Origin of the sequence: Pseudoalteromonas sp. S3776 (genome assembly GCF_005886915.1) — a bacterium.
In the GTDB taxonomy this organism is placed as follows: domain Bacteria; phylum Pseudomonadota; class Gammaproteobacteria; order Enterobacterales; family Alteromonadaceae; genus Pseudoalteromonas.
The window spans coordinates 1-115,343 of record NZ_PNCU01000007.1 but is presented as its reverse complement, the minus strand read 5'-3'; the positions used below and the strand labels follow the sequence as shown (position 1 = coordinate 115,343).

Genomic DNA, 115,343 nt, shown 5'->3' with positions numbered 1-115,343 from the left:
TGAGCCACTCGGTACCGTTAACCTAAGCGGTAACAGTGTTTTTAGGGCTGTTTGCTGAGTCCAGTCAAAACAATTTTGCAGTGCTTCAAAGTAGTTAAACTTTTTAAGCTGATCGAGTGTTTTTATGTCCTGTAAGTACACGCCCAACCAATCTTCAGCTGTTTCGATAAGTTGCTGCTCGCTTATTGCCGGGAACGTATCGGGCATAAACTGACTGGCTAAACTCATGCGTATCAATAATTGTTGTGCATCGGGTTGTTCATTAAATAATGCAAAGCCATGTTTAGTAAATAAATTAAGCCACGCTTTAGCGCGCTCTGTTTTATCAAGCTTTTGCTTACTTGGTTGGCTTGTAAGCGTAATAGCGCCAAGCTTTACTTCATCTTGATGGATAAAGCGTGCGGTTTTTTCATCAAACTCACAGCGGGTAAGCGTAGTAAATAAGTGCGGTAAGTAATCTTGTAGCTCAAATGGGCTAAGCGCAGTGGCTGCAAAAATACGCGTGCCTTTATGGCCGCCCATGCTAGCAATAGCCAGGTAGTCATCGTTATGCCAGTAATCGGTGTTTAAATCAGCGCCCGCTCCATTTGCAAGTAAGTAACCATTGCCACGTTTTTTTGCAATGCGATCGGGGTAAGCTAATGCCACCAGCAAACCTAAATACTCGGTGTTTAGCTCGCTGTTACTTTCGGTTACTTTTAAGCGGCTTTGCCAGTATTTTAACTGCTGCTTAAATACCGGGTGTGGCCTTTGCTGCTGGCTATGTAGCGCTAAGCTTAGCTCGTTGGCGCTGTTTATTCGGCTTTCAAGCAGCGCCACCAAATAAAGTGCTAAGCGATAAATACCCGGGAGTTCTGCCTTAAGCGCTTGTGCTTTTAAAAGCATATGCGCTAAGCGTATATCCGCTCCAAAATCCAGCATATTACTGCCCAACTTTGTTAGCTTACCTTTGTCGTCGATGGCATCAAGCATAGTTAGTAAGCTCATTGCTTGTGTGCATTGCTGCGCTGTTGGCGTATCAAGCAAGGTGAGTTCGCTAATATTTGCGCCCCACTGCTTTGCTTCAAGCATAAGTTGGCTTATGTCTGAGGTGAGTATTTCGGGACTATCGTGGCTATTGCGCCGCTCAAAGGTTTGTTTTGAACCAAGCCTGTACACCACACCTGGCTCTATTCGCCCTGCACGCCCTGCACGCTGCTCGGCAGAGGAACGCGATATACTTTGTGTTGTAAGCTCCGTTACACCTGTTTTTAAGTTATAACTGGCCGCGCGGCGTTTACCGCTATCAATAACAATGCGAATGCCTTCAATAGTTAAGCTGGTTTCAGCTACATTGGTGGTAAGCACCACTTTTCGCATGCCCTCAGGCGCAGGGGCAATCGCCGCTTGCTGATTGGCTTTATCTTGTTCGCCAAATAACGTTGTAACTAAGCAATCACTTGGTAAATCATTAAGGGCCTGTTGTACGCGTAATATTTCAAATTGCCCAGGTAAAAACACCAGCGCACTGCCGCTTTGCTCGTTTAGTGCTTGTTTTATTAAAGCGGGAATAGCATCAAGCCAGCGGCTTTCATCTTTTATGGGTATGTATACTTCGTTTATGGGGTAGCTTCGCCCACTTGATTGAATAACTGGGCAGTCAAAAAATTGCGTATAGCGCTCGGTATCAAGGGTGGCCGACATAAGCAGTATGGTTAAATCGTCACGCAGTGCACTTTGGGTCTCTAAAGCAAAGGCCAGTGAGGTATCGGCTGCAATTGAACGTTCATGAAACTCATCAAATATCAGTAAATCAATATCGCTAAGTTCTGGATCGTTTTGTAGCATGCGAGTAAGCATGCCCTCAGTCACTATTTCAAGGCTCGTATTACTACTTACTTTACTCTCGCCCTTAATTCGCAAGCCCACACTTTGCCCAACATTCTCGTTTTGGCACTTTGCTAAATAACTGGCAATATTACGTGCAGCTAAGCGACGAGGCTCTAGCATTACAATACGTTTAAAATGGCCATCGCGCATAAGCTGTAGCGGCAGCCATGTTGACTTACCTGCACCAGGCGGTGCTTGTAATAACGTTATAGGATTACTTTGTAATGTAGTTACTAGTTGTTGATATATGTTTTGAACCGGCAGCACTGCTATTTACCCAAAATTGCTTTGTGGGCATTGTAACAAAAACCAAAAATAAACGCGTCGCTAAAGCTGAGTGGTTATAAAAAGCATCATAATCAGAAATAATTACAAACCGCTCTGTACATTTTTTAAGAACATGCGCGCTATATTAACTTCTACTGCCCCAATAAAAACATAACACCCTGATTATAATTATAAAATTTAAATTTAACTTATTGGTACACGCCTTGCTCCTTTTATAGTGAACGTTAAATAAATCTAAGTAAGGAGATACTTATGAACAGCGATCGTATGAAAGGTAATTGGAACGAACTTAAAGGTAAGGCGCAACAAAAATGGGGCGATCTTACTGACGACGATTTAGACAAAATTGAAGGTAGCCGTACAGAGCTAGTGGGTAAAATCCAGCAGCAGTACGGTAAATCTAAAGAAGAAGCAGAGCGTGAAGTAGATGAGTTTGAAAAAACTCACTAATCGCTAACTTCTAAAAAAACCGCCATTTGGCGGTTTTTTTGTTTAACGGCTAAAAAAGGACGTTTATTTACGCTTTTAATTGGTTACCTATAGGCAATTGCCTAATACGTTTACCACAAGCGGCAAAAATAGCGTTACACAATGCGGGGGCGTAAACCGGTGTTGCGGGCTCGCCTACGCCTGCTGGTGGTGCATCGCTTTGTATTATTTCTACTTCTACCTCTAGAGGTGAATCGCTCATACGCGGTACGCGGTAATCATGAAAGTTACTTTGCTGTACTCGGCCTTTATCAAAGGTAATACCATCGCTAATTGCAGTGGTAATACCGTAAATAGAGCCACCTTGCGTTTGGTTTTTAACGGTATCGGTGTTTACTACCGTACCTGCATCAATAGCCACCCACGATTTAATCACGTTTAAATCACCAGCGTCTGATACTTCTACCTCAACCACCGTTGCCACATAGGTTAAAAAGCTGCGGTGCGCTGCAATACCTAACCCGCGGCCTTTTGGCAGCTTTCGGCCCCATTTACTTATATCAGCCACTTTTTCAATAACATGGCGTAATTTACCAATATCTAAAGGGTAAACGTCCTTATCGGCGCCATAGTTATCGTAAGACGCATTTTGCTCGGTTACATCTAAAATACGATCAGGGCCTATGGTTTCGAGTAAATAGTCTTTTTGGTCACGCCCTGCTTTGTGCGCAGCTTCAGCAATAAATGACTGAATAGCAAAAGCATGAAAAATATTTGATACCGAGCGCATCCAGCCAACTCTTGTTTTAGCGGGTGCTTCGCCATTTTCTAACTTTAAGTTAGGTGAGTTTATAGGGTTATCGGTAAAGCCTAAACGCAGTTCAAAACCTGCAGGCGATGTTGCCCCTTCTTGAAAGGTCGACATAATTGGCGAAAACGCCGTGCGATGTAAGTAAGCTTCAATATTACCTTTCTCATTGAGTGACGCTTCAATATGTTGAGCCGATACCGCATGATAAAAACTGTGTTGTATATCATCCTCTCGCGTCCATTGAACGCGAATAGGTTGTCCTACTTTCATTGAAATGTAAGCAGCTTCTGCCGAAAAATCAGGTTTTGATTTACGCCCAAATCCGCCACCTAACATGGTGACATGCACGTTAATTTTACTCTCATCCATACCCAGTAGTGCGGCCACAGTTTTCATATCGGCTTGCGGGTTTTGCGTTGCAGCCCAAATATCTACACTGTCTTTATTGTACATTGCCGTGGCGCAAGGTGGCTCCATAGGTGCTTGAGTTAAGTGCGGCGCGTAATAGTCGGCAACTAATTTATTGCTCGATTTAGCCAATACGCTGGTGGTATCGCCTTTTTCGCGCACATGCGCTTGCGGCTCACTTACTGTTTGTAATAACGACTTTTTAAAGTTCTCTGAATTATAATCACCGTTTTTACCATCATCCCACACTACTTTTAGTGCTTTACGCGCCTGCCATGCAGCCCACGTATTTTTAGCAACAATAGCAATACCGCCTTTTGGCTGAAATTGCGGCGCACCTTTTGGTACAGGCATTTCAATAACATCAACTACGCCATTAATTGCTTTAGCGGCGCTGGCATCAAACGATTTAACCACACCACCTACTACCGGCGGGCGCTCAATAATAGCCACCAGCGCTTTTGGTTCGCGTACATCGGCAGCAAACGTGGCTTTACCGGTTACTAAATCAGTTAAATCTATGTGCGCCATACCGGTATTTATATAGCGCCATTCTTTGCGTGTTTTAAGTGTTAGCTTGTCAGGCTCTGGCGGTGTAATACCAAGCGCGAGGTCGATTAAATCTTTATAGCCAAGCGTTTTTCCTGAGCTGTGGGTAACCACGTGCTGATTAGCTGTACAGGTTTGTGGCTCAACTTTCCAATATTTAGCGGCTGCGTGCTGCATCATATAACGTACGCTTGCGCCCATTTCGCGCAGGCGCTGCATGTTGTAGCGAATACTGCGCGAGCCATCGGTATTTTGATCCCCATATTTAGGGTCGCCCTTACCTTGAATAACAACTACTTTGTCCCACGCGGCTTCCATTTCGTCTGCCACAATTTGAGCAATGGCCGTACGAATTTGCTGACCCATTTCAGAGCGGTGACAAGTTATTTCAACCATGCCATCGGGGCGCAGAGCTATAAATAAGTTAGCACGCTTTGCTTGCTCAGAGGGTTGCTCTAATACGCCGGCAAACGCTTTCGGTGCACTGCCGACAAAATAAGTGCCTAATACTAATGCGCCTATTGCGCTGGTTTTTAAAAATTGGCGACGGTTTAGGTCAAAGTACGTATTGTCATTTTTCATACCTCTTCCCCTTGATCATTTGGGTCAAAATATTCAACACCCGCTATGGTTTTAGCTGCAGACTTAATCGCTTTATGAATACGTGGGTATGTACCACAACGACAAATATTGCCCGACATATTGCTCACTATTTCTTCATCAGTTGGATTGGGGTTAGCTGCTAATAAGCTTGCCGCTTGCATTATTTGCCCGCACTGACAAAACCCACACTGCGGCACTTTATGCTCAACCCACGCTTTTTGCACTGGATGATCGCCCTGCTCGCTTAGCCCTTCAATAGAGGTAATATTGCGCCCAACTACAGCCGATACAGGTAATACACACGAACGCTGCGCTACGCCATCAATATGTATGGTGCATGCACCACACTGCGCCATACCACAGCCAAACTTAGGCCCAGTTAAATTTAATTCATCTCGCAGGTACCACAAAACGGGCGTAGACGGGTCGCCAGAAAACTCATGCTTGTTACCATTAATGGTAAGGGTGATCATATTAGACTCCTTGCAAAGCGCTTTACAGGAGGACTCCCTACAGCGCGTGGACGGTTTTAATTTACTTACTACTTTTTAGCCTACCACTTAGAACTATTTTATTAAAATACTAATTACTAGAACGTTTGGTACTAAAAAACATTACTCATTATTAAGTAAGTTGCTAATACTAAATTAAATAGCGCTTATAACATCTTCAGATAAAACCCGTTGATCGTCTTTGTAAACTTCAAGCCAGCCTGGCGGTGATGTATCGCAACCAATAATAGTTACTTGTAACACATAACTGTAACGTCCATTTTTAAACGTATAGTGATGATTCCCGCCGCTACCCTCATAGGTAATATCACCGTTTAGTAAAATCATATCGGGCTTATCACTAATCTTTTTATCAATACTCCACACAACATAACGGTAATTTCCATCACCTAAATCATCAACGCGAATATGGTAGTTAGCCGTTTTCCAATCGAGTATTGGTTTTTTAAAAGTATTAACACTTGAATGCAGAGATTGCTTATCGTGTTCAATTAATCGTTCAGCAAGTACTTGCTCTTTAACATTTTGAGTATTTACAGTTATGATTTTGCCGTCTGTATCAACCCACAAAACGCCGTTATTTAGCATAATGCCGCGCCAACCAACTTTATCCCAATCGGTATTGATATTAGAGCTGCCAATAACAGCAACAAGTTCATCATCAAACACTTCATCAAAGCGGTTTATAAACTCGGCTTCATTTTTAATGTCAGGCAATGGATATCGCCTTTTTAAAGGGTAGCGAATATGTGCAGCAATTGCAGATTTATCATGCGTTTTGAAAGCAGCAATAACAGGTAAAACGCTCTCGTGATACTTTTGCTCAAGCGCAAATGTGTTCGTTGTATAAAGTATCGATATGCAAAGTAATATGTGATTTAGATATTTCATGAATAGTCCTTTAATTGAAATTAATAGAGCTAATATTTCGAGGGTTTCAAAGCAAAAGCCTTTAGCTTAAATGTATTAGATAGTGCACGGAAAAGTTAGTACTGTAATTTTCTTTTGAGCTCAACTTTCACTACTTTTTAAAAACTCGGCGAATTCATTAGGTGAACTTTCATAAAATTTACGTATTATATTTTCTGTTCCACCTTCATTTTTATCTATAAAAACTTTAAATGTATTACGCTTTAAAAAGGGCCCTAGAAAGCGCCTTCGGATGGAAACACTGGTAGAAATGCACCATAATTTTTTTTCTAAGCAACTTATTTGCAATGAAGCCTCATTGTCCCCTAAAGCTTGAAGAAATAAAATTTTCATGGCGGATTCTGAATTTTTATTCTCCCAAATAAAGTCTTTGAAAAAGGTTATAGCTTCACTAATGTTTGGTTGTAATGGAACATCCTGCTCCATTTCCTCATCATAATACCCGCAAAAAATATTTTCCATTAGATATTTTTTCCTTTTAAGTTATAAATTTTCCGCTTAAAAAAGCTAAAAATCACATTAAATAAACCTTATAAACTATACAGCTTATTAATAAATACATAGATTATTAATCCGCATATAAACGAAGCCAGTACATTTGAGTAAATTCGAACGTCATAGTTTTTCATAAAGCACTCTTTCATTATAGTTATTGGGATCAAAACTAAGCACAAATAAGCAAACCAGGGAGATACAAATATATCTGCTAATTTAGATTGCATTAAGGGAGCGCTATTGCCATATTTTGCGTTACTTATCGCCTCAAAACTCTCACGATCGAATGCGGTGGCAGCTATACCAAATAAAAAAATTATATGAGTAAATAATAAAGCTAAATTTAGCGCTCTTTTAAACAAGCTGATTTCTTGAGTTTTAATAATACGCGATCCATGCATTTTAGCTTCCTGTTCCTAAAAATTAATTTGAGAGGCTAATCTGACTTTTTTAACCTCAAAGCGAAAATTAAATAACGTTCCTGCGAATAAAACAAGTTTGCTTTTACTTTTTTTGGCTAACCAAGTTTGGGTGCCATGGGTTGAAGTATCATAAAAAAGCACAACGCGAGATCCTATGATAATATTTAATATAAACCAAACTTACTTGATGCTTTTTAAAATCAATCTAAGACACTTTACTTTTTTAACCTAACCTAACCTAAACAAAGCCTGCTACTTCGTTTTTCATTGTAAAAGATTTGAAGTGAAATCTAGCTTATTTTTTCTTATAGGGGCTTTTGCAGCAGGAGTAGCTATGTGTTTAGTTTATACTAGATTAGATAACTAAAAAATTGTAGTTAGTCTAAGAGTTGCCAATAGTGCATATGTCGAAGCCGTATAAAGTGTAACCGCGACGTCTTTTTTTACCTTGTTTAAATGATGATTAAAGGGAATTTAATGAAACACGACAGAGTAACGTTAAGTGAAAATATAAAGGGTGTTTTTTTATTTGTTTTATTCTTTATCATCACCTTAGTTTTACCGATTGCATCATATAATGAAGTGGCATTTGTCTTTGAGGCGTTAAATAATCACCCGATGATTTTTAAGGAAAAGAGTGTTGCTCCGAGCTTAATTTTAGGTACGCCAGCATTTGCTATGCTCACTCGACTAATAGTATTAAAAGTAAGAAACACTGAAGTAGAGCCAGAGCTTCTAATTAAATGGTATAAGCTCTGTGGGATTACTTTAATTTTACTATTAGTTTCAGTTCCTACTTATACTTACTTTATTGAAAGTAAAATTAAAAGTGAAGGCTACATTATTTGTAACTCTTACAGTGGCAGCACTAGAGGAGCCCCAGATGTATGGGTTACCTCTCAACACTACTGCATTAAAAAAGGTTACAGAGTCAGCGAAGAAATAACAGATTGGTTAAAACAACAAACGACTGAGCCAACACCAGAAGATGTTATAAAGAAAGTAGATGAGCTACTCGCCAATAGCCCTTGATGATTTTTTAAAATACACACTAAAAACGAGCCTCTCTGGGCTCGTTTTCGTTTTAACTGATAGCTGACAGCTAAAAACTGATCGCTGCTCTTTTATTCCGGCTCATACCCCAAGTTAGGCGATAGCCAACGTTCTGCCTCTTCGAGCGTCATATTAGTTCGCTTGGCATAATCTTCTACCTGATCCTTTTGAATAGCTGCTACGGCGTAGTATTTTGCCTCTGGGTGTGAGAAATACCAGCCCGAAACAGCAGCCCCTGGCCACATGGCGTAGGAGCTAGTGAGCTGCATACCAATGCGTTTTTCGGTATCGAGCAGCTGCCAAATTTTCTTTTTCTCGGTGTGCTCTGGGCACGCAGGGTAACCTGGCGCAGGGCGAATACCTTGGTAGTTTTCGCGGATTAGCTCATCGTTACTTAAGTTTTCATCGACTGCGTAACCCCAATACTCTTTGCGCACTTGTTCGTGCAGGTATTCTGCAAAGGCTTCTGCGAGCCTGTCGGCAACCGCTTTTACCATTATTTTATTGTAGTCGTCTTGCTTGGCATCGAACGCGTCGGCTAAGTCGTCTTCTTCTAAACCGCCCGTTACTGCAAACGCACCAAAGTAATCAGGTGTGCCTTTTGGCGCAATGTAGTCGGCCAAACAATAGTTAGCAAAGTCGGTTTTTTCGGTTTGCTGACGTAAATGGCACGAGATGTTTAACAGCTCTTTGCGAGTTTCGTCGGTGTAAATTTCTATATCATCACCCACGCGGTTTGCAGAGAATAAACCAATAACACCTAAAGGTTGCAAAGCACCTGACTTTTCAAGGTCGTCGAGCATGTCGTTAGCGTCTTTAAATAAGCTACGTGCTTGCTCGCCAACGACTTCATCGTCCATTATGCGTGGGTATTTGCCAGCGATTGACCACGTCATAAAGTACGGGGTCCAATCTATGTATTTACGCAACGTGGCAATTGATACATTTTTAAACTCAGTCACGCCCAGTTTTTTAGGCACAGGTGGCGTGTAGTTATCCCAATCAAGCTTGGCGGCGTTATCGCGGGCACGCTGTATGGTAACCGGTTTTGAACGTGGCTTTTTGCGCGCTTGCTGCTCGCGTACTTTGTCGTACTCGGCTTTGGTTTTTTCTAAAAAGGCGGGTTTTAGATCGTTTGATAACAAGCTGGATACTACGCCCACTGCTCGGCTGGCGTTATTTACGTACACTACGCCTTTGTCGTACTGTGGCTCTATTTTTACTGCAGTATGCGCTTTAGAGGTCGTTGCCCCGCCAATCATAAGTGGTAACTCAAAGCCTCGGCGGGTCATTTCTTTGGCTACGTGTACCATTTCATCAAGCGATGGGGTAATTAAACCCGAAAGGCCGATTATGTCGGCTTTTTCGTCAATCGCGGTTTGCAGTATTTTTTCGGCAGGTACCATTACGCCTAAATCGATTACTTCGTAGTTATTACATTGCAGTACTACGCCTACAATGTTTTTACCAATGTCGTGCACGTCGCCTTTTACGGTGGCCATAACTACTTTACCGTTAGTGGCGCCTTCTTCTTTTTCAGCTTCTATGAATGGGTCTAAGTAGGCCACTGCGCGCTTCATTACGCGGGCAGATTTAACAACCTGCGGTAAAAACATTTTACCTGCACCAAATAAATCCCCTACCACGTTCATGCCATCCATGAGCGGCCCTTCAATCACGTGAATAGGTTTATCGGCAGCTGCGCGGCACTCTTCAGTGTCTTCATCTATGAAGGTGGTAATGCCTTTGACAAGGGCGTGCTCTAGGCGTTTTTCAACAGGCCATGTGCGCCATTCTAAATCTTCTACGCGTTCGGCTTGTGCCATACCCGAAAACTTAGGGGCTATTTCTACAAGGCGCTCACCTGCACCGGGGTCGGTATTGAGGATTACGTCTTCTACGGCTTTACGAAGTTCCTCGGGGATGTCGTCGTAAACCGCAAGTTGACCTGCGTTTACAATGCCCATATCCATACCCGCTTTTATCGCGTGGTATAAAAACACCGAGTGAATGGCTTCACGTACGGGGTTATTACCTCTGAATGAGAACGATACATTTGACACCCCACCCGACACTTTACAGTGCGGTAAGTTTTGTTTAATGCGGCGTGTGCCTTCAATAAATTCTACGGCGTAGTTGTCGTGCTCTTCTATACCGGTGGCTACAGCAAATATATTAGGGTCGAATATAATATCCTCCGGCGGAAAACCTATTTCATCGACTAATATTTTGTAGCTGCGCTCACATATTTCGTACTTTCTATCTGCGGTGTCAGCTTGGCCTTCGGTATCAAACGCCATAACAACAGCGGCTGCGCCAAATCGTTTAATAATTTTAGCTTGGCGTTTAAACGGCTCTTCGCCCTCTTTAAGCGATATTGAGTTAACAATAGCTTTGCCTTGAATACATTTAAGGCCTGCCTCTATTACATCCCATTTTGAGGAGTCGACCATAATAGGCACTTTAGATATATCGGGCTCTGAGGCAATTAAGTTTAAAAACTTAACCATGGCTGCTTTTGAGTCCAACATGGCTTCGTCCATGTTTATATCAATAACTTGGGCGCCATTTTCTACTTGCTCGCGGGCAACGTTAAGCGCTGTCTCGTAATCTTCTTCCATGATTAAGCGTTTAAACATGGCAGAGCCAGTTACGTTGGTACGCTCGCCAACATTGGTAAATACTGCAATTTGCTGTGTCATATTGGCTCCTAGTTTAAGTTACAGGCTTCAAGGCCTGATAAACGCATGCGAACATCAAGCTCTGGTAAAGGGCGAGGTGTAACCCCTTCAAGCCCTTTAGCAAAGGCGCGAATATGCGCAGGCGTGGTGCCACAGCACCCACCCACAATATTTATAAAGCCCGATTTACCCCAATCGATAATCTCGGCGGCCATGTCCTCTGCTTCTAGGTCGTACTCACCAAACTCATTTGGTAAACCCGCATTTGGGTGCACTGAGGTAAAGGTTTCGCATACGCGCGAAAGCTCTTCTACGTATTGGCGCAGTAAGTCGGGGCCAAGGGCGCAGTTAAGGCCAATTGAAATAGGTTTAATATGACGAATAGAGTTATAAAATGCCTCGGTTGTTTGCCCTGAAAGCGTACGGCCTGAGGCATCGGTAATGGTGCCCGAGATCATCACTGGTAATGTGCGCCCGGCTTGCTCAAACGCTTCTTCTACTGCAAATGAGGCTGCTTTTGCATTGAGGGTGTCGAAAATGGTTTCGATAAGTATTAAATCAGCACCGCCTTCCATTAATGCAAGAGTAGACTCAACATACGCAGTTACCAGCTTATCAAAGGTAATATTACGATAGCCTGGGTCGTTTACATCTGGCGAGATAGAGCAGGTTTTAGATGTTGGCCCTAACACACCGGCTACATAGCGTGGTTTTTTTGGGTTTTGGGCTGTGAACTCGTCACACATAGCGCGCGCAAGCTTGGCCGACTCTAGGTTTACCTCACGACTTATGCTGGCCATGTCGTAATCTTCCATCGAAATGGTGGTTGAGTTAAAGGTATTGGTTTCAATAATATCTGCACCGGCGGCTAAAAAGCTACGGTGTATATCGGTTATTAGCTCGGGTTTTGTAAGGCTTAATAAATCGTTATTGCCTTTAATTAGTACGTGCCAGTTTTTAAAACGCTCGCCTCGGTAGTCTTCTTCTTCAAGCTTGTGAGTTTGGATCATGGTACCCATTGCACCATCTAAAATTAAAATACGCTGTTTTAGCGCAGCGCTTAATTCGCTTTGCTTATTTTTGTTTGGCACGTTATTCGGCATAGTTGTTAGTCCTCACATCTTGGCTAACTAAATTAATATCATAAGGTGTAGTTTGGTACACGTAGTAGTTTAACCAGTTCGAAAACAGCAAAAAGGCATGGCTTTGCCACGTTTTTGAGGGCTTTTTACTTGCATCGTTATCTGGAAAATAGTTTTCGGGTTTTGGCGCATTAGGGCTTTTTTGTAAATCGCGCTCGTACTCTGCTTTTAGTGTGTCGGCATCGTATTCTGGGTGGCCGGTTATAAACACTTGGCTGCCCGACTTATTTTTCATTAAGTAAGCGCCTACTTTTTCAGAGCCTGCCAGCACGACTATATCGTCGCAGGCATTAATTTTATTTACATCTATGTGGCCATAACGTGAGTGCGGCACTAAAAAGGTATCGTCGAAGCCACGCGTAAGCGCCCCATGGTCAAAGTAACATTGGTGGGTAAACACGCCACAGAGTTTATCTTCTTTTAAATCACGCTTTAAATTGTAACGGTGGTATAACGCTGCATGCGCCGCCCAGCACGAAAACAACGTAGAGGTAACGTGCTGCTCTGCCCAATCAATAATCACTTTTAGCTCGTCCCAGTAGGCAACATCGTCGTATTCAAGGTGAGCTAGTGGCGCGCCGGTAACGATCAATGCATCGTAGTTATTGTCTTTTACCTCGGAGAAATAACGGTAAAAAGTATCTAGGTGCTCTTCAGAGTTGCTACTGCTGCGGTGCGTATCAAGGCGCAATAGCTCTACATTTACTTGCAAAGGAGAATTAGCAAGCAAACGAATAAACTGTACTTCGGTTTCTACTTTATTAGGCATTAAATTTAAAATAGCCAAACGCATTGGACGAATTTCTTGCGTTTTTGCACGACTTTTGGGCATTACAAACACGTTTTCTTCACGCAAACGGGCAATAGCCGGTAGCTCGTCTTTTACTGTGATTGGCATATTTTACTCCTACTCATAAAAACCGAGAATTTATACGCTCTCATTATGAACAGAATGCCAAAAATATCAACCTCTAGATGTATAGATGTCTAAATGAAATTTATTCATGATTTTATACTTTATCAACCTGCAGCCATTAGCGCTTTAAAACCCGCCATTCGTTGACTGTTTCACCCGTGAGCCACTACAATACAACATTGAAATTTTTATTATTATTTGAAGGCTTTCCTCCATGGTTTTACCTGATAAGTTTATTTTCTCGATGAGTCGAGTATCTAAAGTTGTGCCACCTAAGCGCACAATTTTAAAAGATATTTCGTTGCACTTTTTCCCTGGCGCTAAAATTGGCGTGCTAGGTTTAAATGGTGCTGGTAAATCTACATTACTTCGCATTATGGCCGGTGTTGATCAAGACTTTGAAGGTGAGGCGCGCCCTCAACCGGGCACTAAAATTGGTTACTTACCGCAAGAGCCAGTACTGGATGAAAGCAAAACAGTACGCGAAATAGTTGAAGAAGCCGTTGGCGAAGTTAAGCACGCCCTAAACCGCCTTGACGAAGTGTACAACGAGTACGCAATGGACGGCGCTGACTTTGACGCCCTAGCAAAAGAGCAAGGCGAGCTTGAAGCGATTATTCAAGCGCACGATGGTCACAACATCGATAACGTTTTAGAGCGCGCTGCCGATGCACTGCGTTTACCAGAGTGGGATGCTAAAATTGAGCACCTATCGGGTGGTGAGCGCCGCCGTGTTGCTATTTGTCGTTTATTACTTGAAAAGCCAGATATGCTTATTCTCGATGAGCCTACTAACCACTTAGATGCTGAGTCGGTTGCATGGCTTGAGCGCTTCTTACATGATTACGAAGGCACTGTTGTGGCAGTGACCCATGACCGTTACTTCCTTGATAATGTAGCTGGCTGGATATTAGAGCTTGACCGTGGTGAAGGTATTCCGTGGGAAGGTAACTACTCTTCTTGGCTTGAACAAAAAGATGCACGTTTACAGCAAGAGCAAAAGTCTGAAAAAGCACGTCAAAAATCAATTGCTCAAGAGCTTGAGTGGGTACGTTCAAACCCTAAAGGTCGTCAAGCTAAGTCTAAAGCACGTATGGCGCAGTTTAGCGAGCTACAGCAGTCTGATTACCAAAAGCGTAACGAAACTAACGAGCTATTTATTCCACCAGGCCCGCGTTTAGGCGACCAAGTGCTTGAAGTAAATAACTTACGTAAGAGCTTTGGCGATCGCGTATTAATCGACGATTTAAGCTTTAGTATGCCAAAAGGCGCGATTGTGGGCATTATTGGTGCCAATGGTGCGGGTAAATCAACCCTATTTAAAATGCTAAGTGGTGAAGAGCAGCCAGATAGCGGCAGCATCAGCGTAGGTGAAACTGTAGAGCTTGCAACAGTTGATCAGTTCCGTGGCAATATGGACGAAAGCAAAACTGTTTTCCAAGAAATATCTGACGGGCAAGATGTGCTAAAAATTGGTAACTTTGAGTTCCCAAGCCGTGCATACGTTAGCCGCTTTAACTTTAAAGGTAACGACCAGCAAAAGTTTGTAAAAGACTTATCGGGTGGTGAGCGTAACCGCCTACACCTTGCTAAGCTTTTAAAAGCGGGCGGTAACGTGGTACTACTGGATGAGCCAACCAATGACCTTGATGTTGAAACACTACGCGCGCTTGAAAACGCTATTTTAGAGTTCCCAGGCTGTGTCATGTGTATATCGCATGACCGTTGGTTCCTTGACCGTATTGCAACGCACATTTTAGATTACCGCGACGAAGGCCAAATTAACTTTTTCGATGGGAACTACACTGAATACGAAGAGTGGCTTAAAAAGACCTTAGGTGCAGAAGCTGCGCAACCTAAGCGTATAAAGTACAAAAAAATTGGTTAAGTGTTAACTGATACAACAAGCCCTGCATTTATGCGGGGCTTTTTTATGCCTTTTTTTATCGCTATGCGCTATTTCCCGCTATGCTTGTTTAAAATATTACAAAAAAGGCACTCGTTTTATGGAAAATCGTCGTCAGTTCTCGCGCATTCTTTTTTCAACTTCTGCACAGCTAGAATTTGCAGGGAGCACTTACCCATGTAAGTTGCTTGATGTATCGTTACACGGAGCGCTGATCACAAAATGTGACGCTTTTAATGGTAAAAAAGACAGCGACGCAACACTACGCTTTACTTTGCCACAAAGCGATATAGAAATAAGAATGGACGTTCTTATTTGCCATATTGAGCAAAAGCACGTTGGCCTTAAATGCCACCATATTGATATAAACAGCATTACCTATTTAAAACGATTGGTAGAGCTTAATTTAGCTGATGACAAACTACTTCACCGAGAACTTACTTCATTAATTGAAGACCCACAATAGACTGCTTTAGTTAAGTTTATTACCATAGCGCAAACTTTATTATTGATACAGTTATGCGCCTAAACCCTCATTTACCTTTGGTCTATCACAGTAATTACTCGTTTAGCTTTGACCCTAAGCACCGATTTGTAATGAGCAAGTTTGCTCATTTGTATGATCAGGTTAAAAGGTTGGGCATTGTGGGTGATAATTTAATTACACCTATTTTAGGTACACCCGAACCACTTGAATTGGTACACTGTGAAAACTACATTCACGATTTATGGCATAACCGCCTAGACGAAAAAGCCATGCGCCGCATTGGCCTACCTTGGTCGCAACCATTAATGAATCGTACATTCACCGCTCCCCAAGGCACGTTACAAACTGCACGCTTAGCATTAAAGCATGGCTTAGCCTGTCATTTAGCAGGCGGTACACACCATGCACACACTGATTTTGGCTCAGGTTTTTGCATGGTGAACGACTTAGCCTTTACCGCGCAAACATTAATACAAAGCGGTGAAGTGACCAACGTGCTCATTTTTGATTTAGACGTACACCAAGGCGATGGCACAGCGGCAATGCTTGCACATCAGCCGTATGCGTACACTTGCTCTATACATTGCGAAAAAAACTTCCCGTTTAGAAAATCCCCCAGCGATTTAGACATAGGCCTTGCTAACAATATGCAAGACGCAAAATACTTAGGCATTGTGGATGATACCCTGCAGTTTTTACTAAAAGAGCTCAACCCCGATTTAGTCCTATACGATGCCGGTGTAGATGTTTGGCAAGACGATGGCTTAGGTAAGCTAGATATAACGTGGGATGGGATTAAACAGCGTGATCATTTAGTATTCAAGCGCTGCCTTGAACATAATACCGCTATTGCCAGTGTTATTGGTGGCGGTTACGACAGAAACCATACACGTTTAGCGCAGCGCCATGCAATAGCGATTGAGCAGGCTGCTGGTTTTTAATGAAATGAAATAACTTAATTCACGTTCTTATTAAACTCACTATTAAAAAATAATAAGAACGAACCATGAGAAAACTAATTTCTGCAATTACACTGATTTTATTAAGCTTTATAAGCTCTGCACAGCAACTCGCTGATGATGACTCATTACCACTATTGCCTGCAATAACGTTAAACATGGCTGATGGTTCAACCATTCAAACGCACGATTTATTAGGCCAACCCTACGTTTTACATTTTTGGGCTACGTGGTGCCCATATTGTAAAAAGCTGCAACCAGCACTTGAAAAAATAAAACACAAAGGCTTAAAGGTCATTGCGGTAAGCTTTAAAGAAGACGATGATGCCAGCCCCGCCAAAGCAATAATTGATAGAGGCTATACATTTAAAACAGCTATTAAAGCCGATGCCATAGCAAAACAATTAGGAATAAGAGGCACACCCACTACCCTATTTATTAATAAAGCTGGGCGTGTAATTTATTTAACCAACACTTCAAACCCTGAAGACGAAAACCTACACGTATATGCCAGGACTTTATTACACGAAGTGAGCAACTAAGTGTATAAATTCATGTTAATAAATAGACTTACTTGCCCTAACAATAAATCACCAGCTTAGCGCACTTTATACTACACTTTTAGCTCATACATTAATTGAGATAATTATGCGCCTAATTCTTACTTTATTGATCGCTGCTATAAGCGGATACGCTTTTGCTGAGGAAGGGGCTGCAGAATTGCCACCACTCAACCCCAAATACAATGCTGAGCATGCAATAGCACTGGTGAATAAAGGCTCAGGAATTTATGCGTTTAATTTACCCGGTTATAAATTACCGCACGATGTACAAGTGGTGTATAGGATTAAAAACCCCGATGTGGCTTTTTTAGATGTTGTGCGCAACGCAGAGCTTATAACGCTAAAGCCCAAACCGTTTAATATTCAACGCTTAATGCGCGGCGAAGCAATAACCATTACCGCCGATGTGTACGAAGGCAATTACAAAAATGCAGGTAGCCTAATTTACACAGACCGAACAATAGAAATGAGTAAACAGCTGTATTCTCGCCAGTTAAAAGATTTAGCTAAAGCCAGCCCCTGGCAAGAATACGACATGATAGACCTAGGCGGCACTGAGCGTATTTATATACATAAAATTAGCCAAGCGCCAAGTTTTAACCACCTAATTTTTGTGGATTTGGTAAATGCCTGTATGCAAAAATTTAGAACCTCAACTCTCCTTCCTGGCCAGAATGAGTTAACGTATAAATTTATAAACTGCGGCACCCTTAAACCTTTGTTTTACGAAGCAGAAAGTTTAAAAAAATAGCTTAATAAGCATACTCAGCAATGATATTTAATCCCTTTAGCATGGCTTCCTCCGACTGCCCTGCAAATCCTAGACGCAAGTAACTAAAGTGTTTAGGTTTTAAGCTTCTATAAGAATCGCAAAAATAAAACTCTGCTTCTGTTTGCAAATAAATACTGTGCTTATGTAGGTGCTTTTTAATATTAGTCGTATCTACATTTAAGTTAACCCACATTGCCATCCCACCATCGGGCTTTTTATACTCAAGTGATAAACCTTTCGCCTGCAGTGCTTTTAACGACTTATCCATTGCTTCATATCGCTGTTTATAAAGCTTTGTCATACGTTTTAAATGACGCTCAAATGCACCTTCTTTCATAAAATGTGCTACCGCTAATTGCATTACCACATCGTTTTTATGATTCATGAGTTGCTTCCATGCACTTAATTGCTCAAGTACTGCAGGTGCAGCACATATGTAGCCTATACGAGCTGCCGAAAACATAATTTTAGAAAACGTAGAAAGATAAATCACTATACCCGCAGGGTCATCCGCTGCCATAGGTTGTAACGGGTGGCATTGATAGTGAAACTCATGGTCATAGTCATCCTCTATAATCATTACGCCATGTTGGTAACATAACTGATAAATTTGCATACGCCGTGTAGGCGATAAAGTAACGGTTGTCGGGTACTGATGCAGCGGTGTTAAGTACAACATTTTAATTGAGAAGCGACTAAATTGTGCTTTCAAATCATCAATACATAAGTCAAATTCATCTTGTTTTATATCTACTATTTGTGCGCCACATGCCGCAAAAGCTTTACGCGCTGGTGGATACCCTAACGTCTCAACCGCAACAAAGTCACCTTTACTTATAAAAGCTTTTGAGATTAAAAATAATGCCTCTTGAGAGCCGTTACATATCAGTAAGTCATTAACTTTAAGATTACGTGCTTTGTATAAATAACTACTTACTTGCTGCTTTAACTCGCTCGCCCCACTTATATCGCCATAATGAAATTTACTGGTATCTACATGATTAAATACATAACTTAAAGAACGTTTAAATTCTTTATATGGGAAACAATTAAGATCAGGGAGTCCACCTGCAAAGTTATATTTAAATTCATTTAAATTCATAGCAGGCGCGGGCACTGCTAACTTTTTGGTAAATTTGTAAGGTTTAGGGTCAACAACAGGTACTTGCTTAGTGTTAACACTGCTTTGAATTGGTAAGGTTTGTGTAACGCTATACCCGCTGCGCTCATTAGATTCCAACCACCCTTCAGCTACCAATAACTGTAAAGCATTCATTATTGTATGGCGGTTTAACTGATAAATTTTTGCCATTTCTCTGGCTGAGCTGAGCTTTGTGCCCACCGCTATGTCGCCTTTAATAATTGCGCTGCGAAAAGCTTGCGCTAACTGCAAATATTTTGCTTTGCGTTGCTCATTAAATTCAATATTTAGCGGCTGCATGTGTTCCCTTTAATCTGGTATAGGTAAAAGTTATATTCTGGTTGTTTTTACTATGCCAAATAAGCGTACATTTATTGCTCTTTAATAGCAAAAAATGGAGCCAGCAATGTTTACTCTGCAAACGCATAAAACAAACAAGGTTATTCTTGAGCCATTAAGCCATAAACACTTAAATGGGTTATATAAAGCGGGCCAGCACCCTATTGTGTGGCAATGGGTACTTATTAACTACACTAAAAGTCATGATATTTTAAAAGAGTGGTTTTTAACGCAAGCGCAATTTAATAAAAACGAACAAATTGTGTTTGCCATTATCGACAAAGGTACTCAGCAGGTAGTGGGTACAACACGATTATTTAAATTGGATAAATTCAATTTGAGTGCTGAAATTGGCCACACTTTTATAAGCAATGACTGGCAGCGAACTTACATAAATACACACGCTAAATATTTACTGCTTAAATACGCGTTTGATGAGCTTAATTTAGTGAGAATTACATTTAATACCCATGAAAAAAATCAAAAATCACGTAACGCAATTATTCGTTTAGGTGCCCACTTTGAAGGGCTCGCTTATAAAGATAGAAAGCTTAGTGATGGTAGCTATAGAAACACAGCAAAATTTAGCATAGTTGATGAGCAGTGGCCGGATGTAAAATCACAACTAGAAGAGAGGCTTTAATGTACCCACCGATGCATTTTCAAGAAAATGATATAAAACGCTTAAAGGCATTGGTTAGGCAATTTCCGCTAGCGAGTATTTTAATGCCCAACTCGCAAAGTGACTTAAATACTATATGCCAAGTACCTGTATTATATGAGCCCTCACGGAATATATTTATGGCTCACGTAGCAAAAAATAACCCACTGACGCATTGTGATGAACACTCTGTAAAATTACTTTTTAATGGTGACAATTGTTACCTATCGCCCTCTTATAGCAATAATAAAACACTGCCGAGCTGGCTTTACGCATCAGTGCAAATAACTGCAAAGGTAGTGATTATTAAAAGTGACATTGAGAAAGAAAAAATAATGAATCAACTAACAACCCACTTTGAGCAACCCTTCAAGCCCATGTGGAATATTAATGATATGCCTATACGCAGTCGCCAAGCAATGTACCAACAATTAAGTTTTATAGAGTTTACTCCCACTCATTGGAGTGGAAACTTTAAGCTAAGCCAAAATAAATCAGCAGAAATTAGAGCCCAAATAAAACAAAGCCTAGAACTTGCCAACAAGCACTCTATTGCCCAGCTATTTTAGGCATAAAAAAAGGCCCTTTCGAGCCTTTGGGTTAACTTTGGAAATGTAAAGTTTTAAAATTATATTAGCGTAAGCAGTTGTGGCGCTGCACTGTGGTAGTCAACGGCCATGGCTATACTGAGTGCTGTAATATTTATAATAGAAAAAGCAAACACTTGGCGTGCCCAGCTCGTTAAATTAATATTACGGCGATAGCCACGCAGTGCCATAAGTAACCACCAAAAGCTGGTAATACACGCCACGGCCATAAAGGCAGCGCCGGTGTAGCCACTTATTGGTAATAGCATGACAACTAAAGCGTACACAGCAATATAAAGTACAATATGGCGCTTCGCTTTATCAATACCTTGCGCTACGGGTAATACGGGGATACCTGCGGCTTGGTAATCTTTAAAGCGAAAAATAGCAATGGCATATGAGTGCGGCATTTGCCACAAGCTAAACATAACCAATAATAATAACGCGCCCATATCGAACTGCCCTGTTACAGCGCAGTAACCTACCACAGGAGGCACAGCGCCTGAAAGACTGCCTACAAATGTGCCATAAACAGAATTGCGTTTCATGTAAAGGCTATAAACCCCAACATAAATGACATAGCCAAACGCTGCAAAAAATACCGCGGCTTGTGTGGTGTAAGCAATGAGTAACCCAAAACCTACAAACCCCAACAAAACACCGTGACTCAGTGCAACAAAGGCCGACATTTCGCCTGTTACTGTCACCCGCGTACGCGTACGTGCCATGGCTACATCTATGTCTCTATCAATTACATTGTTGATAGCACAGCCCGATGCAACCACAAGTGACAAGCCAATAAGCGTAACAACCATTAACCATGGGTCTATATCTCCGCGCGAGGCGAGTAAAAAACCGCCTGCCACGCTAATAAGATTACCCATAATAATGCCCGGCTTAGTCACTGATAAATAACGACGAAACATCTTTAACTCCTAGTACATCATCATTGCGTTAGATTCGTAAATTATCCAAACCGATAACCCAACAACCATGACGATAATTAGGGCGCTGAATAAAAATGAGAAGGTACTTGCACGGCCATCTTCTGTCGTAAAATTAAGGTGTAAAAAGTACTTTAAATGCACCCAAATTTGTACAATAGCTAAAGTAACAATACTCCAGAGCGTCGTTACTTTAGAAAAGTCGCCTTCCATAACCATGTAAAACGGTATGGCGGTTAAAATTATTGATAGCACAAAGCCTATTAAGTACGTTTTAACGCTGCCATGAGATTCATCATGGTGCTCACTTTGCATTTGCTTTAACGCATGTGTTTCGCTGTGGCTCATTACATTGCTCCCATTAAATAAACAACGGTAAATACACAAATCCAAACAATGTCTAAGAAGTGCCAAAATAGGCTTAGACAGCTTAAACGCGTTAGGGTTGGTTTACCTAAACCACGTTTAGCCACTTCTATCATCATGATTGTCATCCAAATTAAACCCGCTGTTACATGTAAACCATGTAAGCCAACTAACGAGAAGAACGACGTTAAAAAGGCACTTTGTTGTGGGCCATTACCATGCACAATTAGGTGATGAAACTCGTATATTTCCATACCAATAAACGCAGCACCTAAACAAAAGGTGATAAACAACCAGGTGAGTGTGAGTGCCTTTTTTTGCCCTTGAGCAGCGATCATGGCAAAACCGAAGGTAATACTACTAATAAGTAGCGCCGCTGTTTCTACTGCAACAAAGTCAAGTTCAAAAATATCTTTACCTGATACACCACCGGCTGTGTTCATAAACAGCACGGCGTAAGTGGCAAAAAACGATGCAAACAATAGGCAATCGGTCATTAGGTATAACCAAAAGCCAAAAATTGTATCGCCAGAGGTATCGTGATGCTCATGTGTATGATCATCGTGCGATACAGAGTCTAAATTTGCAGATTCTAGATTTGCAGAAAGTGTACTCACGCGCTTAGCTCCTTATTTCCACTTGAATTATACGCAGCTTCAGTGCGTGCAATTTCATCTGGCTGTATGTAGTAATCAACATCATTGGTGTAACAACGCTTAATAAATATGGCAATTCCACCCACTAGCCCTACTACAGCTAACCACCAAATATGCCAGATCATGGCAAAACAAAATGCTGTTAGGCTGGCTGCCATCAACACACCTGCAGAGGTATTTTTAGGCATATGAATTGGGCTGTAACTTGCTTTTGTTTGATAAGCTTGGCCTTTTTCTTTCATGTCGGTCCAGGCATCAATATCGTCAATGTGTGGAATAGTGGCAAAGTTATACACTTGTGGAGGTGAGCTGGTTGCCCACTCAAGGGTATGTGCGTTCCATGGATCGCCTGTTGTATCGTCAAGTACTTCGCGGTCTCTAAAGCTAACAAATAACTGCACGGCTTGGAAAATAATACCAAACATAATAATGACAGCACCGCCTGCTGCAATGTATAACCATATGTTCCAATCTGGGTTATTAGTGTGGTTTAAGCGACGAGTCATACCTAAGAAACCAAGTACATACAGCGGCATAAATGCCACGAAGAAACCAACTATCCAACACCAAAAAGACGCTTTACCCCATTTTTCGCTAAGCTTAAAGCCCATTGCTTTAGGGAACCAAAACACAAAACCTGCAAGGTAGCCAAATACAGCGCCACCAATAATTGTGTTATGGAAATGCGCAATTAAGAATAAACTGTTATGCAACACGTAATCGGCACCCGGAATAGCCAGTAGTACGCCGGTCATACCGCCTACTGTAAAGGTAACCATAAAGCCTAATGTCCAAAGTACAGGAACGCTGATACGTAAACGGCCGCGGTAAATAGTAAACAACCAGTTGAATAACTTAACGCCAGTAGGGACTGCAATAACCATGGTCATTACCCCAAAGAACGCATTAACGTTTGCACTCGACCCCATGGTGAAAAAGTGGTGTAGCCAAACAATAAAACCTAAAATAGAGATTGCACCGCTGGCATATACCATCGATTTGTAACCAAATAAACGTTTACCGGCAAAGGTTGAGATAATTTCAGAAAAAATACCAAACGCAGGCAGTACTAAAATATAAACCTCAGGGTGACCCCACGCCCAAAACAGGTTGATGTACATCATGGCGTTGCCGCCCGCTGCATTAGTAAAAAAGTGAAAATCAAGGTAACGGTCAAGCGTTAGCATGCCCAGCACAGCAGTTAAAATAGGGAAAGAAGCTGCAATTAAGATATTTGCCCATGTACATGCCCATGTAAAAATTGGCATTTTCATTAGGGTCATACCTGGGGCACGCATTTTAAACACAGTAACTAAAAAGTTTACTGCCGTTAAAAGCGTACCGAGCCCGGATATTTGCAAGGCCCATATATAATAATCGACCCCTACCCCAGGGCTAAAGGTCAGCTCCGAAAGCGGCGGATATGCCACCCAACCTGTTTTTGCAAACTCACCAAATACAAGCGACAAGTTAATTAAAATGGCGCCGCTGGCGGTAAACCAAAAACTTAAATTATTTAGAAATGGGAATGCAACATCACGTGCACCAATTTGCAGTGGTAATACAATGTTCATTAGGCCAATCATAAATGGCATAGCCATGAATATGATCATGATAACGCCGTGCGCTGTAAATATTTGGTCGTAATGCTCAGGAGGCAAATAACCTGGCGCACCACTGGTAGCAAGTGCTAACTGCGCGCGCATCATAATGGCATCAGAAAAACCACGAAATAGCATTATTAATGCTAAAAAGATGTACATTACGCCTAAGCGTTTATGATCAACAGAGGTGATCCAGTCGTGCCAAAGCACGCCCCACTTTTTATATTTAGTAATAAGCCCGGCAATAATAAGCCCGGCAATCGCTATCACCGTCATGGTAACCATTATAATTGGCTCATGAAACGGAATTGCGTCGAGTGAAAGTTTACCTAAAAACGACATTATTATTCCTCGCCCTGGCTGTGAGATGAAGGCATTGCGTGTTCATTCATTTCATGGTGCTTTTTGCTCATTTGCCCATGCTCGCTCATCGCTTGATGTTTTTTATTCATATCGCCATGTGCCTGCATATACTTCATAACAATGGTATGAAATAAGCCGTCATCAACCTTGCCATAATAAGCAACAGGGTTGTTTTCACTGGCTTTTGCAAGCTCCACATAATTAGCATGAGTGAGGTTATTAGCATTGGCTTTAACGCTTGTTACCCACTTGTCAAAATCGGCTTGTGTTGGAGTGGCAATGGCATTGAATTTCATACCGGTAAAACCTGCGCCACTGTAATTAGCTGAAAAGCCTTTAAATGTGCCCGGCTCATTAGCAATTAAGTGAAGCTTGGTTTCCATGCCAGCCATAGAATAAATTTGACTACCTAGCTGAGGAATAAAAAACGAGTTCATTGTGCTTTGTGAAGTGATTTTGTATTCAACAGGTACATTAGCCGGAAATACCAATTCATTTACCGTTGCAATACCTTGCTCTGGGTAAATAAATAGCCACTTCCAGTTTAATGAAACCACCTCTACAGTGAGGTGCTCGCCTTTACCTTCAATAGGTTTATAGGGGTCTAAGTCTTGGGTAGACTGCCAAGTAATAACACCTAAAATAATAACGATAACAATAGGAACAGCCCAAACAACGGCTTCAATCTTATTTGAATGAGCCCATTTTGGTGCATAAATTTCATGATCTTGTGTGTCTCGGTATTTCCATGCGAAATACAAAGTCATCACAATAACGGGGATTACTACGAGCAGCATAAGGACAGTAGCAATGATGATTAAGTTTTTCTCATCAATACCTATTTGGCCTTTTGGATCGAGTATCCCGCCTTTACAGCCTGACAGCGCCAGCACCGTACTAGCTAAAGCAATATTACAAAGGTTACGAATTAACAAGGGAGTATCCTACAAACCTAGAGTTTCAATTTGCTGCTTTGAATAAAAATAAAGCAACGATTTTTCTATAAAAACCCAAGTTAACTAGCACTAAATTATAAAAATAAAGGGGACTGAAACCGCTGCAAGTGGATGCAAAAAAAACCTAGCAACAAACCCAGCTTCTAAACGCATTTATATAACGTAATAAAAGTTAACTTGGGTGAGTGTTGGTTGGCTGACGTGTTTAAAACACGCGGCTACATTGCTAATGCAAACTTTAATTATTTACAGCAAGAAAAAATAATTAAAACCAGCAACAAGTGAAGCCTTACAGACAACCTGTAAAGCTAGGTGGAGCACGACAACCATGTGCAGCGGACACAGGTTGATGTACTTTTGCCTCGCGAAAAGCGAAAGCGGCTTTACGAAGGATTATTCCAGCACGACGCGCCGGAAAAATGTGGAACAATAACCAGCAAAGGCCAATGAGTAACTGACTAGATATGATCGGATGAGCTAAAAATTGCGTGATGTGCAGCAAAACAGGCTCAACAATAGAGCCATTGCTAAACAGCGCTTCAAGCTGAAAGGCATCCTCTAATGCACCACTTAGCAGCATTACCGTATTAAACACTAATAATGTTATAGCGACACACACACCCTTGCCTGCTTTATTCAAGCGCTCACACGTTTGCGGATTGCTAGAAGCAAAAGCCGTATTTGTATGATGCAAAGAAAGTGTGTTCAAAGACATAACCTACTAAATGACTAATAACAAAATTAGAGTAATAAAGCGCGCAATGGAAAAATTAAAAAACATTGCTGCTGTAAGCCCTAAAACAAGGTGCTAAATACAATCAAACCCGGCTAGCATACATTTACCTAGTGAGAATTGATCCGCATCAATCAAACTTTCAAAACTTACTGAAAGTTCGATGCTGAGTATAACAAAGACAGTTTTCGGTTCAACAAAAAATATAAAGTTTTGCGTTAAGCTTTCGCAGCTATTTTGTTAATAAAAAATAACATAATAAAAATAAAGACTTAGTTTATATTTAGTAAGCTTAAGGAGGAGAGATAAGGAGAATTAATGAAGTTAAAAATAAAGCCGCATAAACAAAAACAGCCCAAATTCAGTCACCACCGAACTTGAGCCGCTTTTCACACTGACAACATCTTCACACACAATATAAAGATTCTTGGTTTACACTGCGTGGCAATTGTAGGGAATAAAAACAACTCAAAACCGGTCACCACCGACCTTGAGTTGCCTTTCACACTGACAACATCTTCACACACAATATAAAGATTCTTTTAAGCGAGGCTAACTTCATGCCTCTAGCTTATGACGAGAGCCTTACTCCGTGTCTATGGTTAAACTTTAGAGTGTTAGCTCCAATTTGACAAACGAGAAAAATAAACCTAATAGGTGAAAAAAACTAAACTATAGACCTTGGTCTAATACATTTAGCTTGTGTTTATTTAAAACAGAATCTGGGCACTAAATATACAGATACAAAAAAAGCGCCATAAGGCGCTTTTTGTCATTAAGCTACTGCTTAAATAATTTGGTTTTCTTTCCAGGCTTGCTCTTTAGCCATACGCTTTTTACGCTTATCACAAGGATCGTCACAATCACAGGCTTTATCAATACCTACCGAGCCTAATCCACCACAACTACTTGCCATAGATTTTCTTTGCACGATCATACCAACAGCCATAGCTATCACGATTAAAATTAATAAACCAAATGTAAGAAGAAAAAGTGACATTGCTTAGCCCCTATTGATCAGCAATAAATTATGCTCAAACATTGTTGAGCGACCGCTAAATTATACACCCAAAACCCACATAGATGCGAGAGAAGTCTATCTCAAAAAATCGAGTGAAATATGCGTTTAGCACTAATAAAGTGTTAGCTAAACGCCATTATATTATAAATAAGGTTTAAATGCAGTGCTCGCGTAAGTCACAATGCCTTTGTCTGATTTAGCCATTAAGTACACTGGTAAATCGTGCTCTTCAGCATATGCTTTAGCATCATCCATTCCCATAACCGTTAATGCCGTTGCTAAGCCATCTGCAGTCATTGCACTTGGGTGCAATACAGTAACCGACACTAAGTCATGTTTAATCGGCATGCCCGTTACAGGGTCTATTAAATGGGTGTAGGTTTCGCCATCCATTTTATAAAAAATACGGTAGTCACCTGATGTTGCAATGCCATTCGTACCGGGCGTTAATACACGGTGAACTTTTCGCTCGCCTGGTGGCGCATCTGGCTGCTCTATCGCGATTTTCCAGTCTTGGTTATTTGGCTTTTCACCGCCAATGCGCAGCTCCCCACCTATTTCTACCATGTAGTTACTAATATTTTGACTTTCAAGTAATTGCGCTACTTTATCAATGCTATACCCTTTCGCTGTGGCCGAAAACGACAGCTCTAAACCATCAACTATTTTAGCAAGGCCCTGCTCAGTAAGGTTGAGTTTATCTACACCAATTTTTTCAATCATTGCAGCAAGTGCTTCATCACTTGGGCGCTTAGTTGGTTTTTTATCAGGCCCAAAGCCCCATAAATCTATTAACGGGCCCATCGTTACATCAAGCGTTTTGGTCGACTTACCTATACGAATCGACTCACTCACCACAGCCCTAAAGTCTTCACTAATTGGCATAACCTGATTGGCGGGTAGTTTATTAAATGTGTTAATTTCAGAGTCTGGAATATACGTAGACATAGACTGATTTACTGCTTTTAGCTCATCATCTATTTGCTGCTGTAACTTAGTGGCATCAATGTTTTCATCGTCGGCAAAGTATTTAATATGATAGGTGGTGCCCATCGTTTTGCCTTCTAAAAATACCTCTTGAGGTGTTTTATCAACCCCACAGCCAGAGATAAATAGTATTATAGTTAATAAAAAAATACTGATAACGCCTTGAGAACTGCTTACTCTGTTCATTAAATTAGCCCATGCAAAATAAAATAAAAAAGCCCCGTAGCACACAGTGCGACGAGGCCTGTATTTTAACCAAAACTAAGTTGTTTTGATATGGGTGTTAGCCACCGAAGTCATCTAGTAAGATGTTTTCGTCTTCTACACCTAGGTCTTTAAGCATGCCGATAACAGCCGCGTTCATCATTGGAGGACCACACATGTAGAACTCACAATCTTCTGGCGCTTCATGATCTTTCAAGTAGTTTTCATAAAGTACGTTATGGATAAAGCCTGTGTAACCTTCCCAGTTATCTTCTGGTTGTGGATCAGACAATGCGGTATGCCATACAAAGTTATCGTTTTCAGCTGCTAAGCCGTCGAAATCTTCAACATAGAACATTTCACGCTCAGAACGCGCACCGTACCAGAAACTAATCTTACGCTTAGAATTTAAACGCTTAAGTTGGTCAAAGATATGTGAACGCATTGGTGCCATACCTGCACCACCACCTACGAATACCATTTCAGCGTCAGTGTCTTTAGCGAAGAACTCACCAAATGGGCCTGAAATAGTAACCTTGTCGCCTTTTTTAAGTGACCAAATGTACGATGACATTTTACCACATGGTAGGCTTAGATTTCTTGGCGGCGGCGTAGCAATACGCACGTTAAGCATGATAATGCCTTCTTCTTCTGGGTAGTTAGCCATTGAGTATGCACGAATAGTTTCGTCGTCTACTTTTGACTCCAGGTCGAAGAAACCAAAGTGATTCCAGTCGCCACGATACTCTTCAGGAATATCGAAATCTGCGTATTTAACATGGTGAGCAGGCGCTTCGATTTGGATGTAACCACCCGCACGGAAAGGCACTGATTCGCCATCTGGAATTTGTAGCTTAAGCTCTTTAATGAACGTTGCTTTGTTATCGTTAGAGATAACTTCACAATCCCATTTTTTAACACCGAAAATTGACTCTTCAAGTTCAATTTCCATGTCGTTTTTAACATTTACCTGACACGCTAAACGACAGCCTTCACGGGCTTCACCTTTAGAAATGTGATCAAGTTCTGTTGGTAAGATATCGCCACCACCTTCTTTAATGTGTACACGACACTGACCACAAGAGCCACCGCCACCACATGCAGATGATACGAAAATACCTGATTCAGATAGCGCGCCTAAAAGCTTGCTACCTGCTGATGTTTTAATGGCTTTATCTGGATCGCCATTAATACCGATGATGATGTCACCGCTTGCAACTAACTTAGATTTAGCACCAATGATAACTAAAACTAGTAGTACAACGATAGCGATGAAAACACCAACGCCTAAGAAAATCTCATAACTCATGATTTATCCTCGCTACCTTTACAGTGAAATACCAGAGAATGACATAAAGCCAAGACCCATTAAACCAACAGTGATGAAGGTAATACCTAAACCACGTAGGCCATCTGGCACGTCTGAATATTTCATTTTCTCACGGATACCTGCAAGCAATGTAATTGCAAGCGCCCAACCAACACCAGCGCCAACACCATAAACAACAGACTCACCGAAGTTATAGTTACGCTCAACCATGAATGATACCGCACCAAAAATTGCACAGTTAACTGTGATTAGTGGTAAGAAGATACCTAATGCGTTGTAAAGTGCAGGGAAAAACTTATCTAATGCCATTTCCAAAATTTGCACTAGTGCTGCAATAACACCAATGAAAGTTAAGAAACGTAAAAAGCTAAGGTCTGCTTCAGGGTAACCAAGCCACTCTAATGCACCTGGTGCAAGTACGGCATGGTAAACCAAGTTATTTACTGGTACAGAGATACCTAGTACAACAATAACGGCTACACCTAGGCCAATTGATGTAGTTACTTTTTTAGATACAGCTAAGAAAGTACACATACCTAGGAAGAAAGCTAAAGCTAAGTTTTCAATAAAAACCGCTTTTACAAATAAACTAATATAATGTTCCACTGCTTGCCCCTTACGCTTTAGCTTCTACTTGGTCTTTCTTATAAGTACGAAGTACCCATATGAATAAACCAATGATGAAGAATGCACTCGGTGGTAAAATCAATAGACCCATAGGTTGATACCAACCACCATCTTGTACTAATGGGATAATATCAACACCGAATAGTGTTCCCTTACCAAATAGCTCACGAATGAAACCAACAGTAAGTAATACCACTGAGTAGCCTAGACCATTACCAATGCCATCTAAAAATGACATAAGTGGTGGCGACTTCATTGCGTACGCTTCAGCACGACCCATAACAATACAGTTAGTAATAATTAGGCCAACGAATACAGAAAGCTCTTTTGCCGTAGCGTAAGAGAATGCTTGTAATACTTGGTCTACAACAATTACTAGTGAAGCAATGATCGTCATCTGTACGATAATACGTACTGATGAAGGTATGTGGTTACGAATGCTTGAAATGAACAAGCTAGAAAACGCCGTTACTAATGTCAATGCAATTGACATGATTAAGGCATTTTTTAAGCTAGACGTTACCGCCAGAGCAGAACAAATACCAAGTACTTGTAATGCGATTGGGTTGTTAGCTAAAACCGGACCAAATAGGACCGATTTCATTTCTTTAGTATCAGCCATTATTTCAACGCTCCTTCACGTACCTTCGCAAGGAAAGGACCAAAGCCGTTTTCACCAGTCCAAAAGTCAACTGTGTGATCAACACCATTAGAAGTTAGTGTAGCACCTGATAAACCATCAATTTGATGTTCGTTGCTAGCACCGCTTTTCATAATGTTAATAGGTAACTCTTTACCTTGCCATTTAGCTGTCCATTGTGGGTTTTGAATTTCGCCACCCAGGCCTGGTGTTTCGCTATGCTTGTAGAAGTTGATGTTTTTAACTGTTTCGCCATCGCTTTCAAGCGCTAAGAAACCGTACATAACACCCCAAAGGCCGTAACCTTGGATAGGTAAAATGATTGCATCTGTAGAGCCATCTTCTTTTTTAGAGATGTAAACAGGTGAGTTTTTAGTCATACGCTGAATACCAGCGATGTCCTTAATCCCTTCTGCTTTAAGTGCAAAACTTCTTTGTTGATCGAATTTCGTTTTTTCGAAATCAAATGAGTTAGGATCAGCACCTTCAACAAACTCGCCAGTGTCCATATCCACAACACGTGCTTCGATTTTGCCATCGAATGTGTCAGATACAGAACTTGCAATTTCAATATCAGCTGCTGCTAAGATATTACGTTGAATATCTTGAGTTTTATTAGCTTGCTGTAAAGGACGAAGCTGTACAGAAGCAAACGATACAATAATTGCACACACTAAACATAGTGCAACAACAACCGTTAACGTTTTGCCGATTGATTCGTTATTACTAGACATTACGTGCCAACCTCCGCTTGATATTAGCTTGCACTACAAAGTGATCGAACAGTGGAGCAAATAAGTTAGCAAATAAAATTGCTAGCATCATGCCTTCTGGGAAAGCAGGGTTTACTACACGGATCATAACTACCATAAAGCCAATAAGCGCGCCGTATGCGAACTTACCTTTATCGGTAAATGCAGCTGATACAGGGTCAGTAGCCATAAAGAACATACCAAATGCAAAACCACCCAGTACTAAATGCCAATGCCAAGGCATTGCAAATACAGGGTTGCTCTCAGAGCCAATTGCATTTAATAAGAATGCAGTTGCCACCATACCTAGGAATACACCTAGTACAATGCGCCAAGAAGCGATGCGAACGTAAATTAAGAATAAGCCACCAATAAGCACAGCAAGGGTAGATGTTTCACCTACAGAACCTTGAATGAAACCGTAAAACGCATTCCACCATAGCTCCATGTTGCTGTAATCAAGAGTGCCTACAAACGCTTGACCTAGCATAGTTGCACCAGAGAACGAGTCTACTGCAGTCCATACTGTGTCGCCTGAAATTTGTGCAGGGTATGCGAAGAATAAAAACGCACGGCCCGCTAATGCAGGGTTTAAGAAGTTACGCCCTGTACCACCAAAGATTTCTTTAGCAATAACTACACCAAACGTAATACCTAACGCCACTTGCCATAAAGGAATTGTCGCAGGCAAAATAAGTGCAAATAACACAGAGGTTACGAAGAAACCTTCGTTAACTTCATGCTTACGCACAGAAGCGAATAGTACTTCCCAAAAACCACCGACTGCAAACGTAACGGCGTATATTGGTAAGAAGAAACATGCTCCGTAGAACATTTTAGCGCCCCAGCCCGACTCAGCAGTTAATTCACCACCAAATAACTGGAACACACCAACCTGCCAAGAATTTGCTAGTTCAAAACCTTGTGCTAAAGCACCTGCGGCCTGATGACCGATGTTGAACATACCAAAAAACATAGCTGGGAACGTCGCCATCCACACTAAAATCATCATACGTTTTAGGTCGATATTATCGCGAACGTGAGTTGCGCCTTTATTTACATAACCTGGCGTATAAAAAATAGTCGCGGCTGCTTCATACAGGGCGTACCATTTTTCGTGTTTACCACCTGGTTCAAAATGCGGCTCAATGTCTTCTAAAAATTTCTTTAAACCCATCTCTTAGCCTTCCTTCTCGATCGTTGTTAAGCAATCGCGTAGGATAGAACCATACTCGTATTTGCCCGGACAAACGAAGGTACATAACGCTAAATCTTCTTCATCAAGTTCAAGCGCGCCTAATGAAATTGCACTGTCTAAATCACGTGCGATTAAGTCACGTAATAATAGTGTTGGCAAAATATCTAACGGCATTACGCGCTCGTAGCTACCAATTGGAACCATGGCACGTTTTGAACCACCTGTAGACGTTGTCATTTTAAATAAACGACTCGGTGCAAAGTGAGAAAGGAATGTACGCGTTACAGAGAATTTATTACTACCTGGTGCAATCCAACCAAACAGCTCTTTTTCGCGACCTTCAAGTAAAACTGACACCTGAACGTGGTAGCGACCCAAGAATGCATGAGGACCTGAAGAAATAGCGCCAGATAAAACAGAACCAGAAATTACACGGTTATCACCGTCTTCTAATTCGCCTGCCACTAAATCATCTAATGAAGCACCTAGTTGTGTTTTCACTAAACGAGGATTTTTAACGCGAGGGCCTGCAAGTGAAATTACACGGTCAGTGTTGATTTCACCAGTAAGGAATAAGTGACCATAGGCGATAACGTCTTGGTAACCAATATGCCAAACTTGTTTATTCACAGATACTGCGTCAAGGTGATGAATATGAGTACCAACTAAGCCTGCTGGATGCACGCCACCGAACTCATGTACTTCTACTTGAGCGATAGACGAGCTAGGAACTTGACTGCCAGCTTGCTTACATACAAATACTTTGCCATCGGTCAAACGCGAAACAACAGCAAGACCCGCTTCAAATGCAGCTGCATTTTCGGCAATAATTACTGCAGGGTCTGCAGCAAGAGGGTTTGTGTCGATAGCGGTTACAAAGATAGAGCTAGGATTTGCATCCAACGCAGCTACTTTGCTAAATGGGCGAGCACGAAGTGCTGTCCATTGACCTGACTGAACAAGTACTTCTTTGGCTTTTTCACGCGATAAGCTTGCAAGCTCATCTGCATTGAAAGAGTCAAAGGTGATTTGCTCACTGCCGTTTACTTCAATAACAACAGATTGCAGCACACGTTTAGCACCACGATTAATTTCTTTTACTGTACCAGAAGCTGGTGCAGTAAATAGGACGCCTGGGTTCTTTTTGTCTTCAAAAAGTACCTGGCCTTTTTTGACTTGGTCATCCACACGAACATGCATGGTTGGACGCATACCGATAAACTCTTCACCTAGCACAGCTACACGTTTGATGGCAGAACCATCATGAATAACTTGCTGAGGCGCGCCCTCTATGGGTAAATCCAGACCTTTTTTTATGTTGATCATACGCACTTGCATTAATTAACGGAAAGAAACTGAAAAATCGTATCAACCACGTCGCCATTTGAGTTATCCAAGATATATCAAGGTACAAAAGAACAACTTGCTAGGAATATCAAACAAGCAACGCAGTAAAACTCCTCACATATTGCTCCGATTTTAACATCATTATGGACGACTATGCGAGTGTATTTATGAAAATTATACGACAGAAACGCTTATTTAGTTTTGTTAAGTGTTTTAAATAAAAATCAAGGTAGACCAAAGTGGTAACCTAAGCACCTAACGGCCACAAAATATTTAAAACACTAAAAGCAAAAAAGCCGCAATAAGCGACTTTTTATAATTACACAGTATGATTTAGTCAATCATGTTTGCAATTGGCTTCACTGCATCTACATCTTGCTCATAGTCAACAGCGTCAATGCCAAAACCGAATAAACGTAAAAATTCGTTATGATAGCCCACGTAATCAGTTAGCTCATCAATTGAGCTCGTATCTACTCTATCCCAAACAGCTTGCACACGCGCTTGTACATCGTCTTCTAGCTCTTTGTAGTTTTGGAATAAGTGACCGCCCTCGTCAAAGCGTGGGTTTTCACCGTATAAGTTTTCGCTAAATAAAGCATGAATCTGCTCAATAGTGCCCTCATAGGTGCCATCGGCTTTCATTACTTTAAATAAAGCAGAGATATATAGCGGCATAATAGGAATTGCAGAGCTTGCCTGAGTAACAACCGCATTTAAAGACGATACATAGGCTTGACCATTTAAATCTTTTGTTGATTCTTTAATTGCAGCCGTTGCACGGTCTAAATCTTCTTTTGCTTTACCTATTGTTGCGTGTCCGTAGATTGGCCACGTTAACTCTTTACCTATATATGTATACGCAGTGGTTTTAAAGTTATCGGCTAATACATCGGCTTCTTTTAATGCATCAATCCACATTTCCCAATCTTCACCGCCCATCACTTTAATGGTGTTGTCGATGTCATCTTGGCTTGCGGCTTCAACTGTTACTTCGTCAATTACGCGCTTTGACGTATTTAAGTTTTTAGTGGTAACGGCATTGCCAATTGGCTTAAGTGTTGATGAATACACTTCACCTGTATTTGGATCAGTACGACGAGGTGATGCTAAGCTGTAAATAATACAGTCTACTTTGCCTAAATCTGCTTTGATTGTCTCAATTGCCTTTTGCTTAATTTCGTTAGAAAACGCATCGCCATTAATATTTTTTGACCAAAGCCCAGCTTCATCTGCAGCGTCTTGAAATGCTGCTGTGTTATACCAACCGGCTGAGCCTGTTTTACGTTCAGTGCCTTCTTTTTCAAAGAAGATACCTAATGTTTTAGCACCACCACCAAAAGCAGCCGTAATACGAGACGCTAAACCGTAGCCAGTAGATGCACCTATTACGAGTACATTTTTAGGCGCATCTTTTAATTTGCCTTGTTGTTTTACATAGTTAATTTGTTCTTGAACATGCTCTGCACAGCCTACAGGGTGTGCGTTAGTACAAATAAATCCACGAATTTTAGGCTTAATGACCATTGATCATCCTATATCTTTTGCAATAAAAATTAGCGCTAGTTTAAAGGCTAATACTAAAAACACTGATCTGATCAGTTAAACACCGATCAAATACCCTATTTATATTAATTCAGCTTTGAGCCACCTAAACAATCAGGTGAGTCTGGCGCTTCGCCGCCTTGCTCTGCAAATTCATCAGGCGTGTAAGTATGAATAGCTAATGCGTGTATATGATTTGCTAATTCATCTTTTAGTACTTCGTTAATTTGGCGGTGACGCTGCAGTAAACGTTTACCCACAAACTCTTCGCTCACTACAATCACTTTAAAATGCGACTCAGTACCGGCGCTGTGCATATGGCTTTCGTTAATTACGTTTAAATGCTTACAGGCAATCGCACTACTAAGCTTGTCTTGGATTTGTTGTTGCATTGACATTAAAACACCATATTTAGTCACTAATTTGTGCAGTTACTATAACAAGTTAATTTAACTAACTAAATTGCTTTTGTTTAATGTGCTCAATAAATCGGTACGTTAAGCTAATGCGTGGGTGCGCAAGGGTTGTTTGTTTAGGTATTGCGTGCTGGTAGTCGCGCTGACTATGCCCGCTCATCACTAAGCAACTGCCACTTTGTAATTTTAAGTCGGTGACTTTATTCGTGGCCTTTTGTTTTAACTTGAGTACGCGCTCAGCACCGAGCGATATACATACTATGGTCGGCTCTGGGCCGAGTTCTATTTCATCATCACTGTGCCAGCCCATAGTATCGTTACCATCACGGTAATAATTAATTAATAGCGAATTAAGCGGCTTGTTTAAATGTCGCTCTAAACGTTTGCGCATCGTTAAAAGTACATCGTCCCACGGCTCTACTACTTGTTTGCTGTGTGAGTAGCCATATTCAATATTTAAATCACTCATAAAGCATTGCAAACGTGGTATGGGTCCAGTTCTGCCATACACAGTGACATTAGGCTGCTGCCAGTTAAGGTTTTTTTGTAGATAATAGAACAAATCGAGGCTTTTTTGCGCACTAAGCGCCTTACTTTGATAAGAAAAGCCGTTTGGTAACTGTTGGGGGTTGGCGTTTTGCCGTTGCATGTTAGAATTTACCTACATTAGATTTCTGATCAACAAACCATTATGACGACGCAAGCCCAGCTAGGCGATAAAACATTTACTCTTGAACGTTTCCCTTTGGATCAAAAAAACCGCAGTTTACAAGCATGGGATTCGGCCGATGAGTACCTTATCAATTATGTTAACGAACATCACCCTGATTGTCGCTCATTACTCATTTTAAACGACGCGTTTGGTGCCCTGGCCTGTTATTTTAGTGAATTAACGGTTTGTTCAGTTAACGATTCTTATATTAGCCACCAAGCTGCAGCCTATAATTTAAAAGAAAATAAACTATCAACAGCACAATTTACACAGTTAGATAGCTTATCTGCGCTGCCTGAAGAGGTTGATTTAGTACTAATAAAAGTGCCACGTAACGTAGGGTTCTTACAGTTTCAATTAAGTGAGTTAAGTGAAGTACTTGCCCCTGGCACACCGGTTATTGCCGCGGGTAAAACAAAGGAAATACATAATTCAACTATAAAAGCGTTTGAGCAATTTATTGGCGAGACCAAAACAAGCTTGGCCGTTAAAAAGTCGCGTTTGATATTAAGTACAGCAAAAGGCGGTTATAAAGCGGCTAACTTTCCGGTCAGTTGGCAACTTGAAGGCACTGATTTTAATATAACGAACCATGCCAATGTGTTTTCGCGCGATTCGTTAGATATAGGTGCACGGTTCTTTTTTAATTACTTGCCACAAACCTCCAAGGCAAAAAGCATTATCGACTTAGGCTGTGGTAATGGCGTAGTGGGGTTAATGACGCTATCACGCTGTCCAAATGCGTCGGTAACCTTTGTTGATGAGTCGTACATGGCGGTCGAATCTGCACGTTTAAATGTAGAACTTAACCAAACAAATAGATTTGATGACTGCCAATTTATAGAAAATGATTGCTTAACTGGCTTTGAAAGAAACAGTGTTGATATGGTGTTGTGTAACCCGCCATTTCACCAAGCCCAAGCCGTTACCGACCACATTGCGTGGCAAATGTTTAAACAAGCTAAAGATACATTAAAAGAAGGTGGCGAGCTGCGTATTATTGGTAATCGTCATTTAGATTATCACGATAAATTAAATCGTATGTTTGGTAACTGTAAGCTATTAGGTTCAAACAAAAAGTTTGTAGTGCTCAGCGCAACTAAAAATAGTGGGATGCTATAAAATGAAATTAACTAAATTTATTTTAGCCTGTTGCTCCATGCTGGTGTTTAGCGCATGCAGTAACCAGCCAAACCAAGTGATATTAAACCCAGTTTATAAAAACGGTCAAATTAGTGTTATATCAGCCAGTTTAAGTACCAGCGTCATTGATTTACGGGGCGATAGCGCAACCCTTAAGCTTGTTGAGTCAGATAAAACTAAAACCTTTGCAAGCCAAGATATTGTTACCTCTGTTAAAAGCGTATTAGATAGCGCGCTAAACCGTAACGGAGCAAGTATTTCTAACTTAGCAACAACCCGCTTTGAACTTGACATTCATGCCTTACAAGCACTAGTGACTGAAAAGCTCATGAGCCATACCAGCGAAGCGAACATTGAATTGGGTGTGCGCGTACTTCGCTCTACCAGTAATTTCACTAAGGTGTACCGCGGCAGCGCAAATTTAGAAGGGCCGCTGAGCCACGATCGCGCCAAAATTGAAGGTCAACTCAATAAGTTGACGGAACAAATTATAACCCGCATTGTGTCGGACCCAGAATTAATTGAATTTTTAGAAGGTTAACAATGAAACAATTTTTAATCTGCTTGAGCCTACTATTTAGTGTAAGCACCTTTGCCGCGCAAGAAGGCCGTTTTGTACAAAAAGACAATATTTTCCCGCGTGTAGAAATAGTCACGTCATTGGGTAGCATTGTGGTTGAGCTAGACCGCTCAAAAGCCCCTATTACAGTAAATAACTTTTTAACCTACGTAATGGATAAAAGTTACCAAGGCAGTATATTCCACCGTGTAGAACGTGATGTTGAAAACGACCGTGACTTTGTAATACAAGGCGGTGGCTACGATAAAGACCTTGACGGCCTGCACGAAAACGACCCTATATTTAACGAAAGTGGTAACGGTTTAAAAAATGACATGTACAGCATTGCTATGGCGTATCAAGACCGTGAACCGCATTCAGGAACTCGCCAGTTCTTTTTTAATATGGATGATAACGATCATTTAAACCCAGGAAGAGATTGGGGCTTTGCCGTGTTTGGCAATGTAATGGATGGTTACGACACGCTAGATAAAATTATGGCTGTAGAAACCGGCTTTAATGAAAAAATTGGCTACGACTTTGTACCTAAAACGCCCGTTGTTATTTTAAATATTAAAGTACTTGAGCAAACCCCATTATAAATCACTGAGGTGTAACTAAGTTGCACCCAACGCCAATGAAGGCCCTATGAGCAAAACCCTCTCAATAAGCGAATATTTCTCGTATTTTAAAGATAAACGTTTAATCAATATTTTTATATTTGGTATGAGCAGTGGTTTTCCATGGGTGCTGATTGGCTCAGTTATGTCGGCTTGGCTAAAAGATGAAGGCCTAAGCCGCAGTATGATTGGCTTATTTGGTATTGTATTTGGCGCATACAGCATTAACTTTATGTGGTCGCCACTTATTGATAGAACCAAGCTGCCCTTATTGTACAAATGGTTTGGGCAACGTCGCAGCTGGATTATATTTTGTCAAAGCTTTATGTTTATTGGCACCCTGCTTTTAGCAGGCCTTGATTTAAAAGCAAACTTAGCAATTGCCGCCGGCTTGTGTTTACTCATCGCAGTCGCCTCTGCCACACAAGACATCGCAATTGATGCATTTAGAATAGATACGTTAAGCGAAAACGAATCTCACAAAGCCACTGCCGCTGCTGCTATGGCCACATCGGGTTGGTGGACAGGTTACGCATTACTTGGTGCTATTCCTTTTTACATGGCCGATATCCCCTCTTTAGATTGGCCACAAGTGTATTACTTTTTAGCCGCTGTTATGTTACTGCTAATGAGCGGCGTGTTGTTTGCTAAAGAGCCTAAATCAAACCGAGAAGCTGTTCACGCAGAGCTTGAGCGTGTATACCTTGAAAAACTAGCCAGCATTAAGCAAACACCCTTTACTAAAGTGATTGCTTGGCTTGGCGTTACAGTGGTTGATCCCTTTAAAACCTTTTTTGCGAAAAATGGCGTAAAAACAGCCCTTGCCTTATTAGCATTTATTTTCTTATTTAAAATTGGCGAAGCTTTTTTAGGGCGAATGTCGATTGTTTTTTATAAAGAAATAGGCTTTAGTAACAGTGATATAGCTACCTTTTCAAAAGTAGGCACGGCCGTACTCACCATTGCTTTTACCTTTGTGGGCAGCTTATTCAATCAAAAGTACGGCATTGTAAAAGGACTATTTATAAGTGGTGTGGCAATGGCGGGGTCTAATTTAGCATTTTCGGCTATTGCACTGGTTGGCCCTAATTTAGGATTATACGCTTTTGCTATTGTTATTGATGGCTTTACGCAAGCCTGGTCGTTAGTGGCGATGGTGGCGTTTATATCGATGTTATGTGACCGAGCATTTAGTGCAACACATTATGCTTTACTTGCCTCATTAGGGAATTTAGGGCGCACATTGCTTTCAAGTTACAGTGGTGTGGTTATTGATGATTGGCTAATGGGGAACTGGGCATTATTTTTTGTGTTAACGGCACTAATGGTAATCCCTTCGCTGGTGTTTTTATATTTGATTAGGCATAAGCTTTATCAGTTAGAGCAAAATTACCATCAAAATAGATAATGCATCCCTGCATTAACGTGATTTGCTTAGGCCATTCAAGTGCCCCTTATAACACCCTAAGCAAAACAATATTAATCCGCTTTAATTAAGCCTAGCGCTTCATGCGGATCAACTTCAAGTGCATTACAGTAACGTACAAACTCAATAACATCTAAACGGCGTTCTTGATTTTCAATCTTACCGATAAATGAGTGAGGTGTTCCTAGCACTTGTGCTAGGCTACGCATTGTATGACCCTTTTCATGGCGTTTTGTTTTAAGCCATTTAGTTAGCTTTTCGTTTTCTTCAGAAGAAACAGTTTTGCCCATCATTTTACATCTCCTACTAGATGATATGACATACCCGTCAAAGCAGTAGTCACACAATGATTGGTGGCATATAAGCAGATACCCACTACATTTTTCAATAGCAAGCTATTGCTTAAAATAAGCAAAGGTATTGCTACTTATTCAACCTACCAATCTATTCAGTGCTAACCCGCAAAAATAGGATATAGGTTTGTTTTTATTAAGAGTGAAATTTTGCCCGTCTCACTCTTGGATACATTATATACTATTAACAGTTCGGTTAAATAATTAATTACATAGTTTGCATAAATTTACCCAACCACTAACCTTTACTTATGCTGAATATTTAAGTTAACGTACCAAAAATATTAAGTTTTTTACTAAAAAATTAATTGTAAGATAAAAGCGCTTTGTTACAAATTAACGTGCGAATAACCTTGCTGTATTGATGTTTAAACAACAGTATCAGTAAAAAAGTTCCCATAAATAACGTTTTTCCCTTATTGAGGGACTAAAGAGGAAGTATGTTTAGAGTCTTATTTTTGTTACCAGTTTTACTATGCTTTTTATGGTTTATGTTTTTACGTCATTACGGCGTACCTATTAAACAAGGTAAGAAAGGCTTTTTATACATTCTTGCTTTTTCTGCGTTTGTATTAGGCTTTTTTGTATTAATAATGCAACTTACCCACTACAGCCCGATTGAATTTTAGACATTAAAAAAGCCGCTAATGCGGCTTTAATAACTAAGCGTAAATTGCTTAAACGCTAAAACTTGCACCACACCCGCAGGTGGTCGTTGCATTAGGGTTAGATACAAAAAAGCGTGCGCCTTCTAACCCTTCAGTGTAATCCACTTCGCCATCAACTAAGTACTGAATACTCATTGGATCAATAACCAGCGTTACACCATTTTTAACTATTTCTAAATCACCAGGATTTGCTTTTTCATCAAAAGTAAAACCATATTGAAAACCAGAACAACCGCCGCCTGTTACATAAACACGCAGTTTTAAATCTGGATTTTCTTCTTCGTCGATTAACTGTTTAACACGAACAGCAGCTGCATCGCTGAACTTTATTGGTAATTCTTCAGACATTTTAAAACCCTCAATATCGCAATGGCGTGATTATCTAATACCCGAGTATTTTAATCAAGTATAGTCAAACATCTGTTAGGGTATCTTACTTATTAACCTTTACTTTGGCTGGTACCAAAACAAATAGTATTGAGAGAGACGCTGTAATATTTGTTAATATTAGTAACTAAATTTGCAAAATCACAAGGACTTACCTGCGCTCTTTTGCTAAACTGCTCGCTGAAAAAATGTGGCGGAGAATACAGCATGTGGCTTGAGCAACTCAGGCGTCGATTAGCAAAACCAAAAACCTCTGTGCAATTATGCTTATTAGGCGTAAGTGCTGGTTTAATTGCTGCATTTTTTATCATTTTATTTCGCTTAACGATTCTGTTTTTTCAAAGCTTATTTTTAGACACTCCTGATAACTTTACCACTATCCCTACTCTTGAACGGGTTTTAATGCCATTAATTGCAGCGCTATTAATAGCAACCTTTGCCGCGTTTACTGGTTTTAAGCACTATCGTTTAGGCATTCCTTTTGTTATTCATCGTATTAAACGCCATTATGGGCAAATGCCTTTGTACAATACTGTAAACCAATTTGTTGGTGGTGCACTGGCATTAATAAGTGGTTTTTCGGTTGGTCGCGAAGGGCCATCTGTTCATATGGGCGCTACTGGCGCAAGTATATTAGCCGACAAACTGCATTTACCACACAACGCCATGCGCACATTAAGTGGCTGTGGTGTCGCCGCTGGTATTGCAGCCTCGTTTAATACCCCACTGGCTGCGGTTATTTTTGTTATGGAAGTGGTGCTACGTGAGTATAAAGTGCATATTTTTGTACCAATTATGCTTGCTGCGTTAACGGGCGCTTTAGCAACACAGTTTGTGTTTGGTGAAGGCTCGGAGCTGGCACTTATTAGCATTACGCCATTGAGTGGTTGGCATTACCCATATTTAATTTTATGTGGTATGGCCTTAGGGGCAATTGCCTATAGCTTTAATCAAAATTTAATGCTGATCATAAAAACATTTAAACCTTTAAGCATGTTTCCTCGTTTACTCATTGCAGGTTGTATTGCGAGTATTATTGCCTATGCAGTGCCCCAAGCGATGGGCTCAGGTATGAGCGCAATTACGATTGCGGTTGAATCGCCAGAAAACGCGCAGCTACTTACCACTATTTTAATAGCTAAACTGCTGGCCACCCTGTTTGCAATTGGCTTAGGTATACCCGGAGGGTTAATAGGCCCTGTAATTGGGCTTGGGGTTTTAACCGGTACTTTAATGGCCTTTTTTGCCCAGTTTATAAGCCCAGGTGCTGACATTGCGGGCACATACGGCGTATTAGGCATGGCAGGGTTACTCGCAGCTACATTACATGCGCCGTTAGCTGCATTAACAACGGTGATGGAGCTTACCTCCTCGCCAGAGATTATTGTACCGGCCATGTTAGTGATAACAACCGCTTATGTAACGGCGCTGCAAGTATTTGGTAATCGGTCTATATTTTTGCAACAGCTCGATTTTCAAGGGCTCCCCTATCATGTATCGCCCGCAACGGAGGCGCTACAAAAAGTGGGCATAATGGATGATATGGATGAAAACTTTAAGCTGCTTTATTCTGATGATAAAGAGCAAATAAAAAACACCCTAGATGCCATGGACAGCCAAACCCCTTTAATCGTCTTCGACGAAGAAAACGGCTATCGTTTAGCAGAGTATGACCTTACTCTGATGTCGGGCGAAACCATAAATATAAACTACATTAGTTTACAGGGTATTAGCAGCCAATCGACCTTAGCCGATGCCTTTGATATTTTAAAAGATAAACGCAGCGGTGCCCTGTATGTTTACAACTTGCTAGATGACCAACAAATAATGGGGCTATTACGCTGGGATCAAATAAATAATATTTTAACTATTCGTAACAGCCTACTTTAGGATTCTTATGAGCGCTTTATTAATTTATAAAACACTGCACATTTTTTTTATGATTGCTTGGTTTGCCGGTATTTTTTATTTACCTCGGTTATTTGTATACCACGCGATGAGCGAAGAAAAAGCCTGTAACTCAATGCTTAAAGTAATGGAACGTCGGCTACTCTTTTTTGTTACCCCGTTTGCCATTTTAACGGCCGTTTTTGGTGTGCTCACCATTGTAGAATATGGTCGTGAGTGGTTTAGATACAGCATGTGGCTGCACTACAAACTGGTACTGGTCATCATTTTATATCTATACCATGGTTACTGTTTTAAATTACTAAGCGACTTTAAAAACGACAGAAATACCAAAACAGACCGCTTTTATCGTATTTTTAATGAGCTCCCAGTGATTGCGCTGCTAATTATTGTTGCGCTTGCGGTGATAAAACCTAATTTATAAGCATCACAGCGCATGTTAAACTGCGCTGCAATTTACAATACTTGCTATAACACGCGCGATTGCGTGCCCCATTTTTATGGATTATCGCGCCCCTTTGATTGATTAGGAATAACCCCATGTTAAGTTTCCAAGGTGAACATATACTGTCGGTAAATCAACTCGACAGAGACTGCATTGAGCGTATTTTTGCAGTAGCAAAAAAAATGGAGCCTTATGCTAAAAAACAAAAGCAAACAACTGTGCTAGAAGGCGCTATTTTAGCCAATTTGTTTTTTGAACCAAGCACACGAACGCGTGTAAGCTTTGGTACTGCTTTTAATTTACTAGGCGGTGGCGTGCGCGAAACAACCGGTATGCAAAGCTCCGCTCTTGCTAAAGGTGAGTCGCTTTACGATACAGCGCGCGTTATCTCGGCATATGCTGATGCCGTTGCTATGCGTCACCCTGATGCAGGCTCGGTAAGCGAATTTTCAGAAGGTTGTACCGTACCTGTTATAAATGGGGGGGACGGCCCTAACGAACACCCTACTCAAGCATTGCTTGACTTACTAACCATTGAGCGTGAACTAAACCGATTTGAGCAAAGTATAGATGGCATGCATATCGCCCTAGTTGGCGATTTAAAATATGGCCGTACAGTCCATTCACTCTCTAAATTATTGTGCCATTACAAAAATGTGAAGTTTTCGATGGTGGCGCCCGATGGGCTGCAAATGCCAACCAGTATTTTAGATGCTGTCGAAAATGCAGGCCATAAAATACAGCTAGTTAACAAAATGGAAGGTAACTTAGCAGCTGATATTGTGTACCAAACACGCATTCAAGAAGAGCGCTTCCCTTCACAAGAAGAAGCCAACAAATACCGTGGCGGCTTTAGAATCAGCCAATCAATTTATAACGCGCACTGTAAGCCAAATTCAGTGCTTATGCATCCGCTTCCACGTGATAGCCGTTTAGAAGCTAACGAGCTTGATAACGACTTAAACAGTAACGACAACTTAGCAATATTTCGCCAAGTGCAAAATGGCGTATTGATTCGTATGGCACTGTTTGCTTTAACCCTCGGCGTAGAAAACAAAGTCGAGCAATATGAAGTAGACGTTCCTTGGTTTAGCCGCAAACGCGACAGCTAAACACTTTTACCAAGCGACAATTTATAGGATTTTTCATGACAATTAGCCAAGATTTATTTAATCGCGCACAAACTTCAATTCCTGGTGGTGTAAATTCACCTGTACGTGCATTTAACGGTGTAGGTGGTACGCCACTATTTATTACCAAAGCAGAAGGCGCATTTACTTTTGATGCTGATGGCAACCGTTATATTGATTACGTAGGCTCGTGGGGCCCAATGATCATGGGCCATAATCACCCAGCTATAAAGCAAGCAGTGCATGAAGCAGTAGAAAATGGCTTAAGTTATGGCGCCCCTACTGAAGCCGAAATTTTAATGGCCGAAAAAGTAAAAGCGCTTGTTCCATCAATCGAAAAAGTACGCATGGTAAGCTCAGGAACAGAAGCCACTATGAGCGCTATTCGTTTAGCACGTGGCTATACAGGACGTGATAAAATCCTAAAATTTGAAGGTTGTTACCACGGCCATGCGGACTCGTTATTGGTAAAAGCAGGCTCTGGGGCACTTACCATGGGTGTGCCAAATTCACCAGGTATTCCTGAGGATTTTGCAAAGCACACGCTTACCGTATCGTTTAATAACCTTGATGAAGTAAAAGCTGTTTTTGAAAAATACGCTGACGACATTGCTTGTGTTATTGTTGAGCCAGTAGCAGGTAACATGAACTGTATTCCTCCTGTTGAAGGCTTTTTAGAAGGCTTGCGTGCAGTATGTGATGAGTACAAATCGGTGCTTATTTTTGACGAAGTAATGACCGGCTTTCGTGTTGCATTAGGTGGCGCACAAGCGTATTACAACATCAAACCTGACTTAACCTGTTTAGGTAAAGTCATTGGCGGCGGCATGCCTGTTGGTGCCTTTGGCGGGAAAACCGAAATTATGGATTACATTGCGCCAGTAGGTCCGGTTTACCAAGCGGGTACGCTTTCTGGTAACCCTATTGCAATGGCTGCAGGTTTAAAATCACTTGAGCTATTAAGCGAGCCAGGTTTACACGATAAGTTAGAAGCAATTTCTAAAGCTATTTGTGAAGGTTTTGAGGCTGGCGCTAAAAAAGCAGACATTTTTTTAACCACTAACTACGCTGGCGGTATGTATGGCTTTTTCTTTACTGAAGCAGAAAAAGTAACCACCTATAAGCAAGCAACAGAATGTGATTTAGAACGCTTCAAGCGCTTTTTCCATCTAATGCTAGAAGAAGGTGTATACCTAGCCCCTTCGGCTTTTGAAGCAGGCTTTGTGTGCGCTGCGCACACTGAGCAAGAAGTACAAGCGACTATTGAAGCTGCAGAGCGGTCATTTGCTAAACTTTAGGATAATATAAATATTAAACGTTTGTATTACCTTTAATATTAAGACTAAAGATTGAAAAAAGCCCGAAAGGGCTTTTTTTATTTGTAAAGTAATATAAATGAATGATAATTAAACGTAACAAGGTCTATATATCTTCATCCCCCTTTACAAAAAATAAGAGAGCCTTATGTCAGGATTACGCCAATTTGCCTCCCCTGCAACTCAGCTTATGGCAAATTTAAAATATAAAACAAAAATAAGCCTGATGTTTGGAATACTATTACTCCCTCTTGCCTTAAGCCTATTTTTTTTAGTGTCGTTATTAAGTGAAAGCATTGCCGTTTCAAAAATGCAGCAACAAGGCTTAAAAGGCTACAGAGCAATACTTTCAAACCAGATGCAAGGCGATACAAGTAAAAATATTAAAGTAGCGCGCGCCCTAGGCTTTAACATAAATAACGACCAAGCTGATGAAGTACTTGCGCTTGTATCTATTCAATCTAACTTAGCGCTTGATAACCAACTTGCAAGTGCCTATGTAAATCGCTCCTTAGTAACACCAATTCCTGCACTTATAATGCAAATAAATGCGACAGCACAAAGTGCAAATACGGTATTGGCAAGTAATCGCTTTACACCAGATACGTTTATCGCGCTTTCTAATTTAAGTAAATCTTTACCTTTATACGAGCTACAGCTTAATAAAATATTGAGTGTTGCAACGAATGCAGATAAATCGGTCAATAAAGCACTCACGCCCTCTCTCACTAATTTACACACCGCAGTTGAAGCATTTAAAACAGCTATTGATAAAAAACTACTTGAGCCTGACGACATACTGCTAACGCAAACCGAGTTCACTCAATTAACAAACCAAGTGCACAACAGTATTAGCAAACTTGTTGATAAAAGTATTCCTACCCTTGAAACCCTTATTGAAAATAAACTTCAAACACAGCAGTGGATCAGAAACACAGTATTAGCAGCATCTGTAATAAGTTTACTCTTTGCGTTTTACTTGATGATAGGTTTTTACTTTGCTGTGGTCGATACCATTAATCGCTTTGCCGAAGCAGCGCAAAGAGCAGCAAGTGGCGACTTAAATGCGGTTATCAACTCAAGTACTAATGATGAAATGGATATTATTGCAGCGCGATATAACGCACTTCTTAATGCCTTTTCAAAACTTTTAGAGAATGTAAAAGCAAGTACTGTGGAGCTATGCGGCGCCACTAAATCGCTTTCACTGGCAAGCAGCCAAACGAGTAACGATGTTGAAAAACAGCAAATACGGGTAAACGCGATTCATGATGCACTAAGTAATATGGAGCAAAGTGCAGTGAGTGTAGAAGAGTCTGCTAATCAAGCGATGTTAACAGCACAAGATGCCGCGCAGCATGTAAAGCAAGGCTCTAACAACACCATGGAACTTGCCAAGTATATGCAAGACCTTCAAGTTGAATTTACCGAAAGCCAACAAGCCTTAGATAGACTAGCTCAAGATAGCCAAGAAATTAGTAAAGTAAGTAAAGGCATTAGCGAAATAGCCGATCAAACTAACTTACTTGCACTTAATGCCGCCATTGAGGCAGCACGAGCCGGTGAGCATGGCCGTGGTTTTGCTGTTGTGGCTGATGAAGTAAGAACCCTTGCGCAGCGTACACAAACTCAAACGCAAGAAATTCACCAAATAATTAGCTCACTCCAACAAGCTTCTGACGATACACAACAAAAAATGCGTTCAAGTGTCCAGAAGATGGAACAATCGGTAAAAGCCGCCACCGAAACAAACGATATTTTACAAAGTGCAGAGCACAGCATGGGTGATATAAAACACCAAGGCGAAGAGATAGCACTACGGGTTAAAGAGCAATCTAACGCAACCACTCAAGCATTAACTGATGCACAAGAAGTAAGTAATTTAGCTGATCAAACTCTTCTCTCTGCACAATCTACACTGCAAGACGCACAGCAACTTAGTCAGCTCTCTGATGACTTAACTAAATCAATGCAGTTTTTTAAATCTCGAAAATAATAAAAGTACTTTTAAATTACAAAAAACCCTTCGATTAAGAAGGGTTTTTAAGGTTAGTTATTAATAAGTATTAAAAGCGAGCTTCTAAACCTATACGAACGTAACGTGGCGTTTGCCAAGAATATGCAGCATCATGGTACGCATTTACTTCACCTTCATTTTGCTCATAGTGTTCATTCAGTGATGACTCTGTTTGCGAGTTGAAAATGTTAAATACATTAACCGATGCACGCATGTCGATATCAGATACTGTGAAATCATATGCAGCAGATAAATCTAAGTTAAATACCCAAGGTGTACGGCCATTAGTGCCTCGGCTATGTTTTTCATAGATTTTCTCATCTTGATCACAGTCGCCGTTGCCATTTGTATCCGGACACTCATTAGTGTAAATGTAGAAAGTATCACCCCAACCGCCATTTAAGTTTGGATCGGTAGATGGATATCCTTGACCAAATAAGCTCTTAGGACGTCCGCTTTGTAAAGTAGCATTCCAACCTACTGTTAAGTCTTCCATCGGTTCCCAACTACCAAAGAATTTGAATGTATGGCGTCTGTCATTAGGTTGATAACCTTGTGATCCATCCATAACTGCTGGGAAGTCAAAGTCTTGGGTAATACCCGCATCAGCTTGACCAATATCTGATTTAACAGCACCTTCAAAGTTACCTACACTTCTAGCCCATGTATAACCAAACTGATAACGAATAGTGTCAGCTTTATAATCAAGACTAAACTCTACAGCGGTGTATTCATTATTTGCTTTAGGTAGGCCTATTGTTTCTGCTGAATAGGTAGTTAAAGAACCACTATCTGGAACACCGTCGTTATTGAATGATGAATCCCCCCAATCGGTTCCATTCCAGTAGTAACCATCGCTGTACCAGCTAGACGAATCACCCGGATTTATCATTACGCAGTATGGGTAGGCATATCGCCCACAGTAATCATCTAATGCAGTTGCAACTTCGCGGTATATACCTTTAACACCTACTGTATATTCATCATTTAACGCTTGCTGTATACCAATAATATATTCATCTTTAGAGAATGGATCAGCCTCTTGCGCCTGAAAAATATCTTTTTCAGGTATAACCGGCACACCACTCACTTGCTGTGAGTTTTGAATACCACCATTTCCAAGCGTGTCAGCTAAAGGCGTGAGCCCCGTAGGTGCGCCAGTTTGCGAATCTACACCTGTGTAGGTATAAGCGGTAGTTATATCACTAACTCCTGATGCGGCTCTAAAAATTGTATTATTGGCTACGGGTAAGTAATAACGCCCATATGTACCATATACTTTAGTATCGCCTGTACCCGTAGGATCCCATGTGAAACCAAGTCGAGGAGCAATATCTGTTTCAAAGCTAGTGAGTAACTTACCAGTCGTCCCCCAGCTATCAAACTCATCAATACGTAAGCCAACTTTAACAGAGAAATCCTCTGTTACTTGCCACTGATCTTCTATGTAATAAGCCGTTAACTCCGACTCAAAGCTACCGCCACCATCAAAGATACGGTCTTCAACATAGTCAAGCGCGGCACCTGTATTATTTGTTAGCGCGCCATTATCAGCTTGCCAGCTACCATTATCTGCAAGTGTTCTGTAATCATAGCTGTGTCCACCGATAGGACTACTTATGTTCTCAGACTTACGCTCTTGGTAATCAATACCAAATGTAATTTCATGGTCATTCCATACATATTCAACATCTAAGCGGTATTGGGTATTTTCATCATTATTAGCACCAAAGCTACCGCCTGCACCACAGCCAGTGATTGGATTAGCAGTACCTCGAGAGTCGGTAATAGATGGACAAACCAAGTTTTCTGATTGCGTTTCATATTCTGTTTTAATATTACCAGCCATTGCAGTAACAACTAGGTCTTCGGTTAAAACGCCTGTATAACTTAAGCTTTGTGCTTCACCACCACGCTTTAAAATGGCGCCATCGATACGATCGCCCACAGTACCGTTATTGTATTCGTATACAGAGCGCTCAATATCACGACGATTAGAGTAAGCAAAATAGCTCAACCTATGGTTTTCATTAATGTCCCAATCAAGCTTACCGCCCCAAAATAAATTATCGCCACCAGAAGCCGATTCATTTCGGTATTGATCGTTTGGCGAAAATTCATCTCCACCCCAGGTGTATGTAGACTCAGTATCTCTTGGGTTAATTAATCCATAGAAAAACAACGTGTCTTCGATTAGAGGACCACCAGCAGAAATAGTTACATCTGTTTTGCTATCAGTGTCTAAGCTTTCGTCTCTAAATATTTGACCTGCGCCATTGTTGCCACGAGAGATACTGCCTTCTTCTTGCAAAGAGTCTGGTTGAAATTGCACAACTGCCGCAAATTCCCACTCATTTGTACCACTTTTAGTAGTTGTGTTTATGGTACCACCGGTTGCGCGGCCAAATTTGGCAGAATAACCACCCGTTTTAACTTGGAATTGGTCATAAAACTCAAATGGCACTTCACCACAACCAAGGCCTTGGCGTGTATTAGTAACCTCTAAGCCATTAATATAACATGCATTTTCAGCTACTGACGAGCCACCAAACGATGCAGTATTACCAAAAGCACTGTCCCCTTTTACAGCGCCTGGTGCTAATAAAGCAACCGAGGTAAGGTCTCTGTTAATTGGCATACGATCTATTTCAGCGTCTGTAATAACGAGACCAGAATCGGCAGTAGTTAAATCAATCGAAGAAATGCGAGCGCCTAATACTTGGATTACTTCAGGACCTGAATCACTAACCTGTGCTAAATCAAAGCTCGCTTTTGCATTAGCACCTAATGAAACGCGTACACTATCTTCAGCTACAACAGCGCCGTTTTTTAAAATTTGTATTTGATAGCTACCTGAAGGCAATGAAGCAAATCTAAATGAACCGTCTTCAGAAATATTTAATGTTCTTTCTAACCCTGTTGCAGGATTTTTTACTGTTACGGTATACCCTGCTGTAGTAGAAATATTATCGATAGAACCTACAACATCTGATGCCACTGCTGGAAGCGTTACACCTAGTGAAGCGAGAACCGCTATTGCCGTAAGATTTTTTTTGAAAATATTTTTCATACTCTTATCCCTGTTAAGTTTATAATTATTTTTGCACTTTATACAAAATGCATACAGAGGGTAACAAAAGGGTACAAATTGTAAACATGTTAATTAAACAAAGATAAAACAAAAATTAAAAACAATAAAAATCAGCAGCTTAATATTATTTTAACGCGCTAACTTGTAAATTATAAAACTTTAGATGTTAATTTAAAGAAACAGATTGAAAGTTTTAATAAATAATAATTCAGCTAATTAAACTATTAACATGTTAGTTACAGCATTTGTGTTTCAACCTCGTAAAATGCTTTTTTAGGCAGGTTATACTCCCTCTTTATTTAATAATTTATAAAAAGGAAATAAAAGTAATTAAAATTTATTTAATTTCAAATTTTAATTACTAGGTAGATAAGCTAGATATAATAAAACCGCTGAGTTAGCGGTTTTATTATAAAGGTTTTTATTTTATTAGCGTATGCATTGTGGTCTTGGCTCAAACTCACTGGCTCTTAGTGGTAGCTGAATGACCTTGCCGCATCCAGGTGGGGCTTGTAAACCCGTTTTTTCATTAACGAAAGCCCATCTAATTGATGATGGGCGGGTATCGGCAATAGCTTCAGGGTTAAGTGGTTTTAAGTAGCGAATATAAGCCTCCAATGCGCCCACACTACCTGTTAAACCGGTGCTGCTATTATCGTCTCTACCAAGCCAGGCAACGGTTACTGTATTTTGATCAAACCCTGCAAACCAGCTATCACGTAAATCATTGCTAGTGCCTGTTTTACCTGCAAGCTGGATTGAAGGAAAGTGCAAATTTAGGCGCTTAGCGGTGCCGTCTTTTGTTACTCGCTTCATGGCATATTTAGTCATATAGACAGCGTCTTTTGCAAAGCGCGATTCTGACTTAACTTTATGCTTATACAATACCTTACCTACGGAGTCTGTTAGCGCAGATATAGCTGTAAGCTCTCTATACTCGCCGTCGGCTGCAATAGTGGTATAAAGTTGAGCAACCTCAAAGCTCGACATTTCTACGGCACCAAGTAGCAGCGAGGGATACTCATCTATATTATCTTTTGCTCCTAATCCTTTGAGCGTATTTGCAACTTTATCAACACCAACATCTAAGCCTAAATTTACCGCAGGAATATTAATACTGTTACTAAAGGCTTTATAAAGTGGCAATGCGCCTCGGTATTGGTGATCAAAGTTCTCAGGTTGCCACACTTTACCCTGCTCATTTGTTACCTGTACAGGGGAGTCATCAAGTAAAGTAGCTAAGTTATAATGCGGTAGCTGTAGGGCTGTTAAATACACAGCAGGTTTAACTAAGGAGCCAATATTTCGTTTAGTATCGAGCACTCGGTTGAAACCTGAGTAACGAACATCGCGCCCTGATACTAAAGCAGACACACCACCTTTTTCGATATTAACTGAGATCATGGCTGCTTCGAGTTTATCGGTATTAGGGCGTTTTTCTAAATACGGTAAACTTTTTTGAATGGACTCTTCCATTGCCGTTTGTTTTTGTAAATCAAAGTAAGTAAATACACGCACGCCCGCATCTAGTGTTTTTTGATCAGGTAATAACTGCTTAAGCTCACGATTTACCAGTTCTAAAAAGCCAGGATATGACTTTTGTAAACTTGCTTTCATTGGCGCTATATCAATTGGGCGTTTAAGTGATGCACGGTATTCTTTTGTCGTTAGTAGCTTGTTTTCAACCATTAAGCGCAGTACTAAATCACGACGTTCCATAGTGCGCTCTTTATAACGACGAGGATTGTAATACGAAGGCCCTTTAACCATCGCCACCAGTAGCGCTATTTGGTCATATTCCAGCTCATCAACAGGCTTTGAAAAATAAAACTCAGACGCCAAGCCCATGCCATGCACGCCTTGGTTATAAGACTGTCCTAAGTAAACTTCATTTAAATAAGCTTCTAAAATCTGATCTTTTGAATAACGGTAATCTAAAATAAGCGCAATAAATGCCTCATTTATTTTACGCACCAAAGAACGTTCACGTGTTAGGTATATATTTTTTGCAAGCTGCTGCGTTAAGGTACTGCCACCTTGCACGGTACGTCCTGCTTTAATATTTGAATAAAGCGCACGTAAAATAGAAAATACTGATACACCATGGTGATTATAAAAATCACGATCTTCTACCACTAGTAACGTGTCTTTTAGCATCGGCGGAAACTTATCAAGCGGTACAAACTCTCTGTCTTGTTTTGAATCGTTGCCAATACGGGCTATTTGTACAGGCTCTAAACGCGCACTATTTAAACGCCTGCCAAATTTATCTTTTATTGTGGCTACTTTTTTCCCTGCAAAACGTAGCTCTATAATATGAGCTTGCTCTAAGCCATCATAAAACTCAAAGTCGCGTCGGTAGATTTTAATGCTGTTTGGCGTTTTAACGTATTGGCCGGTGCGGCTTAAACGGTTGACCGATGAGTAATTTAAACGCTCAAGCTCCCATACAACCTCTTGGCTTGATAAAAACTGTCCTGGGTAAAATTCCATTGAGCGTGCATATACTTGTGCTGGCAGTTGCCATTTATTGCCTTCGAATATACGAGTTGTTTTTGAATCTAAATAAATAAGATACATAGCCATCGCAATAAAAACAGCCAAGCTCAACTTCCAAAAAATAGACCATGTTTTTCGCATAAATGAGCGTTTAACAACAGGGTTTGACCCTTTTTTTGTGGTTTTTGATGTGGCTTTGCGTGGCGAGCTAGCTGCTTTAGAAGCACGCTTAGGTGTGGTTTTACTACTGGGTGTTTTTTTGTTGTCAGCCATTTAAGTGTAATTTATTCCAAGGTTTATTCACGAGTGTGAGCTTAGCATATTGGCTATAGCCTAACACCTGAAAAGTTAACCTCCCCTGAAACGAAAAAAAGCCCTATTTAGGTAGGGCTTTGTGAACACAATGATTAATCTATTTAATATTAGTTACTGCGAACAGATACAAATTCTGGGTAAGCATCAACACCACAATCGTGTTGGTCCATACCGCTTAACTCTTCTTCTTCTGTTACGCGAATACCCATAGTTTGCTTTAAAATAGTCCATACAATGAATGAAGCTACGAAAACAAAAGCTAAAATCGTTACTAAGCCAATAAGCTGAGTTACAAAGTTTGCATCGCCGTTAGATACAGGTACAAGCATAATACCTAGGGCACCACATACACCGTGTACTGAGATTGCACCTACCGGGTCATCAATCTTCGCTTTATCAAGAGCTACAATGCTAAACACAACCAGTGAACCACCTAAAATGCCTAGTAAACATGCCATGAGTGGTGATGGTGAAAGTGGGTCTGCAGTAATAACAACCAAGCCTGCTAATGCGCCGTTTAGTACCATAGTTAAATCAGCTTTACCCCATAACACTTTACATACAAATAAGGCAGCAATTGCACCCATTGCCGCAGCGGCATTGGTGTTAAGTAAAATTTGACCTACCGCTGTTGCATTTTCTTTGTCTGAAAGAAGTAATTGCGAACCACCGTTAAAACCAAACCAACCCATCCATAAAATAAACGTACCTAATGTAGCAAGGGGTAAGTTAGAGCCAGGAATTGGGTAAATTTCACCGTTTTTACCGTATTTACCTTTACGAGCGCCAAGTAAAATTACACCTGCTAACGCAGCTGCGGCACCCGCACCGTGAACAATAGCAGAGCCTGCAAAGTCAACAAAGCCCATTTCTGATAAGAAGCCACCGCCCCATGTCCAGTAACCTTCCATTGGGTAAATAAAGCCAGTTAAAATCACTGTAAATGCTAAGAAAGCAAATAACTTCATACGTTCAGCCACGGCACCCGATACAATCGACATAGCCGTTGCAACAAATACTACTTGGAAGAAAAAGTCAGATTCTAAAGAGTGGTCAGCATCGGCCGCTTGCGTGCCAATTAATGCACCAATTGAAGGGATTATGCCGCCTTCAGCGTTGTCTACATACATAATGTTGTAGCCAACTAATAAAAACATGGTACATGCAATAGAGTACAGCGCCACATTTTTAGTTAAAATTTCAGTGGTGTTTTTAGAGCGGACTAAACCCGCTTCTAACATGGCAAAACCTGCTGCCATCCACATTACTAATATACCCGACACCAGAAAATAAAAGGTATCGAGAGAAAATTTGAGTTCTACAATTGTGTTTTCCATTAATCAGCCCCCTTAAATTGCTTCTTCATCAAGTTCGCCCGTACGAATACGTACGATTTGATCTAAGTCGTACACGAAAATCTTACCGTCACCAATTTTTCCTGTTGAGGCAATTTTAGTAATTGCTTCAACTACGCGTTGGCAGTTTTCAGTACGAGTCGCAATTTCAAGTTTGATTTTAGGAATAAAATCTACCTGATACTCTGCTCCACGATACAGCTCTGTGTGGCCTCGTTGACGTCCAAAACCTTTAACATCAACTACGGTCATCCCTTCAATACCTAAATCAGCGAGCGCTTCGCGCACATCATCTAATTTAAATGGTTTTATGATTGCACTAATCATTTTCATAGTGGCCCCCTCGGACGCTTTATTGTTATCCTGTTGGCTTATATAATCCAACCTTTGTGCCACTATTAAAATCTATTTTATATCAACTAGATAAGAGCAAATCAAAAGCTTAGAACAAAAAAAACGCACCATATAGGTGCGCTTTTTTAACAACTTAGCTACATTGGTGCATTACAAATAACTAACACGTGTAAGCTTGTTATTAGTGTTATTTTTAAAGTTAAACAACACAATTCCTACCATTATTTTTAGCTTGGTAAAGTGCAGCGTCAGCGACACGCATAGCCTGTGTTAAATCAGTGTTTTGAAAATCAGCAACACCAATACTAATGGTGATAGAAAACGGTTTGTCATCGATTAAAAATTCATGCTTGGCGAGCTTTTTTCTAAAGCCTTCTAAGTACTCTCGCCCACGAGCGGTGTCTATACCATCTAATATAATAGCAAACTCTTCGCCGCCTACTCTGGCGACCGTAAACTTAGAAAACGTCGTTTTAATTAATGTGGCTACCTGCTTTAGTGCCTGATCACCCGCTTCGTGGCCTAGCGTGTCATTAATATTTTTAAAAAAATCTATATCAAGTAATGCCAGCGTATTTTGCTGCTGTTTTTTTAGTAGTTGCTCTGCATATTGGTAAAAATAGCGCCGGTTATACATTCCCGTTAAATAGTCTCTATAAGCACTTTCTTTAATATCCGCAATCAGTGACAACTGCTCCATTGTTTGCATAACACGACAATGAAACTCTTCATTCATAAATGGCTTTGTTAAAAAGTCGTTAGCACCGTATTTAATAAAGCGAGCCGATAACCCATGTTTACCTGCCCCCGAAAGCCCAATGATGGCCAAGTCATCGCGCCCTCTAAAATTGCGCACCGCTTTAACCAATTCAAAACCATCCATCAATGGCATCGCATAATCGGTCATAAGCAATTTTATATTAGGGTTACTTTTAATTATTTCGAGTGCTTGCTGGCCATCTTGCGCATCGGTTACATCAAATAATTGTTTTTCTAGCATTTGCTTCATTAAGGAGCGGCTTAACACCGAATCATCAGCAACCAACGCCTTACAGCCTTGATTTCTCAAAAGCTGCGCCACTAGCTTAATAGCGTAATGGTATGAGTCACGGTTGTCTTTTATTACATAATCAATAACCCCGAGCTCAAGCATTTGTTGGCGCTTATATTCATCAATTTTTGAAGTAAGTACCACGGTAGGAATAGCATGCGAAAGTGTAAATTTAGCAACTTCGCCATTAGGGGCATCAGGTAGGGTTAAATCAACTAATGCTAAGGAGTATTTATGTTTCTCAATATAGTCTTTGCATTCATTTAATGACCAAGCAAAATCAACAGCGACATCTAAATATTGAGCCGTTAAGTGGCGTAGTACCTGTTGTACTACTTTGCTGTCTTCGACCACTAATACTCTTTGCATAAACTTCTCTTTAATCTTGTTATTTTACTACTTAAACTTGCTCTAAATGGCAAATAATGAAAAACATCCAATAAAGTTCTGTTTATATAGCCAATAAGTAGGCTAGGTCCATTTGTGTTGCGGCCCGCTCTGTATTTTTATTCAAATCTAAAGCCGGCTAAATATACTTTATTTTTAAGCTAAGCTAAACACGCGAGGGGCAATTAACATTAAATAAACAAGTACTCAGCTAATGAGCTTAACTACTATTATCGGCTATTAGTCTCAATACTTTTGTTATTTATGTGTTTTTTATTTTAAATAGCCTCTAAACAATTATAAGGAACGACAATGAAGCTTTCCCAATTAACTCGTTATGCCTTAGCGCTTACCATTGTAATGATAAGTAGTGCTGCATTAGCAGATAATCAACGAAAAATAGACATTGATAGCCATGTAGTCACCAAACATAAAGCAAAAATCAATGGTGAACGCTTTAGCTACACCGTTAAAACAGGGACCCAACCTGTGTGGAATGACGGGGGGGATGCTATTGCCACGTTACAATACACCTATTACACACGAGATAAAGTCGATAATATCGCTGCTCGCCCTTTACTGATATCGTTTAATGGTGGGCCGGGTTCCGCATCGGTATGGATGCACTTAGCGTACACTGGCCCACGCGTATTAAAAATTGATGACGAAGGCTACCCTGTTCAGCCTTATGGCGTAAAAGATAACCCCTACTCAGTATTAGATGTAGCAGATATTGTTTATGTTAACCCTGTAAATACAGGTTATTCACGTGTAGTAGAAAATGCCAAAGGTGAGATGCTTTCAAAAGAAAAACAAAAAGAGCACTTTTTTGGTGTAAATGCTGATATCAAATACTTAGCTGAATGGCTAAATACCTTTGTAAACAGAAATGAGCGATGGCGCTCACCTAAGTTTTTAATAGGCGAAAGCTATGGCACGACTCGCGTATCAGGCCTTGCTCATGAGCTACAAAACAGTCAGTGGATGTACATTAATGGGGTGGTATTAGTATCGCCAACCGATATTGGTATAAAACGAGACGGCCCTATAAAAGCGGCAAACCGCTTACCTTATTTTGCTGCAACGGCGTGGTATCACAAAGCACTTAAAAAAGATTTACAAAAAAAAGAGCTCTATGAACTTTTACCCGAAGTTGAGCAGTTTACTATTAATGAGCTTATTCCAGCCCTCGTTAAAGGCGGCTTTATCGATGCCGATAAAAAGCGCCAAATAATAAAAAAAATGGCTGAATATGCAGGCCTTTCAGAACAGTTTGTAGCGCAAAACAACTTAGATATCCCCACTCAATTTTTTTGGAAAGAACTTTTACGTGAGCGCGGACAAACTGTTGGACGTTTAGATTCGCGCTATTTAGGTATTGATAAACGCGATGCTGGCGAATCACCTGATTACTGGGCTGAGCTCACCTCTTGGCTACATTCGTTTACGCCTGCAATAAATTACTACCTACGTGAGGAGCTTAATTACAAAACGGATGTTAAATACAATTTATTCGGCAATGTTCACCCGTGGGATCGCAGTAAAAATAATACCGGCGAAAACTTACGTTTAGCGATGGCGCAAAACCCGTATTTAAACGTGATGATTCAAGCTGGCTACTACGATGGCGCAACAAATTACTTTGATGCTAAATACACATTATGGCAGCTTGACCCAAGTGGAAAAATGAAAGACAGATTAAGCTTTAAAGGGTACCGCAGCGGCCATATGATGTACCTACGCCATGAAGATCTTAAGCTTTCTAATAACGATTTACGCGACTTCATTTTAAGTTCTTTACCCGCCAAAGGACAAGCCGCTAAATATTAGTTATAAGCTAATAACCTTTATTACATGAGGCATTAAGAAAGTGCCTCATGTTTATTACAATAAACTTTTAACTGTGTAACCACTTCATTAAACCCCGTCTGTAGGGCAAATAATAACGCTTCATCGACCTTATTTTGCGCCGCTAAACTTTCTATCTGTTGGCAAATATCACTTAACTTTAACGCTGCGACCGATTTAGCAGATGACTTTAAACCATGCGCTTGAAAAGACAAATCGGCGTAATTTAAGCTATGCGTATACGCTTCAATTAATTTAACTTGTTCATAAGCGGTCTGTAAAAACGCCTGAAAAACTAAACAATGCACCTGTGCATCTTGTCCTAACATCGAAAACAATAAAGGCATATCTAATTGGTTATACATAGAGCTTGCTTGCTCTGTGGTTGGTAGCGGCTGTGTATGTGCAGCAACAATACCTTGCGAGTGCTTCATTAGCAGCTCTTTTAAGCTTTCAAGCTCTATCGGTTTAGTTAAAAAGCCATTCATTCCTACGCTATAACAATCCTGTATATTTTTTTCCATAATATTGGCCGTAACAGCAATAATTATTAGCTCATTGAACTGTGTGTTTTTGCGTATTTTTTTTGCCAGCTCAAGCCCGTTTAACAGCGGCATTTGAATATCGGTAAGTAGCATATCAAAGCACTTATCTTGCAACATTTGCCACGCCTGCTCACCATTATTTGCAAACGTTGAGTCAACGCCAAGCATAGTCAATTGCTGCTTTAAAACCTGCTGATTGGTAAGCTGATCCTCTGCCACCAGCACATTTAATACGGGGAGTTTACCTGTAGCGGAAGTGGCGGGAGAACGGCTGGGATGATTGAGTGGTTCGTCAGCTTTTGTAGTCGTTAACGTGCTTTCTTTAAAGCTATTAAAACTAATGGTAAAACACGCGCCTTTATTAATTTTGCTATGTACTTGTAGCTGCCCCTGCATACGCTCTACAAGCTCTTTAGTAATCACCAAACCAATGCCCGTACCATGTGTTTTACTGCTCTCTGCCCCTAACCTATCAAAGGGTTTAAAAAGCCTTAAAATATCATCCTCTGAAAAGCCACAACCTGTATCCTCAATATCAATTTTACAGCGGCTAGAATCAACAGTTTTACAGCGTATATCTATTTTACCGCGCACTTTATTGTATTTTATTGCGTTGGAGAGCAAGTTTAGCAGCACCTGTTTAAAACGGCGCTTATCTACATATAAGTAAATACCTTCAAGGGAGTCAATATTATGAGTATTTATAGTAACAAGCTCAACTCTGGCAAGTTCGCTCACCATTTCAATACTATGCTGTAGCATGTCTTTAACAGGAGCATATTCAAAATTAAACTGCATATTCCCCGATTCAATAGACGTTAAGTCCAACACGTCGTTTATTAGTAAAAGTAAATGCTCCCCAGCTTGGTAAATACTTTGCGCATTGTCTTTGTGTACGGTGGTTGCTTTGCTGTCATATTGATATAGCTGCGCTAACCCTAAAATAGCGTTTAAAGGCGTCCTAAGTTCATGACTCATACTTGCCATAAAGTCAGACTTAGCCTTACTAGCCGACTCAGCTTGAATTCTTAATGCATTTACTTTTTGGTGATTATTCGCCACCTCATTGGCCATTTTGTTAAAAGCATTTATAACGCTGCCAATTTCATTTTGCTGCTGTACATTAATGTGACAATCAAAATTTCCCTTCGCCAGTTTAGAAAAAGCGTCCTCCAGTGCTCGTAAAGGGCTAGTAATTCTATAATCGACTAACCAAGCTAAGCCTATAAAAAACACCACAAGTATAAAAAACTGAATATAAATTAACGTGTAATGTAGCTTTGCCGCTTCACTTATTGCGTTTTCAAAATTAACGGTGAGTGTAATTTCAGCCAAAGGCTTATCTAAAAAGATAATACGTTCACTTAAGGTAACATTTCCTTTTTGATCTAGCGGTTGCCACTCATCTAAAGGGTATAATTGATTGCCTGTAGCCGGCTCTACTACCCTAATAGCTTTCCAATTAGGGTTTGTATTAAGTTGTGCGTCTATTTGCTCATACAGCTGAGCATATTGACGGGTCAATAAAGGCGTTTTGATTGAAGTCGATAATTGCTGTAAAGAGCGCTGAGCTGCGCTAGAAAGGCCATCGTTTACCCACTTAGCTTGTTCTGGCAAAGCGTAAAATATAAATAAGCAAACCAATAACAAGCCAAATGCCATAACGGCTATAAAGCTTTGACATCGTAAGCTGCGCCACCAGTTAATTTTCAACATAAAACGAGCGTAAGCCCCATTGCGTTAATTGTTTATAATCGTCAATGCTTGCCTTACTTGGGTTAATTATTGGGATCCCCGCTAATAAGTGTTTTTGATTAGGGTTACTGCCTATTTCTATAATAGCTTGTTGAACTTGCGCTTGTACTTGAGGGCTTACATTAGGGTGAGCCACTATGGGGTGGCGATTAACCTTGCGCGTTTTGTAAATAACTTTTAGTTTTTTTTGTAGATTTTGAGGCTGCTGCATTAATGTGCCCATCACCCCACCGCCTGCAGGTGTTGCATTAAGGGCCACATTTAAATAAACAGATGAGTGGGTTTGTACATACACAGGTTTTATTGTTAAGCCATACAACAAAGCAAGCTCAGCACGCATCAATAAAGAAGCGCCCAATGCATTAGGTGCAGGAAAAGCAATTTCAGCGCCTTCAAGCTGCTTAACGGATTCAATATTACTGTTTTTATTGACTACTAATACCCCTTGCAAATGCCGCGCAGCATCTTTCACTATAGGTAAATAACCTTGCTTGTCGAAGGCAATAACACTGTGCCATGGGTTCATATAAGCAAAATCGTAATCGCCTTGTGCAAAACCTTGCTCAAAAACCGGAATTGATTCCACTGTCACAAGCTTTAACTGCACGCCCGTTTTTTCGGTTACTTTATTAAGAAAAGGCTGCCATATTGCAGTCAATTTTTGAGGCTCATATTGCGGAACTACACCAAAAGTGAAGGTTTGAGCATAGACCCCAATACTATTGAATAAAAAAAGCAAAACAACACTACACTTCATATTAGTCTTACCGTTGTAGGTTTATGACTATAAGCATAGTTAACGAGTGCCTAACACACCATTTTTTATTACGTAGAAATTAGGGGGTTATTTAATTAAGGGGGTTTAAAAAAGGTAACAAAAAAGGTTAACGCAGGTGTTAATGCTGCAACACCTGCTACGAGGTATTATTGCCAATACGGCTCTATATCAAAAGACGCTAAACGGCTTTGCTCCATAGCACTGACTAAGTAATCCGACTTCTGATCTAGCCACTGTTGAATTTTAGCCAATTGCTCATCTTCTTGCCCACCGCAAAGCTGTTTTAAATATTCCAGCGTGCTGAGCTCATACATACCATGAGAAATATCTAACCACGGTAGCCTAAATTCTAAACGCGCTTCTTTGTCAAACAGTGCGCCTAAGCAATTACCGCTTAATAAACTGTTTTCTAATTGCGGGCGTAAACTTAAATAGTCTTTTACGGTAAGCGTTTGCTCCTTAGGGAGTAACTTATCTAAATTTTGCCAATCTTTATTAAATAAGCGTTTAGCAATTTTAGCCACTGGCAGCTCTGCTGCTTTAAGCTCGGTTTGGCCCCAAAATTTACGCCATTGCTTGTCTACTAACCAAGTAGTAAGCAACAGCAGTAACCGGTTATAACGCGCACTTTGAAACAAAGCATTAATATCATCAATACTCGGTTGAAGCTCTTTTAAATCGTTAATAACTTGCGCTAATGCTGGCGCTGCATTTATCTTTTTATAAAATGCGTGGCGCTTAGATGTATACGTTTTTAACTGAATAGCATTTTCAACCCAGGCTAATTCACTTAACAACCACTTGAGCTCTGTTCTTAACTGTTCAGTGCTCTCTTTACTTACAATATCGTCGAACAACCAAAAATTGTGCCTAATTAAGCTAATGCCGTCAGTCACGCGTTTGAGGGTTTTTAAACTAGGCTTGTCAAAGTAACACTGCTCATGCTTTTGCACAAAGCGAATACCAAAGTTCATGGCTTCAATCAGCGCTTGCTCTTGCGTTGCTTGTTTTTTTAATTTTACAAACCCTATCGACTTACTCGGCTTCAGCGGTGTTTCATCGGCTAAACGATAGCCTCTAGCTGCTTTTGAATAAAGACCTAAGCGGATACAATTTTGACTAACTAGTTTATCTGCCAAAGCAAATAGCTCGTCTCTGTTACCCTCAACAAGCTCTATTTCAAGCTCGCTAATAATATCAACCTTACCCGATGCAGCTATTTCCCCCTTATCGAGCACGACTTCGATTTTTGCACCGTTGGGGGTTTCTATTAACCAGGTACGACGAATAAAGTTAGTACTAAAAATAGGATATAAATTATCGCTAATAGCATTAACTTGCATACCATGAGGCCAAATAGCATTATTAAAGGCTAATAAATCAGGGCGACTCGATTCAATCGGCAAGTTATATTCAGGGCGTTGGTGAAGTCCGCCCACAACTTCGCCAGCAAGTTTAATGGTTTGTTCGCATTTACCGTCGGCACAGCGCGTTCTAAAACCGATATCCAGGGCTCTTAGCTCTCTACTTGGAGTATCGTAATAGGCATTTTGCAGACTACGTGAAGGTTTATTAATAACCGTTTTAGCAAATTGTGTGATTAGCGAGGGGATCAGTGGAACAACGGCATCTGATACCAAAAACTTCAGTTCTATCTCAGTATCCATTAGGGTTGAGGATTACCTTTAAAATAAATAAGTGCTCAAAATAAACAAAGCCACCTCATTTTGCAAATTTTTTAACCTTTTTGACTGAGCTATGCCATTATCGGGTTACAATATCAACCTTGCTATTAACGCGTTTAATCCATACTATCTCACTACTTATGTGAAAATATTACTCACAACCACAACGGACACGGATAGACTAACAAGGTAGATAAATGCTAAAACACTGTTTACTAGGGCTACTTTTAACAGCCACCTCGTTTATAAGCCAAGCTCAAGAAGCTCAAACAGCCAACTCATCAGATGCAAACACAGCTTATATAATCGACAATCTATATACCTTTATGCGCTCTGGTGCAGGTAAAAACTACCGCTTACTTGGCTCTGTAGATGCGGGCACTAAATTATCCGTGCTATCAAAAGAAGAAAACGGCTTTATAAAAATCAAAGACGATAAAGACCGTGAAGGTTGGGTTGAATCTAAATTTATATCGCAAACTCCGGGTCTTCACCAGCAGTATCAAACGCTCAGTAGTGAAATGAGCAGTGTTCAAAATAAATTGCGCCAAGCACAAGTTGAGCTCCCGCAGTTACAAAAGCACAATCAAAGCTTAACCAATCAAAACAAACTACTTAACCAACAAATTACTGAGCTGCAAACAACGCTTGAGCAAGAACGTGCGCAAAAACAAGCAGCCACAGCAAAAGAAAAACGTCAGCTATTAACTTATGGCGGCGCTATTGCCTTTATAGGTTTATTTTTAGGTATTATTCTTACCGTTGTACTTTCACGCCGTAAGCGCTACGAAGGGTGGGCATAATTAACCTACACTTTTATTAGCTTATTTTGTTGAGCTAACTACTAAAAAAAGCACCCTTAGGTGCTTTTTTAATGTGTGTGTAAGCTATTGCAATAAGCATATGGATTTTAAATATCCAAACGTAAACCAGGGTCTTGCTTGATTTTTTCTATGACCATATAAGTATGGTGAGTCCCTACCCCCGGAATGTCGACCAAATCTCCTAGCACTTGTCGGTACTCATCCATATCTGAGACCCTAATTTTTAGCAGGTAATCGTACCCGCCCGCTACCATATCGCATTCAACAACTTGCTCAATTTTAAGTATGTGCTCTTTAAACACTTTAAATACAGCCGTGTTAGATGCCACCAGCGATACTTGCACATGCGCCACTAAGCTCTGGTTCAGCTTTTGTTCGCTAAGCTTTGCAAAATACCCTTCTATATAGCCTTCTTGCTCTAACCGCTTAACACGGTCAAGGCATGGACTAGGACTTAAATTAACCTGTTTTGCTAGGTTAACATTAGAAATTCTGCCGTTCTTTTGAAGAACGTCTAATATTGCTAAATCGATACGATCAAGCAGGCGTAATCTATTTGGATTTGTCATACAGAATTTTATACGGATAAGTTGAAAATATGCCCTGTAAATTATCGTAAATCGCGAAATTTAACCAGCATATTCTGCTGAAATTTAATTAGAATGCACGCATTACATCACTGGTAATTTATTAGTAGCAAGTTTGCTTTGGCCTACCGGCACAAGCGCATAATTTTGTTCTACTGTTTACATATTAACATTCCTGAGGGTTGCTTATGTTATTCAATGGCGATTTGACAACAACCTGTCCTACAAGACAGAAAATTCGTGATTTTTACCGCATTGACGAAAATGCCGTTATTGATCATATTTTACCACTTGCAGAAGTAGGTGTTAAAGCACGTAGCCGTGCGTGGGAAAGAGCTCGCCAGATTGTTTTAAACATTCGAAAAGACCAAGACGGTCAAAGCGGTGTAGACGCACTTTTAAATGAATTCTCACTCTCTAGTGAGGAAGGTGTAGTGTTAATGTGTTTGGCCGAAGCCCTACTTCGCGTACCAGACAAAGCCACGCAAGATACGTTAATTCGTGACAAGCTTGCTAAAGGTGATTGGAGTTCTCATTTAGGAAGCAGCGATTCTTTATTCGTTAATGCTTCTTCATGGGGGTTATTAGTAACCGGTAAAATGGTTAACTACACAGATAAAACCAAAGAACAGCAATTTGGTATGCTTAAAAAGACCATAGGTCGTTTAGGCGAGCCTGTTATTCGCAAATCTGTAAACTTTGCCATGAAAATTATGGGTAAGCAGTTCGTTATGGGTCGCACCATTGATGAAGCCATTGAACGCGCTGCCGAAAAAGAGCAAAAAGGCTACGTTTACTCATATGACATGCTAGGCGAAGGCGCGCGCACAATGAAAGATGCCAAGCGTTACTTCGACAGCTACATGAACGCAATCCATGCCATTGGTAAAGCAGCAAATGGCCGTGGCCCAGTTAAAAGCCCAGGTATTTCCGTTAAACTTTCTGCTATTCATCCACGTTATGAGTTCACGCATAAAGAGCGCGTGATGGCCGAAATTGTGCCTAAACTTAAAGAGCTGGCGCTTGCAGCTAAACAATACGATATTGGCTTTACGGTTGATGCCGAAGAAGCTGACCGCTTAGATATTTCGTTAGATGTTATTGAAGCGGTATTTAGCGATGAAGATCTAGGTAACTGGCAAGGTTTTGGCTTGGCCGTACAAGCGTATCAAAAGCGCGCTATTTTTGTTATTGAATGGGTAACTGAGCTTGCTACTCGCGTAGGCCGTAAAATGATGGTGCGCCTAGTTAAAGGTGCCTACTGGGATACCGAAATCAAAACCACTCAGCAAGATGGTTTAGAGCACTACCCTGTATTTACACGTAAAGCAACGACCGATGTATCTTACAAAGCCTGTGCGATTAGAATGCTCGAAGCGCGTGATGTGCTCTACCCACAATTTGCAACGCACAACGCTTACACTGCAGCCACTATTTTAGAAGTTGCTAAAGGCGATAACACCGGTTTTGAATTCCAACGTTTACACGGTATGGGCGAATCTTTATTTGACCAAATCGTAAATGAGGAAAAAATTCAATGTCGTGTGTATGCTCCAGTAGGCCAGCACGAAGACCTACTTGCCTACCTAGTTCGTCGTTTACTTGAAAATGGCGCTAACTCATCGTTTGTAAACGCCATTGTAGATACCACTAAACCAGTTGAGTCGCTATTACCTGATCCAGTAGAAACACTGCAAGGTTTACGTAATAAGTACAATACGCAAATTAAAATGCCAATCGACTTATACGGCGATGAACGTGCTAACTCTAAAGGCATGGACTTAACCGATATTAATGTGATTACGCCATTCAAAGAGAACCTTGAAAGCTGGTTTAACGAGCATTTAATTGATAAAGGCCAAGTACCTGAAGGCGCATTAGCGGTTAAAAACCCAGCAAATCACAACGAAATCATCGGCCACGTTAAACTGCAATCTGGCGATGAGATGAAAGACATTTTGGCCAATGCAGAAGCGGCGTTTGAGTCATGGTCGCAAACATCTGTAAAAGAGCGTGCTAATTTATTACGCCGCGTGGCAGATATTTTAGAGCGCCACCACGACGAGCTCGTAGCTATATGTATTAAAGAAGCCGGTAAAATTGCGCAAGATGGTATCGATGAGGTACGTGAAGCTGTTGATTTTTGTCGCTACTACGCTGCCCGCGCAGAAGACCTAGCTAGCGATGAACGTTTTGAAGCCCGCGGTGTCATTTTATGTATTAGCCCATGGAACTTCCCGCTTGCTATTTTCTTAGGCCAAGTAGCTGCAGCAATCGTTACGGGTAATACAGTTATTGCAAAACCTGCAGAGCAAACAAGCTTAATTGCACTTCGTGCTATTGAATTAATGCTTTCGGTTGGCTTACCAGAGCATGTAGTGCAACCAGTAATCGCCCGCGGTTCTGAAGTGGGTAAAACAATTGTACCTGATGAGCGTATACAAGCTGTTATGTTTACTGGTTCTACAGAAACCGGCACACTTATTTCACAAACTCTCGCTGCACGTAACGATATTCAAGTACCGTTAATAGCAGAAACCGGCGGCCAAAACTGTATGATTGTTGATTCAACAGCGCTGCCAGAGCAAGTTGTGGATGATGTAATAAGCTCAGGTTTCCAAAGTGCTGGTCAACGCTGTTCAGCACTGCGTGTATTATTTATACAAGAAGATGTTGCTGATGGCATTATTGAAATGCTTAAAGGTGCGCTGGCAGAGCTGCATGTTGGGGACCCATCAATGCTTTCTACCGATGTAGGCCCGGTAATTGATGAAAAAGCCCTTAAAACGCTAAATGAGCATGTTGAATACTTAAAAGGTAATGCAACACTTCATTACGAGTGTAAGATCCCTGACAACACGCAAAACGGAGCCTACTTTTTTGCGCCTCGTTTGTACGAAATAGAAGATTTATCAGTGCTTAAGCGTGAAGTATTTGGTCCATGTGTACACATTATTCGCTTTAAAGCGAATGATATTGACAACGTAATTGACCAAATAAATAACACAGGTTACGGCCTAACAATGGGTGTTCACTCTCGTATAGAAGAGCGTTGTGAGTACCTAGCTAAAATGTCGCGTGCGGGTAACGTATACGTAAACCGTAATATGATTGGTGCTATTGTAGGTGTGCAACCATTTGGTGGCCGTGGTTTATCTGGTACCGGCCCTAAAGCCGGTGGACCTAACTACCTGCAGCGTTTAGTAAAAGAAAAAGCATCGCCTGATAACGTGCAAATGACTAACCTAACGCCAGATGAGCTTGATTTACACCATTACAGCGGTGCAAATGAACAAGTTAAAAAGCTAATGGCTAACTCAATGCGCGACGAGAAAATTTGGCGTGCAACGCCGCTAAACGACCGTGTATCGGCTGTTCGTCAGTTACTTGCTAAAGTCGCAACGGTCGAAATCATTGATGATTTAGCGGATGATTTAGCGTTAACGCTTTCAGAAGCGCGTGCACAATTAAACCGCCTCGAAAAACACATGCGTAAGTTCACTACATTGCCTGGGCCGACTGGTGAGTCAAACACCTTGCATCTTGAAGCGCGTGGTTGTGTGGTGTGTTATGCAGATAAAAGCACGTCATTTAACTTCTGGGCGCTGTCAATTATTACAGCACTAGCTGCTGGTAATACAGTAATTACGGTAGCATCAGAGCTGTTTTATGATGAGGCGGTAGCTTTTAAAGACAAGTTTATTGCCACAGGCGTTGCAGAGGGCGTGTTCCAGGTTGCAAAACCTAACCAGCTTCAAGCTATTTTGGCTCACCCTCACTTAGCGGGTGCGGTGGTTGCAGCACGTTCGTCTCGTTTAGGTTACTTCAGCCAACAACTTGCACAGCGTAAAGGCGCTATTTTGCCAGTAATTACTTCAGAGTATTACGATACGTTAATTAAACGCTTAATTACCGAAAAAACGATCAGTATTGATACCACTGCCTCTGGCGGTAATACCTCACTGATGACCCTAGTAGAAGATGACGAATAACCATCTAATACTAATTAACTAAAAATGAAAAAAAAGGCACTTAAAAGTGCCTTTTTTTTTACGTTGCAACGTATAATGATGCTAATTTAAACAAAGAACCCTTATAGAAGTAAGAAAATTGAACGTTATCTCTATTTCGCAATTACAGCCTGGCATGTTTGTACAAAGTGTTACAAAGCAAACTGGGCGCATTAAAATTAAAAACCAAGGCTGGGTTAAAACTCAGGCGGGTATTGATAAGCTCAAAAAAGCGGGCATTTTAGAAATAGAGATAGATCCAGATAAAACATTAACGTCATCCGAGCCCGACACCCAAGCCCCAGCGCCAACGCCTAAGGCTGATATTAAAAAACACGACCCTTGGCTTAAAGTTCATAGTAGCGAACAAGAAATGGGCAAAGCTAAAAAGCTCTACGACGAAGCTAAAACACTTCAACAAAAGGCCTTTGGCGATATAAAAGCGGGCAGAGATATAGACATAGCGCCTTTTAAGGAACTTGCCAGTGGTTTTATGGATTCAATTTTTAGAAACCAAGATGCCCTAGCCTGCTTAACACAAATGCGCCAAAAAGATGCATACTTACTTGAGCATTCTATTAATGTATCTATATTGATGGGTATTTTTGCAAAGCACTTAGGCATAGAGCGCGATATTATTGCAGAGCTTACTACAGGTGCTTTGTTACATGACATAGGAAAAATTAAAACCCCTGACGAAGTGCTCAATAAACCGGGCCGCTTAAGTGATGACGAATTTAAAATTATGCAAAACCATGCTTTGCATTCAAAACAAATTTTGGAAGAAGCAGGATTAACAGGTATTGCTGTAGATATTGCCGGCCTACATCATGAGCGTTTAGATGGAAAAGGCTACCCGTTTGCCAAAAAAGGCGATGAAATAAGCCAATACGTTCGCATGGCATCTATTGTAGATGTATATGACGCACTGACAGCAGAACGTGTCTATAAAGCAGGCATGGAGCCTATTAAAGCGTTTAAAATTTTAAAAGATGGCTGCCCCGATAGCTTTGATGGTGAACTACTCACTAAATTTATTCAATGTATTGGCATTCACCCGGTAGGTACCTTAGTTAAGCTTTCAAGCCAAAAAGTAGGCCTAGTAACCGAAAGCAACCCAACGACTCCTTTAAAACCGGTGGTAAAAACATTCTATAGCGCAAAGCATAGCCGCTATACCGAAGTACAAGATATTGACTTAGCCAATAAAAAAACAGCTGACGTACTCGAATCGACAGTTAAACCAGCTGATTATAATATTGATTTAGAACGCTTTTATAAAAATTCGATTTTACCTTAAAAAACCGCGTTACGGCGGCTTTTTAATAGTTCAATATTACTGTGGCCAGTCTTGCAGAGCTTTTAAGCTAAATTCATAGCCATCAAAGTCTAGTACGCTTTGCTCTGGGGTAATTTCGCGCACTTTTAGCGCACCTATATTATCGCCTTCGTGTAACTCACGGCCGTTAAGCTTTATCCAACGCTTATCCGCACTTGAAGAATATATGTGTGCTTGATATTTAATGCTCGGCAACATAGCTTGCAAACCATCGGGTAATAGCTCAATAGGTTCTACTCGCGAGGAGCTGCGTGAAGCCTGCGTTACTTCGTAGTCCTGCTCCTGCTGCGAGTCTTTGATTGCTTGTGCAAAAGCGTCTTTTAATTTGCTCGGTACAGCATCAAGCTCCGGACTACTTTGCGGCACTTGCGTACTTGGGGTATTTTCACCATTCAATGGTTTTCCGAGCACTTTGTACTTGCTCATATCTAAACCTGCTGAGCTGGTATTTTGTGCTTGCGGCTGCATAAATTGTGTGTTTTGGCCGGGTGCATTATAAGCAAGTGGATTATAGTTTTGCGTGTTAGGTAACTGTGCATTATAAGTCGGCTGATTAAACGCATAGCCATTAGCATTTATAGGGGTTTGCACATTGTAACCTTGTTGTTTTGTCGGGTTATCATTAATAGGGATATACTGCCCTTGTGGGGTAAGCAACATTTTTTGTACACCTGTTGGTGTTTGCACATACACCCACTGCCCTTCTATAGTGGCTTTATTGCTATTTTTTTCAGCCTCTGTAGAAGGTGACTTTACAGGCTGTGCGGCTTCATTTTGCGCTGTAATTGGCTCATCTGTTACTGCTTGTTTTTGTTTTTTACTATCAGTACTAACAACATCAACCGGCTGGCTTGCTTTTAGTAGTGCACTGGTTTGAAACCACTTACCCGCCGTAAATCCACCCGCTATAGCAATAAATGCTGCAATTGCGCCGCCAAGTAGCCACACCATCTTTTTATAACGCGTGAGTGCTTGTTGCTGTTTTAACTGCGCTGCCTGCAAATCATATTGCTCGGCGCTCATATCTGCTTGTTGAGATTGCTTTAATGCATCTAATAAATAAGACATAAATTACCTAACTATATAATAAACGACATACCAACACCCACTGCAAATAAAGCAGCAAATGCTAAGTAATAATAAACATGGCCTGTGGATTTAAGTTCATTACTCTGCGTAGCCACAAAGTCCATAGGCAGTGATTCTTGCGCTGATTGTTTAACAATATCACTATCAACAATAAGCTGCTGCTTAGAAAAAGCCCCAACTAACGCCCGCTCACACACTAAATTCATTAAACGTGGAATGCCGCCAGTTAACTGATGCACAGCTTGCATAGCATCGAGCGAGAACACGCCTTTATCACACCCCGCAATATGTAAACGGTGCTTTATATAGGCAACCGTTTGCCCTTGGGTGAGCGGCAATAAATGATACCGTGCTGTAATTCGCTGTGCTAATTGCCTAAGCTCTGTGCGTTTTAATAATGCCTGAAGCTCTGGTTGCCCCACTAAAACAATTTGTAACAGCTTTTTATGATCAGTTTCTATGTTAGTTAGCAGTCGTAACTGCTCAAGTACATCGGGAGCAAGAAGCTGCGCTTCATCAATAATTAAAATTGTATGCCCGCCCGCTTTATTATTAGCCTCTAGGTGCTGCTTAATAATGTCGGTTAAACTTTTAAGGGTGGCATTTTGAACATCGTAAGTAATGTTTAGCTCATCGCAAATACTGGCCAAAAGCTCAAGCTCCGACAACGCCGGATTGTGGATCATCGCAACTTGGGTATTCTCTGGTAGTTGCTCTAGCATACTGCGGGTAATGGTGGTTTTGCCTGTTCCCACTTCGCCGGTGAGCAAAACAAACCCGCCATCTTCGCCTAGACCATAGGTTAAGTGGGCAAGTGCCTCTTTATGGCGTTCGCTTAAAAATAGATAATGGGGGTTGGGCGAGATCGAAAATGGCTTTTCGCTCAAGCCAAAGTAGCTTAAATACACCGCAATGTTCCTTCGTTTTTAAAACTCGGCCTATAATGGCAAAAAAAATGACAAAGTAACAACGTTGTATGTGCTTTATTATTGAAATATCGTAAATTTATGTAAAACAAAAAGCGTCGCTAAATTTAGCGACGCCTTTATATTAACGCCACGTGCTGGCTATTTCATTTACTTAGGGGCTGTTGACCTTTCGAGGTTGAATTTGCAGCAGCCTGTTTGGTATTTAGGCAAGGCAGAGGCTATGTAGTGTGGTTGTTCCCCATAAATAGGCGATAACGACGTATAAATGCCAAACAAGCGCTGCCCAAAGGGTTCTGCCTAAGGGCAATTTCCTCTTTGTTGCCTACATGGATGTAGGTAAGGGCGTAAGCAGGACGCGAAAGCTTTACTCGGTTTTTACTTATTCTTACATGGATGTAAGTCATTAGAATAACGCAGGAGCAGTTATCGAGCCCACTAGGTTACAAACCTCGCGCCGCGTTTAAATAGCCCTTAGATTGAACAAATTATAACCCTGAAAGTTCAACAGGCCCTAGTTTTCGTAGCGCACTAAACGTAAATACACGTCACTGGTTTTAGCATGTAAACTATTGAGCCCACTATCAAACTGATAAACCCATGCTGAGCTCATCGTGCTAACGCCTGACGTATTAGTCCAATAGTTTTGCAATTTAGTGCCTAAAAACACCTCTTCGTTAATACTCGGCTCGGTACAGCTGTGTTCTAATATACTGGCAAGCTCTTTAATATTAGGCACCTGCCAATCATCATAATCAGCAGTGGTGTCGTTTTCTGCTCCTCTAAGCGCTTCTTGCCAATTTAGTGAGGGTGTAGACCCAGCGCACGTTCCGGTGTCGCTATCGTAAACTTGCCCATAGCTACAGCGCTGCCACATCAGGCCCGTTTCGGTATCTAATACTGTGCCATCATCATTAAGGGTAAAGCGCGTAGTGGGTGTTGTAGTATCCGCCCCGTCGTAACACGTTTGCGCTGCGGCTAGTTGAAAGCTGGCGCTAAACACAGCCAGTGAAAATAATATGCGTGTTTTCATGGTTTTCTCCTATCGGCTTCTGACTAGGCGTACATACGCGTATTTTTCTTTCGGGTAAGCTAAGTCATTCCCATTACTCATATCTATAATGTACGCTTGCGATAAGCTGGTACCATCGGCTGCAGTTTGTGATGTCCAGTACGGTAAATTAACATCATCTATAGCGCCCGCTGCTGGCATATTAGGAAAAAACGCTTCATCAATTAATACGTTTTCGCCCTGCTTGCCATAATCTATTAAGCTCAAGAGCTCAGTGTAAGTCGGTAAGCGCCAATTGGTACCGCCGCAAAAGTCTAAGTCGTTCACTTCATTTATATAGGTTTGCACACCACAGCTTGTATCATCTGGGCAGGTGGTATTTGCGGTACTGGTATCGGTAAAGGTTGTCGTGCCTAAATCCCAAAAGTAATGATTTTGGCCATCACGCAAGCTGGTATTAGGTAATGTACCTGACTCTACACTTTTAACCTCCCATACAAGCCCCGTTACGTTGTCGCGAATACAAGTAAAGTCGTTACTATCATCAGCTACTTCATCAGCAAATTGATTTAACTTAGTGTAGTCAAAGGCAAGGTTACCTTGGCCTGCTTTATCGAGTTGATTGGCAAAGCTGTCTCGGCCAAGCTCTGCATCTTGTCCCGGAAAATCACTACTTTGGCAATTGATACGCTGGGTGTTGTTATAACACTCGCCTAGACCACTGTCGTTAATTAACCCTAATGCTTTTGGAGATACATCAATAAATACGGTATCGGTGTCGGTGCGCCCTTTAGAATCAGTAACAGTGACTTCAAAGCTCAATGTGGTATCTAAATCAACGTCGGAGGCAAAAAATGTCGTGGTACATTGGCTAGTATTTGCCAGTGTTTCGGCATTGCCTGTTAATTGTTGCCAGCTACATGAAAACGTATCTGTTAGGGTGTCACTTTCACTTGCATCTAAGGTTACTTCCTCAAATTCTTCAACGTTTTGGTCATCCCCGGCATTAGCCACAACCAGCTCATCTGTTTTATTGAGTGTCATACTGTATTCAGTACTTGCCTCGCCGCCTTCGTCATCGGTAACGCTTAACTGCCACACTAAATTAGTATTTGACTCAAGCAGCGGGTGGCTAAAACTTACCGTTGAATTATCAAAGTCGGTTACATCTAAATCGGGGCCTGAAATTAATTCCCACTGATAACTATTAATTTGACCGTTTTCATCTGGATCGCTCGACTCTTCAGCGCTTAAAGTTACGGTATCATTATAGGTCGAAGGCAGTGTTTCAGGAGCTATTTGACTCACAACAGCAAGTGGTAACTGGTTGCTTGAAGTAATAAATATACTCACATTGTCACTCACTAAGCTGCCGTTATCTGTCTGGTAGCTTACAGATAGTACAAGTTCACTATCGGCTTTAACATCGGGAGCTGTAATAGTTTGCTCTGCACCTTCAAGCGGAAAGCCGTCCACTGATGGGCCGCTAACGCGCTGCCAAGTAAAGGTACCGTCTGCCGGTGAGCCTTGCGCGGTAATGGTAAACTCTGTTTTTTCTACAACTTGAAGATCGTTTCCTGCATTGACTGTGGTTTCAACAGTAGAGTCATCACTACCGCCGCCTCCACCGCCACAGGCAGCCAATAAAAAACAAGATATAAGGGGAGTAAAAGCAAACGCTTTCATAAAACGCACCTATAATGTCAAATAATTACTATAGTGTAATTACTAGCAATAAAGATGCCATTAGGAGTTATACCAATTCGCTTAATTAGGTGATCTACTTTGAGGCTGGAAAATGTGTTAATAACTTGGGCGTATTGTTCTTTGCGGATTGAAATTTGTTCAACCTAGGGGCGATTAAATCGCGGCGCGAGGTTTGTAACCTAGTGGGCTAAGTAAAAACCGAGCAACAAAGAGTTTATCGCCCCTAGGCAGAACCCGAAGGGCTGTGCATGTTTGGCATTTATGCTGCGTTATCGCCTATTTATGGGGAGTAACCACACTTCATAGGCTCTGCCTTGCCTAAAAGCCAAACATACTGCTGCAAATTCAACTATCAAAGGTCAACACACCCTAGGCAATAAATGCGCTATTTAGTTGCTCTCGCCAATTGTTCCTGTATTGCGCGAGCTTCTGCGTCCATGCAGCCGAAATGAAATTTTTTAAACGCAGGAAGCGGCACATTTAGCCCCGCAAAATGGTTAAATATTATTGCACATTGGTATTACATATACGTATCTTGATGAATACGCACAAACAGCTTAGTGCCTATTTTAGAGTAATCTACTTTGTATTCACGTCCATCAAGCGCCTGAATAAACAATAGCTGTTTTTCTTCGCCAAAAATATCTGCGCTACTTATATTAACAATTTCAAGGTAACGCTCTTTGGCATCTCGCCGGTTTTTAGGTAGGTCCTCTTTAAACGGCTCTAAACCATTTTGAGTTACCTTTATACGTGGGTGCTGCTCTGCATTTACAATGACTAGATCAAGCTTTTTATCTTTATGGATGATGGTATTGCGACCACTTTTAATAAAAGATCTTTCTTGGCTCATTATTTTTCCTACTATCGCATTTAGTGTCCAACTTGCGATGCTATAAACCGTTCAGGTGCGCGTTTCCATTTATTTAAGTCGGCACTAAACGACCAAGTGTCTGTCTCTAATACACTTGCGGGTAAAAGTAAATTATACCCCGTTAACAACTCAAGGTGCTTCGCTCTGTTAGCAAACATAGCTATGAGTCCAGTATAGCTAAATCCTTTATGTGAAGTGTATTGTGTCTCTTCTATTAACCATTCTGATGGGCAATTGCCATTTTTGCAATGTTTTTGAACAGCTTGCATAAATAAATTACGTTGCTCTATCAGTAGTTTTCCGGCGATACGGGGATGTATAGCGCTTAAAAATTCGTCCATATCATGAGTTTTAAACCCACTGCGTTTAATTCAAGGTATTCAAGGCCGTCAGCCACCTTAGGAATACCGCTGTGGTGCAGGTTACTAACATTTAACTGCCACTGACCATACTTATGCTGATACACAAGTAAGGACTCACTAAGTAGTAAACTATAATACGGCTCCTGTGTTTTTAAAAAACCAATAAAAATAGCCGCTATGCACATACTGACTAAAAATATTTCTATTAAGCTAATTTCACCCGGGCGCAATAAATTAAACAGCATAATAAATACTAAACCTATGCTGCCGACAAAAAGTACTTCAATGCCATTACGTGAGCCTTGCGCTCTGTATTTTTTTATTGAATTTTGCTTAGCCATATTGGTAAAAAGCCATATAGAATAAAAACATAACAATACCCCAGAGTATTATTTTTCTGATTGTTAAACAGGTTTTACACTGTGCTTGTGGCTTCATTGTTTTATCATAATTTTAGCGTTAAATGGGAACAAGTAATTAGTCTCATAAATTTTTACGCCTAACGCACAAATTTATGAGACACATAACCGCCTTTCCACGGTCTTATTTCGTACAATACTTACAATTTATTTTCAGGTATGAAAACGATGTACTCAAAACAGTCAGGTAAAGCCCTTTTTCCATTTCTAATTTCGCTTCTTGTTATTTTAAGTGTGTACCTATATTTACCATCTAGCCATGGTGAACAATCTAATTCAAGTAATAAGGCAACAAGAGTTAGCGCTCATACGGTATCGTCTCAAGAAAACACCGTTATGATTGAAGCCATAGGCAGTGCACGTGCAAATCAAGCTATTTATATTAAAAGCGCACAAAGCGATTATGTCACCCACATTTATTTTGAAGATGGTGACTTAGTTAGTAAAGGCCAACGCCTTGTGCAGCTGCAAAATCAGCAAGAACAATACGCTGTAAAAGAGCTAAGCATTAACTTAAAAGAAGAAAAACGTCAGTTAAGCCGCCTTACCGAGCTTTCTCGCACACAATCTACCGCTAAATCATTATTAGAAGAGCAGCTTTCTCGCGTAGATGCCACGCAAGCCCAACTAGAAAGCGCTAAAACCAAACTTGATGAAATGCTAATTACTGCGCCGTTTTCTGGCTTATTAGGCAAACGAGAAATATCGGTTGGTGCTTATGTAAGTAGCGATACAATTATTACTACGCTTGATGATATTAGTATTATAAAAGTTGACTTTAAAGTTCCTGAAAAATATTTATCTCAACTTAGCCTTGGCATGAAAGTACATACCCAAAATGACGCCTACCCAGGTAACACCTTTACCGGCAAAGTTACTCATATAAGTTCCCGTATTGATTCGGTTACCCGCAGTGTTGAAGTAACCGCAAGCTTTGCTAATAAATCAGGATTACTGCGACCTGGCATGCTTTTAAATACCGCCCTTGAACTCAGTAGTAATCAGGCGCTTATGGTGCCAGAGAAAGCCGTGATCCCACTGCAAGATAAACACTATGTGTACCAAGTAAAAGAAGGCATTGCCAATAAGGTAGAAGTGCATGTTGCTGGCAGAAATAACGGGTGGGTAGCAATTGATGAAGGCCTTAGCGATGGTGTGCAAGTAATTACCGAAGGCATTATAAAAATTCGCCCTGGTAGCAAAGTAAGTGTTGAGGGTTAATCGGTGAAAATTACAGATACGAGTGTCAAACGCCCTGTTTTTGCCATAGTAATTAACTTACTACTGCTTACATTTGGGTTGGTAGCCTTTTCGATGCTACCACTTAGAGAATACCCTGATATTGAAACCCCTATTGTCAGTATTAGTACTGACTATACCGGTGCGTCGGCAGAAATAGTCGAGACAAAAATAACGCAAATATTAGAAAACCGGATATCGGGCATTGAAGGTATTAAAAGTATTAATTCTTCAAGTAGAAACGGGCGCTCTAATATTGTTATCGAATTTGATATTAGCCGTGATATTGATGCAGCCTCAAACGATGTACGAGAGCGAGTTGCGCGTGCACTAGATAACCTACCAGAGCAAGTACGCCCGCCAGAGGTCTCTAAGTCAAACAGCGACGAAAGCCCGATTGCTTGGTTTGTACTCAACAGTGAAACTATGAACTCGTTGCAATTGAGCGATTATGCACAACGCTTTATTGTCGACCGATTAGCCGTTGTAGATGGTGTATCAAATGTCCGTATTGGCGGTGAGCGTCAATACGCCATGAAAATTTGGTTAAACCGCCAAGCCATGGCTGCACGTGGTATCACTTCAAGCGATATCGAAAATACCCTGCGCAGTGAAAACGTAGAACTACCAGCAGGTGAAATTGAATCTATCGACCGCGACTTTACCGTACGTACAGCGCGTAGCTATAAAGATCAACGTGATTTTCAAAACTTAGTTATTAAACGCGGTGAAGATGGCTATCTTGTACGCTTAGGTGAAGTGGCTGACGTACAGTTAGAAGCCGCCGACGATGAAAGCCTGTTCCGTGGTAACGGCCGTAACATGATTGGTCTTGGCATCGTAAAGCAAGCTAAAGCAAACACGTTAACGGTGGTAGATAACGCGCGCAGTGAGCTTAAAAAAATAAAACGTAACCTGCCAGAGGGCACCACTATTCAAGATAGCTACGACTCGTCTGTTTTTATTAAAGAGTCAATTAGCGAGGTTTACAGTACGCTTGCCATTTCTATGGGATTAGTGGTGTTAATCATTTTTATCTTTTTAGGCAATATTCGCGCTACACTTATCCCTGCCGTTACAGTGCCCGTTGCCCTTGTTGGCAGCTTTATGTTTTTGCTTGCAATGGGGTACTCAATCAACTTATTAACCCTGCTTGCATTAGTGCTAGCGATAGGCCTAGTTGTAGATGACGCCATTGTAATGCTTGAAAATATTCACCGTCGGATTGAGCTTGGCGAGCCTCCCCTATTAGCCGCCTTTAGAGGTGCCCGTGAAGTAGGTTTTGCAATTATTGCGACAACGCTTGTGCTTATTTCGGTGTTTGTACCTTTAGTATTTATGGATGGGCGAATTGGCGCCTTGTTTACAGAGTTTGCAATGGCTGTAAGCGCCGCGGTGTTTTTCTCTAGTATTACGGCCCTTACGCTTTCGCCTGCGCTATGCTCTAAAGTTTTAAAAGCGTCAGAAAAAGAAAGTAAATTTAGCCAATGGATGGACCGCGTTTTTAGCAAAATTGAAAACAGTTACCGCCAATCGCTCACCTCAAACATGACCAAAAAATGGGGGCTTATGGTAAGCCTTGTGCTAGCTGGTTTTGTGAGCTATTCATTGTTTTTACAAGTCCCCTCAGAACTAACGCCAAAAGAAGACCGTGGCACCTTTTTTATTATGATGAGTGGCCCTGAAGGCGCAAGTTATGAAAATAATGCTGCTAATATGGCAAAAATAGAAGAGCGCCTGCTTCCTTACTCTGAGGCTGGGGAATTGAGCCGTGTGCTAGTGCGTGTTCCTGGTTGGGGCGGCAGTGGCGGTGTAGCCATTGTAGGTATGGCCGATTGGGATAAACGCAAGCGCTCTACCTGGGAAGTAATGGATGAAATAAGCGCTAAAATGACCGAGGTAACAGACGTGCGTGCCTTTGCTATTATGCGCCGTGGTATTGGCGGTGGTGGCTCTTCTCGTCCTATTGAGTTTGTACTGCAAGGTAACGATTACGAGCAGCTTGCTGATTGGCGCGACCGCATTATAGAGCGCGCAGAAAAGAACCCTGGCTTGGTAAGAATCGATCATGACTACAAAGAAACCTTTCCACAGTTTTTGGTCAGCATAGATAAAAACAAAGCCGCTGATTTAGGTGTATCGGTATCAGATGTAGGCACAACCCTTGAAACCATGTTAGGTCAGCGCCGCGTAACCACCTTTATTGACCGCGGTGAAGAATACGATGTAATTTTAAAAGGCACGAAGCAAGACTTTACAAACCCTACAGATATTTCAAATATTTACCTTAAGTCGCGCAGCGGTGAGCTTGTTCCGCTAGATAGCCTAATAAGCTTAAAAGAAGAAGCAACAGCATCACGCTTAAATCGTTATAACCGTATGCGTGCTATTACACTTAGCGCTAACCTTGCAGAGGGCTATACGCTTGAACAAGCACTTAACTTTTTAAACAAAGTAGCTGCTGAGGAAAACGATATCGATGGCGCAGTAGATTACAAAGGTGAATCGCAGTTATTTTACGAAGGCGCATCAGCTATGACCTATGTGTTTGTGCTTGCACTGACTGTGACCTTTTTAGTTTTAGCGGCGCAATTTGAAAGCTTTATCCACCCGTTTGTAATTATGCTTACGGTCCCCCTTGGCTTAATGGGCGCTATGTTTGGCCTATGGGCTACAGGTCTTACACTCAATATTTACAGTCAAATTGGTATTGTAATGCTGATAGGATTAAGCGCTAAAAATGGTATTTTAATAGTCGAATTTACCAACCAACTGCGCGATAAGGGCGTTGAATTTAGCGAGGCTATTTTGCAAGCGGCCACTCAACGCCTGCGCCCAATAATAATGACCTCTCTGACCACAGTAATGAGCGCGGTGCCTTTAGTATTAGCATCGGGCCCAGGCGCAGAAAGTCGCATGGTAATTGGTGTGGTGGTATTTACAGGCGTTATAGTATCAACATTACTAACACTGTATGTTGTCCCTACAGCGTATTATGCCCTAGCTCGCAACACACAATCGCCCGAGTTTTTGCAGCAAAAATTAAATAAGCAAGCCGACTCTCACCCGCTAAAAGACAGCGAAGAAACTTAACTGAGCTTAGACTGCGCCGTAACTTGCTGTTGCGGCGCAATCAATTTATGCTCGCTGTAATACTGCAACATACATAATTAGGACAACTTATGAGCACATCAACACAACTAGCAACATTTGGTGGAGGCTGTTTTTGGTGTATAGACGCCGCATTCAGGCGTGTAAAGGGTGTAATAAATGTCAGCTCAGGTTACACTGGCGGCAATACCGACAACCCCACATATAAATCGGTTTGTTCAGGTACAACAGGTCATGCTGAGGTTGTTCAACTGGAGTTTGACAGCGATGTAGTGAGCTTTGAAACACTGCTTAGCATGTTTTTTACGTTACACGATGCCACGCAACTAAATCGACAAGGTAACGATATTGGCACACAGTATAGAAGTGTTGTTTATTACCACAACGATGCGCAATTAAATCAAACCAATAAGATGATAGCCCAGTTACAAAACCATATTAGCGAGCCAATAGTGACAGAGGTTAGCCCTGCTACAACGTATTACCCTGCAGAGCATTATCATCAAGATTACTACAACGAAAACCCACAGCAAGGTTACTGTAGTATTTTAATAGCACCTAAATTACACAAGTTTGAAACTGTATTTAAAGCGTTTTTAGCTGACTAGCTAATTTGCGTTGTTAAATTGGTTCTAAACTCACATTAAAAAGCCCGATATAAATCGGGCTTTTGTATATTAAATAACGCCATTAAAACTGATAGCTTGCACCTGCAAAAAAGCGACGTTCTGGGGTGTTATAGTAGTAGACTTCACCGCTTGTAAAGTCAGCTCTTGAGTCAACCACATTGTAATCTCTGTCAAATAGGTTCTCTACACGAAGCGACAACTCAATACTATCGTTTACTTGATAATTACCCGCTAGGTTCCAAAGTGTATACGATCCTAGGCGCGTTACAGCTCCCTCGCGATCACTGCGGTATTGCACATCAATGCGAGCATCAAAATCTCCAAACTGCTTTGCGATTTCCCAATTAACAGTGCGCTTGGCAACGTTGCGTAGCTCATCGCCGGTTTCTTTATTTTCAGCACTTAAGTACGCAAAATTAAAGTGGCTATCAAACCCAAAAACTTGCTGAGCAAGGCTAAACTCAACCCCTTCATAGCGAGCTTCGTTTATATTAGCTAATGCAAAGTTTGCATCGTAATCAATTTTATCTTCGATATCGTTTCTAAAAATTGCAAAATCGACTTGTGCACTATCAAAATTAACATTAACACCAAGTTCGCGGTTTGTTGATTTTTCAGGTTGCAGGTCCGGATTACCAAAGTTTGGGTAGTATAAATCGTTAAACGTAGGTGCTTTAAAACCCGTGCTTTGACTAATTCTAAATGTTGAATTTTCAGATAAATGATAACCGGCCGCCGCAGTATAGGTTGTTTCATCGCCAAACTGTTCATCGTCGTCTTGGCGAAGAGTTAAATTGGCAAGCACAGTATCGGTGTCGTAGTAAGCCCCAACAAACACAGCTAATACATCGCGGCTATCTTCATCAAAAGCTTGAGAACTGTGTGATACATCATCCTTATACCAATTAACGCCGCCGCTAATATTAAGCGTATTAGTTAAACGGTATTGGCCGTTGTAATCTACTTGCGAACGTTTAGTAATAAACGTACTGGTTGTTGGCCCACCTGTAGAAAAATCTACATACGTGCTGTTAGAATCATCCGTTGCAAAAGCAACCTCAAGAGCATGAGATTGGTTAGTGTAGTTTTTGCTCCACTGCGCCGACAACTGATAGTTTTTAAAGTCCCCTCTTTCAACTGTGCTCGTAGCAGGGCTAAAGCTGCTATCATAATCTGCGTAACCTTCGCTGTACTGACCTAGTAGCTTAAAATTACCATAGTGAGCATCAACATAATTGACTTTAAAACCTAGATTCTTATTTTCGTAACCATCGTCATCTGGGGCAACACCTTGCAGCGCGTCAAAGCCATCTGTTTTTTCAAAACCGGCGTTAAAAGCGCTAGTCACATCAGCCGATTTAACAGAGCCCGCAAGCTGGTAGTTTTGATAGGCATTAGAGCCAAATGTGGCATCAAGCGAGATATTACTCGCTTCGCGCGTTATTATATTAATAACACCAGCTAAGGCGTCTGAGCCATAAACAGCGGCACGCGATCCTTTTATGATCTCGATTCGCTCAATACTATTTAGCGGCACATTACTTAGTGCTTTTTGGCCAAGTGTGGCTGAGCCCGTGCGAACGCCATCAATTAAAATTAACGTATCGCCAGAACCTGTACCACGTAAAGATACGCCCGACGTTTGGCCAAAGCCCCCATTAGGATTAATTTGAAAACCCACTTGTGTGCTTAGTAAGGTTGGTAAATCGCGTACATTACTTTTGTCTATTTGTTCTCGACTGATAACATTAACGCTTGCTAAAACATTATTTATTGATTGTTCAAATTTATTAGCGGTTACAGTGATTTTTTCAATTGGATTTTCTGAAGCAAAGGCAGAAAAAGACAACGCAGCCGAGATAGCAACGCCAAGAGTTGTTTTATTTAGCATGATGTTCCTTATCTTTGCCCACCGCAAAGATTTAAGTAAGTAAGATTACTTCAAGGCCGGTCTCCGGACTCAGTAAACACATAAATGCGTTAATACTTTACCGTTGCGGGGGCAGTGTTGGGATTGCTTTTGTCATAAAGGCTCACCAACTTCCCGATTATCTTGCTGTTAGTTTTAATACTTTAAACCCTGTATTTAGCAACCAGCAAGCACCTTGAAAATAGGCGGTTATTGTGAGCAGTTTGTTTACAAATGTCAACGGACGTCTATATAGCTAAAAAATAAATTAATTGTTTTGTGTAAAGCTAGAGGTTATGCCATATGAGCTTAAAAGCGCGGTGATTTTTGGTTTTATTTCGGGCGCATTTAAAAGCTTATCCATTTGTTTTACCGAAATTTTACTGCGCGAAGGGTTAACTAAAAAGTGAGTATCGTATATAGCATCTGGTGTATTGCTCCTATAAAGTAGGTCCATATTAAAAATGTTATTCTTTTTAAAATATTGATAAGCAATATTGTTTATAACCCCTACATCTGCTCGCTTTAATAGCAGCATTTTTACAACGTTAAACTCATCAATTGTTAAACTAACTTGGTGTTCTTCACTTAAATATTGTGCATCAGTTTTAAAATCAGCAAAACGATAGGAATACCCCAATACCCCCGCTTTTGTTAAAGCATGTAAGTCATCGAAATAGCTTTGCTTTTGGGCGTTCTGTGCTAACGTATATAGCTCATTTTTAGCAATAACATAAAAACTCGTTTCCTGTAAGGCGCTTCTTGATCCCTCGGGCACCCATTGCTTAGCCATTAAAAACAACACATCAAACTCACCCCACTCCACCCACTTTTTGAGCCTTTTTACAGGCAAAGAGTTAAGCGTAAATTTATAGTCATTTTGAGAATCATTGAGTATTTTAATAAACTCTGGAGCTACCCCTTGCTCTTTTTCAGCATTAATAATAATTGGAAAGTAACCGTCCTCTACCAACACATCTACATTTATTGGCTTAGCATAACTAAACTTACTGCACACAATAATAATTATAAAAATAAAAAACTTAAGCATTTAAAGCCTTTAACAGTCACTATTAAGTAATATTGATATTAAGAATAGCCTAATATACGCAACTGCGTACTAAGCAGGTTTAATAATGCATTTAAATAATGTTCAAAGAGTATGGAAGCACAGTAGTGTGATTTTACGCAGGTAAAAGGGGTTTAGGGTTGCGAGTAAATAAAGGCTGTAATTAGGACGGGGTAAAATGTGTGGCTATTACATTTAATAACCACACATTTAAATTTTCACTTTAAAATACTAATGGCAGGACTTAGCTAATCAATCGCGAAAGTTTTTAAACTGGAAAGGCTGACCTAAATCTGCAGTACGAACGACTTGCATAGCGGCTTGTAAATCGTCACGCTTTTTACCCGTTACACGTACTTCTTCACCTTGAATAGCAGCTTGTACTTTTACTTTTGAGTCTTTAATGGCTTTAACTACTTTTTTAGCCATGTCTTTTTCGATGCCTTGTTTAAGTACAACATTACGAAACACATTTTTGCCAGCACGAGTAATATCTTGCAAATCTAAGCTTGCCACGTCCATACCTCGTTTAGAAATTTTAGCGGCTAAAATATCAAACAATTGCATTACCTGTTGATCAGCCTCTGCTTTTAACTTAATTGTTTTATCATTTAACTCAATTGATGCATCCACACCTCTAAAGTCAAAGCGCGTTTCAAGCTCACGGTTGGCATTATCTACTGCATTTTTAGCTTCGTTCATTTCTACTTCTGATACGATATCAAATGAAGGCATTGGGTTCTCCTAACTATTAAATCTAAATTTATGCGCAGATTATAACGCTAAAATTATAAATCTTTACATTTTTCTGCCAGTTGTTCAGGTGCGATACTAATTTAGTTTGATATACTGCAGCCTCTTTTTTAAGCGGTTTTAGGATTTATCGTGACAAGGCGTGTTTACCAAGCAGTTTTTTTGATTAGTATTGTGGTGTTTACCCTCTTATTTGCCAAAGAAATAAAAGGCGGCGTTACGAACTTATTTCCACATGTTGATAAAGTTGCCCACTTTGGGATATTTTTTATACTCGCCATCATTATGGATAAAGCCTTCAAATTACCGCTGTACACGCAAATACTCCTGCTTGCGGGCTACGGTGCAGCAATAGAAATAATGCAAGATGCGCTTCCTTACAGACAAGCCTCGTTAGGTGATTTTGTTGCTGACTTTGCCGGTGCGGCCACGTACTTTTTACTAAGAAGCATTTTTACTCCTCGAAAAAAGAACCCTTATGGCTAATATTCTTATTATTGGCGACGGCGCTATTGGTTTGTTGCTCAGCCATTTTTTATCTAAATCTCATAACGTCCATGTTTTAACACGTAAAGCTACTACAAATACGCGTTTTTATTGCAAAGCAAAACAGCCTTCGCAAAAAATTAATGCACGGTTTATTACACTCACACAGATGAGTGAACAGCCCGTGTTTGATATTGTTATTTTTGCTGTAAAAGCTTTTCAGGTGCAATCGGCGTTTACGAAAGTAAAACCCTTTTTATCGTCAAATAGTGTATTAATTTTGTCGCACAACGGTATGGGGAATGTTGAGACGCTCAATGAGCAACTTGATAAGCAACACGCGTTGTATTTTTTAACCACCAGTATGGCTGGTTTTAAAACAAACGACTTTATAGTACAGCACACCGGTGAAGGAAAAAGCATATTAGGTGCCTGTAACCCATGCGCGCACAGTTACCGCCAAGCAATGTGCGAGCAATTGCAAAACGTACCGCTGCTAAGCTACTGTACTAATATTGAGCAGTTACGGTTTGAAAAACTATTAGTAAACATTGCTATTAACCCATTAAGCGCACTGTATGGTATTAAAAATGGTCAGTTACGTGCCCCTTATTTTAATAGCATTATTTTTAACTTATTAACTGAAGCATGCCAAGTAGCCCATGCTTTAAAGCTTGATATTAAACTGGCCGATGCGCTTAACAACGCTTACAGCGTAATGATGCTAACCGCCGAAAACTATTCTTCAATGCATCAAGACGTAGCACATAACCGGCAAACCGAAATAGACGCCATTTGTGGCTACATTAGCCAACAAGGTAAGCGATTAAATATCAGCACTCCGCTAAACGATGCCCTACTTGCTAAAATTCAGGCAAAAAAAAGCGTGGTATAAACCACGCTTTATCATAAATATTTATTACGGGCGGTAAACTTTTACACCCGTAAAGCCTGCTTCGTGAAGAATAAGTGCCTGTAACTGGCTCATAACCCCTCTTTCACAATACAGGTAATAGTCTTTATCTTTTGGTAAGTCACCAAACTTAGTCGCTAAGCGGAAAAACGGTAAGTGCACTACATCTATGCCGTCAATCTCAAGTGGCGCTGCATCTTCTTCCTCTGGTGAGCGAATATCAACAACCACTGCACCCGCTGGTAAATCTACAACCGACTCAGCTTCTTTAAGTTCTTGCTTAGCCTCTACGTCAATGTCGCGCACATCCATAATACGCGCGTTTTCAACAACAGTATTAAGCACATCAAAGTCAAACTTTTCTTCTTCGGCTTTAATAACGTCAATTTTAGCTTTCACCGTTGGCTTTTTAGATATTACGCCGCAGTATTCAGGCATGGTTTCGGCCATTTCTGCGGTGCCGATTTTACGGGCAATATTAATAATTTCTTGCTTATCGTGCTGAATAAGCGGGCGCAAAATAAGGGTTTCTGTTACGCGGTCAATCACACTTAAATTAGCTAAAGTTTGGCTAGAAACCTGACCAATACTTTCACCGGTTACAAGTGCTTGAATATTTAATTTTTCAGCAACTTGGCTACCAGCACGCATCATCATACGTTTTAGTACAACACCCATTTGGCTGTTTTCAACGTTTTCTAAAATCTCCGCAACAACGGGTTCAAAATCAACCGTGATAAATTTAACTTTATGGGTAGAGCTAAACTTTTTCCATAAATAGTAGCTAGCTTGCTTAACACCTATCTCGTGCGCAGCTCCTCCTAAGTTAAAGAATAAAAAGTGCGTGCGAGCACCTTTACGGATCATCTGATAACTTGCTACCCCCGAGTCAAAACCACCCGACATTAGCGAAAGCACGTCTTCTTGCGTAGGTAGAGGAAAGCCCGCCATTCCAAGGTGAGTCTTCGTCACTATGTACGCTTTATCGTCTTTTACTTCTAAGCGAATAGTGACTTCTGGGCGGCTTAGTTTAACGCGCGCGCCTTCAACGTGCTGGTTTAAACCACCGCCAACGTAGCGCTCTAAATCGGTAGAAGTAAAGTCGTGTTCACCAATACGCTTAACGCGTACACAAAACGTTTTACCAACAATGGTGTGCCCTACTAGGTCTATGGTTTTTTTATAGATATCGTCAAGCGTAGTGAAGTCAGTTTCGGTCACTTCAATAAATTGCACAATGCCAGGAATACGCTGCAGGCTGTCTATAAAGTTTAGGCGTGTTTGTGCATCATCAAGCTTAGTTACAACAGAAATATTATCCCAGTTGTTTCTTACTTGTACTTTTTCGTCAACACGGCGCAACATAATTTTAATGTTATTTTCTAACACTTTAGTAAAGCGTTTACGTACCGAACGGCTTTTAATGGCAATTTCAGGATGTAGTTTGACGATAAATTTAAGCATAGTTCACTCTTAGACTGCGGGAATTCGCGCTCCCAGGCATTGGGCGCGCGATTATAGCAAAATTTTTTGCGTCTAGGAACTAACCAACTAACACCAGTTAGGCAAGCGCTGGAGCTTGCTCTGCAAGTTGGGTGTATTTTTCACGTAACTGATTCATTTTAAGCATGCTTTTTTCGGTGCTGTAAGCCCTAAATAATGCTAATACTTTTAAAATGCCATGATAAATATCTTGCTCGGCTAAATTACCACTGAGCCTACGCGCTTTAATATATGGAGTCCAAAAACTAACGGTTAGTTTAAGCGTATGGGCAAGTTCAAGCGCATCTTGCTCTTGTATTGCAATCATTTCGTTATCACGCAGGCCTAAAATAACTTGGCGAACCTGCTCTAATAGCGTTGCCTGAAAATCTATATAGGCCTTTTTTAAACTTTCATCTCTTGAGAGGATGTCGCCTAAGTTGTCGTAAAAAAAGTGATAGCGCCACATTAGCTCAAATAAAGAATCTAAATAAGCAGTTAAATGATCAAACGCATCATCGTTTACTTCAATAGGTTTAAAATGAGTATGTAAGTGTTCACTATAAAGCGCAAAAATATGCCGAATAATGTCTTCTTTATTTTTAAAATGATAGTAAAGGTTACCCGGGCTCATCCCTAAATGTGATGCAATGTGATTGGTTGATATTGCACGCTCACCGTGTTCGTTAAATAACGAAATACTGGTGTGTATTATTTTATCCTTAGTATTCATATGCGACGACTCAAATTAACTTATAAACTACTTTACACTAAATAACAGTCCTGCAGTATAAACAAATCAGGTTGGTTTAAATACCATCATAATTTACTATTTTAAAAACACGCTAAGCTGATTTGTGCCACAAACACTGATAGACTACCTAAAAAATAATAGTTAGTGAAATCTATGAACGTTACGGCAATCTACCCGGGTACATTCGACCCCTTAACTAATGGTCATACCGACCTCATTCAGCGTGCAGCTAAAATGTTTAGCACGGTTATTGTTGCTATTGCACATAACCCCACTAAAAAGCCGTGTTTTAGCCTAGAAGAGCGAGTTAGCTTAGCCAACAGCATTTTAGGGCATTTGAGTAATGTAAAAGTGATTGGTTTTTCAGGTTTACTTGCCGATTTAGCTTTTGAGCATAAAGCCGATGTACTTATTCGCGGTATTAGAGCAGTGTCTGACTTTGATTACGAATTTCAGCTTGCGAACATGAACCGCCGCCTGAACCCCGATTTAGAAAGTGTATTTTTAACACCTTCTGAGCGTAATTCGTTTATATCATCTACCTTAGTCAAAGAAGTGGCTCGCCATAATGGCGATGTAAGCGAGTTTGTAAGCCCACTTGTAGTGGATGCTTTAAAACAAAGATTAGGTGGCGTGGTAAGCTAAATAAACACAATGAGCGCACGTTGGTGCGCTAATATACCTAACTACTTTTTAGCCATAGCGTGTAATTCATTGCGGTTAAATAAAGCGCGTTTAAGCTTTACTAAGCCCAAAATGTCTTTATTTATAATTAACACAAGTGCCATTGTAAAATCGCTAAAATACATGCCAAAAATATATACCGCCCAAAACCACCAATAGTAAAGTGTACCCTGTATAACAATGTCGTAATGCATACCTAAAAATAAGCAAGCATTACAGCTTAGCCCTACAATTAAATAATAAAAGGACGTAGGTATGGTTTGATTGGTGAAATTACGCCACAAAAGTAAAATAAGGAGAGTTACAGCGTCATAATAAAAATAATTTAAGTGTGGCGTTGCAATAAGTGGGTCCATAAGCAAACTAGCTGTGTAGGATGCCATCATAATAAATGAAAGCTGTGCCCTGCTTTTATCTGGCTTATTAATACTCGCCGATAAGTTGTACAAAAAGGCAATAAGAAAAAACCACGTAAACAAAACAGCTACGTTGTATCCTAAATCAACAAGCTCCCAAAGGATATCAGCCACCTAGCTTCGCCCTCACAATAAAGCCTGCCAATTTATCCATAACATGCACTAACATTAAAAAATCCTTTTTAATGAACAAAATACTAACCATGATGATATCCATAATATTAATAACAACCGTATAAAAAGACCAAAACCACCACGGTTCGTAATTACCACGTACAAACACATCTATGTGCATAGCTAAAAATAATAACGAATTGATGCTCAAGCCAAATAATAAGTAAGTAGATATGCGTTTTTCAGGTAAGTAATACCGCAGAAGTAAAATAAAAAATAACGTGACTACGTCATAACAAAATAACTCTATGTAAGTAATATCATAAATATCAATAAAGAAGCTAAAGCAATAAGATATGGCCATAACTAAAGATAGCCATACTGCCTGTTTTGCTGAATTGTTAATACTAGTTGTTAGTGAATATAAAAAGGCCATTAAAAACCCCCACTGCACTAACACACCGATATAAACTGACACTTCAGGCGGGATTAGAACATTATTCACTATTGCGGTTTCTTAGCAAAAAAAGAGTAAAGGAGGTTTTTAAAATAAATGATTTTTAAAAAGTCTTTATTAATAAACAAAACTAAAATCATGCTCAAATCAGAAATGGCCACCACTGATGAATACAACCCCCAAAGCCACCAATAGGTGTAATTATGCAAAATATAAGAATCTATATACATACCTAAAGCAAAGCACATATTGATACTCAGCCCAAGCATAAGATACATAAATGCAACCGTTTTCTCTTTAATATAAAAATATTGAGCAATAGTTAAAACCACTATGGTAATAGCGTCTAAAATAGCGAGGTCAAGATAAGTAATGGTTTGGTAATTGAACAAAACACCTGGAAAATACGAAATAGCCATAATTGATGAAAGAATGACTAACGCTTTAAAGCGTGAATTGATAGATGATACTAAAGAATATAAAAATGCCATGAGAAATCCCCATTGCAATACCACACCGATTATATGGGCAATTCTCACATCTAATAGAAAAGACATGACATCCATCTTAAAAGTAAACGCTAATAATAAGCACCTCAAAAATAATAAACAACATTGTTAACTGAGCACCTAACTTAGTATTTTACTTATTAAAACTAAAAAAACTTTTATCGCCATAAACGTATCGATACATCGCCTTTAAAATGCTAGCTGCAAAAACCACCTTTTAAGCTTAATTAAGCCTAAAAAATCTCTATTAATGATTAGTACAGCGATCATACACAAATCAGAAAACATAACAGCCGATGAATAAAAGCGCCAAAACCACCAGTAGGTGTAATTATATAGAATATTGGTATCTAGATACATGCATAGGGCTAAAAAGGTGTTAACACTAAGGCCGATGATTAAGTAGGCATAAGCTGTCGTTTTCTCTTTAATAAAATAACGCTGAGCTACATATACAGCAACTAAAATAGCGATATCTAAAAGAGCAAAGTCTAAATAAGTAACCGTTTGAAAGTTTGTGAATATCCAAGGCAAATAACCTATCGCCATAATACTAGAAAGTACAACAAAGCCTTTAAAGGGGTTATTAATAGAGGATACGAATGTGTATAAAAAGGCCATGAGAAACCCCCACTGTACAATAGCGCTTAATATATAAGCGAAATCGAAGTTAGAGATTATATCAAAAATAGCCATGTTGCTTGATACACCTTGATACACTATGTAGTTAGGCAAAAAATGAGTAATATTAGCATAATTTATCTGCCCTTCGTCAGTACCATAGGTCTAATCAGGTAACTAAACTCAATAAATAGCTCAATAAATAGCTCCATAAATGCAGTTAATATCACGTTATTAAAGTTCAGCCACACTTATAACTTTTCAATAAGCCGATTACTCTTTAGCTGGTTAACCACTAATGAAAGCATCATTGATACATCAATTAGATTTACGCCGATAGAATAAACACTCCAATACCACCATGCCTCAAAGTTATATTGAACATATAAGTCATAATACAAGAGCAATGTAAGTACGCCATTAGCAGTTAAAGCCAGAACGAGGAACAGGAAAGCTTTGTTACGTTTAAAAAAATTGAAGTACTGCAAAGAGAGCAACGCTACAATTGTCATAAAATCGTAGAAAGCCCAATTAAGATATAGGTTATCTAACAATCTTATATAGCTGCCAAAAATATATGAGCAGAGCATAAGTGCAGATAAATACACAGGAGATTTATTTTCTTTGTTTATGCTGGAGACCAAACAAAATAGGAAGGCCATTAGAAAGCCCCATTGAGAAAAAGCCGCTACATAATCCATTAGGGCTCCGGATAAGTACATTTAAGCTAGATTGTGGGCTGCGGTTTTGAAGATTTAAACAAACCAAATAGCTTATTTTTGAGCTTGTGAAGACCTAAAAAGTCCCTATCTACAATTAAAGAAACAATCATAACGAAATCAATAAAATTAACGGTAAATGTGTATATATCCCAAAAAAGCCAAGGCTCGTAATTCTTTAGAAGATACATATCTAGATGCATAAACACAAAGAAAATTGAATTAATAGTTAACCCAACAATTAGATATAGAAAAGACGGAGTTTTTATCTTTATAAACATGGAACAGAGCCACAACGAAAAAATTGTTGTGAGGTCGTAAAAAGCCCAATCAAGATAAGTTGTGTTGTGTATCGAAAGCCAAGTATAAAAATAGTCAGAAGTGGTGTAAGAAACCATCATAATTAATGAACTGAGCAATAAGGTCGTATTCCTCTTAATGTTTAAGCTAAAAACAAACACATTAAAAAAAAACGCCATTAGAAACCCCCACATAGCAAATGCGGAAAGAGAAAAAAAACCAAAAAACTCAGTAATAAACATTTACAACCTTAAAATCATTTTGGCTTTGGGTGATCTGGGTGAATCACTCCTATGCGCTGAAGCTCCGCTCCGCTTGCCGTCATCGCCTCTTGAGAGAAGCTTACTGTATCAGATTGTAGGGTTTTAGGGCTAGCAATTTGTTCCGCTGCAGGCTGTAATTGTTGTGTTTTATTGTATGCTTGCATTTGTAATTGGCTATTAGCTGAAACTTGCATGTGATTGATCCTTGTAAAAGTTTTAATATTTTTTGGCGCAACTTATAATCACACCATCATGTAGGTAATTGCATTACCTGTTTTAAGCAGTGATAGCTATTTTGCTATCTGACTTATACAAAGCAACCAGTGTGCCAATATTTTTTGACATCTATAAAATATATGCTAGCAACTACTATTTATTAAAACAAAACCTAATATTAACTAGCGCCAAGCTCATCTGACCAGTTTATAATACACATAAAAAAACGTACAGGGGTAACCGTACGTTTTTTATATCCAGGGAATTTAAGCCACGTATTTACACGGGATCTCCGCACGTGTACTTGGCTTTAAAATATATTCCATTGCTACTTCGTCGCAGTTTTCTTTACGAAGGCAAAGCTCGCAATCTTTCATTACTTTTTCTGGTAACGATTCTTTGCTACAAAAAGTAAAACGTTGCTGTTCAAAAAAATCTGGCACGCGGGTTAATACAATCACGCGATTAAGCGCCAATTTTTTGGCTTTTGCTAATAAGTGCTCTACAAGCTGCCTACCCTGCCCCGTTACCGCACTTTGTGGATCTATGCCTAAAGAACGAATTTCAGCAAGCCCCGTGTCGTAAATGTACAGTGATGCACAGCCCGACACTTTGCCGTCTATTTCTGTTACTGCAAATTCGTTAATTGAATGGACCATGTCGCTTTTTGCACGCGGCAAGTTTTCGCCAACGGTTGCCCAGTGCTGTATCAGCCGAGCAATATCTTCAACATCATCTAAATTTGCATCACGAACCGTTATTTGCAGTTTTTTTTTGGCGTCTTTTACCGCTTTAGTCACTTGTTCAATAGAGGTGCCGCCAAGGGCTTGACGCGCTTTAATACAGGCATCTATTTCAAGTACTGGGTAAACGTCATCTTCAAACACGTCATTAACTGATTTGTACTGCTCAAGCGAAAGCTCCTCTAAGGTTTTACCTTCGCTTATAGCAAGCTGCACAAGTACACCCACAATGTGGTGGCCTTCTCTAAATGGCACACCTTTAGCTACTAAGTAGTCTGCAAGTTCTGTCGCATTAGCATGGCCACCTTTTGCCGCTGCAAGCGTTTTATCGCCGTTTACTTTTACACCTTTAATACACGCTTGCGCCATGTGAATACAGGCAAGCCATGTTGGCATAGCGTCAAAAAGGCCTTCTTTGTCTTCTTGCATATCTTTATTGTACGCAAGAGGGAGTGCTTTTAAGGTCATCATCATGGCGCTAAATGCGCCAAATACACGGCCAGTTTTACCACGAATAAGCTCTAGTGCATCAGGGTTCTTTTTTTGCGGCATTAATGATGAGCCAGAGGTAACATTATCAGCAAGCTCTATAAATCCGGCTTCACCAGAATTATAAAATATTAAATCTTCAGCCATACGCGATAAGTGAATCATCGAAATAGAGGCACAGCTTAAAAGCTCTACTACAAAATCACGGTCAGATACGCCATCAAGGCTGTTTTTAGTTGCGCCAGTAAAGCCTAGGCCTTGCGCCAACGATTGGCGATCAATTGGGTATGCAGTACCAGCGAGTGCACCACTGCCTAGAGGGCAAAAATTAAAACGCGCTTTGGCATCTTGTAGGCGGCTTTCATCACGCTCTAGCATTTCTACGTAAGCCATACACCAGTGGCTAAATAACACAGGTTGAGCGCGTTGTAAGTGAGTGTAGCCTGGCAATATAGTGCCCAGCTCGCGCTCAGCTAACGCCACAAACTCAGCTTTTAGTGCAGCAATAGCACCCAGTAGATGATCGGCAGTATCGCGGCACCATAATCTAAAGTCGGTGGCTACTTGGTCATTACGGCTTCGGCCTGTGTGTAGCTTTTTAGCTAAATCGCCTACTTTTTCGATTAGTGCAGCTTCTACGTGCGAGTGAATGTCTTCTGCACCTGAGGTTGCCACAGCCTGTGGATCTGCTTTTACTTCTTCAAGCAGTTCATTAAGTGCTGCAACTAACTTTGTGTGCTCATCGCTTGTAAGTACATTTACTTGCTCAAGCGCACCTGCCCATGCCACAGAGCCAATAATATCTTGCTCTGCTAACTGATAATCGAACGGAAGTGAGTCGTTAAATTGTTTAAACGCCTCATCTGGACCCGTAGAAAAACGTCCGCCCCATAATGCCATGAAATCTCTCCAAACCCTGTAATGCCCCTTATACAAGGGGCTATAAATAATTTACTTTTTAGCCATTGCTGAAATTCTGCTCGATAGCGAGAATAAACGAATAAAGCCTTCAGCATGTGACTGGTCATATACGTCGTCTTCACCAAATGTAGCAAAGTCTTCGCTGTATAAGCTATTAGGTGATTTTTTCTGAACGGCGGTTACTTGGCCTTTGTAAAGCTTAAGTACAACTTCACCTGTTGCTAGTGTAGAAAGCGCTTCTGCACCGGCTAAAATAGAGTCTTTTAGTGGTGTAAACCAACGACCGTCATAAACTAAATGCGAAAATTCACCGCCCAGTACTTCTTTCCACTTACGGCTTGATTTATCAAGCACTAGCTCGTCAATGGCTTGCAGTGCCGCCATAATCACGGTACCGCCTGGTGTTTCGTAACAGCCGCGCGATTTCATGCCCACTAAACGGTTTTCTACAATATCTACACGGCCAACACCATGTGGCGCAGCAATGTCGTTTAATTTAACTAAACACTCGTAAGGCTTAAGCTCTTCACCATTTACCGCAACCACTTCGCCTTCAACAACTTTTAGAGTTACTAGTTCTGATTTATCGGGTGCTTGCTCTGGTGAGTTAGTCCAAGTCCACACTTGGTCGCTTGGCTCACACCATGGGTCTTCAAGCTCGCCACCTTCGTGCGAAATATGCCACGCGTTAGCATCACGGCTGTAAATTTTTGTTGCAGAAGCAGAACACGGAATATCACGCTCAGCTAAGTAATCTAATAATGATTCTCGGCTTGATAAGTCCCACTCACGCCACGGTGCAATAACTTTTAAATCAGGTGCAAGCGCTGCAAAGCACGACTCAAAACGAACTTGGTCGTTACCCTTACCAGTACAACCATGCGAAAGTGCATCAGCACCTACTTTACGTGCAATTTCAACTTGCGCTTTAGCAATAATAGGACGCGCCATTGACGTACCTAATAAATACGTACCTTCGTAAATAGAACCCGTTTTAAGCGTTGGGTAAATGTAGTCACTTACCATTTCATCTTTTAAGTCAACTACGTAACACTCTGATGCACCTGATGCGATAGCTTTTTCTTCTACGCCTTCAAGCTCTTCAGCGCCTTGGCCTACATCGGCAACAAAGGCAATAACCTCACAACCGTAGTTTTCTTTTAACCATGGCACGATAGCTGAAGTATCAAGACCACCTGAATAGGCTAAAACGACTTTTTTAATTGAACTCATAGGTGTTCCTTAACAAAATTTGGATTTAGTAATGTAACTAGCAGAGCATTTTGCGCATGCATGCGATTTTCTGCTTGTTGAATAATTTTTGATGCTGGGCCATCCATTACCTCAGAGGTAATTTCAAACTCACGGTGTGCCGGTTGGCAATGTAATACCGTAGTCGCACCTGTTTGTTCTAGCAATGCTTGGTTTAACTGATATGGCATGTATTTTTCTTTAACTTGCTCAAGCGGCGTATCATCGCCCATAGACACCCAGGTATCTGCATATACAACGTTTGCGCCTACGGCCGCTTCTACGCGGTCACTTACCATGACTGATGCACCGTTCATTGCCGCTATTTGCTCGGCCTTTTTAAGAATTTGCGAATCAGGTGAGCTACCTTTTGGCGTAACAGCAACAAAATCAGTACCTAGTGTTGCTGCTAATAACATAAGTGAATGAGTAACGTTATTACCTTCACCTAAGTAAGCCACTTTTAGCTCACTCACATCGCCGTGTACTTCTTGTAGCGTTAAAAAATCAGCCAATGCCTGGCATGGGTGATATAAATCACACAAGCTATTAACCACAGGCACAGAAGAGTACTCACCTAGCGTTGTTAATGTGCTGTGCTGATTAACACGCGCTACAATACCATCAGCCCATGTAGAAATATTCAGCGCGAAGTCTTTTACCGATTCACGTGCGCCCATAGCGCCATTTTGCTGGTCTAAATATACAGCGTGACCACCTAAACGATTAATACCAATATCAAACGATAAACGCGTACGTAAGCTTTGCTTTTCAAATAAGGTAACAACTGACTTGCCTGCTAGTACTTGGCTGTATTTCTCTGGATTTGCTTTTAAATCACGCGCAAGCTTTAATAAATTAAGTGCGCCTTGTTGGTCTAATTCTAGACCCGTTAAAAAATTCTCTAACATGGTAACCCTATGGTGTAATCTTTGTTCCGACATGCTCGCCTTGTAGCAAAGCAGTTAAGTTTTCTGGCTTTTGCCAACTGGAAATGTACACACCTCGTCGTAAATGTTGGGCAGCGTGTAGGCTGGTCTTCACTTTGACCTCCATTCCGCCCAAAATTACTCCTTCATCAATTAAAGTATCAATGTGTTTTGTGTCAAGTTGATGTAACGGCTGCTTGTTTGCATCAAGTACCGCTTCTACATCTGTCATAAAAATAAGTTCTGCGTTTAAGTTGCTCGCAATCGCTGCCGCAGCTTCATCGGCATTCACGTTGTACCAATTGCCTTGCTCATCAAAGCCGATTGAGCTCACAATAGGTAAGCGACCAAGCTTAAGTAAATCATTCACTATTGAATCATCATTACTTGTGCATTTACCTACTTGACCAAGTGCTTTTAGTTTTTGCGACGCCATCACACCGGCTTCATAAAGGCTTAAACCAACAGGTTTATGCCCTGCATTAATAGCTTGGCTTACCAGCTGCTTATTTGCACAGCCAGCCAACGCCCCCACTATGTAAGGCATTTGCTCACTTGGGCTAATACGTAAGCCTTGGTGTTTTGCACTAGCAAATCCAGCTTGTTGTAGCCAGGTATCAACTAACGAGCCGCCACCATGCACTATTACAAACTGATTATTTTGATCTGTGCTTAATACATCAAACAACGCTTTTGCTGCGTTTTCAGAGTTAAGTACAGCACCACCTAATTTAATTACCCACGTTTTAGTGCTCATTAAAAGGCTCCCTTTAAACCCGTTGTATGATCTAAATTCATAGATAAGTTAATGCACTGCAATGCTTGGCCTGCAGCGCCTTTTAATAAATTATCTATGGCTGCCATAACAATTAACTGCGAGCCTTGTTGCTGCCAACCAATATCAACGTACGGCTGTTTAGCTACACCTTTAATAGAGGGTATTTTATCGCCTAGCAAACGAATCAATGGCTCGTTTTCAAGTACTTTATAAGCATCAGAAACGTTTTCCTTGGTAACGTTTGGCTTAAGCTGTACATAGATAGTTTCTAAAATCCCACGCGGAAAATTACCTAAGTGCGGTGTAAATAACACCTTGTGTCCCAGGTGCTGTTCGATTTCTGGTCCATGGCGATGGTTAAATAAACCATACGGGGCAAGCGATACTTCGCAAAAGTGAGTACCTACGCTGGCTTTGCGCCCAGCACCAGTTACACCAGAAACCGCATTAATAATTACTTTTTCATCACTTAACAATCCAGCCTGCTGCAGTGGTTTTAACGCATTAAGTGCGGCTGTAGGATAACAACCTGCCACAGCAACAAGTTGTGCGCTTGCTATGGCATCACTATTCCACTCAGCTAACCCGTAAGCCGCTTCACTTAATAGCTCAGGGTGTTGGTGCTCAAAGCCATAGTAAGTGACGTAGTCGTCATTACTAGCAAGGCGGTAGCCGCCAGATAAATCAAATACTTTTTTACCCATGGCTAAAAATTGCGGGGCTAAATCAACACTTACTTTATGATCAGTACATAAACAGATGAAATCAGCGCTTGCGCTAATATCATCAAACGCAGAGTCACTTAGAGGTAATAATGGCAAGTCCAGTAATCCGTTATGCTCTGGGTATAAATCACTTAATAACTTATGTTTATCTAAACTTCCCTCAGACACATAACAACCTGATAAAGTTAAATTAGGGTGCTTAGCAACTAAACTTGCTAATTCTGCGCCGCTGTAACCGCTTGCGCCAATAATCACTACATTCATTTGTTACTCGATTATAAATTTACTACTAAATAGGGGTGGTGTTCGCTTACACTAGCTTAGATGCTAGCTAATACTTTTCTTAATGAATTGTTGATTATCGTCGCATTATCTTCATAGCTATACTTAATATATTTATGCTTAAAAAGTGAATTGATATTCATCATAAATACTTTTATATTGTTATGCAATTAAATTGAATAATTATTTTGGATTTTTTTATGTCTTTGCCGTCATTTATCTCAATGTACCAACAACTCATTGCTGCCCCCTCTATTAGTGCAATAGAGGATGATCTTTGTATGAGTAATAAAGGGGTAATAGAGTTACTTGCACAGTGGTGTGAAAGCCTTGGTTTTACTTGCGAAATTATAGAATTAGAAGGCGGTAAAGGCCGATACAATTTATTAGCTAAGCGTGGCCAAGGTGATGGCGGTTTAATGCTTGCAGGGCACACCGATACTGTACCGTTTGATGATAGCCGCTGGAACCACAACCCGTTTAAACTAACAGAGCAGAATAATAAGTTGTATGGATTAGGCAGCATTGATATGAAGGGCTTTTTTGCTTTTGTGCTGCAAGCAATTAGTGAACTTGATGAAAAGCAACAATCTCAGCCTATTTTAATACTTGCCACTGCCGATGAAGAAACTACCATGGCGGGTGCACAGCAAATTTGTAAGCACCCTAATTTAAAACCTGCTCGCTGTATAATTGGCGAACCTACTGATATGACTCCTGTATTTACCCACAAGGGGCATATGAGTACCGCTATAAGAGTGGTTGGTCGTTCAGGTCATAGCTCCGATCCCGAACGTGGACTTAACGCCATCGAAGTCATGCATAAAGTGATTACAAAATTGCTGCTCTTAAAAGAGCAGTTAAAGAATAAATATTCAGTTGAACATTTTGAAATACCTTACCCTACTTTAAACTTAGGCAATATTCATGGTGGTGATAATGCAAACCGCATTTGTGGGTGCTGCGAAATGCACATAGATATGCGCCCACTTCCGGGGTTAAGCATTAAAGACCTACAAGCTTTGCTTATTGATGCCACCAGCGATATAAACGCACAATACCCAAACGCAGTGAGCGTGATTGATTTACACGACCCCATTCCTGCTTTTAGCGGTAGCACCGACAGCGCACTCGTTAAAATGGCAGAAAAAATTGCAGGAGAGAAAGCTGTTGCCGTTAACTATTGCACAGAGGCGCCGTTTATCCAGCAACTTGGCTGTGAAACAATAGTCATGGGGCCTGGCTCTATTAATCAAGCCCACCAACCCGATGAGTTTTTAGCAATGGAGAAAATAAACCCATCGCAAAAAATTATAACTGACATTATTAAAGCAAACTGCTTTAACGCATAAAAAAAGACTGTATTAAAAACTAACAGCATAAATAGCAAAGGCGCCCAATGGCGCCTTTGCTTTAGTAATACCTATGCGTTACTGCATATACTTACTTAAGTACTTTTTAAATACAGGGTCTGTTTTTGCAAGCTCTTTTTGCTCAGCTAAAATCTCTTTTAATATAACCCCCGATGTTAGCGGGTTAGCCAATACAACTCTAAATACCACTGTCGGTTGATTGTCATACTTTGAAGGTGTTAAACGAGTCCGCGATACAAACGAGCGCCCTGATTCACGTTGGCGTTTTTGCATACTGGCAGTAAAGCGGTTAAGCGAGGCGAAAATTTCTAATCGTGTTGCGGCATCCGCTTGGGCTATAGCCTGCTTAATTTGTTTAGGCACATAACGGTATGTAAGTAAACACAACTCAGGCTCAGAAATCAGCTCAAAGTCTTCATCGGCTTTAATTAAATCTGCAAAGTAATGTGCTTTTTTGATACTACGATCAATCAGCATTTCGTACCCTTTACGACCAATTACACGTAAGCAAGCATGTACTAACATAGCCATACCAGGGCGGCTGCCTTCGAGTGTATGGCTTCCCAAATCTTTTGAGCCTTTACGTAATATGTACTCGGCATGGTGCTCTATTGCATCCGTAGCGGTTGGGTCTTTAAATAACACCAAGCCTGCGCCCATTGGCACATACATTTGTTTGTGCGCATCAATGGTGATTGAATCTGCGCGCTCAATTCCTTTTAGTAAAGGGCGATGCGTTTGCGATAAAAGCGTTGCCCCTCCCCACGCCGCGTCTACATGAAAGTGGCAATTTATTTGCTGCGCTAAGTCGGCCATATCATCAAGAGGGTCGATATTGCCGGTTTCGGTAGTCCCTGCAACCCCAACAATGGCCATAACTTTTATGCCTTGCGATTCAAGCTCTAAGGCTTTTTCGCGCATGGCATTCACATCAACCTTGTTATTTTCGCAGGTTTTAATACCAATTAGGTTTTCGCGCCCTATGCCCAGTAAATCAATTGATTTACCTAACGAGTAATGCCCACGCTCAGAAACCAATATAGCCAAACCTTTATAGCCATAATGCAACATGCCAGCAATTAAGCCCTGTGCGCCTATACCCTTAAAGTTTCCATCAGGCTTTAATAGGCGGTTACGCGCAATCCACAATGCAGTAATGTTTGCCACTGTACCACCGGAACAAAATGCACCGAGTGATGTTTTAGCGCTGTGCATCCATTTAGAATAAAACGACTCATCTTGCGAGTAAGCTAAATGATGCATCATGCCTAGTACTTGGCGCTCTAGCGGGGTAAATGCTTTTGAGGTTTCTATTTTTACTAGGTTTTGATTAAGCCCCACCATTAACTTTGACAGCGGCAGTAAAAAATGCGGAAGCGCCGATGTCATATGACCAATAAAGCTAGGCGCAGCCGTGTGCACCGAATGGGCAACTAGCTGCTCCATAATATCTTGGGCGTAAGCAGATACAAACGTTGGGTTTTCTGGGATCACCGCAGCCTGAAAATCTTTTTCAATTTCATGTAATGGTTTTTCAATTGCCGCTATATTTTCGTTTAAAAAACCTGCTAAATTACTCGAAATTTCAAGCTCAATTTTGCTTAAAGTTGAGTCTGGCGCTTCAGGTACAGTAAATATACGCTTAAGGCTTTCTTTAGAGGCGACGGCACAACGCTTTTGATCCATCTTTATACCTAGTGTGTGTGTAGCTAAAACACGCGTTTAACAGTTAAAAATGCCAAACTATGGCGCTATTATAAGCAGCGTGCTTCTTTTAAAAATTGCGCTAACTTTACTGCAATATAAGTAAAATGTCTCCCTTTAAGCCATAAAAGCGGCAAAACGGATGACAAATATTGTAAAAAAATTTCAATAATAGGATTTTATTAAAAAGTCACATTTTAGTTTTGGGCAAATTACATTTATGCGTATACTTAACATGTGTAACAATAAGGGACAAGTATGCTCACAGGGAAATTGAAAGGGAAGTGGTTTATAGCTGGCTTTACATTGTTTTTGGTCAGTTTATTAGTCTATGTTTATTACACCTATAGCTCTGCACGTAGTGAAATAATGCGCGCAGTAGATGAGCGTCTTCTAAATGCAGCCACTAGCGTAAAACATATTTTAGGGCAAAGTTACCACGATAGAATTAGCCAAGGCTACGATATTGGTTTTTCGGTTTACCAAACTAAAAGCAAACAACTCTCAGAGCTTGCACAAGCGCTTGATATAGCTTATGTGTATTCGATGGTTATGCGCGATAGCAAAGTTTATTTTACCTCATCCAGTTACACCAAAGACGATCAAGAAAACGCACGTGTTACGCAATTTCTTGATTTATACCCAGAGGCCACCGACATCAACAAGGGCGCGTTTTATTCTACCGAGCCTGTTTTTGAGCAATCTAGCGACCAATGGGGTGATTTTAAAACTGTTTTTATTCCCTTCGTAGATAAATATGGTACTACCTACATTACAGGTGCCGACATAACCTTAGATGATTTAAATAAAAAGCTTCAATACAGCGTCACTAAAGCCATAATAACGGCGTGCTTTTTCTTTTTTATTGCGGTACTGGTTGCAGCCATTTATATATATTTGTTAAAGCGTACCCTAGCAACCGATGCCAGTACTGGCTTTGCCAATCACATTGCGCTTGAGTACTTTATTAAAAAGAGCCATTCACACCACATGCAACTTGCCATCATTTGGGTGAACGAAATTGAAGATATTAATAGCTTTTATGGCACTCAAATTGGCGACAACGTAATGAAAAGCTTGCTCAGTCATTATCAAAGTCGCAGTCCACAAAACTGTAAAGTGTACCGGCTTGCCACCAATAAAATTGCAATTCTTGCACCTAAAAACTTCAAAAATAGCGAACTGAACGATTTAGTCGAATCGTATAACGCGAATAGCCCTGTATTAACAAATCCGTTTATTTATATAACTTACTGTGCTGGTATTGCCAGCGGTAATAAATCGTTATTGATTGAAAATGCACATATTGCAACACTTCAGGCTAAGCATGGCCGTGGTAAGATTATTAGCTACTCAAAAGTAATGAGTGATGTGAAAAATCAGTATCAGTATAATGTAAGCCTTGCTAAAGAAGTGCAAGAAGCGTTTGATAACAACCGCATAGTGCCTTATTTTCAAGCTATGTTTAACACCACCAATAATGAAATAGTCCATTACCAATGTTTGGCCAGAATGGTAACTAAAAGTGGTGAAATTTTAAAACCCGACTCATTTTTAAACGTAGTGAGCCGCTCAAGAATGGGTGGACTATTAACCCGCACGCTATTTAGCCAATGTATAGAACGGTTTAGAAAAACAGATATACGCTGGTGCTTAAATATAAGTGACAAGGATATACTCGATCCAAGTTTGAGTGAATACATTTCCAATGAACTTAAACGTTACCCTCACCCAGAAAACATAACGCTTGGCCTTTTTGAGTCACACGCTATTACTCACTTTTTAGAGGTTAAAACGTTTATTTCTATGGTAAAAGCTAAAGGGGTAAATGTCATTATTACTGGTTTTGGCAGCGGTTATTCAAATATTTCGAATGTGCTAAAGCTTGAAGTAAACGGTATAAAGCTCGATGGCGCATTAGTAAAACAGGCCGTAAGCGATGAAAATATAGCATTATTTATTGAGCATACAGTTAATGCTGCAAAGCAACTTGGTTTAACGCTCATGGCAGAGTCGGTAGAAAATGTAAGTATTGAAAATGCGCTTAAAAATGTCGATGTGACGCTGATGCAAGGCAATTACTTTGCTTACCCAACGCCACATGTTAACTCCCCTAGCCAAGAGGAAGTAGTCGTTTAAAGGTCAATCACTAAACGGTGGCTTTGTTGGCCGCTAGCCCAGTATTTACGTTCAAACGGAGTAATTGCTTCGTTTGACTCATACTGGGTTACCTCACAAGGCTTACCCGCAAGCTCAAGCGCTCTGGCAAATTCTTTTACATAAATATCCCAGTTACTTCGCACCTCTAAGCGACCACCTAGCTTAACAATAAACGGAAAAATAGCCGCACCATGCCACCTACGCTGAATATGCTTAGACTTAGGCCAAGGGTTAGGATAAAGCAAATAATGATGAGTAGGCTGCCAATTAGCAGCCACAGCTAAACGCCAAAAGTCGTTTAAGTCAGCTTGTACTAAAATATATTGGCCGCTGTCTGTTTGTTTATACTCAACATCGTGCTTATCTAAGCGGTGTGACGATTTATCTATACCAATAATTAACGCATCTGGGTGGCGCTTAGCTAAATTGGCGCTACTTTCACCTACCCCACAGCAGGAGTCTAAAATAAGCGGGCCATTAAACGCTTTCACTTGCTCATTTACTTCATTAAACGCTTTTTGAGTATGCTCAGCAATAGGCTTTTTAAACTCTGCGTTTAAATGCCTGTTAACAATTTCATCAAGCTTTTCGTGTATACCCGCCTGATTAGATACAATACTGCGTGAATTTGCATCGCTCATTAATGTCTAAGCCCCACACCTTTTTTAATTAACGTTAGCGCTAAAGTAAATAGCACCGTAATAAATACTAATATAACGCCAAGCGCGACACTTAAATCAACATCCGACACGCCTAAAAAGCCATAACGAAACGCATTAACCATATAAATAATTGGGTTTATTTGCGATACATTTTGCCAAAACTCTGGCAGTAACGTAATTGAATAAAATACGCCGCCTAAGTATGTTAGTGGCGTTAAAATAAAGGTTGGGATAATACTAATATCGTCAAAACTATTGGCGTAAATAGCGTTAATTAAACCACCTAGTGCAAACACCGCTGAGGTTAAAATTACCGTTGCCATAATTACAAATATATTGTGTATTTGAATATCCACAAACAACAGCGATACACAGGTAACAATAAAGCCCACCATCATGCCGCGGGTCATACCACCGCCCATATAGCCCAGTACAATGATGTAATTAGGCACAGGCGCAACTAGTAACTCTTCAATACTTTTTTGAAACTTGGTTGAATAAAAACTAGAAGCAACATTAGAATATGAGTTGGTAATAACCGACATCATTATTAGCCCCGGAACAATAAATTCCATGTAGCTAAAGCCGCCCATTTCACCGATGCGCGAACCTATTAAATTACCAAAAATAACAAAGTACAAACTCATCGTAATCGCCGGCGGTACTAAGGTTTGCACCCAAATACGTAAAAAACGAATACACTCTTTAATCCATAAACTCTTTAAGGCTACGCCATATTTAAACATTTATTCGCCCCGCCCTTGCTCTAGTAGTCCTACAAATAACTCTTCTAATCTGTTTGCTTTATTACGCATACTCAAAACGGTGTTACCTTGCTCGGTTAGCGCGCTAAAAACTGCGTTTAACCCTTGAGATTTAGCCACTTCAACTTCTATGGTGTGCTCGTCAGGCATGCTAAACGAGTAGCCTTCAAGGGTGACTGGTTGCGCTGGCTGTTTTAAATCAAGTACAAAGGTTTCTTTATCAAGCTTTGCAAGTAATGCTTTTATTGTGGTGTTTTCTACAATGCGACCAGTATCAATAATGGCAATATTTTTACACAGTAGTTCGGCTTCTTCGAGGTAATGCGTGGTTAAAATAATCGTTACGCCTTGTTCATTTATTTGGCGTAAAAAGTCCCACATTGAACGGCGCAGCTCTATATCAACCCCTGCAGTGGGTTCATCAAGTATTAGTAGCTTAGGCTCATGCATTAATGCGCGGGCAATCATTAAACGACGTTTCATACCCCCTGAAAGTGTGCGTGCTTGCTTGTCTTTTTTCTCAAGTAAACCAAGTTGAGCTAAGTACTTATCGGCACGCTTATGCGCTTCACTGCGCGTAACGCCATAGTAGCCAGCTTGGTTTACTAGTATTTGGCCAAGCGTTTCAAACTGACTAAAATTAAACTCTTGTGGTACAAGTCCTAAATGCGCTTTAGCAGCTTCAAGGTCGGTATCGATGTTGTGACCAAACACCTCCACCTTTCCTTGGGTTTTATTGACTAGTGAAGAAATAACACCAATAGTGGTCGACTTACCTGCGCCATTTGGGCCAAGCAAGGCAAAAAAGTCGCCTTCAAAAACTTGTAAATCAACCCCTTTTACGGCCTCTACGCCATTATTATAAACCTTGGTTAGGCCTTCTATATTTAAAGCAACATTTTGCTTATCCATTATTTACCCTCACCATAACCCCAACGTTTAGTTAGGTTATGTTCAATGTTTAAATGATCTAAAATTCGCGCCACCATAAAATCAACTAAGTCTTGAATGCTCTGTGGCTGGTGATAAAAGCCAGGTGCTGCTGGCATAATAGTGACCCCTAAGCGCGCAAGCTTTAACATATTTTCAAGATGAATTTCGCTAAAGGGGGTTTCACGTGGTACTAAAATTAGTTGGCCTCGCTCTTTAATAACCACATCAGCTGCACGCTCGAGTAGGTTATCTGACGCCCCTAGTGCAATAGCTGATACAGAGCCTGCACTACATGGGCATACCACCATTTTTTTAGGGGCCGCAGAGCCTGAAGCAACGGGGCTAAACCAATTATCTTTACCAAATACTTTTAACTGCTCTGGCTTGGCATTAAATAAAGCGCTTAACTGCTCGGTTGCTTTATCTTCATTAGCTGAGAGTTTAATGTTTGACTCAGTATCGAGCACCACGCGCGCAGCACTTGATATAAGTACATACACTTGAAATTGCTGCGCGAGTAATACTTCAAGCAATCTTAAACCGTAAGGGGCGCCTGAAGCACCACTAAACGCCAGTGTAATTTTATCTTTAAACTGCACATTATTCTCCGCTGTATTTTTTAGCTAAACCATCAACTAAGTGTTGATGTAAGCCATTAAAACCGCCATTGCTCATAATTAATATGTGCTGATTTGGCATGATATTTTCAAGCACAGTGTCAATAATCATTTGCGTACTATTAAAACACTGCATACCGGCATTATCGGCTTGCGCTTTAAGAGACCAATTTAGGTTATCGGGCTCAAATAACAGCACGTCATCGGCATCACTTAACGAAGCAAGTAGCGTATGTTGGTGTACACCCATCTTCATGGTGTTTGAGCGAGGCTCTAAAATAGCAATAATTTTTTCATCACCCACTTTTGCACGTAACCCCGCAAGGGTGGTTTTTATTGCTGTTGGGTGGTGTGCAAAATCGTCGTACACTTTAATGTTATTTATATCGGCTTTAAGCTCCATACGCCGTTTAGGGCTAATAAACTCTTCAAGCGCTGCAATGCTATGATCTACGGCTATACCAACATGGCGCGCTGCCGCGATGGCCATAATGGCATTTTTAACATTATGCTCGCCTATTGCCTGCCAATTAACTGTGCCTTGAGGTTCATTGTTTAAAAGCACATTAAATTGGCTACCATCAGCGCTTAATAAGTCATAATGCCAATCACCATTTAGGGTTTCGCTTTCGCTCCAGAGCCCTTGCTTAATAACATCATTAAGCGCTGTATCGTCTTTAGGCCAAATCACTTTGCCACTGTGAGGTAATGTACGCATTAAGTGATGAAATTGTTTTTTTATTGCGTTTAAATCGTCAAAAATATCGGCGTGGTCAAACTCAAGGTTATTTAAAATGAGCGTTCGTGGTAGGTAATGTACAAATTTACTGCGCTTATCAAAAAACGCGGTATCGTATTCATCCGCTTCTATTACAAAAAAGGGCGTTTCACCCACTTTAGCTGACACACCAAAGTTTTGTACTATGCCACCAATTAAAAACCCTGGTTTTAAGCCTGCATACTCTAATATCCACGCCAGCATACTTGCGGTAGTGGTTTTGCCATGCGTGCCAGCCACCGCAAGCACCCAAGCATTTTGCAATAGGTTATGTTTAAGCCACTCTGGCCCCGATGTATACGGTAAGCCCTTATCTAACACATACTCTACACAGGGGTTACCTCGGCTCATGGCATTACCAATAACAACTATATCAGGCGCAGGTTCTAACTGTGCGACATCGTAGCCTTGGGTTAACTCTATACCTAACTGCTCAAGTTGAGTGCTCATCGGCGGGTAAACATTTTGATCAGAGCCACTCACCTTATGGCCAAGTGATTTAGCAATCGCCGCAATACCGCCCATAAAGGTGCCGCAAATGCCTAATATATGAATATGCATAACTTTTTAAATCCTTTGGTACTTCGCACGTCTGTGAAGTTTAATGGCGCTATAATGCCAAATTTTAGGCTTAATGACTATGCGCGTCTCGTCAATTCACTGATGCTAAATCTGCGTTAACAAAATAAAAAAGCCCTCTAACCTAAGTAAGAGGGCTTGTTCGTATTAATTTAAATTACAGCGTTAAAAATACAATTAAACCAACACCCAGTAACAATCTATAAATTACAAACGGCAGCATACCCATTCGTTCTATCACTTTTAAAAACATGAAAATACAGGCGTACGCCGATAAAAACGAAAGGACTACACCTAAAATTAATGTACTCCAATCAACCACATGATCGCCCAAAGCCAGCTCTATTGTGTAATAAAGGCCCATCATAGAAATAATAGGTATAGCAAGTAAAAACGAAAAACGGGCTGCGCTTTGTTTGTTCATGCCCAGCAATAAACCCGCTGTCATGGTAATGCCTGAGCGCGAAGTTCCTGGGATCATCGCCACCGCTTGAGCAAAGCCAATAAGCAGCGCTGTTTTCCAGTTAAGCTGGTAAATTGTTTTCATTTGCTTACCTTTGGCATCGGCGTACCAAAGTAATAAACCAAAAATAATAGTCGTGGCCGCTATAACCCAGGCACTGCGCAGGTACAGCTCAACAATGTCTTTTAGCAATAAGCCTAGTATCGCAGCAGGTACAGTCCCCAGTATAATCCACCAACCAAGTTTACTGTCATCGGTGGTACCTTGAGTGCCAAACGATTTAAACCAGGCGCTAAGAATATCAGCCACTTCTTTACGAAAATAAATAACAACCGCTATCAACGTACCAACATGTACAGCTACATCAAAAGCAAGGCCTTGGTCTTCCCACCCCAAAATTTGCGAAGGTAAAATTAAGTGAGCGGAGCTCGAAATAGGTAAAAACTCAGTAAATCCTTGTATCAGGGCTAAAATAATTATTTCTAAAATACTCATGGGTTAGAAAACTCCACCTTCCATAGTTTTTGTTGAGGGTTATTATACTCACTCCATAGCGTAGCAATGGTTTGCTTTGCAACGGGGTGATAAAAATTGGGGGCTACTTCACAAAGAGGCTGAAGTACAAAAGCGTTTTTGGTAATTTCATCGCGAGGTAATTGTGCTGGCGAGTCGCAAATAACGTCATCGTAAAAAAGTAGATCTAAATCGAGCGTACGGGGACTAAATTTTTTATCGTCAGCTTTACGCCCGTTATCACGCTCAATTTGTTTTAATAATTTACATACACGTTCAAGCGGCATTGATGTGGTAGCAGCCACCACCGAGTTATAAAAGTTATTACCTTTAAACCCTACCGCTTCGCTTTCAAACACAGATGAGTGCACAATATCTGTGAAGTGTTGCTTGAGCGCATCAAGCGCACAACGAATATAATGCGCTTTGTTTATATTTGAGCCTAGGCTGATATAAATTTGCGCCATTTAGCTCATTGCCTTAGTGCGTGTTATTTCTACACCTACCGTGTTTGCTTGCGCCACAGCGGCCGGTTTGCTCACTCTAATTGTTACTTGGGGTGTATTAAATTCGGTTAATATAATAGTCGCTAATTGCTCTACCAAGGTTTCAAGTAGCTCAACCGGCTTAGCCGTAGCGTGTTCAATCACCCGTTCACTTACTTTTGCGTAATCCAGTGCTAAATTTATGTCATCATTTGCTGCTGCAGGCTTTATATCGCTGAGCATTTCAATATCAAAATAAAGGCTTTGTTTACTTTCTTTTTCAAAGTCGTATACGCCAATAATGGTGTCGACGTGTAGTTGAGATATAAAAACCTTATCCATTGATACTCCAAATAACTATAAACACCCTCAAAACATACAATGCATTGATTAAATTAATACTGTATATGCTTTAAGCAGTGTTTAAATATGTAAAAATTACTTCTACAATAGCCATATAGCTAGATTAACTGCAAAATACAGCAGTTAATAATTTTCACGATAAATTGTGCCGCCAATAATAGCGTAAAAGTGCTATCGATGGGTATAGCAATTAAAAAATAAGGGACTTTGTGTTAGCCATTTTACTGTTTGTTTTAGCCTACTTGTTAGGGTCGATTTCATCGGCCATATTAGTGTCTCGGCTATTCAAACTGCCAGACCCTCGCAACAGCGGTTCAAATAACCCTGGTGCCACTAATGTGTACCGTTTAGGTGGGCCTTTTCCTGCGTGCTTAGTGTTAATATTTGATATTTTAAAAGGCACCATCCCCGTATGGGGCGCTTATTTTTTAGATTTAACCCCCTTATCACTTGGTTTGGTCGCCGTCGCCGCATGTTTAGGGCATATGTACCCACTATTTTTTAGTTTTAAAGGCGGTAAAGCGGTAGCCACTGCATTTGGCTCATTATTGCCGATTGGTTTATCGCTGGCGGGGCTATTAATAAGTACCTGGATTATTGTAGTTGCTGTGACCCGCTTTTCTTCATTAGGCGCCTTGGTCACGGTGTCGCTTGCACCACTGTATACGTGGTTGATTAAACCGCTTTACACTCTACCGGTAACCTTTATTACCGTGCTAATTATATTTCGTCATCGCACTAATATTATTCGCCTTTTTAAAGGGGAAGAACCAAAAGTGGGCGCTAAAAAAGCACCCACTGATAAAAAAAATAATAATTAATGCTAAATCGCTTCTAAGCTGTCTATTGGCCAACGCGGTTTAGTTTTCATGTCGAGGGTGGCAAATTGGCCAGCTTTTAAGCGCTGCATACCGGCGTAGGCAATCATTGCGCCATTATCTGTACAAAACTCAGTACGCGGGTAGTAAACTTGTCCTTTCATGCCCTGCATAACACGCTCAAGCTGTAAACGCAGCTGTGTATTAGCACTCACACCACCAGCAATCACTAAACGTTTTATCCCAGTTTGTTTAAGGGCACGCTTACATTTAATAACTAATGTATCAATCACTGCGGTTTGAAACGCATGGGCGATATCTGCTTTGGTTTGTACATCATCATCATTTTCGCGAATCGCGATAGAAGCCGCAGTTTTTAGACCACTAAAGCTAAAATCAAGACCAGGCTTGTCGGTCATCGGGCGTGGAAAAACAAACCGTTTTGCAACACCTTGCTCAGCCATTTTAGCTAATCGAGGGCCGCCAGGGTAATCAAGCCCTAACAGCTTAGCTGTTTTATCAAATGCTTCACCAGCAGCATCGTCAACAGACTCACCTAATACTTCGTACTGACCTATACCGGCGACTTTTACCATCATGGTATGACCGCCCGATACGAGCAACGCAATAAAGGGAAATTCTGGCACATTTTCTTCAAGCATAGGCGCAAGTAAATGCCCTTCCATGTGATGTACGGCTACAGCTGGAATATCCCAGCCATAGGCTAAAGAGCGGCCAATAGAGGTGCCTACCAATAACGCCCCTACTAAACCAGGGCCTGCAGTGTATGCAATGCCATCTAAATCTTCAGGGCCGCACCCCGCTTGAGCAAACGCAGCATCAATAAGTGGCAGTGTTTTACGAACGTGATCGCGCGATGCAAGCTCAGGCACGACACCACCATAATCTGCATGTACTTTTACTTGACTGTATAACTGGTGAGCCAATAAGCCTTTTTCATCATCGTAAATTGCAATACCGGTTTCATCACACGATGACTCAATGCCTAAAATTCGCACTGTACTTCTCCTGCCTTTTTAAACTTTACTTAATGTATTATAACGCCAAGCCAATGTTGGTTTGCCCATCTGCAATAGCTTGTTTTTTTAGTGCCTTCACATTTTCAGAAGTTACGCGGCCCATATTTTCTACAAAGTCGATTAGCTCACTCAATACTTCAATTTCATATTGCATTAATGGGTGTTCTCGTACGGCTTTATTATCGGCTACCTCACCTTCAACTGTCATTTGGTATTCAATAAAACGCGCCACTGTAGCTTGGGATATTTTACTAACGCTAATAAATTCTTGCTCGTCTTGCCCCATCAAACCATGCATTAGGCTTAAAAGCGAGGTAGCAGCATCTATTGCGGGGTAAGTGCCAAACATATCAAAGTCGGCAAGCTCGGGGACATTTGGCTCAATTTTTTCTACTTGTTTTTCGAGATCTATTTTACTTTTGGGTAGTAATATTTTTTCCCAGCAAACATTTAACGCACTGCGTAATAAGGCTTCATCACCAAAACCGGTGGCTTCACTAAATAAACCATAATTAGGTAACATACGCTCAATTAAAGCACTTGCTAACACCGCTTTTTGTAAGTAGTTTAGCTCTCTAATACGTTGAAAGTTATTCGCTTTTGTCATTTCTTAACGTCTCACATGACCAACAAAAATCAAATGTTGATCCATTATGCTCATTACAGTTAGGGCATACCCAATCTGGAGCGGATTGTTTTACTTGTTGGTAGTTTACCAATATTTCGCGCGCGTGGCGCTCTTTTATCGAATAAACCTGCACACTAACTTGGGTTTGTTCAAAGGGAATTTCGCCCAAGGCGCCTTGAAGCATTTCACCTTGAATTTGGCACTCAATTCCCGCGCTTAATAACAGCCCTTTGATTATATTTGCCTCTAATGTGTTATCTGCTTTGTAGATCGTTACCCACTGAAAGGCTTGGTGCGTATTATGAGTATTAATATTTTGCAATTATCACCTCAATTATTTTGTGTTTACAATATCCTACGATACTCTACTAAAGTGTATAGCAGGTAACTTTTTAGGACATAACAATGACACTTACTACCCCAGGTTTACTTTTCCCAGCAATCTCACTGCTGCTTCTTGCATACACAAACCGCTTTTTAGTATTAGCGCAATTAATCCGAGAACTAAATTCAAGAGAAGGCGAGTCTATTCGCCCCGTAGTCGTAGCGCAAATAACGAATTTAAGAAAACGCATCAAGCTAATACGCACCATGCAAGTATATGGTGTAGCCTCTTTTTTATTATGTACGCTATCGATGTTTGCCTTATTTATTGAATTTAATACCACGGGCATTATTTTATTTGGAGTAAGCTTAGCGTGCTTAAGCCTGTCGTTATTAACGTCGTTATTTGAAATTCATATTTCGTGCGACGCGATAGAAATAGAGCTACAAAGTATTGAAGATAAGCCCCTCAGTAGCCGCATAACTAAAAACTTTACGAATAAAAATAATAAGTCTTAGCGGTTTATTTTTCTAAAACCATAAACAATAAAAAAGTATTGGCAAACTTAGGGTCTGTTATTCTTTACGGATTAAAATTTGTTCAAACTAGGGACTATTTAATCGCGGCGCGAGGTTTGTAACCTAGTGGGCTAAGTAAAAGCCGAGCAA

At 40.7% G+C, this 115,343-nt stretch carries 104 protein-coding genes, 1 pseudogene and 1 riboswitch (1 of these 106 running past the window's edge); of the genes and pseudogenes, 33 read left to right on the top strand and 72 right to left on the bottom strand.

Annotated features, from left to right (window positions below):
- A protein-coding gene (gene hrpB / locus CWC16_RS04355; RefSeq protein ID WP_138540642.1) for an ATP-dependent helicase HrpB crosses the window boundary here: on the bottom strand, window positions 1-2,136 show its 5' portion. Its footprint begins 291 nt before the window's first position; 2,136 of the gene's 2,427 nt are visible here — the first part of the coding sequence; it begins with the start codon at window positions 2,134-2,136; its stop codon lies off the left edge, out of view.
- A gap of 273 nt (window positions 2,137-2,409) precedes the next feature.
- On the opposite strand from hrpB, the gene CWC16_RS04350 reads away from it, so the two are divergent.
- Window positions 2,410-2,607, top strand: coding sequence for a CsbD family protein (locus tag CWC16_RS04350; RefSeq protein WP_002958133.1), 198 nt, complete (start codon window positions 2,410-2,412; stop codon window positions 2,605-2,607).
- Window positions 2,608-2,674: 67 nt separating this feature from the next.
- Here CWC16_RS04350 and CWC16_RS04345 read toward each other — a convergent pair whose 3' ends face one another.
- The 5 genes from CWC16_RS04345 to CWC16_RS04325 all read right to left on the bottom strand — a co-directional run bounded on the left by CWC16_RS04345 (window position 2,675) and on the right by CWC16_RS04325 (window position 7,295).
- On the bottom strand, window positions 2,675-4,936 hold the full coding sequence (locus CWC16_RS04345) for a xanthine dehydrogenase family protein molybdopterin-binding subunit (RefSeq protein ID WP_138540641.1): 2,262 nt from the start codon (window positions 4,934-4,936) through the stop codon (window positions 2,675-2,677).
- The gene (locus tag CWC16_RS04340) at window positions 4,933-5,430 is read right to left on the bottom strand and encodes a (2Fe-2S)-binding protein (protein ID WP_138540640.1); all 498 of its coding nucleotides are present in this window, start codon (window positions 5,428-5,430) and stop codon (window positions 4,933-4,935) included. Before CWC16_RS04340 ends, CWC16_RS04345 begins: the two co-directional genes overlap by 4 nt.
- A 174-nt stretch (window positions 5,431-5,604) precedes the next feature.
- Window positions 5,605-6,360, bottom strand: a complete 756-nt coding sequence (locus CWC16_RS04335; protein WP_138540639.1) for a hypothetical protein — start codon at window positions 6,358-6,360, stop codon at window positions 5,605-5,607.
- A gap of 120 nt (window positions 6,361-6,480) precedes the next feature.
- On the bottom strand, window positions 6,481-6,861 hold the full coding sequence (locus tag CWC16_RS04330; RefSeq protein ID WP_138540638.1) for a hypothetical protein: 381 nt from the start codon (window positions 6,859-6,861) through the stop codon (window positions 6,481-6,483).
- A gap of 68 nt (window positions 6,862-6,929) precedes the next feature.
- A complete protein-coding gene (locus CWC16_RS04325) occupies window positions 6,930-7,295 on the bottom strand; it encodes a hypothetical protein (protein WP_138540637.1) in 366 nt (121 codons plus the stop codon).
- Window positions 7,296-7,793: 498 nt separating this feature from the next.
- On the opposite strand from CWC16_RS04325, the gene CWC16_RS04320 reads away from it, so the two are divergent.
- Window positions 7,794-8,348, top strand: a complete 555-nt coding sequence (locus CWC16_RS04320; protein WP_138540636.1) for a DUF1240 domain-containing protein — start codon at window positions 7,794-7,796, stop codon at window positions 8,346-8,348.
- 92 nt (window positions 8,349-8,440) lie between these two features.
- Here CWC16_RS04320 and metH read toward each other — a convergent pair whose 3' ends face one another.
- The 3 genes from metH to metA are packed head-to-tail and all read right to left on the bottom strand — an operon-like array spanning window position 8,441 to window position 13,090.
- Window positions 8,441-11,071, bottom strand: a complete 2,631-nt coding sequence (gene metH, locus CWC16_RS04315; RefSeq protein WP_138540635.1) for a methionine synthase — start codon at window positions 11,069-11,071, stop codon at window positions 8,441-8,443.
- 8 nt (window positions 11,072-11,079) lie between these two features.
- Window positions 11,080-12,153: a homocysteine S-methyltransferase family protein gene (locus CWC16_RS04310; protein WP_138540634.1), complete on the bottom strand. Its 1,074-nt coding sequence runs from the start codon at window positions 12,151-12,153 to the stop codon at window positions 11,080-11,082.
- Window positions 12,143-13,090: a homoserine O-acetyltransferase MetA gene (gene metA, locus CWC16_RS04305; RefSeq protein ID WP_138540633.1), complete on the bottom strand. Its 948-nt coding sequence runs from the start codon at window positions 13,088-13,090 to the stop codon at window positions 12,143-12,145. The genes CWC16_RS04310 and metA overlap by 11 nt, the downstream gene beginning before the upstream one ends.
- Window positions 13,091-13,322: 232 nt before the next feature.
- Between metA and ettA the strand changes: the two genes are divergently transcribed.
- From ettA to CWC16_RS04280, 5 genes are all read left to right on the top strand, one after another.
- Window positions 13,323-14,996 carry an energy-dependent translational throttle protein EttA gene (ettA, locus tag CWC16_RS04300; protein ID WP_055016856.1) on the top strand — a complete coding sequence of 558 codons (1,674 nt, stop codon included), beginning with the start codon at window positions 13,323-13,325 and terminating at the stop codon, window positions 14,994-14,996.
- Window positions 14,997-15,114: 118 nt separating this feature from the next.
- Window positions 15,115-15,480, top strand: a complete 366-nt coding sequence (locus tag CWC16_RS04295) for a PilZ domain-containing protein (protein ID WP_055016855.1) — start codon at window positions 15,115-15,117, stop codon at window positions 15,478-15,480.
- 53 nt (window positions 15,481-15,533) lie between these two features.
- A complete protein-coding gene (locus CWC16_RS04290; RefSeq protein ID WP_138540632.1) occupies window positions 15,534-16,442 on the top strand; it encodes a histone deacetylase family protein in 909 nt (302 codons plus the stop codon).
- 65 nt (window positions 16,443-16,507) lie between these two features.
- The gene (locus tag CWC16_RS04285) at window positions 16,508-17,002 is read left to right on the top strand and encodes a TlpA family protein disulfide reductase (protein ID WP_138540631.1); all 495 of its coding nucleotides are present in this window, start codon (window positions 16,508-16,510) and stop codon (window positions 17,000-17,002) included.
- A gap of 106 nt (window positions 17,003-17,108) precedes the next feature.
- Window positions 17,109-17,774 (top strand): hypothetical protein, encoded by a 666-nt coding sequence (locus tag CWC16_RS04280; RefSeq protein WP_138540630.1) that lies wholly within the window; start codon window positions 17,109-17,111, stop codon window positions 17,772-17,774.
- A gap of 1 nt (window position 17,775) precedes the next feature.
- Here the strand turns inward: CWC16_RS04280 and pdxR are convergent, their stop codons facing one another.
- Complete coding sequence (pdxR, locus tag CWC16_RS04275) at window positions 17,776-19,236, bottom strand: MocR-like pyridoxine biosynthesis transcription factor PdxR (RefSeq protein WP_138540629.1); 1,461 nt, start codon at window positions 19,234-19,236, stop codon at window positions 17,776-17,778.
- A gap of 106 nt (window positions 19,237-19,342) precedes the next feature.
- Here pdxR and CWC16_RS04270 point away from each other — a divergent pair, with 106 nt between their 5' ends.
- Window positions 19,343-19,918 carry a GNAT family N-acetyltransferase gene (locus tag CWC16_RS04270; RefSeq protein WP_138540628.1) on the top strand — a complete coding sequence of 192 codons (576 nt, stop codon included), beginning with the start codon at window positions 19,343-19,345 and terminating at the stop codon, window positions 19,916-19,918.
- Window positions 19,918-20,505, top strand: coding sequence for an FMN-binding negative transcriptional regulator (locus CWC16_RS04265; protein WP_138540627.1), 588 nt, complete (start codon window positions 19,918-19,920; stop codon window positions 20,503-20,505). The genes CWC16_RS04270 and CWC16_RS04265 overlap by 1 nt, the downstream gene beginning before the upstream one ends.
- 59 nt (window positions 20,506-20,564) lie before the next feature.
- Here the strand turns inward: CWC16_RS04265 and cyoE are convergent, their stop codons facing one another.
- The 17 genes from cyoE to CWC16_RS04180 form a co-directional block, all read right to left on the bottom strand.
- A complete protein-coding gene (cyoE, locus tag CWC16_RS04260) occupies window positions 20,565-21,449 on the bottom strand; it encodes a heme o synthase (RefSeq protein WP_138540626.1) in 885 nt (294 codons plus the stop codon).
- Between the two features lie 9 nt (window positions 21,450-21,458).
- Window positions 21,459-21,815 carry a cytochrome o ubiquinol oxidase subunit IV gene (cyoD, locus tag CWC16_RS04255; RefSeq protein WP_138540625.1) on the bottom strand — a complete coding sequence of 119 codons (357 nt, stop codon included), beginning with the start codon at window positions 21,813-21,815 and terminating at the stop codon, window positions 21,459-21,461.
- Entirely contained in the window at window positions 21,815-22,450 is a 636-nt protein-coding gene (gene cyoC, locus CWC16_RS04250; protein ID WP_138540624.1) for a cytochrome o ubiquinol oxidase subunit III, read from the bottom strand. Before cyoC ends, cyoD begins: the two co-directional genes overlap by 1 nt.
- Window positions 22,447-24,435 carry a cytochrome o ubiquinol oxidase subunit I gene (gene cyoB, locus CWC16_RS04245; protein WP_138540623.1) on the bottom strand — a complete coding sequence of 663 codons (1,989 nt, stop codon included), beginning with the start codon at window positions 24,433-24,435 and terminating at the stop codon, window positions 22,447-22,449. Before cyoB ends, cyoC begins: the two co-directional genes overlap by 4 nt.
- Window positions 24,436-24,437: 2 nt before the next feature.
- Entirely contained in the window at window positions 24,438-25,391 is a 954-nt protein-coding gene (cyoA, locus tag CWC16_RS04240; protein ID WP_138540622.1) for a ubiquinol oxidase subunit II, read from the bottom strand.
- A 310-nt stretch (window positions 25,392-25,701) separates the two neighbouring features.
- On the bottom strand, window positions 25,702-26,121 hold the full coding sequence (locus CWC16_RS04235) for a hypothetical protein (RefSeq protein ID WP_138540621.1): 420 nt from the start codon (window positions 26,119-26,121) through the stop codon (window positions 25,702-25,704).
- A gap of 811 nt (window positions 26,122-26,932) precedes the next feature.
- Entirely contained in the window at window positions 26,933-27,145 is a 213-nt protein-coding gene (nqrM, locus tag CWC16_RS04230; RefSeq protein WP_004587136.1) for a (Na+)-NQR maturation NqrM, read from the bottom strand.
- A 162-nt stretch (window positions 27,146-27,307) separates the two neighbouring features.
- On the bottom strand, window positions 27,308-28,339 hold the full coding sequence (locus tag CWC16_RS04225) for an FAD:protein FMN transferase (protein WP_138540620.1): 1,032 nt from the start codon (window positions 28,337-28,339) through the stop codon (window positions 27,308-27,310).
- A gap of 97 nt (window positions 28,340-28,436) precedes the next feature.
- Entirely contained in the window at window positions 28,437-29,666 is a 1,230-nt protein-coding gene (gene nqrF / locus CWC16_RS04220) for an NADH:ubiquinone reductase (Na(+)-transporting) subunit F (protein ID WP_055014971.1), read from the bottom strand.
- Between the two features lie 18 nt (window positions 29,667-29,684).
- Window positions 29,685-30,293 carry an NADH:ubiquinone reductase (Na(+)-transporting) subunit E gene (gene nqrE / locus CWC16_RS04215; protein ID WP_004587139.1) on the bottom strand — a complete coding sequence of 203 codons (609 nt, stop codon included), beginning with the start codon at window positions 30,291-30,293 and terminating at the stop codon, window positions 29,685-29,687.
- A 10-nt stretch (window positions 30,294-30,303) separates the two neighbouring features.
- Window positions 30,304-30,936 carry an NADH:ubiquinone reductase (Na(+)-transporting) subunit D gene (locus CWC16_RS04210; RefSeq protein ID WP_004587140.1) on the bottom strand — a complete coding sequence of 211 codons (633 nt, stop codon included), beginning with the start codon at window positions 30,934-30,936 and terminating at the stop codon, window positions 30,304-30,306.
- Window positions 30,936-31,688 (bottom strand): Na(+)-translocating NADH-quinone reductase subunit C, encoded by a 753-nt coding sequence (locus CWC16_RS04205; protein ID WP_055014970.1) that lies wholly within the window; start codon window positions 31,686-31,688, stop codon window positions 30,936-30,938. Before CWC16_RS04205 ends, CWC16_RS04210 begins: the two co-directional genes overlap by 1 nt.
- The gene (locus CWC16_RS04200) at window positions 31,681-32,883 is read right to left on the bottom strand and encodes an NADH:ubiquinone reductase (Na(+)-transporting) subunit B (protein ID WP_055014969.1); all 1,203 of its coding nucleotides are present in this window, start codon (window positions 32,881-32,883) and stop codon (window positions 31,681-31,683) included. The genes CWC16_RS04205 and CWC16_RS04200 overlap by 8 nt, the downstream gene beginning before the upstream one ends.
- A 3-nt stretch (window positions 32,884-32,886) precedes the next feature.
- Window positions 32,887-34,230 carry a Na(+)-translocating NADH-quinone reductase subunit A gene (locus CWC16_RS04195; protein WP_138540619.1) on the bottom strand — a complete coding sequence of 448 codons (1,344 nt, stop codon included), beginning with the start codon at window positions 34,228-34,230 and terminating at the stop codon, window positions 32,887-32,889.
- Between the two features lie 354 nt (window positions 34,231-34,584).
- A complete protein-coding gene (fabV, locus tag CWC16_RS04190) occupies window positions 34,585-35,778 on the bottom strand; it encodes an enoyl-ACP reductase FabV (protein WP_138540618.1) in 1,194 nt (397 codons plus the stop codon).
- A gap of 104 nt (window positions 35,779-35,882) precedes the next feature.
- On the bottom strand, window positions 35,883-36,194 hold the full coding sequence (locus CWC16_RS04185) for a BolA family protein (RefSeq protein ID WP_138540617.1): 312 nt from the start codon (window positions 36,192-36,194) through the stop codon (window positions 35,883-35,885).
- A 55-nt stretch (window positions 36,195-36,249) separates the two neighbouring features.
- A complete protein-coding gene (locus CWC16_RS04180; RefSeq protein ID WP_138540616.1) occupies window positions 36,250-36,861 on the bottom strand; it encodes an alpha-ketoglutarate-dependent dioxygenase AlkB family protein in 612 nt (203 codons plus the stop codon).
- Between the two features lie 42 nt (window positions 36,862-36,903).
- On the opposite strand from CWC16_RS04180, the gene CWC16_RS04175 reads away from it, so the two are divergent.
- From CWC16_RS04175 to CWC16_RS04160, 4 genes are read left to right on the top strand one after another with little or no spacing between them, the layout of a single operon-like run.
- Window positions 36,904-38,046: a methyltransferase gene (locus CWC16_RS04175; protein ID WP_138540615.1), complete on the top strand. Its 1,143-nt coding sequence runs from the start codon at window positions 36,904-36,906 to the stop codon at window positions 38,044-38,046.
- Window position 38,047: 1 nt separating this feature from the next.
- Entirely contained in the window at window positions 38,048-38,608 is a 561-nt protein-coding gene (locus CWC16_RS04170) for a YajG family lipoprotein (protein WP_138540614.1), read from the top strand.
- 2 nt (window positions 38,609-38,610) lie between these two features.
- Entirely contained in the window at window positions 38,611-39,228 is a 618-nt protein-coding gene (locus CWC16_RS04165) for a peptidylprolyl isomerase (protein WP_055014962.1), read from the top strand.
- A gap of 46 nt (window positions 39,229-39,274) precedes the next feature.
- The gene (locus tag CWC16_RS04160) at window positions 39,275-40,654 is read left to right on the top strand and encodes an AmpG family muropeptide MFS transporter (protein WP_138540613.1); all 1,380 of its coding nucleotides are present in this window, start codon (window positions 39,275-39,277) and stop codon (window positions 40,652-40,654) included.
- Window positions 40,655-40,725: 71 nt separating this feature from the next.
- Here the strand turns inward: CWC16_RS04160 and CWC16_RS04155 are convergent, their stop codons facing one another.
- Window positions 40,726-40,965, bottom strand: coding sequence for a helix-turn-helix domain-containing protein (locus CWC16_RS04155; protein ID WP_004587151.1), 240 nt, complete (start codon window positions 40,963-40,965; stop codon window positions 40,726-40,728).
- 500 nt (window positions 40,966-41,465) lie between these two features.
- Between CWC16_RS04155 and CWC16_RS04150 the strand changes: the two genes are divergently transcribed.
- Complete coding sequence (locus CWC16_RS04150) at window positions 41,466-41,654, top strand: hypothetical protein (protein WP_138540612.1); 189 nt, start codon at window positions 41,466-41,468, stop codon at window positions 41,652-41,654.
- A gap of 48 nt (window positions 41,655-41,702) precedes the next feature.
- Here the strand turns inward: CWC16_RS04150 and erpA are convergent, their stop codons facing one another.
- Window positions 41,703-42,041, bottom strand: a complete 339-nt coding sequence (erpA, locus tag CWC16_RS04145) for an iron-sulfur cluster insertion protein ErpA (RefSeq protein ID WP_002958911.1) — start codon at window positions 42,039-42,041, stop codon at window positions 41,703-41,705.
- Window positions 42,042-42,287: 246 nt separating this feature from the next.
- Here erpA and CWC16_RS04140 point away from each other — a divergent pair, with 246 nt between their 5' ends.
- The 5 genes from CWC16_RS04140 to CWC16_RS04120 all read left to right on the top strand — a co-directional run bounded on the left by CWC16_RS04140 (window position 42,288) and on the right by CWC16_RS04120 (window position 48,875).
- Window positions 42,288-43,970, top strand: a complete 1,683-nt coding sequence (locus CWC16_RS04140; protein WP_138540611.1) for a chloride channel protein — start codon at window positions 42,288-42,290, stop codon at window positions 43,968-43,970.
- Between the two features lie 7 nt (window positions 43,971-43,977).
- A complete protein-coding gene (locus CWC16_RS04135) occupies window positions 43,978-44,412 on the top strand; it encodes a CopD family protein (protein WP_138540610.1) in 435 nt (144 codons plus the stop codon).
- 116 nt (window positions 44,413-44,528) lie between these two features.
- Entirely contained in the window at window positions 44,529-45,545 is a 1,017-nt protein-coding gene (locus CWC16_RS04130) for an aspartate carbamoyltransferase (protein ID WP_055014958.1), read from the top strand.
- A 35-nt stretch (window positions 45,546-45,580) separates the two neighbouring features.
- A complete protein-coding gene (hemL, locus tag CWC16_RS04125) occupies window positions 45,581-46,861 on the top strand; it encodes a glutamate-1-semialdehyde 2,1-aminomutase (protein WP_138540609.1) in 1,281 nt (426 codons plus the stop codon).
- 166 nt (window positions 46,862-47,027) lie between these two features.
- The gene (locus CWC16_RS04120) at window positions 47,028-48,875 is read left to right on the top strand and encodes a methyl-accepting chemotaxis protein (protein ID WP_138540608.1); all 1,848 of its coding nucleotides are present in this window, start codon (window positions 47,028-47,030) and stop codon (window positions 48,873-48,875) included.
- Between the two features lie 70 nt (window positions 48,876-48,945).
- Here CWC16_RS04120 and CWC16_RS04115 read toward each other — a convergent pair whose 3' ends face one another.
- The 5 genes from CWC16_RS04115 to CWC16_RS04095 all read right to left on the bottom strand — a co-directional run bounded on the left by CWC16_RS04115 (window position 48,946) and on the right by CWC16_RS04095 (window position 57,930).
- Window positions 48,946-51,966, bottom strand: coding sequence for a TonB-dependent receptor (locus CWC16_RS04115; protein WP_055014955.1), 3,021 nt, complete (start codon window positions 51,964-51,966; stop codon window positions 48,946-48,948).
- Window positions 51,967-52,416: 450 nt separating this feature from the next.
- Complete coding sequence (gene mrcB, locus CWC16_RS04110) at window positions 52,417-54,759, bottom strand: penicillin-binding protein 1B (RefSeq protein WP_138540607.1); 2,343 nt, start codon at window positions 54,757-54,759, stop codon at window positions 52,417-52,419.
- 149 nt (window positions 54,760-54,908) lie between these two features.
- The gene (locus tag CWC16_RS04105) at window positions 54,909-56,138 is read right to left on the bottom strand and encodes an ammonium transporter AmtB (protein WP_055014953.1); all 1,230 of its coding nucleotides are present in this window, start codon (window positions 56,136-56,138) and stop codon (window positions 54,909-54,911) included.
- A gap of 12 nt (window positions 56,139-56,150) precedes the next feature.
- Window positions 56,151-56,489, bottom strand: coding sequence for a P-II family nitrogen regulator (locus tag CWC16_RS04100; RefSeq protein ID WP_004587162.1), 339 nt, complete (start codon window positions 56,487-56,489; stop codon window positions 56,151-56,153).
- Between the two features lie 220 nt (window positions 56,490-56,709).
- Window positions 56,710-57,930, bottom strand: a complete 1,221-nt coding sequence (locus CWC16_RS04095) for a GGDEF domain-containing response regulator (protein WP_138540606.1) — start codon at window positions 57,928-57,930, stop codon at window positions 56,710-56,712.
- Window positions 57,931-58,308: 378 nt separating this feature from the next.
- On the opposite strand from CWC16_RS04095, the gene CWC16_RS04090 reads away from it, so the two are divergent.
- Window positions 58,309-59,778, top strand: a complete 1,470-nt coding sequence (locus CWC16_RS04090) for a S10 family peptidase (RefSeq protein ID WP_502704907.1) — start codon at window positions 58,309-58,311, stop codon at window positions 59,776-59,778.
- Window positions 59,779-59,810: 32 nt separating this feature from the next.
- Here the strand turns inward: CWC16_RS04090 and CWC16_RS04085 are convergent, their stop codons facing one another.
- The 3 genes from CWC16_RS04085 to CWC16_RS04075 form a co-directional block, all read right to left on the bottom strand.
- Complete coding sequence (locus tag CWC16_RS04085; RefSeq protein ID WP_138540604.1) at window positions 59,811-62,057, bottom strand: ATP-binding protein; 2,247 nt, start codon at window positions 62,055-62,057, stop codon at window positions 59,811-59,813.
- Window positions 62,044-62,853: a phosphate/phosphite/phosphonate ABC transporter substrate-binding protein gene (locus CWC16_RS04080; protein WP_138540603.1), complete on the bottom strand. Its 810-nt coding sequence runs from the start codon at window positions 62,851-62,853 to the stop codon at window positions 62,044-62,046. The genes CWC16_RS04085 and CWC16_RS04080 overlap by 14 nt, the downstream gene beginning before the upstream one ends.
- A 167-nt stretch (window positions 62,854-63,020) precedes the next feature.
- Window positions 63,021-64,541, bottom strand: coding sequence for a CYTH domain-containing protein (locus CWC16_RS04075; RefSeq protein ID WP_055014948.1), 1,521 nt, complete (start codon window positions 64,539-64,541; stop codon window positions 63,021-63,023).
- A gap of 215 nt (window positions 64,542-64,756) precedes the next feature.
- Between CWC16_RS04075 and CWC16_RS04070 the strand changes: the two genes are divergently transcribed.
- Window positions 64,757-65,362, top strand: a complete 606-nt coding sequence (locus CWC16_RS04070; protein ID WP_138540602.1) for a TIGR04211 family SH3 domain-containing protein — start codon at window positions 64,757-64,759, stop codon at window positions 65,360-65,362.
- A 107-nt stretch (window positions 65,363-65,469) separates the two neighbouring features.
- Here CWC16_RS04070 and CWC16_RS04065 read toward each other — a convergent pair whose 3' ends face one another.
- The gene (locus CWC16_RS04065) at window positions 65,470-65,952 is read right to left on the bottom strand and encodes a winged helix-turn-helix transcriptional regulator (protein WP_138540601.1); all 483 of its coding nucleotides are present in this window, start codon (window positions 65,950-65,952) and stop codon (window positions 65,470-65,472) included.
- 206 nt (window positions 65,953-66,158) lie between these two features.
- On the opposite strand from CWC16_RS04065, the gene putA reads away from it, so the two are divergent.
- A complete protein-coding gene (putA, locus tag CWC16_RS04060) occupies window positions 66,159-69,962 on the top strand; it encodes a bifunctional proline dehydrogenase/L-glutamate gamma-semialdehyde dehydrogenase PutA (protein ID WP_138540600.1) in 3,804 nt (1,267 codons plus the stop codon).
- Window positions 69,963-70,080: 118 nt separating this feature from the next.
- Complete coding sequence (locus CWC16_RS04055; protein ID WP_138540599.1) at window positions 70,081-71,280, top strand: cyclic di-GMP phosphodiesterase; 1,200 nt, start codon at window positions 70,081-70,083, stop codon at window positions 71,278-71,280.
- 36 nt (window positions 71,281-71,316) lie between these two features.
- On the opposite strand, the gene CWC16_RS04050 is transcribed toward CWC16_RS04055, so the two are convergent.
- From CWC16_RS04050 to CWC16_RS04025, 6 genes and pseudogenes are all read right to left on the bottom strand, one after another.
- Complete coding sequence (locus CWC16_RS04050; RefSeq protein WP_138540598.1) at window positions 71,317-72,387, bottom strand: general secretion pathway protein GspB; 1,071 nt, start codon at window positions 72,385-72,387, stop codon at window positions 71,317-71,319.
- A gap of 11 nt (window positions 72,388-72,398) precedes the next feature.
- Entirely contained in the window at window positions 72,399-73,316 is a 918-nt protein-coding gene (locus CWC16_RS04045; protein ID WP_055014943.1) for an ExeA family protein, read from the bottom strand.
- 532 nt (window positions 73,317-73,848) lie between these two features.
- Window positions 73,849-74,367 carry an Lcl C-terminal domain-containing protein gene (locus CWC16_RS04040; protein ID WP_138540597.1) on the bottom strand — a complete coding sequence of 173 codons (519 nt, stop codon included), beginning with the start codon at window positions 74,365-74,367 and terminating at the stop codon, window positions 73,849-73,851.
- A 9-nt stretch (window positions 74,368-74,376) separates the two neighbouring features.
- Window positions 74,377-76,032, bottom strand: coding sequence for an Lcl C-terminal domain-containing protein (locus CWC16_RS04035; protein ID WP_138540596.1), 1,656 nt, complete (start codon window positions 76,030-76,032; stop codon window positions 74,377-74,379).
- A gap of 541 nt (window positions 76,033-76,573) precedes the next feature.
- Window positions 76,574-76,906 (bottom strand): hypothetical protein, encoded by a 333-nt coding sequence (locus tag CWC16_RS04030; RefSeq protein WP_138540595.1) that lies wholly within the window; start codon window positions 76,904-76,906, stop codon window positions 76,574-76,576.
- A 20-nt stretch (window positions 76,907-76,926) separates the two neighbouring features.
- Window positions 76,927-77,630, bottom strand: a pseudogene (locus CWC16_RS04025) (DUF2982 domain-containing protein).
- Window positions 77,631-77,876: 246 nt separating this feature from the next.
- Here CWC16_RS04025 and CWC16_RS04020 point away from each other — a divergent pair.
- The 3 genes from CWC16_RS04020 to msrA all read left to right on the top strand — a co-directional run bounded on the left by CWC16_RS04020 (window position 77,877) and on the right by msrA (window position 82,666).
- A complete protein-coding gene (locus CWC16_RS04020; protein ID WP_138540594.1) occupies window positions 77,877-78,929 on the top strand; it encodes an efflux RND transporter periplasmic adaptor subunit in 1,053 nt (350 codons plus the stop codon).
- Between the two features lie 3 nt (window positions 78,930-78,932).
- Window positions 78,933-82,040 (top strand): efflux RND transporter permease subunit, encoded by a 3,108-nt coding sequence (locus tag CWC16_RS04015; RefSeq protein ID WP_138540593.1) that lies wholly within the window; start codon window positions 78,933-78,935, stop codon window positions 82,038-82,040.
- Between the two features lie 89 nt (window positions 82,041-82,129).
- Window positions 82,130-82,666 carry a peptide-methionine (S)-S-oxide reductase MsrA gene (msrA, locus tag CWC16_RS04010; protein ID WP_138540592.1) on the top strand — a complete coding sequence of 179 codons (537 nt, stop codon included), beginning with the start codon at window positions 82,130-82,132 and terminating at the stop codon, window positions 82,664-82,666.
- A gap of 82 nt (window positions 82,667-82,748) precedes the next feature.
- Here msrA and CWC16_RS04005 read toward each other — a convergent pair whose 3' ends face one another.
- The 3 genes from CWC16_RS04005 to CWC16_RS03990 all read right to left on the bottom strand — a co-directional run bounded on the left by CWC16_RS04005 (window position 82,749) and on the right by CWC16_RS03990 (window position 86,400).
- Window positions 82,749-84,578, bottom strand: a complete 1,830-nt coding sequence (locus tag CWC16_RS04005; protein WP_138540591.1) for a TonB-dependent receptor domain-containing protein — start codon at window positions 84,576-84,578, stop codon at window positions 82,749-82,751.
- Window positions 84,579-84,627: 49 nt separating this feature from the next.
- Window positions 84,628-84,797: riboswitch (cobalamin riboswitch) on the bottom strand.
- Between the two features lie 67 nt (window positions 84,798-84,864).
- A complete protein-coding gene (locus CWC16_RS03995) occupies window positions 84,865-85,647 on the bottom strand; it encodes an ABC transporter substrate-binding protein (RefSeq protein ID WP_138540590.1) in 783 nt (260 codons plus the stop codon).
- Window positions 85,648-85,917: 270 nt separating this feature from the next.
- The gene (locus tag CWC16_RS03990) at window positions 85,918-86,400 is read right to left on the bottom strand and encodes a YajQ family cyclic di-GMP-binding protein (RefSeq protein ID WP_055014934.1); all 483 of its coding nucleotides are present in this window, start codon (window positions 86,398-86,400) and stop codon (window positions 85,918-85,920) included.
- A 150-nt stretch (window positions 86,401-86,550) separates the two neighbouring features.
- Here CWC16_RS03990 and CWC16_RS03985 point away from each other — a divergent pair, with 150 nt between their 5' ends.
- Together CWC16_RS03985 and CWC16_RS03980 are read left to right on the top strand one after the other, a co-directional pair.
- Window positions 86,551-86,904, top strand: a complete 354-nt coding sequence (locus tag CWC16_RS03985; RefSeq protein WP_055014933.1) for a VanZ family protein — start codon at window positions 86,551-86,553, stop codon at window positions 86,902-86,904.
- Window positions 86,897-87,799 carry a ketopantoate reductase family protein gene (locus CWC16_RS03980; protein WP_138540589.1) on the top strand — a complete coding sequence of 301 codons (903 nt, stop codon included), beginning with the start codon at window positions 86,897-86,899 and terminating at the stop codon, window positions 87,797-87,799. Before CWC16_RS03985 ends, CWC16_RS03980 begins: the two co-directional genes overlap by 8 nt.
- Window positions 87,800-87,823: 24 nt before the next feature.
- Here CWC16_RS03980 and thiI read toward each other — a convergent pair whose 3' ends face one another.
- The gene (gene thiI, locus CWC16_RS03975; protein ID WP_138540588.1) at window positions 87,824-89,281 is read right to left on the bottom strand and encodes a tRNA uracil 4-sulfurtransferase ThiI; all 1,458 of its coding nucleotides are present in this window, start codon (window positions 89,279-89,281) and stop codon (window positions 87,824-87,826) included.
- Window positions 89,282-89,378: 97 nt separating this feature from the next.
- The gene (locus CWC16_RS03970; protein ID WP_055014930.1) at window positions 89,379-90,032 is read right to left on the bottom strand and encodes a TetR/AcrR family transcriptional regulator; all 654 of its coding nucleotides are present in this window, start codon (window positions 90,030-90,032) and stop codon (window positions 89,379-89,381) included.
- A 174-nt stretch (window positions 90,033-90,206) separates the two neighbouring features.
- Between CWC16_RS03970 and coaD the strand changes: the two genes are divergently transcribed.
- On the top strand, window positions 90,207-90,698 hold the full coding sequence (gene coaD / locus CWC16_RS03965; protein ID WP_138540587.1) for a pantetheine-phosphate adenylyltransferase: 492 nt from the start codon (window positions 90,207-90,209) through the stop codon (window positions 90,696-90,698).
- Between the two features lie 41 nt (window positions 90,699-90,739).
- On the opposite strand, the gene CWC16_RS03960 is transcribed toward coaD, so the two are convergent.
- The 11 genes from CWC16_RS03960 to argC all read right to left on the bottom strand — a co-directional run bounded on the left by CWC16_RS03960 (window position 90,740) and on the right by argC (window position 100,452).
- Window positions 90,740-91,267, bottom strand: coding sequence for a hypothetical protein (locus CWC16_RS03960; protein WP_138540586.1), 528 nt, complete (start codon window positions 91,265-91,267; stop codon window positions 90,740-90,742).
- On the bottom strand, window positions 91,260-91,772 hold the full coding sequence (locus CWC16_RS03955) for a hypothetical protein (protein ID WP_171037625.1): 513 nt from the start codon (window positions 91,770-91,772) through the stop codon (window positions 91,260-91,262). The genes CWC16_RS03960 and CWC16_RS03955 overlap by 8 nt, the downstream gene beginning before the upstream one ends.
- Window positions 91,772-92,281 (bottom strand): hypothetical protein, encoded by a 510-nt coding sequence (locus tag CWC16_RS03950; protein WP_249929182.1) that lies wholly within the window; start codon window positions 92,279-92,281, stop codon window positions 91,772-91,774. Before CWC16_RS03950 ends, CWC16_RS03955 begins: the two co-directional genes overlap by 1 nt.
- A gap of 141 nt (window positions 92,282-92,422) precedes the next feature.
- Entirely contained in the window at window positions 92,423-92,854 is a 432-nt protein-coding gene (locus CWC16_RS03945; RefSeq protein WP_138540585.1) for a hypothetical protein, read from the bottom strand.
- Window positions 92,855-93,105: 251 nt separating this feature from the next.
- Window positions 93,106-93,555 carry a hypothetical protein gene (locus tag CWC16_RS03940; protein WP_249929181.1) on the bottom strand — a complete coding sequence of 150 codons (450 nt, stop codon included), beginning with the start codon at window positions 93,553-93,555 and terminating at the stop codon, window positions 93,106-93,108.
- 574 nt (window positions 93,556-94,129) lie between these two features.
- Window positions 94,130-94,330, bottom strand: coding sequence for a hypothetical protein (locus CWC16_RS03930; protein ID WP_138540582.1), 201 nt, complete (start codon window positions 94,328-94,330; stop codon window positions 94,130-94,132).
- A gap of 288 nt (window positions 94,331-94,618) precedes the next feature.
- Window positions 94,619-96,484 carry an argininosuccinate lyase gene (gene argH / locus CWC16_RS03925; RefSeq protein ID WP_138540581.1) on the bottom strand — a complete coding sequence of 622 codons (1,866 nt, stop codon included), beginning with the start codon at window positions 96,482-96,484 and terminating at the stop codon, window positions 94,619-94,621.
- Between the two features lie 51 nt (window positions 96,485-96,535).
- On the bottom strand, window positions 96,536-97,738 hold the full coding sequence (locus tag CWC16_RS03920) for an argininosuccinate synthase (protein ID WP_138540580.1): 1,203 nt from the start codon (window positions 97,736-97,738) through the stop codon (window positions 96,536-96,538).
- Window positions 97,735-98,667 (bottom strand): ornithine carbamoyltransferase, encoded by a 933-nt coding sequence (locus CWC16_RS03915; protein ID WP_055020104.1) that lies wholly within the window; start codon window positions 98,665-98,667, stop codon window positions 97,735-97,737. Before CWC16_RS03915 ends, CWC16_RS03920 begins: the two co-directional genes overlap by 4 nt.
- 7 nt (window positions 98,668-98,674) lie before the next feature.
- Window positions 98,675-99,442, bottom strand: a complete 768-nt coding sequence (argB, locus tag CWC16_RS03910; protein ID WP_055014918.1) for an acetylglutamate kinase — start codon at window positions 99,440-99,442, stop codon at window positions 98,675-98,677.
- Complete coding sequence (gene argC, locus CWC16_RS03905; RefSeq protein ID WP_055014917.1) at window positions 99,442-100,452, bottom strand: N-acetyl-gamma-glutamyl-phosphate reductase; 1,011 nt, start codon at window positions 100,450-100,452, stop codon at window positions 99,442-99,444. Before argC ends, argB begins: the two co-directional genes overlap by 1 nt.
- Window positions 100,453-100,670: 218 nt before the next feature.
- Here argC and argE point away from each other — a divergent pair, with 218 nt between their 5' ends.
- On the top strand, window positions 100,671-101,822 hold the full coding sequence (gene argE, locus CWC16_RS03900) for an acetylornithine deacetylase (RefSeq protein ID WP_138540579.1): 1,152 nt from the start codon (window positions 100,671-100,673) through the stop codon (window positions 101,820-101,822).
- 78 nt (window positions 101,823-101,900) lie between these two features.
- Here the strand turns inward: argE and panP are convergent, their stop codons facing one another.
- Window positions 101,901-103,529 (bottom strand): pyridoxal-dependent aspartate 1-decarboxylase PanP, encoded by a 1,629-nt coding sequence (panP, locus tag CWC16_RS03895; protein ID WP_138540578.1) that lies wholly within the window; start codon window positions 103,527-103,529, stop codon window positions 101,901-101,903.
- Between the two features lie 276 nt (window positions 103,530-103,805).
- On the opposite strand from panP, the gene CWC16_RS03890 reads away from it, so the two are divergent.
- Entirely contained in the window at window positions 103,806-105,686 is a 1,881-nt protein-coding gene (locus CWC16_RS03890; RefSeq protein ID WP_138540577.1) for a bifunctional diguanylate cyclase/phosphodiesterase, read from the top strand.
- Here the strand turns inward: CWC16_RS03890 and trmB are convergent.
- The 8 genes from trmB to folB form a co-directional block, all read right to left on the bottom strand.
- On the bottom strand, window positions 105,683-106,348 hold the full coding sequence (gene trmB, locus CWC16_RS03885; protein WP_138540576.1) for a tRNA (guanine(46)-N(7))-methyltransferase TrmB: 666 nt from the start codon (window positions 106,346-106,348) through the stop codon (window positions 105,683-105,685). The genes CWC16_RS03890 and trmB overlap by 4 nt on opposite strands.
- The gene (locus CWC16_RS03880; RefSeq protein ID WP_004588540.1) at window positions 106,348-107,115 is read right to left on the bottom strand and encodes an ABC transporter permease; all 768 of its coding nucleotides are present in this window, start codon (window positions 107,113-107,115) and stop codon (window positions 106,348-106,350) included. Before CWC16_RS03880 ends, trmB begins: the two co-directional genes overlap by 1 nt.
- Window positions 107,116-108,045: an ABC transporter ATP-binding protein gene (locus tag CWC16_RS03875; protein WP_055014912.1), complete on the bottom strand. Its 930-nt coding sequence runs from the start codon at window positions 108,043-108,045 to the stop codon at window positions 107,116-107,118.
- Complete coding sequence (locus CWC16_RS03870; protein ID WP_138540575.1) at window positions 108,045-108,665, bottom strand: flavin prenyltransferase UbiX; 621 nt, start codon at window positions 108,663-108,665, stop codon at window positions 108,045-108,047. The genes CWC16_RS03875 and CWC16_RS03870 overlap by 1 nt, the downstream gene beginning before the upstream one ends.
- Before the next feature lies 1 nt (window position 108,666).
- Window positions 108,667-110,022: a UDP-N-acetylmuramate:L-alanyl-gamma-D-glutamyl-meso-diaminopimelate ligase gene (mpl, locus tag CWC16_RS03865; protein ID WP_138540574.1), complete on the bottom strand. Its 1,356-nt coding sequence runs from the start codon at window positions 110,020-110,022 to the stop codon at window positions 108,667-108,669.
- A gap of 175 nt (window positions 110,023-110,197) precedes the next feature.
- Window positions 110,198-110,998 carry an undecaprenyl-diphosphate phosphatase gene (locus CWC16_RS03860; RefSeq protein ID WP_138540573.1) on the bottom strand — a complete coding sequence of 267 codons (801 nt, stop codon included), beginning with the start codon at window positions 110,996-110,998 and terminating at the stop codon, window positions 110,198-110,200.
- On the bottom strand, window positions 110,995-111,483 hold the full coding sequence (folK, locus tag CWC16_RS03855) for a 2-amino-4-hydroxy-6-hydroxymethyldihydropteridine diphosphokinase (protein ID WP_138540572.1): 489 nt from the start codon (window positions 111,481-111,483) through the stop codon (window positions 110,995-110,997). The genes CWC16_RS03860 and folK overlap by 4 nt, the downstream gene beginning before the upstream one ends.
- A complete protein-coding gene (folB, locus tag CWC16_RS03850) occupies window positions 111,484-111,843 on the bottom strand; it encodes a dihydroneopterin aldolase (RefSeq protein WP_055014907.1) in 360 nt (119 codons plus the stop codon).
- A gap of 230 nt (window positions 111,844-112,073) precedes the next feature.
- On the opposite strand from folB, the gene plsY reads away from it, so the two are divergent.
- A complete protein-coding gene (gene plsY / locus CWC16_RS03845) occupies window positions 112,074-112,685 on the top strand; it encodes a glycerol-3-phosphate 1-O-acyltransferase PlsY (protein WP_055014906.1) in 612 nt (203 codons plus the stop codon).
- Between the two features lie 2 nt (window positions 112,686-112,687).
- On the opposite strand, the gene tsaD is transcribed toward plsY, so the two are convergent.
- The 3 genes from tsaD to CWC16_RS03830 are packed head-to-tail and all read right to left on the bottom strand — an operon-like array spanning window position 112,688 to window position 114,672.
- Window positions 112,688-113,701: a tRNA (adenosine(37)-N6)-threonylcarbamoyltransferase complex transferase subunit TsaD gene (tsaD, locus tag CWC16_RS03840; protein WP_138540571.1), complete on the bottom strand. Its 1,014-nt coding sequence runs from the start codon at window positions 113,699-113,701 to the stop codon at window positions 112,688-112,690.
- 37 nt (window positions 113,702-113,738) lie between these two features.
- Window positions 113,739-114,329 (bottom strand): YjaG family protein, encoded by a 591-nt coding sequence (locus tag CWC16_RS03835; RefSeq protein ID WP_138540570.1) that lies wholly within the window; start codon window positions 114,327-114,329, stop codon window positions 113,739-113,741.
- Window positions 114,313-114,672: a putative signal transducing protein gene (locus CWC16_RS03830; RefSeq protein ID WP_055014903.1), complete on the bottom strand. Its 360-nt coding sequence runs from the start codon at window positions 114,670-114,672 to the stop codon at window positions 114,313-114,315. Before CWC16_RS03830 ends, CWC16_RS03835 begins: the two co-directional genes overlap by 17 nt.
- A gap of 83 nt (window positions 114,673-114,755) precedes the next feature.
- Between CWC16_RS03830 and CWC16_RS03825 the strand changes: the two genes are divergently transcribed.
- The gene (locus CWC16_RS03825; protein WP_055014902.1) at window positions 114,756-115,193 is read left to right on the top strand and encodes a DUF2721 domain-containing protein; all 438 of its coding nucleotides are present in this window, start codon (window positions 114,756-114,758) and stop codon (window positions 115,191-115,193) included.
- The last annotated feature ends 150 nt before the right edge of the window (window positions 115,194-115,343 follow it).

Bases quoted from the DNA above. Each gene is read 5' to 3' on its own strand.
- CWC16_RS03990 (WP_055014934.1), bottom strand. From the start codon at position 86,400: ATGCCTTCATTTGATATCGTATCAGAAGTAGAAATGAACGAAGCTAAA.
- mpl (WP_138540574.1), bottom strand. From the start codon at position 110,022: ATGCATATTCATATATTAGGCATTTGCGGCACCTTTATGGGCGGTATT.
- CWC16_RS04070 (WP_138540602.1), top strand. From the start codon at position 64,757: ATGCTAAAACACTGTTTACTAGGGCTACTTTTAACAGCCACCTCGTTT.
- CWC16_RS04205 (WP_055014970.1), bottom strand. From the start codon at position 31,688: ATGTCTAGTAATAACGAATCAATCGGCAAAACGTTAACGGTTGTTGTT.
- CWC16_RS04200 (WP_055014969.1), bottom strand. From the start codon at position 32,883: ATGGGTTTAAAGAAATTTTTAGAAGACATTGAGCCGCATTTTGAACCA.
- ettA (WP_055016856.1), top strand. From the start codon at position 13,323: ATGGTTTTACCTGATAAGTTTATTTTCTCGATGAGTCGAGTATCTAAA.
- CWC16_RS04155 (WP_004587151.1), bottom strand. From the start codon at position 40,965: ATGATGGGCAAAACTGTTTCTTCTGAAGAAAACGAAAAGCTAACTAAA.
- CWC16_RS04090 (WP_502704907.1), top strand. From the start codon at position 58,309: ATGATAAGTAGTGCTGCATTAGCAGATAATCAACGAAAAATAGACATT.
- CWC16_RS03835 (WP_138540570.1), bottom strand. From the start codon at position 114,329: ATGACAAAAGCGAATAACTTTCAACGTATTAGAGAGCTAAACTACTTA.
- hemL (WP_138540609.1), top strand. From the start codon at position 45,581: ATGACAATTAGCCAAGATTTATTTAATCGCGCACAAACTTCAATTCCT.
- mrcB (WP_138540607.1), bottom strand. From the start codon at position 54,759: ATGGCTGACAACAAAAAAACACCCAGTAGTAAAACCACACCTAAGCGT.
- CWC16_RS04020 (WP_138540594.1), top strand. From the start codon at position 77,877: ATGTACTCAAAACAGTCAGGTAAAGCCCTTTTTCCATTTCTAATTTCG.
- CWC16_RS04120 (WP_138540608.1), top strand. From the start codon at position 47,028: ATGTCAGGATTACGCCAATTTGCCTCCCCTGCAACTCAGCTTATGGCA.
- metA (WP_138540633.1), bottom strand. From the start codon at position 13,090: ATGCCAATCACAGTAAAAGACGAGCTACCGGCTATTGCCCGTTTGCGT.
- CWC16_RS04095 (WP_138540606.1), bottom strand. From the start codon at position 57,930: ATGCAAAGAGTATTAGTGGTCGAAGACAGCAAAGTAGTACAACAGGTA.
- argB (WP_055014918.1), bottom strand. From the start codon at position 99,442: ATGAGCACTAAAACGTGGGTAATTAAATTAGGTGGTGCTGTACTTAAC.
- nqrM (WP_004587136.1), bottom strand. From the start codon at position 27,145: ATGTCACTTTTTCTTCTTACATTTGGTTTATTAATTTTAATCGTGATA.
- cyoB (WP_138540623.1), bottom strand. From the start codon at position 24,435: ATGTCGTTTTTAGGTAAACTTTCACTCGACGCAATTCCGTTTCATGAG.
- thiI (WP_138540588.1), bottom strand. From the start codon at position 89,281: ATGCTTAAATTTATCGTCAAACTACATCCTGAAATTGCCATTAAAAGC.
- CWC16_RS04130 (WP_055014958.1), top strand. From the start codon at position 44,529: ATGTTAAGTTTCCAAGGTGAACATATACTGTCGGTAAATCAACTCGAC.
- CWC16_RS04330 (WP_138540638.1), bottom strand. From the start codon at position 6,861: ATGGAAAATATTTTTTGCGGGTATTATGATGAGGAAATGGAGCAGGAT.
- CWC16_RS03920 (WP_138540580.1), bottom strand. From the start codon at position 97,738: ATGAGTTCAATTAAAAAAGTCGTTTTAGCCTATTCAGGTGGTCTTGAT.
- CWC16_RS04160 (WP_138540613.1), top strand. From the start codon at position 39,275: ATGAGCAAAACCCTCTCAATAAGCGAATATTTCTCGTATTTTAAAGAT.
- metH (WP_138540635.1), bottom strand. From the start codon at position 11,071: ATGACACAGCAAATTGCAGTATTTACCAATGTTGGCGAGCGTACCAAC.
- CWC16_RS03890 (WP_138540577.1), top strand. From the start codon at position 103,806: ATGCTCACAGGGAAATTGAAAGGGAAGTGGTTTATAGCTGGCTTTACA.
- CWC16_RS03945 (WP_138540585.1), bottom strand. From the start codon at position 92,854: ATGGCCTTTTTATACACATTCGTATCCTCTATTAATAACCCCTTTAAA.
- CWC16_RS04310 (WP_138540634.1), bottom strand. From the start codon at position 12,153: ATGCCGAATAACGTGCCAAACAAAAATAAGCAAAGCGAATTAAGCGCT.
- CWC16_RS04140 (WP_138540611.1), top strand. From the start codon at position 42,288: ATGTGGCTTGAGCAACTCAGGCGTCGATTAGCAAAACCAAAAACCTCT.
- putA (WP_138540600.1), top strand. From the start codon at position 66,159: ATGTTATTCAATGGCGATTTGACAACAACCTGTCCTACAAGACAGAAA.
- argH (WP_138540581.1), bottom strand. From the start codon at position 96,484: ATGGCATTATGGGGCGGACGTTTTTCTACGGGTCCAGATGAGGCGTTT.
- CWC16_RS04080 (WP_138540603.1), bottom strand. From the start codon at position 62,853: ATGAAGTGTAGTGTTGTTTTGCTTTTTTTATTCAATAGTATTGGGGTC.
- CWC16_RS04270 (WP_138540628.1), top strand. From the start codon at position 19,343: ATGTTTACTCTGCAAACGCATAAAACAAACAAGGTTATTCTTGAGCCA.
- folB (WP_055014907.1), bottom strand. From the start codon at position 111,843: ATGGATAAGGTTTTTATATCTCAACTACACGTCGACACCATTATTGGC.
- argC (WP_055014917.1), bottom strand. From the start codon at position 100,452: ATGAATGTAGTGATTATTGGCGCAAGCGGTTACAGCGGCGCAGAATTA.
- CWC16_RS03930 (WP_138540582.1), bottom strand. From the start codon at position 94,330: ATGCAAGTTTCAGCTAATAGCCAATTACAAATGCAAGCATACAATAAA.
- CWC16_RS04325 (WP_138540637.1), bottom strand. From the start codon at position 7,295: ATGCATGGATCGCGTATTATTAAAACTCAAGAAATCAGCTTGTTTAAA.
- CWC16_RS04165 (WP_055014962.1), top strand. From the start codon at position 38,611: ATGAAACAATTTTTAATCTGCTTGAGCCTACTATTTAGTGTAAGCACC.
- erpA (WP_002958911.1), bottom strand. From the start codon at position 42,041: ATGTCTGAAGAATTACCAATAAAGTTCAGCGATGCAGCTGCTGTTCGT.
- CWC16_RS03980 (WP_138540589.1), top strand. From the start codon at position 86,897: ATGGCTAATATTCTTATTATTGGCGACGGCGCTATTGGTTTGTTGCTC.
- cyoE (WP_138540626.1), bottom strand. From the start codon at position 21,449: ATGTTTCGTCGTTATTTATCAGTGACTAAGCCGGGCATTATTATGGGT.
- CWC16_RS04030 (WP_138540595.1), bottom strand. From the start codon at position 76,906: ATGAGCCAAGAAAGATCTTTTATTAAAAGTGGTCGCAATACCATCATC.
- CWC16_RS04100 (WP_004587162.1), bottom strand. From the start codon at position 56,489: ATGAAAATGATTAGTGCAATCATAAAACCATTTAAATTAGATGATGTG.
- CWC16_RS04050 (WP_138540598.1), bottom strand. From the start codon at position 72,387: ATGTCTTATTTATTAGATGCATTAAAGCAATCTCAACAAGCAGATATG.
- CWC16_RS04085 (WP_138540604.1), bottom strand. From the start codon at position 62,057: ATGTTGAAAATTAACTGGTGGCGCAGCTTACGATGTCAAAGCTTTATA.
- cyoD (WP_138540625.1), bottom strand. From the start codon at position 21,815: ATGAGCCACAGCGAAACACATGCGTTAAAGCAAATGCAAAGTGAGCAC.
- CWC16_RS03950 (WP_249929182.1), bottom strand. From the start codon at position 92,281: ATGTCTTTTCTATTAGATGTGAGAATTGCCCATATAATCGGTGTGGTA.
- CWC16_RS03970 (WP_055014930.1), bottom strand. From the start codon at position 90,032: ATGAATACTAAGGATAAAATAATACACACCAGTATTTCGTTATTTAAC.
- fabV (WP_138540618.1), bottom strand. From the start codon at position 35,778: ATGGTCATTAAGCCTAAAATTCGTGGATTTATTTGTACTAACGCACAC.
- CWC16_RS03995 (WP_138540590.1), bottom strand. From the start codon at position 85,647: ATGCTTAAGTTTTTTATTTTTATAATTATTATTGTGTGCAGTAAGTTT.
- CWC16_RS04075 (WP_055014948.1), bottom strand. From the start codon at position 64,541: ATGGATACTGAGATAGAACTGAAGTTTTTGGTATCAGATGCCGTTGTT.
- CWC16_RS04115 (WP_055014955.1), bottom strand. From the start codon at position 51,966: ATGAAAAATATTTTCAAAAAAAATCTTACGGCAATAGCGGTTCTCGCT.
- CWC16_RS03915 (WP_055020104.1), bottom strand. From the start codon at position 98,667: ATGTTAGAGAATTTTTTAACGGGTCTAGAATTAGACCAACAAGGCGCA.
- CWC16_RS04350 (WP_002958133.1), top strand. From the start codon at position 2,410: ATGAACAGCGATCGTATGAAAGGTAATTGGAACGAACTTAAAGGTAAG.
- CWC16_RS03825 (WP_055014902.1), top strand. From the start codon at position 114,756: ATGACACTTACTACCCCAGGTTTACTTTTCCCAGCAATCTCACTGCTG.
- CWC16_RS03880 (WP_004588540.1), bottom strand. From the start codon at position 107,115: ATGTTTAAATATGGCGTAGCCTTAAAGAGTTTATGGATTAAAGAGTGT.
- CWC16_RS04065 (WP_138540601.1), bottom strand. From the start codon at position 65,952: ATGACAAATCCAAATAGATTACGCCTGCTTGATCGTATCGATTTAGCA.
- argE (WP_138540579.1), top strand. From the start codon at position 100,671: ATGTCTTTGCCGTCATTTATCTCAATGTACCAACAACTCATTGCTGCC.
- CWC16_RS04335 (WP_138540639.1), bottom strand. From the start codon at position 6,360: ATGAAATATCTAAATCACATATTACTTTGCATATCGATACTTTATACA.
- CWC16_RS04170 (WP_138540614.1), top strand. From the start codon at position 38,048: ATGAAATTAACTAAATTTATTTTAGCCTGTTGCTCCATGCTGGTGTTT.
- CWC16_RS04150 (WP_138540612.1), top strand. From the start codon at position 41,466: ATGTTTAGAGTCTTATTTTTGTTACCAGTTTTACTATGCTTTTTATGG.
- CWC16_RS04320 (WP_138540636.1), top strand. From the start codon at position 7,794: ATGAAACACGACAGAGTAACGTTAAGTGAAAATATAAAGGGTGTTTTT.
- CWC16_RS04225 (WP_138540620.1), bottom strand. From the start codon at position 28,339: ATGAACAGAGTAAGCAGTTCTCAAGGCGTTATCAGTATTTTTTTATTA.
- CWC16_RS04040 (WP_138540597.1), bottom strand. From the start codon at position 74,367: ATGAAAACACGCATATTATTTTCACTGGCTGTGTTTAGCGCCAGCTTT.
- folK (WP_138540572.1), bottom strand. From the start codon at position 111,483: ATGGCGCAAATTTATATCAGCCTAGGCTCAAATATAAACAAAGCGCAT.
- CWC16_RS04135 (WP_138540610.1), top strand. From the start codon at position 43,978: ATGAGCGCTTTATTAATTTATAAAACACTGCACATTTTTTTTATGATT.
- CWC16_RS03940 (WP_249929181.1), bottom strand. From the start codon at position 93,555: ATGGATTATGTAGCGGCTTTTTCTCAATGGGGCTTTCTAATGGCCTTC.
- CWC16_RS04185 (WP_138540617.1), bottom strand. From the start codon at position 36,194: ATGTCAATGCAACAACAAATCCAAGACAAGCTTAGTAGTGCGATTGCC.
- CWC16_RS04210 (WP_004587140.1), bottom strand. From the start codon at position 30,936: ATGGCTGATACTAAAGAAATGAAATCGGTCCTATTTGGTCCGGTTTTA.
- CWC16_RS03860 (WP_138540573.1), bottom strand. From the start codon at position 110,998: ATGAGTATTTTAGAAATAATTATTTTAGCCCTGATACAAGGATTTACT.
- trmB (WP_138540576.1), bottom strand. From the start codon at position 106,348: ATGAGCGATGCAAATTCACGCAGTATTGTATCTAATCAGGCGGGTATA.
- CWC16_RS04290 (WP_138540632.1), top strand. From the start codon at position 15,534: ATGCGCCTAAACCCTCATTTACCTTTGGTCTATCACAGTAATTACTCG.
- CWC16_RS04280 (WP_138540630.1), top strand. From the start codon at position 17,109: ATGCGCCTAATTCTTACTTTATTGATCGCTGCTATAAGCGGATACGCT.
- CWC16_RS04345 (WP_138540641.1), bottom strand. From the start codon at position 4,936: ATGAAAAATGACAATACGTACTTTGACCTAAACCGTCGCCAATTTTTA.
- CWC16_RS04295 (WP_055016855.1), top strand. From the start codon at position 15,115: ATGGAAAATCGTCGTCAGTTCTCGCGCATTCTTTTTTCAACTTCTGCA.
- CWC16_RS04005 (WP_138540591.1), bottom strand. From the start codon at position 84,578: ATGCTAAATAAAACAACTCTTGGCGTTGCTATCTCGGCTGCGTTGTCT.
- nqrF (WP_055014971.1), bottom strand. From the start codon at position 29,666: ATGAGTTATGAGATTTTCTTAGGCGTTGGTGTTTTCATCGCTATCGTT.
- coaD (WP_138540587.1), top strand. From the start codon at position 90,207: ATGAACGTTACGGCAATCTACCCGGGTACATTCGACCCCTTAACTAAT.
- CWC16_RS04105 (WP_055014953.1), bottom strand. From the start codon at position 56,138: ATGGAAAACACAATTGTAGAACTCAAATTTTCTCTCGATACCTTTTAT.
- panP (WP_138540578.1), bottom strand. From the start codon at position 103,529: ATGGATCAAAAGCGTTGTGCCGTCGCCTCTAAAGAAAGCCTTAAGCGT.
- CWC16_RS04265 (WP_138540627.1), top strand. From the start codon at position 19,918: ATGTACCCACCGATGCATTTTCAAGAAAATGATATAAAACGCTTAAAG.
- CWC16_RS04285 (WP_138540631.1), top strand. From the start codon at position 16,508: ATGAGAAAACTAATTTCTGCAATTACACTGATTTTATTAAGCTTTATA.
- CWC16_RS04340 (WP_138540640.1), bottom strand. From the start codon at position 5,430: ATGATCACCCTTACCATTAATGGTAACAAGCATGAGTTTTCTGGCGAC.
- CWC16_RS04195 (WP_138540619.1), bottom strand. From the start codon at position 34,230: ATGATCAACATAAAAAAAGGTCTGGATTTACCCATAGAGGGCGCGCCT.
- pdxR (WP_138540629.1), bottom strand. From the start codon at position 19,236: ATGCAGCCGCTAAATATTGAATTTAATGAGCAACGCAAAGCAAAATAT.
- CWC16_RS04180 (WP_138540616.1), bottom strand. From the start codon at position 36,861: ATGCAACGGCAAAACGCCAACCCCCAACAGTTACCAAACGGCTTTTCT.
- msrA (WP_138540592.1), top strand. From the start codon at position 82,130: ATGAGCACATCAACACAACTAGCAACATTTGGTGGAGGCTGTTTTTGG.
- CWC16_RS04175 (WP_138540615.1), top strand. From the start codon at position 36,904: ATGACGACGCAAGCCCAGCTAGGCGATAAAACATTTACTCTTGAACGT.
- CWC16_RS04035 (WP_138540596.1), bottom strand. From the start codon at position 76,032: ATGAAAGCGTTTGCTTTTACTCCCCTTATATCTTGTTTTTTATTGGCT.
- CWC16_RS03875 (WP_055014912.1), bottom strand. From the start codon at position 108,045: ATGGATAAGCAAAATGTTGCTTTAAATATAGAAGGCCTAACCAAGGTT.